At 26.3% G+C, this 115,343-nt stretch carries 100 protein-coding genes, 1 tRNA gene and 1 pseudogene (2 of these 102 cut by a window edge); 79 read left to right on the forward strand and 23 right to left on the reverse strand.

All coding sequences use genetic code 11. The annotated features are described in order from the left end of the window. Together yqeK and RATSFB_RS01920 are read left to right on the forward strand one after the other, a co-directional pair. A protein-coding gene (gene yqeK / locus RATSFB_RS01915) for a bis(5'-nucleosyl)-tetraphosphatase (symmetrical) YqeK (protein ID WP_014094366.1) crosses the window boundary here: on the forward strand, positions 1-68 show its final stretch. It extends 517 nt beyond the left edge of the window; the window shows 68 of its 585 coding nt (coding positions 518-585); its start codon lies off the left edge, out of view; the stop codon is at positions 66-68. Between the two features lie 2 nt (positions 69-70). Further along, the gene (locus tag RATSFB_RS01920; protein WP_014094367.1) at positions 71-970 is read left to right on the forward strand and encodes an RluA family pseudouridine synthase; all 900 of its coding nucleotides are present in this window, start codon (positions 71-73) and stop codon (positions 968-970) included. Positions 971-984: 14 nt separating this feature from the next. Here the strand turns inward: RATSFB_RS01920 and RATSFB_RS01925 are convergent, their stop codons facing one another. Next, a complete protein-coding gene (locus RATSFB_RS01925; RefSeq protein WP_014094368.1) occupies positions 985-1,845 on the reverse strand; it encodes a D-alanyl-D-alanine carboxypeptidase family protein in 861 nt (286 codons plus the stop codon). Positions 1,846-2,009: 164 nt separating this feature from the next. On the opposite strand from RATSFB_RS01925, the gene RATSFB_RS01930 reads away from it, so the two are divergent. The 6 genes from RATSFB_RS01930 (at position 2,010) to RATSFB_RS01955 (ending at position 8,522) form a co-directional block, all read left to right on the forward strand. Then, positions 2,010-2,708 carry a ComEA family DNA-binding protein gene (locus RATSFB_RS01930; protein WP_014094369.1) on the forward strand — a complete coding sequence of 233 codons (699 nt, stop codon included), beginning with the start codon at positions 2,010-2,012 and terminating at the stop codon, positions 2,706-2,708. Between the two features lie 60 nt (positions 2,709-2,768). Continuing rightward, complete coding sequence (gene selD, locus RATSFB_RS01935; protein ID WP_083832987.1) at positions 2,769-3,800, forward strand: selenide, water dikinase SelD; 1,032 nt, start codon at positions 2,769-2,771, stop codon at positions 3,798-3,800. A gap of 10 nt (positions 3,801-3,810) precedes the next feature. Then, on the forward strand, positions 3,811-5,199 hold the full coding sequence (gene selA / locus RATSFB_RS01940) for an L-seryl-tRNA(Sec) selenium transferase (protein ID WP_014094371.1): 1,389 nt from the start codon (positions 3,811-3,813) through the stop codon (positions 5,197-5,199). Positions 5,200-5,203: 4 nt separating this feature from the next. Next, positions 5,204-7,105 carry a selenocysteine-specific translation elongation factor gene (gene selB / locus RATSFB_RS01945; RefSeq protein ID WP_014094372.1) on the forward strand — a complete coding sequence of 634 codons (1,902 nt, stop codon included), beginning with the start codon at positions 5,204-5,206 and terminating at the stop codon, positions 7,103-7,105. A gap of 122 nt (positions 7,106-7,227) precedes the next feature. Then, a complete protein-coding gene (locus RATSFB_RS01950; protein ID WP_044035496.1) occupies positions 7,228-7,911 on the forward strand; it encodes a hypothetical protein in 684 nt (227 codons plus the stop codon). A gap of 98 nt (positions 7,912-8,009) precedes the next feature. Then, positions 8,010-8,522 carry a hypothetical protein gene (locus RATSFB_RS01955; RefSeq protein ID WP_014094374.1) on the forward strand — a complete coding sequence of 171 codons (513 nt, stop codon included), beginning with the start codon at positions 8,010-8,012 and terminating at the stop codon, positions 8,520-8,522. A gap of 3 nt (positions 8,523-8,525) precedes the next feature. Here the strand turns inward: RATSFB_RS01955 and RATSFB_RS01960 are convergent, their stop codons facing one another. Further along, on the reverse strand, positions 8,526-10,127 hold the full coding sequence (locus RATSFB_RS01960) for a M28 family metallopeptidase (protein WP_014094375.1): 1,602 nt from the start codon (positions 10,125-10,127) through the stop codon (positions 8,526-8,528). A 361-nt stretch (positions 10,128-10,488) separates the two neighbouring features. Between RATSFB_RS01960 and RATSFB_RS01970 the strand changes: the two genes are divergently transcribed. The 13 genes from RATSFB_RS01970 (at position 10,489) to RATSFB_RS02030 (ending at position 25,284) form a co-directional block, all read left to right on the forward strand. Then, positions 10,489-11,016, forward strand: a complete 528-nt coding sequence (locus RATSFB_RS01970) for a peptidylprolyl isomerase (RefSeq protein ID WP_044035498.1) — start codon at positions 10,489-10,491, stop codon at positions 11,014-11,016. Between the two features lie 17 nt (positions 11,017-11,033). Then, entirely contained in the window at positions 11,034-12,968 is a 1,935-nt protein-coding gene (thrS, locus tag RATSFB_RS01975) for a threonine--tRNA ligase (RefSeq protein ID WP_014094377.1), read from the forward strand. 221 nt (positions 12,969-13,189) lie between these two features. Continuing rightward, positions 13,190-13,477: a co-chaperone GroES gene (gene groES / locus RATSFB_RS01980; RefSeq protein WP_014094378.1), complete on the forward strand. Its 288-nt coding sequence runs from the start codon at positions 13,190-13,192 to the stop codon at positions 13,475-13,477. Between the two features lie 20 nt (positions 13,478-13,497). Further along, positions 13,498-15,123, forward strand: coding sequence for a chaperonin GroEL (gene groL, locus RATSFB_RS01985; protein ID WP_014094379.1), 1,626 nt, complete (start codon positions 13,498-13,500; stop codon positions 15,121-15,123). A 109-nt stretch (positions 15,124-15,232) separates the two neighbouring features. Further along, on the forward strand, positions 15,233-16,207 hold the full coding sequence (locus RATSFB_RS07535) for a methyl-accepting chemotaxis protein (RefSeq protein WP_044035627.1): 975 nt from the start codon (positions 15,233-15,235) through the stop codon (positions 16,205-16,207). Positions 16,208-16,291: 84 nt separating this feature from the next. Further along, positions 16,292-16,684, forward strand: a complete 393-nt coding sequence (locus RATSFB_RS01995; RefSeq protein WP_014094381.1) for a prepilin-type N-terminal cleavage/methylation domain-containing protein — start codon at positions 16,292-16,294, stop codon at positions 16,682-16,684. A gap of 43 nt (positions 16,685-16,727) precedes the next feature. Beyond that, positions 16,728-17,384, forward strand: coding sequence for a peptidase (locus tag RATSFB_RS02000; protein ID WP_014094382.1), 657 nt, complete (start codon positions 16,728-16,730; stop codon positions 17,382-17,384). Positions 17,385-17,700: 316 nt separating this feature from the next. Then, entirely contained in the window at positions 17,701-18,666 is a 966-nt protein-coding gene (locus tag RATSFB_RS02005) for an ABC transporter permease (RefSeq protein WP_014094383.1), read from the forward strand. 12 nt (positions 18,667-18,678) lie between these two features. Beyond that, positions 18,679-19,608, forward strand: coding sequence for an ABC transporter permease (locus RATSFB_RS02010; protein ID WP_014094384.1), 930 nt, complete (start codon positions 18,679-18,681; stop codon positions 19,606-19,608). 11 nt (positions 19,609-19,619) lie between these two features. After that, positions 19,620-20,606: an ABC transporter ATP-binding protein gene (locus RATSFB_RS02015; RefSeq protein WP_044035500.1), complete on the forward strand. Its 987-nt coding sequence runs from the start codon at positions 19,620-19,622 to the stop codon at positions 20,604-20,606. Beyond that, positions 20,599-21,570 carry an ABC transporter ATP-binding protein gene (locus RATSFB_RS02020; RefSeq protein ID WP_014094386.1) on the forward strand — a complete coding sequence of 324 codons (972 nt, stop codon included), beginning with the start codon at positions 20,599-20,601 and terminating at the stop codon, positions 21,568-21,570. Before RATSFB_RS02015 ends, RATSFB_RS02020 begins: the two co-directional genes overlap by 8 nt. A 93-nt stretch (positions 21,571-21,663) precedes the next feature. Beyond that, positions 21,664-23,442: an ABC transporter substrate-binding protein gene (locus tag RATSFB_RS02025; protein WP_014094387.1), complete on the forward strand. Its 1,779-nt coding sequence runs from the start codon at positions 21,664-21,666 to the stop codon at positions 23,440-23,442. A gap of 90 nt (positions 23,443-23,532) precedes the next feature. Further along, positions 23,533-25,284, forward strand: coding sequence for a peptide ABC transporter substrate-binding protein (locus RATSFB_RS02030; protein WP_044035501.1), 1,752 nt, complete (start codon positions 23,533-23,535; stop codon positions 25,282-25,284). Between the two features lie 27 nt (positions 25,285-25,311). Here the strand turns inward: RATSFB_RS02030 and RATSFB_RS02035 are convergent, their stop codons facing one another. From RATSFB_RS02035 to RATSFB_RS02045, 3 genes are all read right to left on the reverse strand, one after another. After that, positions 25,312-25,899 carry a dipicolinate synthase subunit B gene (locus RATSFB_RS02035; protein ID WP_014094389.1) on the reverse strand — a complete coding sequence of 196 codons (588 nt, stop codon included), beginning with the start codon at positions 25,897-25,899 and terminating at the stop codon, positions 25,312-25,314. 102 nt (positions 25,900-26,001) lie between these two features. Next, positions 26,002-26,484 carry a dihydrofolate reductase gene (locus RATSFB_RS02040; RefSeq protein WP_014094390.1) on the reverse strand — a complete coding sequence of 161 codons (483 nt, stop codon included), beginning with the start codon at positions 26,482-26,484 and terminating at the stop codon, positions 26,002-26,004. A gap of 2 nt (positions 26,485-26,486) precedes the next feature. Further along, on the reverse strand, positions 26,487-27,314 hold the full coding sequence (locus RATSFB_RS02045) for a thymidylate synthase (RefSeq protein WP_014094391.1): 828 nt from the start codon (positions 27,312-27,314) through the stop codon (positions 26,487-26,489). Between the two features lie 171 nt (positions 27,315-27,485). Between RATSFB_RS02045 and RATSFB_RS02050 the strand changes: the two genes are divergently transcribed. The 8 genes from RATSFB_RS02050 to RATSFB_RS02085 all read left to right on the forward strand — a co-directional run bounded on the left by RATSFB_RS02050 (position 27,486) and on the right by RATSFB_RS02085 (position 42,283). Continuing rightward, a complete protein-coding gene (locus tag RATSFB_RS02050) occupies positions 27,486-28,907 on the forward strand; it encodes an FGGY family carbohydrate kinase (protein ID WP_014094392.1) in 1,422 nt (473 codons plus the stop codon). Between the two features lie 114 nt (positions 28,908-29,021). Beyond that, the gene (locus RATSFB_RS02055; protein ID WP_014094393.1) at positions 29,022-30,017 is read left to right on the forward strand and encodes an aldo/keto reductase; all 996 of its coding nucleotides are present in this window, start codon (positions 29,022-29,024) and stop codon (positions 30,015-30,017) included. Positions 30,018-30,084: 67 nt separating this feature from the next. Next, positions 30,085-31,254, forward strand: a complete 1,170-nt coding sequence (locus RATSFB_RS02060) for an AI-2E family transporter (protein WP_044035502.1) — start codon at positions 30,085-30,087, stop codon at positions 31,252-31,254. A 135-nt stretch (positions 31,255-31,389) separates the two neighbouring features. Continuing rightward, complete coding sequence (locus tag RATSFB_RS02065) at positions 31,390-35,310, forward strand: helicase (RefSeq protein ID WP_014094395.1); 3,921 nt, start codon at positions 31,390-31,392, stop codon at positions 35,308-35,310. 114 nt (positions 35,311-35,424) lie between these two features. After that, positions 35,425-39,714, forward strand: coding sequence for an FtsK/SpoIIIE domain-containing protein (locus RATSFB_RS02070; protein WP_014094396.1), 4,290 nt, complete (start codon positions 35,425-35,427; stop codon positions 39,712-39,714). A gap of 18 nt (positions 39,715-39,732) precedes the next feature. Then, positions 39,733-39,978 carry a hypothetical protein gene (locus tag RATSFB_RS02075; RefSeq protein WP_044035503.1) on the forward strand — a complete coding sequence of 82 codons (246 nt, stop codon included), beginning with the start codon at positions 39,733-39,735 and terminating at the stop codon, positions 39,976-39,978. A 92-nt stretch (positions 39,979-40,070) separates the two neighbouring features. Beyond that, on the forward strand, positions 40,071-41,585 hold the full coding sequence (locus RATSFB_RS02080) for a hypothetical protein (RefSeq protein ID WP_014094397.1): 1,515 nt from the start codon (positions 40,071-40,073) through the stop codon (positions 41,583-41,585). Between the two features lie 86 nt (positions 41,586-41,671). After that, positions 41,672-42,283 (forward strand): AAA family ATPase, encoded by a 612-nt coding sequence (locus RATSFB_RS02085; RefSeq protein ID WP_014094398.1) that lies wholly within the window; start codon positions 41,672-41,674, stop codon positions 42,281-42,283. Positions 42,284-42,315: 32 nt separating this feature from the next. On the opposite strand, the gene RATSFB_RS02090 is transcribed toward RATSFB_RS02085, so the two are convergent. Then, complete coding sequence (locus RATSFB_RS02090) at positions 42,316-43,680, reverse strand: phosphodiester glycosidase family protein (protein ID WP_014094399.1); 1,365 nt, start codon at positions 43,678-43,680, stop codon at positions 42,316-42,318. Between the two features lie 250 nt (positions 43,681-43,930). Here RATSFB_RS02090 and RATSFB_RS02095 point away from each other — a divergent pair, with 250 nt between their 5' ends. The 8 genes and pseudogenes from RATSFB_RS02095 to RATSFB_RS02115 all read left to right on the forward strand — a co-directional run bounded on the left by RATSFB_RS02095 (position 43,931) and on the right by RATSFB_RS02115 (position 47,767). Next, a complete protein-coding gene (locus RATSFB_RS02095; RefSeq protein WP_014094400.1) occupies positions 43,931-44,359 on the forward strand; it encodes a response regulator transcription factor in 429 nt (142 codons plus the stop codon). Between the two features lie 12 nt (positions 44,360-44,371). After that, positions 44,372-44,494 (forward strand): annotated as a pseudogene (locus tag RATSFB_RS07455) (winged helix-turn-helix domain-containing protein); the annotation flags it as partial. A 37-nt stretch (positions 44,495-44,531) separates the two neighbouring features. Further along, positions 44,532-45,254 carry a HAMP domain-containing histidine kinase gene (locus tag RATSFB_RS02100; RefSeq protein ID WP_014094401.1) on the forward strand — a complete coding sequence of 241 codons (723 nt, stop codon included), beginning with the start codon at positions 44,532-44,534 and terminating at the stop codon, positions 45,252-45,254. A 240-nt stretch (positions 45,255-45,494) separates the two neighbouring features. After that, positions 45,495-45,830: a hypothetical protein gene (locus tag RATSFB_RS07300; protein ID WP_044035504.1), complete on the forward strand. Its 336-nt coding sequence runs from the start codon at positions 45,495-45,497 to the stop codon at positions 45,828-45,830. A gap of 45 nt (positions 45,831-45,875) precedes the next feature. Continuing rightward, a complete protein-coding gene (locus RATSFB_RS07350; protein ID WP_158309318.1) occupies positions 45,876-46,028 on the forward strand; it encodes a hypothetical protein in 153 nt (50 codons plus the stop codon). Positions 46,029-46,115: 87 nt separating this feature from the next. Continuing rightward, on the forward strand, positions 46,116-46,769 hold the full coding sequence (locus tag RATSFB_RS07305; RefSeq protein ID WP_044035505.1) for a glycoside hydrolase: 654 nt from the start codon (positions 46,116-46,118) through the stop codon (positions 46,767-46,769). Positions 46,770-46,823: 54 nt separating this feature from the next. Further along, complete coding sequence (locus RATSFB_RS07525) at positions 46,824-46,952, forward strand: hypothetical protein (RefSeq protein ID WP_256359018.1); 129 nt, start codon at positions 46,824-46,826, stop codon at positions 46,950-46,952. 131 nt (positions 46,953-47,083) lie between these two features. After that, positions 47,084-47,767 carry a hypothetical protein gene (locus RATSFB_RS02115; RefSeq protein ID WP_014094402.1) on the forward strand — a complete coding sequence of 228 codons (684 nt, stop codon included), beginning with the start codon at positions 47,084-47,086 and terminating at the stop codon, positions 47,765-47,767. A 55-nt stretch (positions 47,768-47,822) separates the two neighbouring features. Here RATSFB_RS02115 and RATSFB_RS02120 read toward each other — a convergent pair whose 3' ends face one another. Further along, complete coding sequence (locus RATSFB_RS02120) at positions 47,823-48,398, reverse strand: hemerythrin domain-containing protein (protein WP_014094403.1); 576 nt, start codon at positions 48,396-48,398, stop codon at positions 47,823-47,825. A gap of 83 nt (positions 48,399-48,481) precedes the next feature. Beyond that, a complete protein-coding gene (locus RATSFB_RS02125) occupies positions 48,482-49,204 on the reverse strand; it encodes a DUF542 domain-containing protein (RefSeq protein ID WP_014094404.1) in 723 nt (240 codons plus the stop codon). A 272-nt stretch (positions 49,205-49,476) separates the two neighbouring features. Between RATSFB_RS02125 and RATSFB_RS02130 the strand changes: the two genes are divergently transcribed. The 12 genes from RATSFB_RS02130 to RATSFB_RS02185 all read left to right on the forward strand — a co-directional run bounded on the left by RATSFB_RS02130 (position 49,477) and on the right by RATSFB_RS02185 (position 61,428). Further along, on the forward strand, positions 49,477-50,757 hold the full coding sequence (locus RATSFB_RS02130; RefSeq protein ID WP_014094405.1) for a M23 family metallopeptidase: 1,281 nt from the start codon (positions 49,477-49,479) through the stop codon (positions 50,755-50,757). Between the two features lie 216 nt (positions 50,758-50,973). Continuing rightward, positions 50,974-51,879 carry a putative sporulation protein YtxC gene (ytxC, locus tag RATSFB_RS02135; protein ID WP_014094406.1) on the forward strand — a complete coding sequence of 302 codons (906 nt, stop codon included), beginning with the start codon at positions 50,974-50,976 and terminating at the stop codon, positions 51,877-51,879. Positions 51,880-52,111: 232 nt separating this feature from the next. After that, positions 52,112-52,630 carry a translation initiation factor IF-3 gene (gene infC / locus RATSFB_RS02140; RefSeq protein WP_014094407.1) on the forward strand — a complete coding sequence of 173 codons (519 nt, stop codon included), beginning with the start codon at positions 52,112-52,114 and terminating at the stop codon, positions 52,628-52,630. Between the two features lie 32 nt (positions 52,631-52,662). After that, a complete protein-coding gene (gene rpmI / locus RATSFB_RS02145; protein WP_014094408.1) occupies positions 52,663-52,860 on the forward strand; it encodes a 50S ribosomal protein L35 in 198 nt (65 codons plus the stop codon). A gap of 19 nt (positions 52,861-52,879) precedes the next feature. Further along, the gene (gene rplT / locus RATSFB_RS02150; RefSeq protein WP_014094409.1) at positions 52,880-53,239 is read left to right on the forward strand and encodes a 50S ribosomal protein L20; all 360 of its coding nucleotides are present in this window, start codon (positions 52,880-52,882) and stop codon (positions 53,237-53,239) included. Between the two features lie 43 nt (positions 53,240-53,282). After that, on the forward strand, positions 53,283-54,641 hold the full coding sequence (locus RATSFB_RS02155; protein ID WP_014094410.1) for a TrkH family potassium uptake protein: 1,359 nt from the start codon (positions 53,283-53,285) through the stop codon (positions 54,639-54,641). Between the two features lie 21 nt (positions 54,642-54,662). Next, positions 54,663-55,346 (forward strand): potassium channel family protein, encoded by a 684-nt coding sequence (locus RATSFB_RS02160; RefSeq protein WP_014094411.1) that lies wholly within the window; start codon positions 54,663-54,665, stop codon positions 55,344-55,346. Positions 55,347-55,350: 4 nt separating this feature from the next. After that, positions 55,351-56,133 carry a TrmH family RNA methyltransferase gene (locus RATSFB_RS02165; protein WP_014094412.1) on the forward strand — a complete coding sequence of 261 codons (783 nt, stop codon included), beginning with the start codon at positions 55,351-55,353 and terminating at the stop codon, positions 56,131-56,133. 71 nt (positions 56,134-56,204) lie between these two features. Continuing rightward, positions 56,205-57,224 (forward strand): phenylalanine--tRNA ligase subunit alpha, encoded by a 1,020-nt coding sequence (gene pheS, locus RATSFB_RS02170; RefSeq protein ID WP_044035507.1) that lies wholly within the window; start codon positions 56,205-56,207, stop codon positions 57,222-57,224. 17 nt (positions 57,225-57,241) lie between these two features. After that, entirely contained in the window at positions 57,242-59,602 is a 2,361-nt protein-coding gene (gene pheT, locus RATSFB_RS02175; protein ID WP_014094414.1) for a phenylalanine--tRNA ligase subunit beta, read from the forward strand. A gap of 17 nt (positions 59,603-59,619) precedes the next feature. Next, entirely contained in the window at positions 59,620-60,648 is a 1,029-nt protein-coding gene (locus RATSFB_RS02180; RefSeq protein ID WP_014094415.1) for a 2-hydroxyacid dehydrogenase, read from the forward strand. Between the two features lie 81 nt (positions 60,649-60,729). Then, complete coding sequence (locus RATSFB_RS02185) at positions 60,730-61,428, forward strand: DUF4214 domain-containing protein (RefSeq protein ID WP_014094416.1); 699 nt, start codon at positions 60,730-60,732, stop codon at positions 61,426-61,428. Between the two features lie 30 nt (positions 61,429-61,458). Here the strand turns inward: RATSFB_RS02185 and RATSFB_RS02190 are convergent, their stop codons facing one another. Together RATSFB_RS02190 and RATSFB_RS02195 are read right to left on the reverse strand one after the other, a co-directional pair. Continuing rightward, positions 61,459-62,529, reverse strand: a complete 1,071-nt coding sequence (locus tag RATSFB_RS02190) for a glucosamine-6-phosphate deaminase (protein ID WP_242821413.1) — start codon at positions 62,527-62,529, stop codon at positions 61,459-61,461. Positions 62,530-62,580: 51 nt separating this feature from the next. Beyond that, entirely contained in the window at positions 62,581-62,844 is a 264-nt protein-coding gene (locus RATSFB_RS02195; RefSeq protein ID WP_044035508.1) for a hypothetical protein, read from the reverse strand. A 140-nt stretch (positions 62,845-62,984) separates the two neighbouring features. Here RATSFB_RS02195 and RATSFB_RS02200 point away from each other — a divergent pair, with 140 nt between their 5' ends. From RATSFB_RS02200 to RATSFB_RS02210, 3 genes are all read left to right on the forward strand, one after another. Next, positions 62,985-63,908 carry a CPBP family glutamic-type intramembrane protease gene (locus tag RATSFB_RS02200; RefSeq protein WP_044035509.1) on the forward strand — a complete coding sequence of 308 codons (924 nt, stop codon included), beginning with the start codon at positions 62,985-62,987 and terminating at the stop codon, positions 63,906-63,908. 73 nt (positions 63,909-63,981) lie between these two features. Further along, positions 63,982-64,215 carry a phage holin gene (locus RATSFB_RS02205; protein ID WP_014094419.1) on the forward strand — a complete coding sequence of 78 codons (234 nt, stop codon included), beginning with the start codon at positions 63,982-63,984 and terminating at the stop codon, positions 64,213-64,215. A gap of 104 nt (positions 64,216-64,319) precedes the next feature. Beyond that, positions 64,320-64,733 (forward strand): hypothetical protein, encoded by a 414-nt coding sequence (locus tag RATSFB_RS02210; RefSeq protein WP_014094420.1) that lies wholly within the window; start codon positions 64,320-64,322, stop codon positions 64,731-64,733. Between the two features lie 38 nt (positions 64,734-64,771). Here the strand turns inward: RATSFB_RS02210 and dapB are convergent, their stop codons facing one another. The 3 genes from dapB to RATSFB_RS02225 are packed head-to-tail and all read right to left on the reverse strand — an operon-like array spanning position 64,772 to position 67,452. Continuing rightward, positions 64,772-65,536 (reverse strand): 4-hydroxy-tetrahydrodipicolinate reductase, encoded by a 765-nt coding sequence (gene dapB, locus RATSFB_RS02215; RefSeq protein ID WP_014094421.1) that lies wholly within the window; start codon positions 65,534-65,536, stop codon positions 64,772-64,774. Positions 65,537-65,575: 39 nt separating this feature from the next. Further along, complete coding sequence (gene dapA, locus RATSFB_RS02220) at positions 65,576-66,454, reverse strand: 4-hydroxy-tetrahydrodipicolinate synthase (protein WP_014094422.1); 879 nt, start codon at positions 66,452-66,454, stop codon at positions 65,576-65,578. A gap of 5 nt (positions 66,455-66,459) precedes the next feature. Beyond that, a complete protein-coding gene (locus tag RATSFB_RS02225) occupies positions 66,460-67,452 on the reverse strand; it encodes an aspartate-semialdehyde dehydrogenase (RefSeq protein WP_014094423.1) in 993 nt (330 codons plus the stop codon). A 150-nt stretch (positions 67,453-67,602) separates the two neighbouring features. Between RATSFB_RS02225 and RATSFB_RS02230 the strand changes: the two genes are divergently transcribed. Together RATSFB_RS02230 and RATSFB_RS02235 are read left to right on the forward strand one after the other, a co-directional pair. After that, positions 67,603-67,863, forward strand: a complete 261-nt coding sequence (locus tag RATSFB_RS02230; protein WP_050982243.1) for a small, acid-soluble spore protein, alpha/beta type — start codon at positions 67,603-67,605, stop codon at positions 67,861-67,863. 90 nt (positions 67,864-67,953) lie between these two features. After that, positions 67,954-68,029, forward strand: a tRNA-Phe gene (locus tag RATSFB_RS02235). Between the two features lie 29 nt (positions 68,030-68,058). Here the strand turns inward: RATSFB_RS02235 and dxr are convergent. The 3 genes from dxr to RATSFB_RS02250 all read right to left on the reverse strand — a co-directional run bounded on the left by dxr (position 68,059) and on the right by RATSFB_RS02250 (position 71,451). Continuing rightward, positions 68,059-69,210: a 1-deoxy-D-xylulose-5-phosphate reductoisomerase gene (dxr, locus tag RATSFB_RS02240; RefSeq protein WP_014094425.1), complete on the reverse strand. Its 1,152-nt coding sequence runs from the start codon at positions 69,208-69,210 to the stop codon at positions 68,059-68,061. Positions 69,211-69,231: 21 nt separating this feature from the next. Then, complete coding sequence (dxs, locus tag RATSFB_RS02245) at positions 69,232-71,061, reverse strand: 1-deoxy-D-xylulose-5-phosphate synthase (protein ID WP_014094426.1); 1,830 nt, start codon at positions 71,059-71,061, stop codon at positions 69,232-69,234. Positions 71,062-71,205: 144 nt separating this feature from the next. Continuing rightward, on the reverse strand, positions 71,206-71,451 hold the full coding sequence (locus RATSFB_RS02250) for a hypothetical protein (RefSeq protein ID WP_044035511.1): 246 nt from the start codon (positions 71,449-71,451) through the stop codon (positions 71,206-71,208). Positions 71,452-71,652: 201 nt separating this feature from the next. Between RATSFB_RS02250 and RATSFB_RS02255 the strand changes: the two genes are divergently transcribed. The 4 genes from RATSFB_RS02255 to RATSFB_RS02270 all read left to right on the forward strand — a co-directional run bounded on the left by RATSFB_RS02255 (position 71,653) and on the right by RATSFB_RS02270 (position 77,553). Next, complete coding sequence (locus tag RATSFB_RS02255) at positions 71,653-74,646, forward strand: insulinase family protein (RefSeq protein WP_044035512.1); 2,994 nt, start codon at positions 71,653-71,655, stop codon at positions 74,644-74,646. Between the two features lie 114 nt (positions 74,647-74,760). Continuing rightward, complete coding sequence (locus RATSFB_RS02260) at positions 74,761-75,765, forward strand: CotS family spore coat protein (RefSeq protein WP_014094428.1); 1,005 nt, start codon at positions 74,761-74,763, stop codon at positions 75,763-75,765. Positions 75,766-75,781: 16 nt separating this feature from the next. Beyond that, positions 75,782-76,510: a hypothetical protein gene (locus RATSFB_RS02265; protein WP_014094429.1), complete on the forward strand. Its 729-nt coding sequence runs from the start codon at positions 75,782-75,784 to the stop codon at positions 76,508-76,510. Then, positions 76,507-77,553 (forward strand): spore coat protein S, encoded by a 1,047-nt coding sequence (locus tag RATSFB_RS02270; protein WP_014094430.1) that lies wholly within the window; start codon positions 76,507-76,509, stop codon positions 77,551-77,553. Before RATSFB_RS02265 ends, RATSFB_RS02270 begins: the two co-directional genes overlap by 4 nt. Before the next feature lie 13 nt (positions 77,554-77,566). Here RATSFB_RS02270 and RATSFB_RS02275 read toward each other — a convergent pair whose 3' ends face one another. Then, positions 77,567-78,037, reverse strand: a complete 471-nt coding sequence (locus RATSFB_RS02275; RefSeq protein ID WP_014094431.1) for a low molecular weight protein-tyrosine-phosphatase — start codon at positions 78,035-78,037, stop codon at positions 77,567-77,569. Between the two features lie 139 nt (positions 78,038-78,176). Here RATSFB_RS02275 and RATSFB_RS02280 point away from each other — a divergent pair, with 139 nt between their 5' ends. The 3 genes from RATSFB_RS02280 to RATSFB_RS07460 all read left to right on the forward strand — a co-directional run bounded on the left by RATSFB_RS02280 (position 78,177) and on the right by RATSFB_RS07460 (position 81,368). Further along, the gene (locus RATSFB_RS02280; RefSeq protein WP_014094432.1) at positions 78,177-79,001 is read left to right on the forward strand and encodes a hypothetical protein; all 825 of its coding nucleotides are present in this window, start codon (positions 78,177-78,179) and stop codon (positions 78,999-79,001) included. A gap of 162 nt (positions 79,002-79,163) precedes the next feature. Further along, the gene (locus RATSFB_RS02285) at positions 79,164-79,718 is read left to right on the forward strand and encodes a DUF2815 family protein (protein WP_014094433.1); all 555 of its coding nucleotides are present in this window, start codon (positions 79,164-79,166) and stop codon (positions 79,716-79,718) included. A gap of 303 nt (positions 79,719-80,021) precedes the next feature. After that, on the forward strand, positions 80,022-81,368 hold the full coding sequence (locus tag RATSFB_RS07460) for a hypothetical protein (protein ID WP_242821415.1): 1,347 nt from the start codon (positions 80,022-80,024) through the stop codon (positions 81,366-81,368). Between the two features lie 75 nt (positions 81,369-81,443). Here RATSFB_RS07460 and RATSFB_RS02295 read toward each other — a convergent pair whose 3' ends face one another. Continuing rightward, positions 81,444-81,674, reverse strand: coding sequence for a hypothetical protein (locus RATSFB_RS02295; RefSeq protein ID WP_044035514.1), 231 nt, complete (start codon positions 81,672-81,674; stop codon positions 81,444-81,446). Positions 81,675-81,797: 123 nt separating this feature from the next. Between RATSFB_RS02295 and recJ the strand changes: the two genes are divergently transcribed. Genes recJ through RATSFB_RS02310 form a run of 3 tightly spaced genes read left to right on the forward strand, consistent with a single transcriptional unit; the run spans position 81,798 to position 86,356 of the window. Beyond that, positions 81,798-83,570, forward strand: a complete 1,773-nt coding sequence (gene recJ / locus RATSFB_RS02300) for a single-stranded-DNA-specific exonuclease RecJ (protein WP_014094435.1) — start codon at positions 81,798-81,800, stop codon at positions 83,568-83,570. Between the two features lie 11 nt (positions 83,571-83,581). Beyond that, a complete protein-coding gene (locus RATSFB_RS02305; protein WP_014094436.1) occupies positions 83,582-85,240 on the forward strand; it encodes a sensor histidine kinase in 1,659 nt (552 codons plus the stop codon). Between the two features lie 48 nt (positions 85,241-85,288). Further along, a complete protein-coding gene (locus RATSFB_RS02310) occupies positions 85,289-86,356 on the forward strand; it encodes an undecaprenyldiphospho-muramoylpentapeptide beta-N-acetylglucosaminyltransferase (protein WP_014094437.1) in 1,068 nt (355 codons plus the stop codon). Between the two features lie 40 nt (positions 86,357-86,396). On the opposite strand, the gene RATSFB_RS02315 is transcribed toward RATSFB_RS02310, so the two are convergent. After that, positions 86,397-86,981, reverse strand: coding sequence for a hypothetical protein (locus RATSFB_RS02315; RefSeq protein ID WP_014094438.1), 585 nt, complete (start codon positions 86,979-86,981; stop codon positions 86,397-86,399). A 50-nt stretch (positions 86,982-87,031) separates the two neighbouring features. Between RATSFB_RS02315 and RATSFB_RS02320 the strand changes: the two genes are divergently transcribed. Next, entirely contained in the window at positions 87,032-88,141 is a 1,110-nt protein-coding gene (locus tag RATSFB_RS02320; RefSeq protein ID WP_014094439.1) for a tetratricopeptide repeat protein, read from the forward strand. Positions 88,142-88,161: 20 nt separating this feature from the next. Beyond that, complete coding sequence (locus tag RATSFB_RS02325) at positions 88,162-88,650, forward strand: hypothetical protein (protein ID WP_014094440.1); 489 nt, start codon at positions 88,162-88,164, stop codon at positions 88,648-88,650. Positions 88,651-88,732: 82 nt separating this feature from the next. On the opposite strand, the gene RATSFB_RS02330 is transcribed toward RATSFB_RS02325, so the two are convergent. Then, entirely contained in the window at positions 88,733-89,119 is a 387-nt protein-coding gene (locus RATSFB_RS02330; protein WP_014094441.1) for a hypothetical protein, read from the reverse strand. Between the two features lie 132 nt (positions 89,120-89,251). On the opposite strand from RATSFB_RS02330, the gene RATSFB_RS02335 reads away from it, so the two are divergent. The 4 genes from RATSFB_RS02335 (at position 89,252) to RATSFB_RS02350 (ending at position 101,015) form a co-directional block, all read left to right on the forward strand. Further along, complete coding sequence (locus RATSFB_RS02335; protein WP_242821416.1) at positions 89,252-93,568, forward strand: DUF4214 domain-containing protein; 4,317 nt, start codon at positions 89,252-89,254, stop codon at positions 93,566-93,568. Between the two features lie 23 nt (positions 93,569-93,591). Continuing rightward, the gene (locus tag RATSFB_RS02340) at positions 93,592-99,681 is read left to right on the forward strand and encodes a DUF4214 domain-containing protein (protein WP_014094443.1); all 6,090 of its coding nucleotides are present in this window, start codon (positions 93,592-93,594) and stop codon (positions 99,679-99,681) included. Positions 99,682-99,849: 168 nt separating this feature from the next. Beyond that, the gene (locus tag RATSFB_RS02345) at positions 99,850-100,356 is read left to right on the forward strand and encodes a cell division protein ZapA (protein WP_014094444.1); all 507 of its coding nucleotides are present in this window, start codon (positions 99,850-99,852) and stop codon (positions 100,354-100,356) included. 74 nt (positions 100,357-100,430) lie between these two features. Further along, on the forward strand, positions 100,431-101,015 hold the full coding sequence (locus tag RATSFB_RS02350) for a rubrerythrin family protein (protein ID WP_014094445.1): 585 nt from the start codon (positions 100,431-100,433) through the stop codon (positions 101,013-101,015). A 37-nt stretch (positions 101,016-101,052) separates the two neighbouring features. On the opposite strand, the gene RATSFB_RS02355 is transcribed toward RATSFB_RS02350, so the two are convergent. Next, positions 101,053-101,961, reverse strand: coding sequence for a cation transporter (locus RATSFB_RS02355; RefSeq protein WP_014094446.1), 909 nt, complete (start codon positions 101,959-101,961; stop codon positions 101,053-101,055). A gap of 157 nt (positions 101,962-102,118) precedes the next feature. Between RATSFB_RS02355 and RATSFB_RS02360 the strand changes: the two genes are divergently transcribed. The 3 genes from RATSFB_RS02360 (at position 102,119) to RATSFB_RS02370 (ending at position 104,870) form a co-directional block, all read left to right on the forward strand. Further along, a complete protein-coding gene (locus RATSFB_RS02360) occupies positions 102,119-103,465 on the forward strand; it encodes an MATE family efflux transporter (protein WP_242821417.1) in 1,347 nt (448 codons plus the stop codon). Between the two features lie 135 nt (positions 103,466-103,600). Then, positions 103,601-104,197 (forward strand): transglycosylase domain-containing protein, encoded by a 597-nt coding sequence (locus RATSFB_RS02365; RefSeq protein WP_242821418.1) that lies wholly within the window; start codon positions 103,601-103,603, stop codon positions 104,195-104,197. 85 nt (positions 104,198-104,282) lie between these two features. Continuing rightward, positions 104,283-104,870 (forward strand): hypothetical protein, encoded by a 588-nt coding sequence (locus RATSFB_RS02370; RefSeq protein WP_014094449.1) that lies wholly within the window; start codon positions 104,283-104,285, stop codon positions 104,868-104,870. A 173-nt stretch (positions 104,871-105,043) separates the two neighbouring features. On the opposite strand, the gene RATSFB_RS02375 is transcribed toward RATSFB_RS02370, so the two are convergent. After that, a complete protein-coding gene (locus RATSFB_RS02375; protein WP_014094450.1) occupies positions 105,044-105,550 on the reverse strand; it encodes a hypothetical protein in 507 nt (168 codons plus the stop codon). A gap of 69 nt (positions 105,551-105,619) precedes the next feature. After that, entirely contained in the window at positions 105,620-106,354 is a 735-nt protein-coding gene (locus RATSFB_RS02380; protein ID WP_014094451.1) for a MurR/RpiR family transcriptional regulator, read from the reverse strand. Between the two features lie 97 nt (positions 106,355-106,451). On the opposite strand from RATSFB_RS02380, the gene RATSFB_RS02385 reads away from it, so the two are divergent. The 6 genes from RATSFB_RS02385 to RATSFB_RS02410 form a co-directional block, all read left to right on the forward strand. Next, positions 106,452-106,793 carry a hypothetical protein gene (locus RATSFB_RS02385; protein ID WP_044035515.1) on the forward strand — a complete coding sequence of 114 codons (342 nt, stop codon included), beginning with the start codon at positions 106,452-106,454 and terminating at the stop codon, positions 106,791-106,793. A gap of 116 nt (positions 106,794-106,909) precedes the next feature. Next, the gene (locus RATSFB_RS02390; protein WP_242821419.1) at positions 106,910-109,279 is read left to right on the forward strand and encodes a U32 family peptidase; all 2,370 of its coding nucleotides are present in this window, start codon (positions 106,910-106,912) and stop codon (positions 109,277-109,279) included. A gap of 18 nt (positions 109,280-109,297) precedes the next feature. Further along, positions 109,298-111,649 carry an endonuclease MutS2 gene (locus RATSFB_RS02395; RefSeq protein ID WP_014094454.1) on the forward strand — a complete coding sequence of 784 codons (2,352 nt, stop codon included), beginning with the start codon at positions 109,298-109,300 and terminating at the stop codon, positions 111,647-111,649. Between the two features lie 80 nt (positions 111,650-111,729). Continuing rightward, entirely contained in the window at positions 111,730-112,011 is a 282-nt protein-coding gene (gene yqfC, locus RATSFB_RS02400) for a sporulation protein YqfC (RefSeq protein ID WP_014094455.1), read from the forward strand. After that, positions 111,998-113,200, forward strand: coding sequence for a sporulation protein YqfD (locus RATSFB_RS02405; protein WP_014094456.1), 1,203 nt, complete (start codon positions 111,998-112,000; stop codon positions 113,198-113,200). The genes yqfC and RATSFB_RS02405 overlap by 14 nt, the downstream gene beginning before the upstream one ends. Before the next feature lie 79 nt (positions 113,201-113,279). Continuing rightward, positions 113,280-115,343 carry the 5' portion of an HD family phosphohydrolase gene (locus RATSFB_RS02410; protein WP_070097096.1) on the forward strand. Its footprint extends 6 nt past the window's final position, so the window shows 2,064 of its 2,070 coding nt (coding positions 1-2,064); it begins with the start codon at positions 113,280-113,282; its stop codon lies beyond the right edge, outside the window.

A 115,343-nucleotide genomic window follows, 5' to 3' on the forward strand; every position in this document is an offset into this window, starting at 1 on the left:
GATTTATTCATGAAAATACTATAAGGGCAAGGAATTTTATTTTGAGAACTGGTGAAGGGATATTATAAAATTGGATTTTTTAAAATATGAAATTTTGGATGAAATTGATGGCGTGAAAATTAGAGATTATTTGAGATATGATAAGAAACTGAGTTCTAGGTTTATTAAGCAAGCTGCGATTGAGAGAAGAATATTTGTTAATAATTCAAGTGTTAAACTCAATTATTATTTAAAAAAGGGTGACAAGATAAAAATAGATATATATAGGAAGAATGAAATTCAAAATATTTATCCAATCAAAGTTGATTTTGAAATTGTATACGAAGATAGGTTTATTTTGGTTGTAAATAAACCTAAGGATTTAGTTGTATATCCAAGTAAGAGTCATGATATATCTTTATCCAATGGTGTAATGTATTATTTTAAGGTTAATAATATTGACTCGATCGTAAGACCTGTAAATAGGTTAGATATGAATACAACAGGTCTTTTGGTTATAGCTAAAAATCAATATTCTCATATGTTTTTATCTAATTGTATGCAGGATAATACTTTTCATAAAGAATATATTGCTATTGTTGAAGGGAATCTTAAAAATACTAGAGGAGTTATTGAAAAAAATATTTTCAGACCTTCTGAAGATTCAGTAAAAAGATCTGTACATGATACTTGTGGTAAATTTGCAAGAACTATATATGAAGTTGTAGATAGATTTGATAATTGTGATTTAGTCAGGGTTAAGATAGAAACAGGTAGGACTCATCAAATACGTGTACATATGAGTTATCTTGGGAATCCAATTGTTGGAGATGTTATGTATGGCAGTTGTATATATGTACCTCGATATTTGTTACATGCATATAAAATTAAATTTCTTCATCCATATACATTTAATATGGTTGAGTTTCGATCTTATATTCCAAGTGATATGAGTGAATATATAAAAGGTCAAAATAATCTTAATATTTAGATTATTTTGACCTTTTATTTTGATGAAATGCTTACTTTTTTAACTTTGCTAAAACCATAATTAAATAGGTTTATTATGTCTTGAAGATATTCATCTTTACTCGAGGCTTTTAATGCCACAGCTATTAAATCAACATTATTATTTCTTGCAGATGCTGCAAATGTATATTGAGCTGGCGTTGTAAAACCTGTTTTACCTAAGAGTGCATGCTTATAATAATATTTTCCATTTTTTAAGAGTAACTGGTTTTGGTTGTATATGTTAAAGGAATCTCCATTTATTCCAAGTATATCGTGTGATTTTGAAGTAGATATTTCTATAAATTTTTTGTTTTTAATAGCATAAGATAAAATTTTGCTTAAATCATATGCACATGTGTAATGTTTGTCGTTATGTAAACCGCTTGCATTTACAAAATTTGAATGATTTGCCCCTATAAGTTTAGCTTTTTTATTCATTAACTTTGAGAAATTTTCTTCAGATCCGCATGTATGTTCAGCTAAAGCTATTGCACAATCATTTCCTGAATTCAATAGTAATCCATATAATAAATCCTCAACTGTGTATAAACCATCTTGATATAGTCCAACTTTAGTACCGTTTATGTTTGAAGCTTTTTTGGAAACTCTAACTCTTTCATTTAAGTCGAGGGTTTCTAATACAACTATTGCAGTCAAAATTTTTGTTGTTGATGCGGGATAAAATTTATCGTATGCATTTTTTTCGTATATTACATTAGATGTTTGATGTGTCATAAGTATTGCAGATTTACTATTTATTATTATGTTTGTATCTATTAAAGATTTTGATTCTATTGGTAATGATACAAAATTTAATAATAGTGATATAAAAATCAACTTACATAATGTTTTCATTTAATCCTCCAGAATAAAAATTAAAAGCATTCTTTATTATTTGCAAATTAAATTTAAATTATAAATTATTACAATTATATATTTTGTAAAAAGTTTAGTATTTTTTGTTTAAATAATATTAAAAAATGGAATTAATATTAAAAATTATTTTATTGGGGTATGGTATGTTAAAAAAGGATAATTTAATTAAAATTTTATCTATGGTGATAGTAGGTATTGTATTTTTATCTGTATTTATTATTTATAATAAATCATCTGAAAATGCACATAAAGAAGTTGTTTCTTTAAATGAATTTATTCATGAAGATGAAAAACAAGATGGTGGAGATGGAGATAGTGGAGATGGAGATAGTATTGAGGCAAGTTTATATGTAGAAAATGATGAGTATATTAAGAAGAGTATTTTTGTTGAAGTGAAAGGCGAGGTCTTAAAACCAGATGTTTATAAAATGGAAGAGGGAAGTATTGTTTACGATTTGATTTCAATAGCAGGTGGTATAACAGATAAAGGAAGCCTTGATAACATTAATCAAGCACGTGAAATTAAAAATGGAGAGTGTATTGTTGTACAATCTATAGATGATATTTCAAATTTGCACAATGGTGATTTGTTAAATAACAAATTGAATACAGAAACGATAGGTGTAGAAAATAAAAAAGATGTAGTATCATCCATTATTAACATTAATACTGCATCAAAAGAAGAACTTAAGAGTTTAAATGGAATTGGGGATGTTTTGGCAGATTCGATTATAGAGTATAGGGAAGAAAATGGTGAATTTAAATCGGTTGAAGATATAAAAAATATACCTCGTATTGGGAGTAAGACTTTTGAAAAATTTAAGGATAAAATAGCTGTTTAAAATAATATTTAAAGTATGTTATAATTTAATTCACTAATGTTTAGAGGAGGGATTTTTAGGATGTATGAAAAATATAAACTCACACAACTTAGTCAAACTTCTGGATGAGGTGCTAAAATAGAACCGGGGGTTCTTTCGAATATTTTAAATAAATTACCAGTTTTTGATGATAAAAATTTAATAGTTGGATTTGAAAGTAGTGATGATGCAGCTGTATATAAGTTTGATGATAATTTGGGAATTATATCGACTTTGGATTTTTTTACTCCAATAGTTGATGATCCATATATTTTTGGGCAAATTGCTGCTGCTAATGCGTTAAGTGATGTTTATGCTATGGGTGGTGTTCCTGTACTTTGTTTAAATATTGTTGGTTTTCCTAAATCTCTTCCTATCGAAATTTTATATGAGATTTTAAGGGGCGGTGCAGATAAGGTAAAAGAAGCAGGTGCTATTGTAACTGGAGGTCATTCGATTCAGGATAATGAGCCCAAATATGGTCTTTCTATCATTGGTAAGGTACTTCCAGATCGTATTTATAAAAACTATGGTGCGAAACCTGGGGACAAACTTGTTTTAACTAAAAAGCTTGGAGTTGGAGCACTTATTAAAGCGATAAAAAAAGAGGTTTGCTCTCAGAAAGGTTACAATGATGCTGTAGAATCAATGATTATTTTAAATAAATATGCGTATGAGGCTTCTATTGGATTGAGAATAAATGCTTGTACTGATATAACAGGATTTTCTCTTTTGGGTCATGGATATGAAATGGCATCTGCATCTAAAGTTTCGTTATATTTAGATAAAAATAGTATTCCAATTATTGAAAGTTCTATTGAATATGTTAAAGATGGGATTATTCCAGGGGGTACATATACAAATAAGAAATATTTAGTTAATGATGTTTTTTGCGACTGCGAAGATTGGCTTGAAAATATACTGTTTGAACCTCAAACTTCTGGGGGATTATTATTTTCAATCGAAGCGGAAGATTTAGATAAATTTAAGAAAAATTTAGAAGAGAAACATGTGTTTTATAAAGTTATTGGTGAGGTTAGAGAGTTTAAAGATAAATTTTTATATGTAAGATAAAAGGAATGATGTGTTATTGAACGATTTATATAAGAAAATTCCTAAGATTGATGAATTATTAAGATTAGATAATGTTAAGGAAGCACTTGACTTATATCCAAGGGAAGCTATATTAAATATACTTAGAAATATTTTAAGTACATATAGAAAAATGATTAAATTTGGGAATCAACTCGATGTGAGTATTAAAACAATATCACAGACATTTGAATATGAGCTGTATAAGGAATTTAGGTATAGTATTAGAAGAGTTATTAATGCAACTGGAGTAATTATACATACAAATCTTGGAAGAAGTAAAATATGTAAAGATGGAATTAATCATATGATTGAGGTTGCAGAAAATTATTCAAATTTAGAGTATAATCTAGAAGAAGGAACAAGGGGAAATAGATATTCTCATATTGAAGAAATAATATGCAAGGTTCTTGGGTGTGAATCAGCTATTGTTGTGAATAATAATGCGGCTGCTATAATGCTTGTATTAGATACTTTATGTAAGAATACGGAGGTTATTGTTTCAAGAGGTGAACTCGTTGAGATTGGAGGATCTTTTAGAATACCTAATGTTATGAAGTTTAGTGGAGCTATATTAAAAGAGGTAGGTTGCACTAATAGAACTCATTTGTTTGATTATGAAAATGAAATAAATGATAATACAAGTGCATTTCTTAAGGTTCACACTTCTAATTATTATATTGAGGGTTTTGAGAAAAAGGTAAGTATTAAAGAGTTGAGCACTCTTAAGGAAAGGTATAATAAAATAATAATTGAAGATATTGGAAGTGGATCTATAATAGATTTGTCTAAATATGGAATTAAGTCTGAGGAGAGTTTGGTTCAAAAATCTTTATGTGATGGTGCGGATATTGTTACTTTTAGTGGGGACAAAATGCTTGGTGGACCTCAAGCAGGAATTATTGTTGGGAGAAAACATTTGATTGATAAGATGAAAAAGAATCATTTGTTAAGAGCTTTGAGGGTTGATAAATTTATTCTTGCTTCATTGGAATCTACTTTTAGGTGTTATTTAGATGAAAAATTTGCAGTTAAAAATATACCGACACTTAGAATGATTACATATAAATTTGAATTCTTAAAAAAAAATGCTTTGAAACTATTTAATAAACTTAATGGAATAGATGGATTTAATATAGAAGTTGGTGAAGGATTTTCTATTATAGGTGGGGGGTCTATGCCGAAAGAAAAGATAAAAACTTATGTTTTGATGGTAAAGCATAAATTTATGTCTGCGTATGAAGTTGAGAAAAGACTTAGATATAATATTATTCCAATTATAGTTAGAGTTGAAGATGGGTTTGTTAAGCTTGATGTTCGGACTATAGAAGAATTTGAGTTTGATGAAATTTATAATGCATTTGTTAAACTGAGGTGTTGAAGGATTGAAAAATATTATATTGGGAACGGCTGGGCATATTGATCATGGTAAGACATCGCTTATAAAATATTTAACTAACATTGATACTGATTCATTAGAAGAAGAGAAAAGAAGAGGGATATCTATAAATTTGGGATTTGCTTTTTTTGATCTACCATGTGGTAGTAGAGTTGGTGTTATAGATGTTCCAGGTCATGAAAAATTCATTAAAAATATGATAGCAGGTTCAGTTGGGATTGATATAGTTCTTTTGGTTATTGCTTGTGATGAAGGGGTAAAACCTCAAACTAGGGAACATATAGATATTTTAAATATTTTGAATGTTAATAAAGGAATAGTTGTACTAACTAAGAGAGATTTAGTTGATGATGAATGGTATGACTTTATAAAAAATGATATAGAAAATGAATTAAAGGGAACTTTTTTAAAAAATTCTACCATAATAGGATTTTCATCTAAGAGTGGACATGGGTATGATGAGCTTATAAATGAGATAGAGAGATTGATGAGATATGACGATTATAAAAGATCTCATGGAATATTTAGAATGTCAATTGATAGGTGCTTTAGTGTAAGTGGATTTGGTACTGTTATTACAGGAACTGTAATATCTGGGAAAGTATGTTTAAATGATAGTTTATTTATATATCCATTAGGAATTGAATGTAAGGTGCGAAATATTCAAGTTTATGAGGAAAATAAAAAAGAGGCATTTTCTGGACAAAGGTGTGCGATAAATTTATCTAGTGTTAAGAAGGAAATAAAGAGAGGATATGTTGTATCTACAAATCCAACATTTGACTTAAGTTATATTATAGACTGTAAATTTTATTCAGTTAAGAATTTAGATAAAAATATAATAAATGGTCAGAGGATACGTTTTCTTCATGGAACTAGTGAAGTTATTGGAAGGATGTATATTTTAGATAAACATGAGATTGTAAAAAATTCAGAGGCTTATGTTCAGATTCGTTTAGAGAAACCAGTTTTATGTTTAAAACACGATAGATATGTAATTAGGATGTATTCTCCTATGGTAACTATCGGTGGGGGTTATGTTATAAGTGCATTATCAAAAAGGGTTAATGGTAATAATGAAAAATATTTAGAGGAAGTTAAGTTAAAAGAGAAAGAAGTAAGCGAAGATTATTTGTCCTTATTAATTGAGAAGGATAGGAATTATATAATTGATCTTAATTATATTTGTAAAAATCATTTATTAATAGAAGATGAAATTTTGCCAAAACTTGATAGATTAATTGATAAAGGTGTACTGGTTTGTTTTTTTGATGGTAATAGTAAATATTTTATTCATAAAAATAATTTAAATAAGATTTATTCTAAAATTGAGGAGATACTTACTAAATATCATTCTGAAAATAAATTTAGAATTGGTTTTTTAAAAGAAGAATTAAGAGAAAAGTTAAATTTTAAGGGAATAAAATCTAAGATTTATCTACTTATGCTCAATTATTTTGAAAATATGGGATATATAAATATGACATTAAAGTATATTTCTCTTAGTAATTTTAAAATAGAATTATCGAATGATGAAAATAAAATAATTAATGGGATTATCGATGAATATAAGAGTAATAAATTTATACCACCTAAAATTAAGGATTTGGAAAATAAATTCAATTGTAGAGATTTTATGGAAATACATCATTATTTAGAGGAGATAGGAATTTTATATAAAATTAATTTGCAGATGTATCTTTTGAATGAAGATTTTATATTCGCAAAAGATGAGATAATTAATTTTATAAAGAGAAATGGATTTATTGATCTTAATTTAGTTAAGGAACTTTTAAATTCTAACAGGAAATATTCTGTATTACTTCTTGAACACTTAGATGAGTTAAAAATAACTATAAGAAAAGATAATAAAAGGATTTTAATTTAAAGGGAGTGCATTTTAATGCACCCCTTCTTTTTGTTTTTAAATAAATATTATTATATGTTTGTGTGAATTTTTAAATTTTAAATGGAGAAAATAATCTTGATATATGGATGGAGGGGATATGGTTGATATTCACTAATGTTTTTTTAGGAATAGCAATATTTTTAAACAGCATAGCCTGTTCAACTTTTAATAAAGTGTCTACTAATCAAATATCTGCAGAGAAAAGTGATGTAATGGTACTAAATTCTAATGAGGAATTTTTTGATTTACATAAAAATTCTCCGAGGTATTTTTTAGATAGTATTGTTTATGAAAATAGAGCAAAAGGTTTATTAAGTAAGAATTTTGAAAAGAATTTTGAAGAGTTTTATGATCAAATTAACGATCGATTATTATTCTTAGAAAGAGAGATAGAAAAAATTGAAAACAATGCACAAGCATTTTCAAGTGAGTACATATTTCATAGAAGAAATTATATAATGACAGGAATTCAAAATTTAAGAAATAGAATAGAGTGCATGAGTGTAAGAGATAAACGAAAACTTATATGTTATGAATATAAAAATGGAGATATTGGAAATTATGATGGGATATTAGGATTTAGCATTATATATGCCGACAAGTATAAGCCATTTTTGATTGGAAGTATAGCAATGCCTGATTATATTGGTAAAATTGAGCCGATGATTACATATAGAACTTTAAGTACATATAAATCTAAATATAAAATCACAAATGAAAAATTCTACGCTGAAGCATTGAATTATTTGGATAGATATTTTCTAGAAACAGTAGGATTTAAATAAATTATTAAATATCATATATAAACTTGTAAAATAAATTAAAATAAATTAAATTATAAATAACAAAATGTTTACAAGTATGCTTTATGAAAGGGATATTAATGAAAAAAGTTATAGAAGTTTTTGGAAATGACTTTTTGGAAGATTATTTATTGAAAGAAATTTGTTTTACTGATGGATCTCATAATAGCATTTTATTTCATGATTGTACTGTAAAAAATAGGTTATTTAAACTTATTTTAGATTACTTTAATAAGGATTCTGTCTATGTAATAAGTGGGTTTAATATGAAGCCTTATTTAAATATAGTGGAAAATATATATGATATATTAAATATTGATTTAGATGTTGACATTTATAATAATTCTATTTTTGAAAATTACTGTAGTGTTTTAGGTTTTAAAACGATTAAGTTAGATTTTTATTTTTTGACTTATATGGATAAATTAAAAAGTATGATTATTGTAGCATTATTAAGCAAGAGTAAAATCATATTATTTGACTGGAGTTATTCTGAAAATATGACAAAGTGTGCAAAAGAATTAATGAATAATATAAGTACTCTAAATTTATTTTTAGATAGAGTATTTATTGAATTTAAAAAAGCAAGTTAACTTTTAATAGTAACTTGCTTTTTGTGTTTTATAAATATTTGAGCAAAATATTGTAAGAAGGATTGATGTTAGAAATTTTGTTATTGAGTTTTTGTGCGTATCTAAAAAATTATTTTTGATTGATAAGTTTGCAAATGTTTGTACGGATTCATCATTATTTTGAAAATTATTTTTATTATATTCCTTAATAACTGATTTAATTTCTTCTAATGAAAATTCTTTATTGTAGATAACTTTTGGGGATAATTTTTTTATTTTGATAAATTCTTTATACAATTCATCTACAGAAGTTTGAGGATCATCGAATGTATCACCGTATATTTGTATTAACATACCATCATAATCTTTTAATTTAGGATTATTTTTAAAATTTTCATAGAATAAATACATTGTACCTTGTTCACTTAGGTTGAAATATTTATTATCAAGTGAACATTTCAGGTCTAAATTTGTGTTATTGATTTGTTTTAACTTATATCTTCCTTTTGGAAGATCACATATTTCTATTTTGTTCGACGCGTTATGATATAAACTTTTGATTAATTTATTATTTTGATAGAGATCGTATCTTATATTTTTTAAAATTGATTGATCATTTGTGTCAGTTGTTATAACCAATTGTTTATTAGTGTTTAAAAGTGATTTGTATAGTAAAGAGATGCAGTTTGATAAATTAGTTATTGATTTTTTTTCAATGTTATTTAATATATATTTTAAATTATCTTTGGATGAATGAATAACCATTCCGAATTCTTTATTTCTATATCTAGGATATCCAGTATTTAGATTTATATCGTCCCAACTTGTAGATTCAAAATATGCAAAAGGTATTCCTTCATATTTAAAGTAAACATGATCACTATAATCATAACAATCACCTTCTAAAATTGAGATCTTATTAATGTCACTTGATATTAATTCAGGACTAGTTTTTATATCTATGTTTTCATTTTTTGAAGTCTTAAGAATTTCATCTCTAAACCATCCCTTATTTCCGTTATTTCCATATATGTAAAGATTATCTCCAGTTAATATGCTGTCAATATTTATGTACAAGAGAGTATTTAGTTTTTCATCATTATTCATGTTTTTAACATAATATCTAGAGCCAAATAAACCTAATTCTTCTGCATCAAATGCTATAAATTTTATGCTGTAAGGTAATGTTATGTTATTTAATTTTTGTGCTAGCTCTAGAAGCACAGATACACCTGATGCGTTATCATCAGCTCCATTTGATGAAGTGGAGTCGTAATGAGCACCTATGATTATTTGGCTATTGTTTATACCTTTTTTAAAAGCGATGATATTTTTTGATGTTGTATTTTTTGAATCAATAAGAGGCCAACTAAAAACTTGTTCTTGAACTTCATAACCATATTTTTGAAATTCATTCTTGATATATTTTTGGGCGTTTATTATTGATTTTGTTCCGCTTATGCGAGGAGTTTTAGATAAATGGGAAATATGTTTTATTGCAACTTTTCCAAATGTTAATTTATTTTGTGAATAGGGGTAAGTTTTAATAAGTGTTAAATTTGAGATTGTAAATATGGAAAGCAATAATATGCTTAGAAATTTAAAAATAATTTTAAAATTTTTCATTTTAATATCTCCTTGAGGATTTATGTATTAAGTATAGTTTTAGTATTTTTTTATAAAAAATTATTTTTTATGGTAAATATTTATTGAATTTTATATTTACCATGATATTAGTTTGTGTTACCATGAAATTATTTAATTTATTGAGAGGATAATTTTTAAGTGTTTAAAAGGTTTACTTTTAAAAAAAATAAGAGCAGATTCATAGCTTATGTTTCCTTTTTAATATTGAATTTTGGATTATTGATTTTTTCTATGTTTAAAAAGGATAAAAGCATATTATTTATATCAGCTTTAATTTTAATTTTGTATTTTATATTTTTGATTAAAAATTTATATAAAAAGTAATATGGAGGTTTATAGTATGAACAAAAATCCTGTTGGAGTTATTAAAATAAAAAATTTTGGGGAAGTTAAATTTGAATTATACCCAGAAGTTGCACCAATTACGGTTACAAACTTTATAGATCTAGTAAATAATGGATATTATACCGGTTTAACTTTTCACAGAATTATAAAAGGGTTTGTAATTCAAGGAGGATGTCCATTAGGATCAGGAATAGGAGGACCAGGTTACTCAATAAAAGGTGAATTTAAGATAAATGGAGTTGAAAATAATATAAAGCATGAACTTGGAGTCTTGTCTATGGCAAGGGCGAATGATCCGAATTCTGGAGGAAGTCAATTTTTTATAATGCTAGGTAATGCTCCGCATTTAGATGGAAGTTATGCAGCATTTGGAAAAGTTATTGATGGAATAGATATTATTTTAAATATTGGAGATGAGGAAGTGTTTGGTGATACTCCCAAAAATAAACCAGTTATTGATAAGATAGAGATCGACACTTTTGGGGTAGATTACGTATTATCTAAGGAACAAAAAATTAAGTAATATAGAGGTGTTAGTTTATGATAGAAATTATTCTTAAGGATGGATCCAAGAAAGAAATAGATACTCCTATAAGTGTAATTGATTTTGCAAGATCTATTAGTAATGGATTAGCAAATGCTGCCACATGTGCTGAAGTTGACGGGAAAATTGTAGATTTGAGATATATAATTGAAAGAAATTGTAGTTTGAATATATTAACATTTAATGATGAAAATGGGAAGCAAGCATTTTGGCATACAACAAGTCATGTATTAGCACAAGCAGTTAAAAGATTGTTTACTAATGTAAAAATTGCGATAGGACCTAGTATTGATAATGGATTTTACTATGATTTTGATATAGATACTCCTTTCACGCAAGAGGATTTAAATAAAATCGAAGAAGAAATGAAAAAGATAGTTAAGGAAGGTTTATCGATCGATAGGTTTGTTTTAAATAAGGATGAAGCAATTGACAAGATGAGTAAATGTAATGAAACTTATAAAGTTGAACTTATAAATGATATAAGCTCTGATTGTGAAATTTCTTTCTATAGACAAGGTGAGTTTGAGGATTTATGTTCAGGACCTCATTTATTATCTACAAAACATATTAAAGCAATTAAGCTATTAAGTTCTACTGGAGCTTATTGGAGAGGGAATGAAAAAAATAAAATGCTTACTCGTGTTTATGGTATATCATTTCCTAAAGCTAGTATGTTGACGGAGTATTTAGAAAAACTTGAGGATGCGAAGAGGAGAGATCATAACAAAATAGGAAGAGAACTTGAATTTTTTACTACAAATGAATTTATAGGTCAAGGATTACCACTTCTTATGCCTAAAGGGGCAAAACTTATGCAAATTCTTCAAAGATTTGTTGAAGATGAGGAGGAGAAGAGAGGGTATGTTCTCACAAGGACTCCTACATTTGCTAAGAGTGATTTATATAAAATATCTGGACATTGGGATCATTATAGAGATGGAATGTTTATTTTGGGAGATGAAGAAAAAGATACAGAAGTGTTTGCTTTAAGACCAATGACTTGTCCATTTCAATTTATGATATATAAAGCATCTCCTAAAAGTTATAGGGATCTTCCTATAAGATATGGTGAAACTGCAGTTCTTAGTAGAAATGAGTCATCCGGAGAAATGCATGGACTTATACGTGTTAGACAATTTACTTTATCAGATGGACATATAGTCTGCACAAATGATCAGCTTGAGGATGAATTTAGAGCAGCTGTAGATTTAGTAAAATATATAATGGAATGCCTTGGTATTAGTGAAGATGTTAGCTATAGATTTTCAAAATGGGATAGTAAAAATAAAGATAAGTATATAGGCGAGGAAGAGGTATGGGAAGAAACTCAGCGTAATATGAAGCAAATACTTGATAATTTGAATTTAAACTATAAAGAACAAGAAGGAGAAGCGGCATTTTATGGACCGAAGCTTGATATACAATTTAAGAATGTTCATGGTAAGGAAGATACAATAATAACAATTCAGATAGATTTTAGCTTAGCAGAGAGATTTGGAATGTTTTACATAGATTCAGATGGCAAGAAAAAACATCCAATGATAATACATAGAAGTTCCATAGGATGTTATGAGAGAACAATTGCTATGCTTATTGAAAAATATGCAGGAGCTCTTCCAGCTTGGTTGAGCCCAACTCAAGTTAAGGTATTACCAATATCTGAAAAATTTAATGATTATGCAAAGGAAGTTACAGATAAACTCAAGAATTTTGGAATTAGAGTTGGATGTGATTACAGGTATGAAAAAATAGGATATAAAATAAGGGAAGCAAGGATGGAGAAGATTCCGTATTTATTAATAGTTGGGGAAAAAGAGCAAGAATCTGGAGGCGTATCTGTCAGAGATAGAGTTAATGGAGATATAGGTATTTTAAAATTAGATGAATTTATAAATAATATAAATGAGGAAATAGTTAATAAAAAATAGTAAAATATATTTTTAGATTTATAATTTTATTAATTATATTTAAAATAGTATAAAACTTGAGTAAAATATTGAAAATATGTAATAATTTTAAAAAAATAACTAATTTTGGTATTTAAATTAATTTGTAATTTTTGATTTATTTAATTATATTAATATCATACTTTAGCACACTTGGTAAATGAGTGCTAATTGATTATGTTTATAATAGGAGGTTGTATTTTATGAATATAAGACCACTTGCGGATAGAGTTGTTCTTAAGAGATTAGAAGCTGAAGAGAAAACAAAATCAGGAATAGTTTTAGCAGGAAGTGCTAAGGAAAAGCCGCAGGAAGCAGAAGTTATAGCTGTTGGATCAGGAGGATTTACAACAGATGGTAAAGAGATAAAAATGGAAGTTAAAGTTGGAGATAAAGTTTTGATTTCCAAGTATTCAGGGACTGAAGTTAAAGTTGATAAAGAAGAATATATAATAGTTAAACAAGAGGATATATTGGCTGTTGTTGAATAAATTTTTGGAGGTAATTTATAATGGCAAAAACTATTTTATTTAGTGCTGAAGCTAGAAGATCTATGCAAAATGGTGTAGATATACTAGCTGATACTGTAAAAGTTACACTTGGACCAAAAGGTAGAAATGTTGTTTTAGATAAGAAATTTGGATCTCCTTTAATAACAAATGATGGGGTGACAATAGCAAGAGAAATTGAACTTGAGGATCCATTTGAGAATATGGGAGCTCAATTAGTTAAAGAAGTTGCAACTAAAACGAATGATGTTGCTGGAGATGGAACAACTACTGCAACTGTTTTAGCTCAAGCTATAATAAGAGAAGGACTTAAAAATGTAACATCAGGTGCTAATCCAATACTTATAAGAAATGGTATAAAATTGGCTGTAGATAAGGCAGTTGAAGAAATCAAAAAACTATCTAAAAATGTAAATGGTAAGCAAGACATATCAAGAGTTGCGTCAATTTCTGCTGGTGATTCAGGTGTTGGAGAGCTTATAGCTGATGCTATGGAGAAGGTAGGAAATGAAGGTGTTATAACAGTTGAAGAGTCTAAGAATATGGAAACTAGCCTTGAAGTTGTTGAAGGTATGCAATTTGAAAGAGGATATATAAGTCCATATATGGTTACTGATGCAGAAAAAATGGAAGCATCATTGGAAGACCCATATATTTTAATAACAGATAAGAAGATTTCTAATATTCAAGAAATACTTCCTATTCTTGAGCAAATTGTACAACAAGGGAAGAAACTTTTAATAATAGCAGAGGATATAGAAGGAGAGGCGTTAGCTACTTTAGTTGTAAATAGATTAAGAGGAACATTTACATGTGTTGGTGTTAAAGCTCCAGGATTTGGTGATAGAAGAAAAGAGATGCTTAAAGATATTGCTATATTAACTGGTGCACAAGTTATATCTGAAGAGTTAGGATATGATATAAAAGAAACAACAATAGATATGTTAGGAAGAGCAGAGAGTGTTAAAATAACTAAAGAGAACACTACAATTGTTGATGGTAAAGGTAATAAGGAAGAAATAGATAGTAGAGTTTCTCAGATTAAGAGGCAAATTGAAGATACAACTTCAGAATTTGATAAAGAGAAGCTTCAAGAAAGACTTGCAAAACTTTCAGGTGGGGTTGCTGTAGTAAAAGTTGGAGCAGCTACTGAAACTGAACTCAAAGAGAAAAAATTGAGAATAGAAGATGCTTTAGCAGCCACTAAAGCGGCTGTAGAAGAAGGAATTGTATCAGGTGGCGGTACTGCATATGTTCATGTACTTAGAAAGATATGTGGATTAACTTCTGAAATACATGATGAGCAAGTAGGAATTAATATAATTTTAAGATCTTTAGAAGAGCCAATCAGACAAATCGCGTTCAATGCTGGAGTTGAAGGTTCTGTAATAATTGATAAAGTTAAGCAAAGTGAAGAAGGAATCGGATACGATGCTTTAAATGGAAAGTATATAAATATGGTTGAAAATGGAATAGTTGACCCAGCTAAAGTTACAAGGACAGCTCTTCAAAATGCGGCATCAGTTGCAGCTACATTTTTAACAACAGAAGCTGCTGTTGTTGAGATTCCTGAAAAAGATAAACAAGTACCACAAGCTCCAGGAATGGGAATGGATGGTATGTATTAAAAAGGTTTGGATTTATCCAAACCTTTTCTTTTTTGTTTGTAATAAAAATTTTAATATGACACAAATTAATAGTATTAATTTATATGATTTGTTTAGAGGAGAGAGATTATTGTTTAAGAAAATTTTGAAAAAAAATGGTAATAAGAAGAAAGTAGAGCACGATAAGGAAGTAATTAATAAAAGTGATAAAGAAGAGAATAATGATGAGAAGTTAAATAACAATCATATTAATGAAAATAAAAATTATTTTGAAGATGTTAGGAAAACTTTATTAAATATTGATACAAAGAATGTAGAGTTTAATGAGAAAGCAGATAAAATTTTAAAATATGCTAATTCTCAGAATAATATGTTTGATACATTAGAAAAGAAGGCAATAGATAGAGTAGATGATTATAGAAATTTAAATCAAACAATATCTGATATTTTTAAAATTATAAAAGATGAAGAAATATTAGTATCAGAAGGTGAAGACAAAATTGTATTTTTGATATCTAATGTTGATAAATTAATTCAGAATTTTTCAAATATTAGTAGGGTATTTGGAAGTTTGAACAATAAGATAACTGAGATAAATAAATTTACAGAGGTTATAAATAAAATTTCAAGTCAAACTAATCTTTTAGCACTTAATGCATCTATTGAAGCTGCTAGAGCAGGTGAAGCTGGTAAAGGATTTGCTGTTGTTGCTGACGAGGTAAGAAAATTAGCTGAAGAAACTAAGAAAGCATCGGAACATATAAATAAAACTATAGATGAAATAACTAATGAAACAGAAGAAATTTCTTATGAGATGATGCAAAATATATCGGATGTAAATGTAATAAAGGAATCTTCAGAAAAAACTTTTAATATGTTAGCTTCTTTAAAGCAAACGAGTTATAAAAAATATACTCAAATAGAGTTAGTTAGAGATAAATTACAAGAATTGAAAAGTATTATGCAATCTATGTCTGGAGAATTTTCAAAAATAAAAGAGGTATTTGGACTCAAGGAAGAAATAATAAAAGATATTTTGGAACTTTGCGTTTATTATGTTGATAAATTGGAGTTGTTAAAAGAAATATTAGAAAAAAATGACTAAAGATGTCTACATAAAATTGAATAATAAATGTATTTTGTTGAAAATATTTAAATATTATGGATATTTAAATAGGGGGTAAACAAAATGAAATTTAAAAATAGAAAAAAGAATGGATTTAGTATTATAGAGGTCATGGTATCATTTGTTATCATAATTATAATAGTACTTTTGATAGGACCTAATCTATTTTCTACATATGAAAGGTCTAAAGAGATGTCTAAGGTAAGTGATGCAAGCGCTATAGTTAATGCTACTGATATGCACAATTTAAATAGATTCATGGAAGGAGAAATTGAGGCAATTTCAGACAATATTACAATGTCTGAACTTCGTCAAATTAATGAACAATATAAGTATTTAAATAATTGGCCTAAATGGGTGACTGATTCCATGACATTAAAAGATATTAAAGATATAGCAAATAATAATTTAGTTAATAAAAGTACTATATCTAGAGCAATTGATAACAGAGTGTAATATGAAATTAGGAATATATATTTACATATTGTTGAGCACTGTAATGAGTGCGATGTTAAATTTTTTAATTCTAAAAATTATAGGTAATTTAGATTATAAAATTTTTGGATTAAAAGATAAGAATGCTTCTATATTTGTAATATATAGAGGTATTTTTAAAGATAAAATATTATTATTTAGAATTTGTATTTGCAGTGTATTATTTATAATATTTAATACTATAATTTTATTTAAAATTTTAGATAAATTCAGTTTTATAATGATTTATACATATTTAAAATATTATTATTTATTTTTAGTGATTTATATATTTGCTTTTATAGATTATATAACGTACTATGTTTATACGATTTTGTCATATCCAATAATTATATTTTCTTTAGTTATGTTTATATTGTCGTTTTTAGATTCAAGAAATATTAAAATCAATTTAGAAACTATAATTTTAATAGGATTTTTATATTTATTGATAAATAAATTTAAATTTCTAGGTGAAGGTGATTTCGATATATTATTAATAGTAGCTTTGACTTTAGGAGTTTTACCTACAATATTTATTTTTTATTTATCAATAATTATGTCCGGGATAATAGGTATTGGGATTTTATTTAAGAATTGTTTTAAATTGCAAAATAATAGATTAGCATTTGTCCCGTTTATTTTTATAGCAACTACAGTTTTTATAGCCCTAAAAGTATAAATATTAATTTATTTTAATTAATATTTAAATATTAGATTGAAACCTAATTATATAAGTAGTATAATTGTATAAATATACTTTGATTGTATAATTGAAAATTAGATTTTTATCTGTTAATATTTAGGGTTATTTGAGAGGATATTTGTTAATGTAAATAATTAAATAGTTACATAGAAATTTATATAGAAAAATTATTTTTGAATTGTATAATTTAAAAACTGGCTATCTGGATGCCCTTATTAACGTATTACTTTGATTAAATTGTAGTAAGTTAATACTGTGGCATTTTTTTATTAATATTTAGGTGGTGTACTTGATGAAGCAATATATAATAAGGAGATTACTCTTATTTATACCAATAATACTTGGGATATCATTCATTTTATTTTTTTTATATGTGTCATCGCCAGGTGACCCATTATCAGGGATAATAGCAACACAACCTGGTATAACACCGGAAAGAATACAGGAGTTGAGAACTCTTTATGGACTTGATGGAAGTATTATTCAGAGGTATTTTAACTGGTTGAAAAATGCGATAAGATTTGATTTTGGAGTATCTCTCAATTATAGAGAACCTGTTAGTTCGATATTAGGTGTGTATATTTGGAATTCATTTTATTTAAATGTATTGTCATTTTTATTTTCAGTATTTGTGTCAATTCCATTAGGGATATATATATCAACAAAACATGGTAAAGCATTAGATAAATTTGTGCTTACTTTTTCATTGTTATTTACATCATTACCAACTTTTGTTTTAGGTATTATCGCTATAAAATATGTGGCACCTTTACTTGGATTACCAATTATAGGTATGACGACCATAGGAAGTAATTATGTAGGGTTTGCTTATATAAAAGATGTCTTACTTCATACAGCCTTACCTTTTATAATTTTAAGTTTATTTAGTTTAGCAGGTACTTTAAGAGTTGTTAAAACATCTATGCTTGAAATAATAAGACAAGATTATATAAGAACGGCAAGAGCAAAAGGAGTAAGTGAGAGAGTAGTTGTATATAAACATGCATTTAGGAATGCATTAATCCCTTTGATACCTATTATTGTTGGAGGTATTGTTACTCTATTTAGTGGATCGATAATAATTGAGCAAGTTTTTGGCTGGCCTGGTATAGGTAATATAACTTATCAAGCTATTTTAAATAGAGATTACCCATTATTGATGGGATCTGCTATGTTTTATGCAGTATTAACTATATTTTCAAACTTATTAACTGATATTGTTTATGCGTTTGTTGATCCGAGAATAAGACTAAAATAGGAGGTTAAGATTGTGAAAAAAGATAAAGAATTGATTGTTAAAGATAAGAGTGAATTTGATGAAGAAAATTATAAAGTTGAATCTCCAACAAAAATTATATTTAGAAGGTTATTAAAAGATAAATTAGCTATACTTGGATTTGCTATGCTCATAATAATTTTAATATTAATTTTGATTGTTCCATTATTTAGTCAAGATTCATCTACGATAAATATATTGATTAAAAATCAATCTCCTTCCCATGAACATATTTTGGGAACAGATGCATTAGGAAGAGATATGTTTGCGAGGGTTCTTGAAGGAGGAAGATTTTCATTTTTTGTAGGGTTTGCAGCAACTATTATATCTGTGTTTTTAGGAACATTTTTTGGGCTTGTAGCAGGTTATTATGGTGGAGTAATTGATATGATTATAATGAGAGTTGTCGATATTTTGATGAGTATACCAACGCTTCCATTACTTATCATACTGGCTGCGTTTTTATCTGACTTAGAAGTAAATCCTAAATATAGAATTTATGTAACATTAGGATTATTAGCATTTATATTTTGGACGACGTATTGCAGGAATATAAGGGGTATAGTTTTATTACTTAGAGAACAAGAGTATATGCAAGCTACTGAAGCTTTAGGATTTTCGACATTTAGGAAATTATTTGGTCATCTGTTACCTAATATATTGCCATATATAATACTTTATATAGCAAGCGGTCTAGGTACTATGATGATTTTTGAAGCGAGTTTGAGTTATTTAGGTTTAGGTGTTCAAGCACCATATGCATCTCTTGGAAATTTATTGCAAACCACGCGTAATTTCTTTGATTTAACTAAGAGAGTATGGCTATGGATTCCACCTACTATTTTATTATTTACATCAGTTTTATCTATAAACTTGGTTGGTGAGGGTTTAAGAAATGCTATAGACCCAAGACTTAAGAAGTAGAGGTGGTTTATATGAGTAAAAAAATAGTAGAATTTAAAAATTTATGTGTTTCTTTTAAAGTGGAAGAAGGAACAGTTAAAGCAGTAAATGATGTTAGTTTTGAAATTAGAGAAGGTGAAGTATTAGGAATTGTAGGAGAGTCAGGATGTGGTAAATCAGTTACATCAATGTCTTTAATGAGGTTATTATCTGTTCCGCCTGCTAAATATGAGTCAGGAAGTATTTATTTAAATGGAACAGATATTTTAACCTTATCTGAAGAAGAAATGAGAAAAAGAAGAGGTTCTGAGGTAGCTATGATTTTCCAGGAACCTATGACATCATTAAATCCAGTAATGAAAATTGGATATCAAATTTCTGAAGTAATAATTATACATCATAAAGTATCTAAGAAAGAAGCAAAGAGACGTTCTATTGAGATGATAAAGCTAGTTGGTATACCAAGGGCTGAATCGATCTATGATTCATATCCTCATGAATTATCGGGAGGAATGCGTCAAAGGATAATGATTGCTATTGCTTTGGTATGTAATCCTCAGGTTTTAATTGCTGATGAACCAACTACAGCATTAGATGTTACTATACAAGCACAAATATTAGATTTAATAAAGAATATGAGAGAAAAACTTGGTACTTCTATAATGATGATAACTCATGATTTAGGAGTTATAGCAGAAATGGCTGATTATGTTATTGTTATGTATGCAGGAAAAGTTGTAGAAAAGGCTAAAGTAAGAGAAATATTTAATAATCCTAAACATCCATATACAATTGGACTTATGAGATCAAAACCTACATTTGAAGGTAGTACAGGTAAATTATACTCTATACCTGGGCAAGTTCCAAACCCGATGGATTTACCAAATTATTGTTATTTTTATGATAGATGTGATAGAAGACAAGAGAGTTGCAAGAAAGGTATACCGGATTTAGTAAAGGTTAATGATGCACATTATGCTTCTTGCTATATTTTGGGTGAGGAGGTAAATAATGAGTAACGATAAAATTATTGAAGTAATAAATTTAAAAAAATATTTTCCAATTAAAAATGGAGTTTTACAGAGAGTTGTAGGAAATGTAAAGGCGGTTGATGATGTTTCTTTTACAATAAACAAGGGTGAAACTTATTCGCTTGTTGGTGAATCAGGTTGTGGAAAATCAACTTTGGGTAGGACGGTTATTAAATTATTAGATAAAACAGATGGGACAGTTTTATTTAAAGGTATTGATATCTATAGTTTGTCTAAGAAAGAAATGAGAGAACTTAGACTTAAAATGCAAATAATATTTCAAGATCCATTTAGCTCTCTAAATCCAAGAAAGTCTGTTGGTGATTTGATAGGTGAAGCATTGATTGCTCATAAAGTTGTAAATAGCAAGAAAGAGTACTATAATAAAGTTGGAGAAGTTATGGAAATATGTGGTCTTGCAAAATATCATATGAAAAGATATCCACATGAATTTTCTGGAGGTCAAAGACAGAGGATATGTATAGCTAGGGGATTAATTTTAAATCCAGAATTTATAGTTGCTGATGAACCAGTATCGGCATTAGATGTTTCTATACAATCTCAAATAATAAATTTACTTCAGCAATTCCAAGAAGAATATAAGTTAAGTTATTTGTTTATATCTCATGATTTGAGTGTTGTAAGACATATAAGTCATAGAGTAGGTGTTTTATATTTGGGTTCTTTGGTTGAAGAAGCAAAGAAAGATGATTTATATTCAAAACCACTACATCCATATACACAGGTTTTAATATCTTGTGTTCCTTTACCTGATCCAGATAGAAAAAATGAAAGGATAGTATTAAAAGGGGATATACCTAGTGCATCGAACCCTCCATATGGATGTAAGTTTCATACAAGATGTTTACATGTTAAAGAAATATGTAGACATGATACTCCAATATTAAAAGATTTAGGTAATGGGCATAAAGTAGCATGTCATCTATATTAAATTTATTTTAAAATAAATTTAATATAGATTTTATATAAATAAAATCTATAATTATTAAATTTTATTAAAGTTTATAATTTCTAGGAGGATTAAATGAGAAAGAAGAAATTAATTAGTATTTTGGGATTGGTTTTAGGATTTATGTTTGTTGTTTCCTCTTGTTCCACATCAAATTCAAATCAATCAACTAAACCTAATGTTAATCAAAATCAGTTAAATGTATCTCTTGTAAATGGTACGGGTGAGTATGATGAAAAGACTTTATATTTAAAAGCTAGTGAACCAGAACGTTTACCTTCAACTTCAGCAAATAGAAAGGATACGCTTATAATTGGAATAATAAATCCAAATGGTGTATTTAATCCATTACTTGAAGAGTCACAATATGATTCGGATGTAAATGATGCTATATGGGCCCCATTACTTGAAGTAAATTATGATGGAACAATAATAGAAGGGTTGGCCTATTTACCTGAAGTGTCTGAAGATGGAAAGACTTATACATTTACTTTGAAAGATGGTATTAAGTGGCAAGATGGTACACCTATAACATCACAAGATTTTGAGTTTACATTTAAATATATAATGGATAAAACATATACTGGAAGATTTGAAAGAGAAAGTTTAAATGTTCTAGGATGGGAAGCTTATAGGGATGGTACATCCACTAATATTGAAGGATTTAAAATAATAGATGATAATAAGTTTTCAGTTACAGTAGATAATCCCAATGCTAAAACTTTGACTTATTTTTCTAAAGATCTTAAGCCTTTAGCTAAACATGTGTATGGAGCAGATTATGTTCAAGGAAATGCTAAGGATTTAGATAAATTTAATAGGAATCCGTTTGGTAATGGAGCTTATAAGTTTGTGAATTATAAAGATGGAGAAGAGGTAGTTTTAGTTGCTAATGAAAATTATTATAAAGGTGTTCCAAAGGTTAAAAATTTAGTTTTCAGAGTAGTAAATGAAACTAACCAAATGCTATTGTTGCAAAATGGTGATGTAGATATAATGAATGGAACTATAGCAGTTACTACAGAAAATTTATCACTTGTAAATCAACTTGGATTTGCTAATGCAAATATAGTTGAACTTTTAGGATATGGATATATTGCTATAAACCATAAAGAACCAATTATGCAGGATTTAAATGTTAGAAGGGCATTAGCTTATGGTTTAGACAGAGCTTCTGTTGTGGAAGCTGCATTTGGAGGGCAGGCGAATGTGATAGATATTCCACAATCTACAGTTTCTTGGGCTTATCCAGATGAAAAAGATTATACACATTATGAATATAATCCAGAAAAAGCAAAACAACTTTTAGAAGAGGCAGGTTGGAAAGTTGGCTCTGATGGAATAAGAGAAAAAGATGGGGTTAAATTATCACTTAAATTTTTAGCATCTTCTCCGAATAGTGTTAATGATATCTTAGTTCCTGTAATGATTGAAAACTATAAGGCAATTGGTATAGAATTAAAAGCTGAGCAAATGGAATTTAGAACTCTGATTGATAAACAGAGCGAAGCAAGAGAGGGTAATTTTTCTTACCATTTAGCATTTTTAGCATGGTCTCTTGATATTGATCCAGACTCAACTTCAACATTTGGTTCAACAGGTGCAAATAATAAAATTTCATACTCAAATCCTACTATTGATAAATTGTTGAGTGATGCTTTAAATGAAATGGATCAAACTAAGAGAAAAGCATTATACGCACAGTTATATAAAGAAATTTCAGAAGATCTTCCATATTTATTCTTATATCAAAGAAAGAACATGAGTGTTTATTCTTCTAAAGTAAAAGGAATAGACATAGAAACTCCTTATAGAACGTTTAAGGATGACTTAGAAAAGATTTCAATCGAATAGTAAATAATTGATTAAATAAAATCTTGCTTGTATATTAATTTTATTATTTAATATATACAAGTGGGATTTTTTATTTGGTATAGAAAGAGGATGATTAAGTTAAATAAGTTTTTAGGTTTTGTTTTGATTTTTATGATGTTTACTTTTTGTTCTTGTGAAAAGCAAGGTGAAATTGTACAAAATAGGGAAGTTGTATTTGTTAACGGAGTGGATGAGTTTGATAAAGAAACTTTATATTTAATTCCATCAAATCCAGATGCTTTGCCTAAAAATTCTTTGAACAGGAAAGATACTTTGATAATTGGAATGCCTGCACCTAGTGGTGTATTTAATCCATTATTTGCAATTTCGGTAAATGATGTTGATGTTAATGATACAATGTGGGATCCTATTTTAGAGATTGATGGTAATGGAAATGTTACAGATGGTGTAACTTATTTGCCTGAAATTTTAAAAGATGAGAATACTTATAATTTTACAATTAAAGACGATGCTGTGTGGCAAGATGGTGAGCCAATTACTTCTTATGATATGGAATTTACGTTTAAAGTTTTAATGGATAAAACTTATACTGGTACTTTTGAGAGAGATAATTTTAATATGTTTGGATGGGAAAATTATAGAGATGGAGTAACAGATAGTATAGAAGGATTTAAAATAATAGATGATAAACGATTTTCTATTAAGTTTAATTCTATAAATGCTAAGAAAAATTATTATTTTGAGAGAATTAAGCCACTTGCTTTTCATGTTTATGGTAAAGATTATGTTCAAGGAGAAGCATTTAAAATTGAATTGTTAAATAGAAAACCATTTGGTAATGGTCCGTATAAATTCGTTGAATATATAGAAGGCGAAGAAGTAAGACTTGTAGCAAATGAAAATTATTATAATGGTAAGCCTAAGATTAAAAATTTAATACTTAAAGTAATTAATGATTCAAATCAAATTTCTTTAATAGAAAATGGTGATGTTGATATAATAAGAAAAACGATATTGCCAACACAAGAAAATTTTACTATTTTAAATGATATGGGATTTGTTGGTGGAATTTTAACCGATGTATTGGGTTATGGATATATTGCAATAAATCATAAAGAAGAAATTATGAGAGATATAAATATACGGCAAGCACTTGCATATGGGTTAGATCGAGAAACAATAGTAAAAGCAAGTTTTGGAGATTATGGAAGTGTATTAGATATACCACAAAATAAGAATTCCTATTTTTATCCAGATACTGAAGATTTTATTAAATATGATTATAACCCAGATAAGGCAATTGAGCTTTTAGAGAAGTCTGGTTGGTTTTTAGGAGAGGATGGTATAAGAGAAAGAAATGGACAAAAATTGAGTTTAAAATTTATAGTGGGTTCTACAAATGAAGTTAATGATGTGTTGATTCCTATAATGATTGATAATTATAAGAAAATTGGTATTGATATTATGGTTGAATTTATGGAATCTAAAACGTTAATTCAAAGACAAAAGGATGCAAAAGATGGGAAGTTCTCTTATCATTTATCATTTATGTTTACACCTTTTGCTAGCCCTGATCCTGATTCATCATCAAGATTTTCTACAAATGGACCTTCAAATAGATTTTCATATTCAAACGAAACTGTTGATAAACTTCTTGAAGATGCATTAAATGAACTTGATAATGTTAAAAGGAAAGAAATATACGCAGAATTATACAAAGAGATTGCATATGATCTTCCATATATATTCTTATTTGAGAGAAAGAATATTGATATATATACTTCAAAGGTTAAAGGAATTAAAAATTATAATTTAAATAGATGGTTCTCAAAGGATCTTGAAAAACTGTATATAGAATAAAAGCTATCTTATCTTTAAGATAGCTTTTTATATTGTTATTATTGGTCTTATTTGCTTTCCTTCAAGAGCAAGAAACATGGTATCAATAATTTTTGAGTAATCCGCAACAAGAGAGTTTGGTTTTGATACAATATTATCTTGAATCATTGGAGCAAAATAAATATTTTTAGTATTTATAAGTGAAGATATATTTTTAAGCGTAATACCTAATGCGTCATTTGATGATAATGCAATCACGAGAGGTTTATCTTGTCCTCTTAGAAAAGATTTGACTGCCATAGTAACCGGAGTGTCATTTATACCATTTGCAATTTTACCTAGAGTGTTTGATGTGCATGGAGCAACCATAAATAAATCTAGAAAATTTTTAGGACCTATAGACTCAGATTCTTCGATACTTTTTAATATGGTATTTTTAGTTTTGTTTTTTAAAAATTTCATAGTTTCTTCTGGAATTGCAAATCTATTTTTGATCTTTTGAACGTTGAAGGAAACAATAGGATATATACAAGCACCCAATTCTATAAGTTTTTCCATTAGAGAAAAAGAATTTTTAAAAGTACAAAATGATCCCGTTATAGCATAACCGATTTTTAGACCGTTTAAATTTTTCATAAATAACCTCATAATACATTAATAAAAAAGAAAATTATATAATAAGAAAATATTCTCAAATGTATTAAAAGGTTACTGAGATAGGGGGTACTTTTGGATTGGTTAATTAATTTTTTTGTATATATTTATAAAGAACATATTATACTCTTTTTGATTGATAAGTTTAAAATTAGTTAGGTCTATATTTAATTTTACAGATTGGTTTACAGGATAGAGTTTAGTGTATTCATTTTTTATTATTGTTAGATGTATTTCGTCATAGAAAGGTGTAAAATGTTTATATATTTCATTTCCACCTATTATAAAAATATCTTTTGATGTATTTAGTTTTAAAACATCATTTATATCATTAAAAACTATATAAGATTTGTTATCTGGGTTACATAAATTACGAGAAATAATTATATTTTTCCTGTTCGATAGAGGTTTATTATCTAAACTATTGAAAGTTTTTCTACCCATAACTATTATATTACCAATAGTTTTTTCCTTAAATATTTTAAGGTCTTCTTTAATGCGGTAAATAAGTTCATTATTTATACCGAGTGAATTGTATTTATCAATGCATGCAATTAACTTGATCATAATTAAATTCCTAACTCAAATTTTAATTGTGGTGATGTATACTCGTAGTTTTCTATTTCAAAGTCATCAATTGTGAAACTATAAAAATCAGTTTTATTTGTATTTAGTTTCAAAATTGGTTGTTTGCCTATTTTTCTGTCAAGTAGTATGAGGGCTTGATTGATATGTCTTTCATAAATATGTACGTTATTAATAATACGAGTGAATTTTCCGGGTTTTAAATTACATGTTTTGGATATCATCATTTGAAGAGCCACATATTGTATTAAGTTTATTGAGGATGATACAAGAAAATCTGAGCTTCTTTGTACGAGCATTGTATCTAAAAAATCTCCTCTTACAGAGAATAAAGTTTGAAAAGCACAAGGATTAAGTCCATCACTATCTTCAAAATCTTTTTCCTGCCATAAATTTATAATATGACGTCTTCCATAAGGATCTTTTTTTATACCATCAATCAACTTGTTTATAAGATCATATCTTTTTACAGTTTCCCCATATCTTATACCGATTGTATTTGGGTATTTAAGGCTTTCCCATTCATCCCACCAAAAGATGTTATATTTATTTCTGAGTAGATTTAGATCAGATGTTTGATCTTGATATATCCAAAAGATTTCTTTTATAGCATTTTTGACTGGTATGTATCTCAATGTTATTATAGGAAATTCATTTTTTGATATATCGTAACTTTCCACGTAATGAGTTATAAATTTTGAATATGCGGGAGAACCATCTTTGTATTTTGGACGTGGATTTTTGTCAAATATTCCGTTATTTAATATGTTTTTAATGCAATTTTTATGGTTTATATCAGCAACACAAATCATTTTTTAAATCCTTATAATTAATAAATTAGTATTATTGAAATATAATATAGTATTTTTGGTAAATTTTCTATATAAAAGTTAAAATTAATGAATTAATGCAAGATTAGGGTAATATATTTAATTTTAATTTAAAAATTTTACACTTAGAATTACTTATTAAGAGGTGAGGGAATGGATTGTTGTTTGGTTATAGATATTTCAAAAATAAATTTAAAAATAATGTGTATTATGCTTAAAAATGATAGAATATTTATGCAAGAAGTTCATAGATGTTCAAAAATAACATCAAATATATTTAATTCTATGAAATATTTGAATGTAGATAAAATAATAAAGGAAATAAATGAAGCTTTAGTTAGTGTTAAACAGATAGGGTATAATGTTGAATCAATTTCTATAAATTCTTCTATAAATGAACCTATTATTTTGGATGAAAATAATAATTTAGTAATGGAAATATATTTAGGTTTAAATATGAAATCTATTTATTTAAATAAGATAGTAAATGAATTAGGAAGTGCGTATATTTATAGAAAAACGGGAGTAGAACTTAATAGTAATGATACTTTGTGTAGACTTTTGATGTGTAAAGATATGCATAAAAATGAATTTAAAAATATCAGGAAAATTGTTTATTTAAGTGATTATATAGCTTATAGATTAACAGGCAATTTATTTAATGAGAGAAGTCAGCTTGGATTTTCACAATTATTTAATTTTAAAAATCAAAAGATTGATAGCGATATGATTGACTATATAGGTTTTGATAACGATTTAGAATTTAATATAGTAGATTATGGTAAAAGTATTGGTAATTGTAAAGTAAATGGAGTGGATGTAATATCTCCTTATGGTAATACGTTATTATCATCATTTTTTACTACTCATATATTAAATAAAAATTCTATATTTATAATTAATTCTTATGAAGGGATTATTGGATGTACCGAAGATTTTTCTAAGATGTATCTTGAAGGTTCTAAATTTGGTTTAAATCATCAATTATTTAATAGTGATTTAGTGAAAATATTTAGATATATACCATGCTATAAATTGGTTGATGATTTTTTGAAGAATATAGAGAACAATTTTATGATTGAGAATTTGTGGAATATTTTGGATAGTGATGAAGATATAAATTATATTATAGATTTTGATAGCGATATATTTAAAAATTCAGCGTTGTTAATGAATATTGTGAAATATTATTTTGATTTTAAGTTAAATGGTATGCCAAATTCTATTTCTGATTTTATAAGGATTGTTTATAATAGTTTTGCTGTATATTATAAAAAGTGTATAAAAGATTTTGAAAAAATAACTGGTGGTATATTTGATAGTATATGTATGGTTGGAGATTATAGTTTAAATAGTTCTTATAATCAATTTATATCTGATATTACGCTAAAAGATTTAAAAATCGGGCCTAAAGATTCAGGTATTATAGGAAATGCAATAAATCAGTTTCTTTCGACTGGTAAGATAAAAAATGTTTATGATGTTGATTATTTACTTGAAAATTCCTTTAATTATTCACAAATAAAGTATAGTGGGAAAAAAATTGATTATCAGTATTTAGAAAATATAGTTTGATTTTTTTTAAATAGCTACTTTTTTATAAAGGTAGCTATTTTATTGTTTAAATATAGATTTATTACAATTATCTATGATATAATAAAGGATAATTTTAGTTTGGGGGATATCTTAATGAAAAAATATGTAACACTCGTTCCAGGATCAAGTCATCACATATATAAGATAGGACTAGGAACATATGATATTTTAAAAAGTGGGTTGTCAGAGGAAAAACTTGAAGAGTTATTGACAGATTTTTTAGATATGGGAGGAAATGTAATAGATACTTCAGTATCTGAATTAGGATTAAGAATAAATGAAATAGAGGAATCACAAAAGTTTGTCGGTAGATGGATTAGCAATTGTGGTAGACGTAAAACTATTTATCTGATTTCTAAAAGTTCTTTTCTTTTAAAAAGTAATACTTTTGATTCTTTGTTAAATGATGTGAATATTAGTTTAAAAAATTTAAATACTAATTATTTAGATTTACTTTTAATTGATGGTGACGATCAACACACAGATGTATCTTTGATACTTGAATATTTGGAAAAAATTAAAAAAGATGGTAAGATACTAAGTTATGGATGTTCTAATTGGAAGCCTTATAGAATTAGACAAGCTATGGAATATGCAAATAAAAATAATATTGAAGGTTTTGTAGTTAATCAAATGTTATGGAATGTAGGTGTTTGCGGAATGGACAACTCTAAAATAGATGACAAATATGTAAAGATGGATTCAGAAATGATGGACATACATAATGAATTTAATATATTGGCAATGCCATATTCTGCACTAGCAGGTGGTTTTTTTGCAAAACTCTATTTAAATGAAATGGAACCACAAACTGTTGATATGGAAGGACTTAAATTAAATTCACCATATTATACTGAAAAAAATTTGAACTTATATGAAGAACTTAAAGTTATAGGAGAAAAATATATAGCATCGCCATCATGGGCTGCGCTCGGATATTTATTTAATCAAAGAATAGAGACATGTTCTATAATATCAGTTAATAATTTAAATCAGTTAAAAGAGGCATTTGAAGCTATAGATATAAAATATAGTTTTGAAGATTTTAAAAATATAGATATATTTAATAATGAAGAAATTTTAGTTTAAAATTTTAATATTTAGGTATGTTTATAATGATGGGAATTAGATATTATTAGATTTTGGAGGAAATATTTTGAAAGAATTTTGGGGAAATTTTAAGAGACATAGATTTTTTATTATTTTTATTATGGTTATCATGGTGGTTTTACTAAATAAGGCAATTGATTATGTGCCAGGTTTTTGGTATAGAATTACAGAAATTAGTTCGAAGATGTTTAATATATGTCAGCCAATAATTATTGCTGCTATTATGTCTTATATATTAAAACCATTAGTTAACTTATTAGATAAAGTGTATTTCAAATTGTTTTACAAAGTTAAAAAAGATCAAAATCCAGTAGAGATTGTTTCAAAGAAACAATTTAGTAGAATAAGACTTTTAACTGTTGTAACAGTACTTTTAGTTCTAGGTTCTGCATTTGCTATACTTATAACATTTATATTAGAACCATTTTTAAAAAGTTTAAAATCTCTTATAATACAGTTGCCAGATTATCTTAATATTGTTTTAGAATTTTTAGGTAATTTTGAAATTGATCCAAATATTATAAATAATATAAATGAGAAGGTTGCCTATTTCTTAAATAATAATCTTAAAAATGTTTTAGATATATCTATTTCTGCTGTGACATCATTAATTTCCAGTACCGGTACATTTATATTTAATTTTTTAGTGGCTGTAATTTTATCTGTTTATATTTTAAGAGATAAGGAAAAAATAGCAAAATTTTTCTCAACATTATCAGATGTAATATTTAGAAATAAAATTAGTATGAAGATTAAAAATTTTGTATTAGATTTTGATCAGATATTTAGTGGATATTTTACAGGGGTTATTGTAGATGCAATATTTGTTGGAGTGTGTTCGTTTATTTTAACTTATATTATAAAAAATCCATATGCACTTATAATTGGAGTGCTTGCAGGTGTAAGTAATGTAATACCATACTTAGGTCCGCTAATCGGTGCTATAGGTGCTTTTGTTTTGGGATTGCCATCTGGATTTAGTACAGCTATAATTGGATTTTTATTGCTTATGGCATTTCAGCAAATTGAAGGTAATTTGATTCAACCTAAGATATTGGGGGACTTTGTTGGATTGTCACCACTTGTTGTCATAGTATCTTTAATAGTAGGTGGAGGATTATTTGGAATTGCTGGGATAATATTGTCATCTCCTGTTGTAGGAATAATTTCTCTTTATTATAAAAGATATTTGAAAAAGATAAATAAGGGAATTTAACGAGGATGCGTTGATTTTATATCAATGCATCCTTTATTTATTTAATTGAATAAATTAGTTAAATAATTTGATTGATTAGTATCAATAATAAATAGTGTAGTGATTAAATTTTTACATAGAGTTAAGGTGATATTTATGAGTGATAGTTTGAAAAGATATCAAGATGTTTCTATTAATTTTAGTTTAGATAATAAGACAATATATTTAGATAACATTTATAATGAGGATTTTTTAGACTTATATGTTTTGAAAAGTTATAACGAAGATATTTATTCTAATTTTATTAATTTTATATTTTCAGATAGTATTGAGGTATTAAAGATTATTGAGGATCCTTTAACTTGGCAGAGTGATAAATTATTTAAAATTAAGGAAGAAGTAAATAAAATAAAAAAAGATAAGCTTAGTAAATTTGAGGAAAGCCATGATTTCCCAAATATAAAGGATTATGAGATATTTTTGGATAATTTTTATAAAGGCAATGTAAGCAAAAATTTGGATTTAGTAAATATCCAATATAGCAATATGAATAACGTAAGTTTAAATTTAGATAAGTTGTGTAAAGGTAATAAAAGAAGTGATTTGTATATAGGATATCCATTTATTGAAGGGTATATTGATAATGTAGGTTTTGTTCGTATGCCATTTTTTCTTATACCTGTCGAAGTATTTAGTGAGAATAATGAGTGGTTTATCAGAAAAATGCTTAAAAGAAAGATAAAGATAAATAGGTATTTGATTATTATATTTCAAAGAATTCTTAAACGTAAAAATTTAGAAATTAAACTTGATTATGATTTCAATAGAGATTTTAAAAAAGATGTGTTAAAAGTATCATTAGATTTTTTAAAAAGTTTAGATATTGGATTTCATAATAATGATGTAATTTTAGACAATAAGTTTGATGAATTTTTGGGTATGATACGGAACTTAGGTAGTGATAAGTCTGATCTTGATATTAAAAATTATTTAGTTTTGGGTAGGTTTGATGTAATAGGAAATAAGTATGAGGATTATGAATCACTTATTTATACAGATATGTCTAAAACTCTTGTAGGAAGACTGATTTCTAATGATTGTGATAATAAAGATAATTATAAAGAAGATATATATAAAGAAATTTATGTTAAAGATAAATTGGATTTTGATCAAAAGAAGTCTATTTGTTTAAGTGATGATAGCTATATTACACTTATAAATTCAAATTTAGATATAGGAAAAGATACTACGGTAACTAATTTTATATTTGATAAAATATGTAAAAATAAAAGTTTACTTGTAGTTTCTAAAAATAAGGAATATTTGAAAAAATTATACAATGAATTTTCTTCTACAAAACCTATTATTATGGATTTATTTCAAAGCAATTTCTATCAAAAATTTTATAGGAGTTTTGATAGAATGCTTAATTTTAAAAAAAATTCAGATATAACTAGAGAATTTAATGAAATTTTGGATGGTATTAATAAGAATTATCGTTTTATAGAAGATTCAAATGAAATTTATAATAAAATAGAAAATTTTGGTTTATCGCTTAAAGATATGTATGAGTTAACAATGAATTTAGGTGATAATGATATCGATAAGGTATCGTTTTCTAAATTTAAATTAAATAATCCTGTTTCAGGTTGTACATTTGATGAAATTATTGGTGCAATTGATAAAATTAAAGATGAGAATTTAATTGATATTTTTATATCGCATAAAGAGTATTTGAATAAACATAAAATTCTAAATTCTATAAGAGAAGATTTTAATTTTGATGATGTCAATTTATATTTAGGTAGATTAAAATCACTTAGAGAAAAATATGATAAGTTGTCCTTGGATATTGATCAAAATAAATGTAGTGAGAGTGTAGTTGAATTATTTAAGGAAAATAGTTTTACAAAAAATGAGATTATAGATAAGTGTTTTAAATGTAATGAACATTATATTGAATCTGATAAGTATGATAATTCTGATGTTTCAGAATTTTGGATTAAAAGTTTATGGTTTGGGAAAAACAATAAAAAAAGTACAGAAGTTAATAAGCGAGCTTTGATAGATACTGAAATGTATTATGAGGCTGTAAAAAAGATTGATTTTGATATAAGTTTTATTAAAGATATAGTAAAGCATGATAAATTTGAATTTATCAGGGAGAGGGTATTTAGTTTTAACGATATAACTTATTTTTTAGATAATTTAATAGAAATGATGGATAGTTTTCACGAATTTATAGAGTATAGTTATAAAATTAAAAATTTTACCACACTTGTGAATGATATCTTGGAGTATGTATATAACAACTCAATTAGCGAGAAAATGATGAAAGATAATTTAGATAAAATTTTAAAATTTTCTATATTTGTAAATATTTCAAGAAGACATAGTAAACACGGTGATGCACTTGAAAATTATAAAATGGTTGATAGATATTTTAACAATCTTATAGAATTATTTGATAAAAGAGCGAGTGTATTAGAAAAATTCATACTAAATAATGTTATGAGTGAAGCGAAAGAGAGTTTAATTGGTACGGATGATAAAATAAACAAAAATGATTTTTCGAATATTTCCAAATATTTAATTAAAGATTTTATAAATACTTTTAATAAAGAATGTTTAAAATTATTTCCATGCTTTTTAGTTGATTACGAAGAAGTATTTTCTAGAATACCTTTAATTGAAGGTTTATTTGACTATGTAGTTTTTGTAGATGGGCACAATTATTTTTTAGAGGAAATTATACCTATAGTATATAGAGGGAAAAAGATGGTTATATTTGGTAGCGATAACCAAATTGATTGTAGTAGTAGGAGTTATAATATAATATCTCGTGATGTTATAGAAGTTTCAAATAATGTATTTAAATTTTTGGGTGATAAATTTAATAGAGTAGATTTAAAATATACGTATACATCTGGTAATGAAATTTTTAGAGATATATCAAATTGTTTATTCAAAACAAAAGATATTATTTCGTTACCTAAGGATAGAAAATACTCATATATGGATAATCCGTTTATGATATTTACTATAGGCAATAAAGATATAGAAAATATAAATGAATATGAAGCGAAATTTGTTGTAGATCTTTTGTTCAAGCATTTAAAAGTTAAAGAATACGAGGAATCCATTGGGATAGTTACAATAAATAGAAATCATGCAGATTTAATTAAAAATGTAATCAAGGATAGATTAAAGTTAGATGAAGAATTTAATTTTTTGTATAATAAGGAGTGTAAAAAATACAAATCAAATGATGGAATATATATAACAAGCATTTCTGAAATTTCATATAAGAAGATAGATATTGTAATATTTTCTTTAGGTGGCGAGAGAAATCTAGAAAATGAGATAGAAATTAAATTTAATGATATAGAAAATCAAAATTGTAGAAATAAATTAAACATGTTTTTGATGATGACTCAATGTGAAATGGATATAGTTACATCACTTAGTATAAGCGATATAGAAAATAAGGAATATTTTAATGAAAATATAAATGTTTTGAAGAAATATTTAAACTATGCTAATGAAATTTATAGTGGTAATATGATTAAAGTTATGGATGAATTAAATTATGGTGAGAAATTTGATAATAAATCTACCAAGATATTAGATATTATACATGATAAGCTAGTTGATAGAGGACTTATTGTAGAGAAAAATTTTGGAACGCAATTTTACAAATTTGATTTTGCAATATATGACAAAGATCTTAAAAAGTATATTTTATTTGTGGAATTTGAATCTAGTATAATTCAAAAATTTAAAGATAAACCAGAAAGATACGTAGATTGTTTTATTTATTTTGATAAACTTGGATACAATGTTTTAAAAATTTGGAGCAGAGATTTATGGAGCGATATAGATTTCCAGGTTGAAAATATAATTTATAATTATTTTTTAGTTAGAGATAAATTATTGAAATTGAGGTCTAAAAATATTTTAGTAGAAAATTTAATTAATAAACATACGATCTTAAGTAAATTTGTAGATATTATTGAAAATAGACGAATAGAGTTGATTTGTGAAAATAGTGGAAATAAAAGTTTGATAAAAAGATAGTAGTGAAACTACTATCTTTTTTTGATTACAAAATTATTTCAAAATATTGAATAAAGTGTTGAAATGTGTTAATATATTGTTTACAAAATATTGAAAAATTTTTAAGAGGGGATTATGAAAAGGGTAAAAATTTATGTTTTCTATAAAAATAAATTTATAGAATGGGATATTGAAAGTTTCCAAAATAGTTCTATTGAATTTTTATTGGATAAAGATATAACTTTATTTTCTAGAAATTATTCATTTCATTTTGAATATGAGAATGGGAATTATATATTAAAACCTTTTAATGAATTTGAACTCATCTATAAAGATCAAAAATTAAATTCAAAATTAATTTTAGATGGAGATGTAATTATCTGTGATTTAATTGGGGATAAATCTAAGGTTATTTTATTTATACAGTATGAGGATTTTTTAGGTTGTAGTTTTTATAAGTGTAAGTTAAACGGGATTTCACAGATAAAGATTGGGAAAAATAATTATGCAGATATCACATATTCTAACTCTAATTTATTAGATTACCATATTATTTTAAATTTTAAGAAAAATAGTGCAGAGCTTATAAGCAATGCTGGAGGATGTTATTTAAATAATATAAAGACTTTAAGTGGAAAAGTTTTATTTGGAGATATAATTTTTATTTATGGGCTCAAGATCGTTTATTTAGGGGATTATATTGCTGTAAATAATCCAAATGGAAAAGTAACTTCTAGCTTAAAGTTTTCTAATGATGATATTGAAGAAATGGAAATGATAAAATCTACTAATATTAGTAGAGGAGTCGAGGATGATAGCAAGGTTTACTTGGATTTAGATGAAATTATAGAATTTCGAGTTGATCCTCCTGTTGTTCGTGATTATAATCTTTTGAAAATTTTATGTATTGGATTAATTCCACTAAGTGTGATAGGCGTAGTAATTTGTGTTTTGACTTTCAATTATATAGAGGCAAGTTATATTTATTCTATTATAGTTGGGGCAGCAGGTTCTTTGATTGTTATACTTCTTTTGTGTTTGTTAATGTATTTTAGAGTTAATAATACAAGGCAAAAAGAGAAGTACGATTCATATTTAAATGATAAATTTAAAGAAATATCGGTGATTAAAGAAGAATGGGTGAGAGCTTTATCCCAAAGATATCCAAAAGCTATTGACTGTTATGAAAGCGTTATTAATTTTGATAATAATGTTTGGAATAGGGTTTGTAGAGAAAATAATTTGTTGAGCTTGACAATAGGGCAAAGTGAATCTTATTTTGGAAATTTAAAAATTTTAACTGAAAATGCTAAAGATAATAAACTTTTCGATTCCCATAAGATACTTAAGAAAGTACCGATAACCATACCTCTTAAAAAGATAAATAAACTTTCGGTTGTATCTGATATGCATAAAAATTATGATGTATTTAAAAATTTTGTAGTGCAACTTACAAGCAATAATTCATATAAAGATTTAAAAATTGTTACAATTGCATCAAAAGATCATGAAGAAAACATAAATTTTGTAAAATTAATCCCGCATGCTTATTCTGATAAAAATGATTTTAGATATTTTGCCGTAAACGATGATGAAGTAATTGACGTTTTACATAATTTACGCAAAATAATACGAGAGAGAAAAAATATTCTAAAACAAAATCCTAAGTACGTTTTTAGAACATCTTATATTGTTTTCTTATTCTATAATTTTACAATTCCGATGGATCAGTTTTTAAATTATATAAAAAGTGTTGGAAGTCCATTAAATATTCATTTTGTAATTTTCACAATTAACAAAAAAGATATTCCTGAATGTTTTAAATATATACTTGATGTGGCTGAAAAAGATCAGACTCTTTATAATGTCCGAGAAAATGGAATTAAGAAGGTTGTTTTACCTTATGACTATGGTGATATTGCTAATTTGATTGATATGGACAAGTTCACAAATGCATTATCTAAGATAAAATTAATTACAGATGGAATGGTTAAAGGATTTGAAAGTAAATCAATTTATGATTTATATGAAATTTCTTCAGTTAAAGATTTAAATATTGAAGAAAGATGGAGAAAAAATAAATTATTAAGTTCTCTGAATATACCAGTTGCTACTAAGGATTTAAAAGATGTATTTACGCTTAATATACATGAAAAACATGATGGTATAAATGGAATAATATTTGGCGAAAGTGGCGTTGGAAAGACTGAACTATTGAAAAATATAATACTTTCATATTCAATAAATTTAAGTCCAAATTTGTTGAATTTTATAATTGTTAAATCAAACTACAATATTAAATTTAATAATTTTATACATCTCCCTCATGTCCTCGATATTTTGGACAAGGAGGATCTTTCAGAAAAGAATAGATTGATAGATCTTATTAAAAATGAAGTTGGTAAGAGGCAAAAATTATTCGATAGTATAGGTGTTAAAGATATAGATTCATATTTAAACATCTATGAAAGTTATTCAGATATTACGGTGATTTCACATTTAGTCATTGTTATAGATGATGTTTGTGATGATGATATTAATTTTATAGATGAGTTATCTCAAATGTATTCATCAATGCTTAGTACAGGGATTCATATTATTGTATCTTCTAATTGTGTTAGCTCATTTGTTGAAAAAGAGAATATTTTAAATAATTTTGATTTTAAAATATGTTTTAGGTTATCCGATGTTAAAGATTTATTTGAAATTATGGGAGAAAATGAAACCTTAAATTCGAATTCTACGGGTAAATTTAATGTAAGATTGTCGGATAGTGTTGTAGTTAATAATGTTCAAAATGTATATTCAAATTATTATGTTGAAGATCATACAGAACAATTAGGAATAGAACTTGTAAATAATTGTGGTACTGTTAATAAAAAAATCGTAAGGTCAAATGAAATAAATGAATTTGTACTTCAAGAGGATGAAATAATAAATGAAATTATAAATCTTTCATCTGACATAAATATGGTGAATATGTCGCCTTTTAATAGTTCACTTAGATATTTAAGCCTTCATGATTTATCTGGATATAATAGTAATTTTAATGGATTTATGTGGACTGAGTCGGATAAGCCTTGTGATGCAATAGTTGGGGTTGTTGATGATCCGAAGTATCAAGTTCAAAGATTTTTAAGTGTGGATTTTAAAAATGTAGGAAATTTATTTGTATTTGGATCACCTGGAACAGGTAAAAGTAATCTTATTAAAACTCTTATTTATTCTCTATGTTGTGAATATAAAGAAAGCAATTTAAATGTATATATTGTCGATCCTAATACTAGAAATACAGATTGTTTCGGATATGCACCACATGTTAAAAATATAGCATATACAAAAAATGAGATTAATTCTTTATTTAGAAAAATATTGGAAGAATTTGAACTTAGAAAAAAGATATTTGATAATTTAGATATTTCAACAATTGATCAATATAAATTGAGAGTTGGGGAAGAACTACCGAATATAGTTTTAACAATTGATAGTATACAGGAAATTTTAGATGATAAATGGGATTATATGAAATTTATCAGAATGATAGCAAGAGATGGTAAATTTTATGGCATTTATGTTTGCATAACTTCATCTGAGTATGGAAACACAGAAATTAATTTAAGTGAGTATTTTGATAATAAGTTTGTATTGAGATTTAACGACGAGTCCCTATATAAAAAAATATTAGGAAAAGATTATAAGATAGATTCCAAATTTAAAGGAAGAGGTATAGTTAATTATAGTGATTCATTAGGAGAGAGGATTCTTGAATTCCAAATAGCCTTGCCAATGATGAGTAATAATGACGTTGATCTTAACAATAAATTGAAGCGTTTATTTACGCATATGAATGAAGTTAATAATAAAATTTATCTTGGATCAGAAATTATGGATGCATTAGAGTGTGAAGAAATTAAAGAAGATAACTCGAATAATAACGATAATGATCAAGTGAAAAATTTAAATAGTTATTTAAATGATTTTATAGATAATTATAATAATTTGTGTGTTGTATGTGATTTGGAAAATAATGATGATGTTTTGTATGATATAAATAAAGCTGTGGGAGAAAAAGGGATTAAATCTTACTTTTTTCAAAACCGAGATTTAAATGAAAATGAAGTAGAAGAATTAATAAATTGGATGGATTCTATAAGTGACGAGAGTGTTTTTGTTATTATAAGTAATATAGAGGGATTAATATCTTCATGTAATGATAGAATGATTGAGTTATTTAATTCTATTTTGAAGAGGGAATCTAGAAAAATGTATTTCATTACATCTATATATAAAACTAGTAATGTAAATGAGAAGTGTTCAGAGGTAATAGATTTATTGATTTCAAATGGGGCAAGTATGATTATAAATGATGATAGAAGTGCAACGATTTTATATAAATCTCAAAAGGATCTTATTAAGATAAATTAGTAATTTGGGGGAATATACATGGTTTATTTACAGGTATATGTGCCGGATAAAAATAGGTTTTTTGATTATAGAGTATCGAGAAAAATAAATATTTGTAATTTAAAAAGCTTAATTGTTGAATCAATATATAATATAAAATGTGATGATGAGTTTATAAGGAATAATTACTCGTTAATAGATTTTAATTGTAGAAGAAGATTGAAAGATGATATAAATTTGTGTAATTATTCTATTTATAATGGATATAAATTTTTGTTAATATAGAACCAATAAGAGCATGCTTGAATGTAAGCATGCTCTTTAATTTTTAAACATATATAGTAAGTGAATATTTTTATTTTATTTTTGGAGGTAGAATGATTAATAAAATAAAAAATCTTATCATGATAAGTTTTATTGCTATACTAATGAGTAATTTTAATGTGATTTCGGGTGCTAAAAATAATATAGGAACAGAGATTTTAAACAGTTATAATACTGGGGAGTTAATTTATTTAATAAATGAGGATGGGGAATTAGTTAGATTAAATAGAAATATGAAAGATATAGTTCCTGAAAATATGCCTAAACTTCTATCTATTAATGTTTATGAGGATGATTTTTTTGCACTTACTAGGGAACATGAACTTATTTCTTCTGAGAATTTTAAAACATCAAAAAATATAAGTAAGATTGATAAAAAATTTTTATTAACATTAGATGGGAAAGTATCTTCATTTGATATAAAAAATTCTAGAGTATTTGGGGATTTTAAAAATGTTAAAGATATAAAAGCTCTAAGTGATAATGCAGTTGTGATATATGATGTTCAAGGTAATATAAGTATTGTTAATATTGGAAATTCCAAAATAATGAGCATAAAAAATTTATCAGATATAGAAGATGTAAATATTTTTAATGAAAATTTGATATTGGTTATAAAAAAAGATGGAACTATGATGGGATTTGGTGATGATTATAATAAGGTTTCCAAAATTATAGAATCAATAAAGAACGCAAAAAAATTTATACACCAAATGGATAATTTATATGTTGTAACTTATGACAATAAAGCAATACCAATAATTGAAAATGGTTTTAAAGCACCTGAAGAGTATTTGAGAGATATATCTGATATTACTATTAGTAATTTTTCAAATAGTGAAGGCGAATTTTACAAATCTTATTTTGTGACTACTGAAGGAAAAGTTTCTTATTATATACAAAGTGATAATGAGATAAGTAGTTTTAATAAACAGAAAATTGATTATATTAATGGGTTTGATAATGTAGAAAAAGTTTATGAATCAGGGTATTTGACTATAGTACTTCATAGAGATGGTTCTATAACGATACCTTTTAATATTCATCATGAATTGAATGGAATTACAGGTGTAACTAATATTGAACTTAAAAATCAAAGTTATGTTGTTTATTTAGATAATGGACATGCTATAACATCGCTTGATAATATTATACTAAATGATAGAGGTTCATTTGATAAACGTGAAGAGATTTCAGATTTATATGAATATTTTAATGTTATTTCGTTAAATACTGTAAATAGGGAAATTAATAAAGAAGATTTTGAAAATATGAGAGAGTCTATTTTAAATGACAAGGAATCATTTAAAAATGTTATAAGAAGTTTGTGCTTAGATAGAAAATTCATCTTGATAGATATTGGGTATGATGAAATAATAGAGAGATTATATTATTCTGTTTTGAATGTCAAACCAAGTTCTGATGAATATAATCATATTTTATATGAAATAATTGAAAAATCAGAGAAAGATAACATGGGCAAGGAACAAATTATAATTCAGATTGTGAATTATATGTTTGAAAATCCATTATTTGAGGATATATTTAAGAAACTTACTCAAACATAGTTTTACGTAGTTGAATATATTTTTACCCTTATGTATATTAACTAATATGTAAGAAATTTATGGTAATGTGTGGAGGAGTGTTTGACATGAATAAAATAATTACTATAGGTCGTGAATTTGGAAGCGGCGGAAGAGAGTTTGGTAAAAGACTTGCGGAGTATTTAGGCATTGCATATTATGATAAGGAGATAATAACAGAAATATCAAAAAAGACACAGCTTGCAGAAGAATATATTCAGGCTATTGAAGATAAACCAATTTCCACATTTCCTATTACCATAGGAAATAGTTTTTATGCAATTTTTAATCCTATTTCAGAAAATGTAGAAGTAAGTGTTTATGCAGAACAAAATAATATTTTAGTTGATATGGCAAAAAGATCTAGTTGTGTTATTATAGGAAGATGTGCAGATTATATACTTGAAGAATTTAATCCATTTAGAATATTTATTTATTCAGATATGAAAACAAAGATTAGTAGATGTATTGAGAGAGTTCCTGAAGGTGAAAATTTAAGTGAAAAGCAATTGAAAAATCAAATTATAAGTATAGATAAAAATAGAGCTAAGTATTATCAATTTATAACTGGAAATAAATGGGGAGATAGATTGAACTATGATTTATGTGTAAACACTAGTTCTTTATCCATAAAATATGCGGCAGAGTATATTGGGAAAATGATTGAAAGTAAAATGTAAATAAAAGGCTAGTGTAATTTTGCACTAGTCTTTTATTTTATTTCGATATCATAAGTTTTTATAACATTATTCACTTCAATTGTTATTGTTCCCTTAGATGGAATGTTTATAGGATGAAATATATAATTTGAATCAAAGTAACCTACATTGCTTGAAAGTTTTAGATTTGGTAACATATATACGTCGATTGGATTGAAATTTTTGTCGTAGCACACAAAATTTAATTTTTTTGATTCGTTTGAATTTATTTTTGGGGAATCATGAAAATAGAAGTTTTCTATGTCAAAAGTATAGGGCATTTTGTTTGTAATCATAATTGAATTTGATATTAAACGGTTTTCTCTTGGGAGATTTGTATATTTTAATGAATGTATCCCAGGTTCTCTAATCATCATTGATGTTGAGCCACCACCATCTAAGTTTATAGCTTTGTATGCTCCTCTTGATTTTAAAAAATGGGCAAGTTCTACTAACGACATTCCTTTAAAATCATTTTTTTTGTCAACTGTTAAGGCTAAAAGAGTATTTCTATTTGTGAGTGCTAAAGCTGTCCTGTGGTTTTTTGAAGTAGTCGATTCTTGTGACCACGTTCTTGAAAAATAATTTTGAGGTAATATTTGGTTATCGTAGAGTATAAATTCGTGACCTGTTAGAAGATGTTTAATTTTTGGTGTTGAATAGTTACTTGATTTTCGTATTTCGAAATTTATTTCTACATCCATATCGATAAAGGCATTATTAAATAGTGCCTTTTTTTTGTCGTATGAAATTACTATAATTTCATCATTTTTAATTTTATAGATGTTTGGAGGATCGTTTATTATTTCTTTGATTTTTCCTGATATTAAATTTTTATTGTAAAAGGAAGTGTTTTTATTGTTTGGTATTATGGATATAATAAGTGCATCTTCCTTATTGTTTGGTAGAAATATTGTCGATGCTTCATTATCTTTGCAGTTGAATATGTTTACAGTATCTTCTAAATAGTCACTTCTGTTAATTGAATCTATGTTTATTTGTGTTTTATAGGAGTTTGAATCTATTAAATTTATGTATCCTGTGAAATGATAGTTGTCTATATCAATACGATTATTTTCAAATATTGTAAAGCATGGTCTCATTATTTCTTCATCTTTTGTTAATGAGGTTGAAAAAATTTCACCATTTATTAAATTGCTACATACGGGAATACCACTTGACATATTAAAGAAATCACCATTGATTGCACCGATTATATTATTTCCATTTTTTTGTTCTTGATTAACTTGATCATTTAATGTGGATTTTCCATTTGTTATGTTTTGAGATTTATGACACATGAGTGAGTATGTTTGGTTTATTAGGTTTAAATCCATTTCAATATAATTAATATTTTGGTGATTAAATTGTTTTCCCATAAAGTTATAGATTATTTCATTTTTATGAGTTACTCCAATTGCTAAAGGAGTAGATGATATAATTTGTGCATGTTCATTAAATGATTTTGAGAAACATAGATGATTTTTAAATAAGGTAAAAATTACAAATACAAATAAGATTTTAACAAAACTTCTTATATCTCATCACCTCAAATTATTTACTTAATAATAGCTTAGTATTTCTTAATTATTTAAAAAAATACTTGATATTTTAAAGGGGGAATTATTTATGAGGATTATGATTGTAGATGATGAAAGAAAATTGGTTAATATACTCAAGACTTATTTTGAAAAAGAGGGATTTGATGTAATTTATTCATTTAACGGTGAGGATGCTATAGATAAATTTTATTCAAATAAAATAGATTTGGTTATTTTGGATTGGATGATTCCTGGGTTAAGTGGAAATGAAGTATGTAGGTACATAGATGAATATATTAAGAAACCTTTTGATATTAGATTTTTAATTATGAGAGTAAATAAATTGCTAAATTTTGATAAGGATATTAGCTTTAAAGATATTAGGATTAATATAAGAGATAAAGTGGTGTATAAAAATGATAAAAATTTAAATTTAACTAAGTTGGAGTTTGATCTATTAAGTTATTTTATAAGAAATAAGGGAGTTATATTATCAAGGGATAGGATAATTAATTAAGTTTGGGGATATGACTATGAGGGAGATTATAGGACAGTAGATACACATATTAGAAGACTTAGAAGCAAAATAGGGGAAAATAGCATAAAAACACATAGGGGAATGGGATATACTTTGGAGGTTGATGTAGATTAAGATTAAGAATAGAGTTTTTATAGGCAATTTATTTTTTATGGACAAGTTTTATATATTGGAAAAAAGAAAATTATTAGATGAGGTTTATAAGATTATATCTTCAAAAGATATAAATACCGTTTTAGGTACAATTAGTGATATAGAGAAAGAAACATCTACAGTTATTGTTTATACGGAGAATATAGAGGATATTGATATTTTAAATGAGTATATTTTTACATCATTTTTTAAAAAAGATATAAAACTAAATAAATTTTGGATTACAGAGGATGCAATAAATAAATTAAATATAACGAGTGTAAATAATATATACAATCAAGAAATTGTTAAGTATAAATTTTATACTAAAATGTTTAAAAAAGATGATTACATATTTGTTGTTGGAACAACTTTATCAGATGTAAATGAAATAATTGAGATAATAAATAAATTTATAGTATTAATAAGTTTATTTTCTATCTTTATTAATTGGATACTTGTGAATGTAAATATAGGTATAATTACAAAACATATTAAAAATATAAAATATCTGTTAAGGGATATTGAGTCCTTAAATTTTAGGACGGAAGGTATAAAAATGTGTGACGAGATGGGGGATTTATCTAGAAGTATAAATCAAATGAGTGATAGTTTAAGGAAAGCTCATGGGGAAATAAATTCTCAAAATCTTAAATTAAAGGAATTGCTGTGTAATGTTGCTCATGAGATAAAGACCCCCTTGTCTATTATAAAAGTATATGCCCAAGGAATATGGATTTGATGATGGAACTTATTCAGATATTATACACGGTGAAATTGATAAAGTTGATGGATTGATTGAGAATTTAATATTTTGATTAATACGGATCACTTAAATATTGTTTTAGAGAATTTATTAACTAATGCTATAAAGTATACCGCTAATAAAAAAATAAGTATTGATTTATTAATATTAGATAGATATGTAATTTAACATTCGCGTAACATTACCTCGATATTATTATTTTTGAGGTGAAGTTAATTGAAAAGATTATGTTTAATATTAATTATTATTTTTGGTATGATGTCATGTAATAATCTAAATATAAATAAGGAGATTTCTGGTAATGAAGAAATTTTAAGCATGCAGAAAGATCATTTTAAATCGGATTTTGATATTGAAGTAAATCCAGAAACTTTTGCTTTAATGGTTAATGTAAACGGGGTTAGTGAGTATGTATCAAATCAACTAACTTCAAGAAAAGTTTCAAACTTTAAGGAAGAAAATGGTAAGATATTATGGAGTTATGAAGAAGAAGGAATTAATATTTTAGTTGAAAATAAGGAAGAGTATATAAATGTATCAATTGAAGGTTAAGACAATAATTTTATTTGGCCAAGTATTTCGGGTGATGAGTATATTTTGACTATTGGACAAGGTAAAAAGATACCGTCAGATGATGAAACATGGAAGAAATATTTTAATCAAATTGAATCTATAAATATACTTAGTAATGTTTTATTATTAAAAAACTTTTATAATCCTGATATATTTACAGATAAAATTAGTTTTTAAAGTGATTTAGAAAAAGGAATAGAAAATCTTAATGGAATCGAACTTGTAGAGTTTAATAAAAAAGTTTTAAAGTCAAAACTTAAAGATATGGTTGATCCTGTAGAAGATTGGGCAGATTCGGTTACAGTAGATATTATAGAGGATATGAAAAATTCAGGAATATCAAATCTTTTAATAAATTTTGATGACTGGAGAACCGGTTTTGCTAAATCAGAATTTGTAGAAAATGCTAATGAATATGGATACTTAATTGGAACATATGATTCATATCACTCAATACATAAAAGCGGTGAAGAGCAATGGTTAACTGCTACATTTGAAGATACAACATTATTTGATGAAGCAACTGTTACAAACAAAAAAGGCGAGAAAATAGAAGGGTTTAATGGAGTAGGCAGAAAATTAAATCCAAAACTTGCAATGCCTAGTGTGAGAAGTAGAGTTGAGGAAATTTTGGATACAGGTATAGAATTTAATACGTGGTTCTTAGATACAGATGGCACTGGAGAAGTGTTTGATGATTACTCTGAAAATCATATAACGACTGAGGAAGAAGATATAAATGCAAGAATTGAGAGAGTTAAGTATTTGAATAATGAAAAGGATATGATTGTTGGAACTGAGGGTGGAAATGATTTTATAAATAAATATGTTGCATATGCTCATGGGATAGATATGGGTCCTTTTAAATGGATGGATAAAGATTTAAAAGATAAAAATAGTGAATATTATCTTGGTTAATACTATTCACTAACAGGTGGAGTTGATAACCTTATGTCATATAGATGAAGGAGAATGGGAAAAAATAGAAATTTAATTATAAATCATTATAATGTGTGGGGTGATTTTTCTAAGAAAGTTATAAATAAAGGGATGATATATTTTGAGAATTTAGTAACTGATGGTTCTGTTAAGATGACTTAATATGGTGATGATGGAGAATTGATACATTATACACCTCGAAGATAAGTTTTTAGGTTGTAATTTAATTTGGTTTTTATTACAATGAAACTATTAAAAATTATTCTAAAAATGTATTTTAGAAGGAGAAATGTATGAGTAATCAAGCCGTTATAAGAATAAAGAATTTTCAAGCTGATTATGATTTTAGAATTTGTAATTTGAGTGTGAGTATTTATTGTATTGGTAAGGGAAATTTAGTTTTGGATGTGACAAATAAACAAACTAAGGAATTAGTCCTTGAAAATGTAGAAGTTAGTGATGGTACTCAGTCAATTCAATGTGATTTGGATAATGGAATATATAATTTTAAGATATATGAAGTTTTTAATAAAAAAGATAGTTCTAGCAGATACTTGTTATATGAAGCAAATTTTACATACAGTAATCCGTATGATGCTAAAGATGGAGAAATAATTATTAAAAATATTAAATATAAGGGTGATGAATACGCACTTAGATATTATTACAAAATTACAGATATAATTCCTAGTGAAGAAAATGAGAATGTATTTTATGCTAAGATGGTTGGGTATGATAAGTTTGATATATTAAAAAGTATAAATGATCCATATGAAATTAAGATTACTTATTTAGATGAAAAGCAAAAGGAAATTTTTATAGAGTTTGAAGAAGATGGGGAGTATATGTACTTTTTATTTCACAGAGATAAGAGAATGCTTATTAAAGAAGAGGATAAAAATGACCAAATAAATTATGACAGATATTTTGAGTTAACGGACGATGAAAGTAGTTATTTAACTACAAATTATAGATAGAGGTATCACTTTTGGGTGATACCTCTTTTATTTTTAATATTTTTTGTATGTGTTTTTACAAATTAATGAATCTTGGGAATAATATTACATTTTCGATTTGTGAATGAGTTATAACATCATTTTTAAATTCACTTAATTCTAAGTAAAATTTAGTTATGCTACCACAAGCGTTTTTTGGAGCTACAAAGTTATTTGTTATATCAGATATTTTTTTAAGAGATGGACCTATTACATAATGTTCATCAACAGCTTCTCTTATAAATTTTTCCATTGATTTGTATTCTGGGCTATCTTTTGTAAACTTTCCTTCTTGAAATTCTTTTATAGGATCAAAAATTAATCTTTCTTCTAATATCAAATGACCTTCAAATACTTCTCTTATTTTTGAAAAAATTGAGTGTATTTCCCAAAATAAATCTTTATATTCATGGATGTGATGATCCATAATTTTTAACAGACTTTTATTTAAATTTGGAATTGTCTGTCTAATATTTGAATGATAGTTATTTATTATAAAAGATATAATATCTTCTGAACTCTTAGATAAGAAATCTTCGAGTCTTATATCATCCTTTAATTTACCTAATTGTAAAAAATTATTTTGTTCAGATTTTTTATTATTTAATTCCATTGTAAGACTCCTTTTTAATTTATATCTAAAATTCTACAATAATTTGGTGATTATTAAAAGGATAACGACAAAAGAATTATTATTTACTCATAAAATCTTGGGAATAAAACATTGTTTTCAAGTTGAGTATGGGCGATCAAGTGATCTTGAAGTTTTTTGAGATCACTATATACTTTTTTTACAGTATTGCATGCATCTTGTGGTGGAGTGTAGTTGTTTGTAGCATCTGAAAGTTCCTTTAAACATGGTCCAACAATTGAATGTTCATTTATTGATTCGTTTATTGAAGATATCATAATTTTGTATTCTTGACTTTCTCTATTAATTTGATTCGATTCCAATGAAATCATAGCTTTAAAAATATTTTCTTCTTCGAGTATGAGATGAGAATCCATTAATACTTGAATTTTTCCAACCAATTCGTGTATTTTCCAAAACAGTTCTTTATGTTTATTGATATGTACTCTCATTATTTTTAACATAAGTTTGTTTATTTCTGGTAGGTCTCTAAGTAAACCTTCGTGAAAATGATTTATTATGAAGTTTATTATTTCATTTGATGGTTTTGATGAAATATCTATTGATTTTAATATTTCATCTTTGTGTGAGTCATTTATTTTTGTGTGTTTAATTTCATTATAAAGCTCATCTAAAACTTTGTCATTATTGATATTTAGTTCTATTAAAGCATCTTTTAATTTCTTTTGACCCCCACAGCAAAAATCAATTTTATATTTATCAAAAAAATTTTTAGAGCTTGGGAAATTATTTAGTATATCTCCAATCTTTTTATTTAATAAGTTCATTTTTGCCTCCTGTAAATATTGATTTAATACTCAATTAGTATTTTACTATAAATAAATATTTAAACGAAAAAAACCGATATATTAAATATATCGGTTTAAAAATAGGGAAAACGGAGTGTTATATTATGATTAAGTAATTGAAAAGTTTAAAATGTACCTCTGTACAATTAATAATATCGTGTATATTTTTAAAATGTTTATAGCTTTAAATAAAAAAATTATATTGTGTATATAATAAAAATTTACTAAATGATAATTTATGGAGTAAATTTATGTTTAAATTTAAAAATATACTGATAAAATTTATTATATTTTGTATGTGCTTAAATTTATTTGGTGCTTCAGAAGACACTTTTAAACAAGAGATAAACAAAAATAATAAAAAAATTAGAGAATTATATGAGTCAGACGTTAAATTTAACACTGAAATGGATTTAATACAGAAGAAACTTTTAGAATTGAGCCAAGAAATTGATAAAAAACAAAGAATTGTAGAAGAATATAATAAGCAAATAGAGTTAACTGAACAAAATATTTATGATGCAAACAAAAATATAGAAAATTTAAATAATGAAATAAATGAACTTGAAGATGTAGTTCACAAAAATTTGCTTGAAATTCAAAAATACGAAGAAGATATAAAAAAGTTTAAACAGGTTATTGATAATAGACTGAGAAATTTATACAAAAATATAGATACATATACAAATAATTTAATTAGGATATTTTATACATCAGAGAATGTCATAGATTGCTTTGATAAAATTTTAAGTATGAATAAATTTTTGGAAATAGATAGAATTGCAATTGAAAAATTTGCAAATAATATTGAACAAATAAATGTAAAAAATGAAAATATTAAATTCTTAAAAGCATTAATTGAAGAGAAGATAAAGCTTGTAAATAAAACCATATCTGAAAATAATGATAATTTGAAAAATATGGAATATCAAAAAGATGAAAAACAAAAGCAATTGAATGATATAAACGAGTTAAATGTTCAACTCAATGAACAATATGAAAGCTTATCTGAAGATAAAAAACAAATTCAACAAGAAATTATAAGAATACAAGAGGATAATGTTAAATTACAAAATGAATTAAAAAATTATATGGAAGAACTTAATAAAAATAATAAAGAAGCGAAGAAAAAAGTAAAGTATGGAAGATATTTAAAGCCTGTTAATGGTAAGATAACATCGAGGTTTGGAAAGAGAATACATCCTGTGACAGGAAAAGAAAGCAGCCATACAGGACTTGATATTGCAGCTCCACTGGGTGAGAAAGTAAAGGCTTCTTTGGGCGGTGAAGTGGTTTTTTCAGGATGGTACAGTAATGTATACGGCAATGTAGTTATAATAAATCATGGTAATAATATACAGACTTTTTATGGACATCTAAGTAAAGTTTTGGTAAAAAAGGGTGAGGAAGTTGATCAAGGAGATGTTATTGGAAAAGTTGGGAATACAGGGTTGAGTACAGGACCACACCTACATTTTGAAATATATGTAAATGGGGAAAGAGTTGATCCGGAAAAAAGAATTTTTAAATAGGAAATCTAAAATTTTTGAATACAAAAGCTAAATAATTGAAATAACTAAAACGGTATGAATTGGAGTTCAAAAATAATAAAAAATTATTTAATTTAAATAAAAATTATCATAAAATGTGTTTTAAATTATAAATTAATGAGTAATATTAAATTAGTAAATTTAAATTTGTATATTTAATATAAAAATCAACATATAATGTACGGTGATGCGAAGGGAGTGATATACTTGGTATTAGTCAGAGTAGTTTATGAGGGAAAAGAAAAAATATTAAATGATATAAAAGATGAGTTGGGAAGTATTGAAAGAGAGTGTACTTCTTTGAGAACATCGATTAAAGAATATCATAATATGAGTTTTATAGATATTGAATGTGATCCCTTAAAATATATAGATAAATTGAACGAAAAAGTTATAAATGTTATAGCTAAGGGAATTTATAACTTTGCAATAGAGATTTTTATTAATAAGGAGATAGATTATTTTTTTGATAATTCATATTTTTTTATTAAATATGATGAGATTTCAGATGTTAAAGAAAAAATAATAAGTATACTTGGAGATGATAGTTTTAGCAAGGAAAATGATTCATTTTGTTTTGAGAAAAAACAAGATATAATGAATAAAATAATTGAATGTATAAGTGAAAATAATGAGATAAATATAAATGGATTTGTTAGATTTAGATTGAGAGAACTATTGAATGATTTTGAAATGATTGTGGATAGAGTTGTGGAACGATATATGGTTGAGAAGGAATATAATGAATTTATAAAACTTCTCAAATATTTTGTAGATGTGCAAGAAACCAAAATTGAGGAAGTAAATATTATAATAAATAAATTAGGAAATTACACTATATTAGATGGTAAGCATAATGATATATACGAATTATTTTTAGATGATATAAATGATTTTAGTATGTCTTCCACGATGGTTAATAAAGATGATTTACTAATAAGCGGACTTATAACTAATTCTCCAAATAGAATAGTTATTCATGGAGCAAAGAATAGTGTGAATGTAGAAATAATTGAAACTATAAAACAAGTTTTTGAAGATAAAGTTGAGTTTTGTTGTGGATGTATAGATTGTGTAGAACTTGCTAACAAATTAATAAAATAAATTATTTACAAATATATAAAAATGTTTTATAATTATGTCAGATTTAAGAAGAGACTACCGTTTCTCACCTTGGGGTTTTTACTACCTAGGTAACCTGAAGTTTTATATTCATCGTTGGGTTTTTTGTATCCAATGTTATTAGGTTTGTTTATTTAGAGGGCGGTGTATGTTATTCCGTCCTTTTTTTTATTTTTAAGGTAGATTGATTTTTAAATTTGTAAAGTATTTGGAGGTGGCTAATATAGCAAAGGATGTTCAAATTAATGGTGAAATTAAATTTAAAGAGTTGAGGGTTATAGATAGTGATGGTTCTCAGCTTGGAATTATGCAAGCAAGGGATGCGTTGAAAATTGCAGAGGATAGAGAATTAGATTTAGTAGTTATTTCACCGACTGCGAATCCACCAGTATCTAGGATAATGGATTATGGTAAGCATGTTTATGAATTGTCTAAAAGACAAAAAGAAGCGAGGAAAAATCAAAAGACTATAAATATTAAAGAGATAAGAGTTAGTCCGTCTATAGAAGAACATGATATCAATATAAAAGCTAATAATGCTAAGAAGTTTTTAAAAAGTGGAGATAAAGTAAAGATTACCGTAAGATTTAGAGGAAGAGAAGCAGACTATAGTTACATAGGAGAAAAGATATTAGATAATTTTATTGAGATATTAAAAGAATATGGAGCTCCAGATAAAAAAGCCAAATTAGAAGGTAGAAACATGAGCTTAATTATGTCTCCAAAGAAATAAGAAATATTAATGATTATAGGAGGTATTTTGAGATGCCAAAAATGAAAACTAAGAAAGCTATTGCAAAAAGATTTAGGGTTACAGGAACTGGAAATTTGAAAAGAGCACGTGCTTTTAAACAACATATTCTTACTAAGAAATCTGCAAAGAGAAAGAGAAATTTAAGAAAAGTTGGGTATGTTTCAGTTACGCAATTAAAGACTATGAAAAAATTATTACCATATGTTTAAAAATTGGAGGTAGGAGTAAATGGCTAGAGTTAAAAGAGCTGTTAATGCACGTAAAAATCATAAAAAAGTTTTGAAATTAGCTAAAGGTTACTATGGAGCGAAGTCAAAGTTATTTAAAACTGCTAATGAAACAGTTATTCGTGCTTTATGGAATTCTTATGTAGGAAGAAGATTAAGAAAGCGTGATTTTAGAAAACTTTGGATAACAAGAATAAATGCTGGTGTTAGAGAGCATGGATTAAGTTATTCAAGATTTATATTCGGATTAAAGAATGCTAATGTTAACATAAACAGAAAAATGTTATCAGAAATGGCTATAAACGATAAAGCTGCTTTTGCTGAACTTGTAAAAATTGCTAAAGAAAGTTTAAACAAATAAATGCGACTTTTTTTGTCGCATTTATTTTTATAATTTTAAATATGTGAGGATTAAATTGAAAAGTTTTAGGAAGCTATATCCTGTACAAATATTAGCATTATTTTTTGTAGTTGTAATAATAATTGGTAGTTTTTTATTGAGTTTACCTATATCAAACAATTCTGGAATTTCAACTAATTACTTAGATGCGTTATTTACAGCTACTTCAGCTACTTCTGTAACTGGGCTTGTAATTTTAGATACTGGTACATATTGGAGTTCGTTTGGAACAACTATAATTTTGTTATTAATTCAAATTGGTGGACTTGGTATAATGTCGTTTACTACATTTGGAGTTCTTAAATATGGAAATAAGATTTCTTTATATACGAGTCTTTTGATGAAAGAGGCTTTGAATGTAGATGAATTACAAGGAATGTCACGCATGATGAGGTATGTAATTATATTTGTTATGGTTACTGAATTGCTTGGTATGATTCTTTTTAGTTTTGTATTTGTACCTAAGTATGGTTTATCTCATGGATTGTATGTAAGTTTATTTACATCTATATCTGCATTTTGTAATGCGGGATTTGATATTTTTGGAAATTTTTCCAGTCTAACTTCTTATTATAACAATGCTTATGTTCTTATTGTTTGTATGATTTTAATAATTTTGGGTGGTATAGGTTTTAGTATAATAACTGAATTTATAAATTACAGATATACAAGAAAAATATCTGTAACGACTAAGATTGTTTTAATTGTAACATTGTTTTTAATAATAGTGGGAGCACTTTTATATTTTATATTTGAGTATGATAATCCATTAACTTTTCAGAATATGAGTTTGGGTGAAAAGATACTTAATAGTTTTTTTTCATCAGTATCACCTAGAACTGCAGGATTTAATTCAATAGATTTGGCGAATATTAGATCTGGAACAGTATTTTTGACGTGTATTCTTATGTTAATTGGAGGTTCTCCAGGATCTACGGCTGGAGGGATAAAAACAAGCACAGTTGGTGTTATAATATTAACGATATATCATTATATGAGAAATAAAAATAGAACTATCGTATTAGGGAAGGAAATCCCCTCTAAAACAATAAATAAAGCTTTTATCTTGACATTTGTTGCTTTGTTTTTCATAAGTACATTTGTTATATTAATTTCTATAGCTGATAAAGGAGCGTCGTTTAGATCTATAGTATTTGAAGTTTTTTCAGCATTTAATACTGTTGGTTTGAGTTTTGGTTTGACTCCTGAATTGAATAGTATAGGTAAAATATTACTTATTTTGGCTATGTATTTAGGAAGAGTGGGAACTTTGACGTTAATTTTTGCATTTACAAATACGCACGATGGACCTAAGAAAAGTAATGCTATAAAATATCCAGAGGTTAAAATTACGGTTGGATAAATTTTTTAAGGGGATGTTTCTGTGAGAAAAAAACAATTTGTTGTAATAGGTATTGGGAGATTTGGTTTTAGTGTTGCGACTAGTCTTTATAGAGCGGGTTATGATGTGTTAGCAATAGATAAAGATATAGAAAAGATTGAAGAAATTTCTACTGAGGTTACTCATGCTTTAGCACTTGATGCTACAGATGAAAAATCATTATTTAGTGTTAACATTTCAGATTATGATACAGCTATAATTGCAATTGGAGGCAGTATACAAGAAAGTTTGCTTGTAACTTTACTTGTAAAAGATGCAGGCATATCAGATATTATATGTAAGGGACAAGGAGAACTACATGGAAAGCTTTTAAAGAAGATAGGGGCTAGAAGAGTTGTATTGCCGGAGCAAGAGATGGGATTTAGACTTGCAAATAGTTTAAAATTCCAAAGTTTATTCGACTACATAGAAATATCTAAGGGATCTTCAATTGCTGAATTTACTGCACCAAAGGAATGGATTAATAAAACTATAGGGGAAATTGATATTAGAGCAAAACATGAAGTAATATTAATAGGCATTAAGAAATATCCAGAATATGAAATGGATGTTAATATAAATGCAAATACAAAAATTAAAGAACACGATCTATTAATACTTTTAGGTAGAGATGATAGGTTGTGTAAAATACAAAACAAATTTACTTTTGTTCAAAAAGAGGATTAAAAATTTGAATTATATAAGTAGTTTAGAAAATAAACTTTTTAAAGAAATCATGAGTTTAAAAGTTCGGAAGAACAGATATAAAAGTAAGTTGTATCTTATAGAAGGAATAAGATTTGTGGAAGAAGCTATTAAAAATAACTGTGAGATAAATTATGTAATAATTTCTGAGTCGAAGAAGGATTATATAATTGATAGATTTAATTTTAAAGATGGCTTATTTAATGTTATAGTTTTTTCAGATGAGTTATTTGAAAAGGTCAAGCAAACAGAAAAAACTCAGGGGATAATTGCATGTTTAAAAATTAGGGATACTTTTAAAAAATTTGATTTTAATGAAGGAATATACTTTTTAATTGATAAAATTCAAGATCCAGGGAATTTAGGAACTATAATTAGGACTGCTGTTGCTGTTAATGCTTTAGGCATTATATTAATAAAAGGAAGTGTTGATATATATAATGATAAAGTTTTAAGATCAACAATGGGTTCTATTTTTAAGATAAATATTAATTTTATAGAGAGCTATTTAGAATTAAATGAGTTTATAGAAAATGATTTTAAGCTTGTTATAGCTGATGCTTATAGTGATAATAATTATTATCATGTAGATTTAAAAGGTAAGATTATTTTAGCTATTGGAAATGAGGGGAATGGTATTTCCGATGAGGTTAAGAATTTTCCTCATATTAAAGTTCGTATTCCTATGTGTAATGATCTTGAATCTTTAAACGTTGCTCAAGCACTTAGCATTATTGCCTTTGAGCGTGTTAGACAATTAGATATATAAACTTGATTGATATATTCCTTGATTTTAACTAATCAAGGAGTTTTTTATTTTTTATTGGAAGGATGAGGATTTTGAAAGAGAAATTAGAACAGCTACTTAATTCTGTAATTGATCAACTTAGAAGTGTTGATTCAATATGTAAATTTGAAGAATTAAGAGTTAGGTATTTAGGGAAAAAAAGTGAGTTATCAAATGTATTGAAAAATATGAAGAATTTGTCTAATGAAGAGAAAATTTCTACTGGGAAAATTATAAATAAGATAAAGAAGAAGATGGAAGCAAAATTTTCGGAAACTTTTGAAAAAATTAAGAATTTTGAAATGGAGAAAAAATTAAAGGAAGAAGTAATTGATATTACTTTGCCAGGTAAAAAAATATCTCTTGGTCATAAAAATCCAATTCAGATTGTTTTAGATGAAATACAAGAAATATTTCTAAATATGGGATTTGTGATTGAGGAAGGCCCGGATATTGACACTGAATATTATAATTTTGAGGCTTTAAATATTTTTAAAGATCATCCAGCTAGAAGTGAGCAAGATACTTTTTATATAGATGATGATCATGTTTTGAGAACACATACTTCTACTATACAAATTAGAACGATGGAAAATAAAAAGCCACCTATAAAGATTATTGCACCTGGACGTGTTTATAGATCAGATGAGTTAGATGCGACGCATTCTCCAATATTTTATCAGATGGAGGGACTTGTTGTAGATAAAAATATTAATATGGCTCATCTTAAGTTTACTCTAAATAAGTTTATAAAGCTTATGTTTGGTTCGGAAATAAAAACTAAGTTTAGAGCACATCATTTTCCATTTACAGAGCCTTCTGCTGAGATGGATGTTAGTTGTTTTGCTTGTAAAGGAATTGGTTGCTCTATTTGTAAAAATAGCGGTTATATTGAAATATTAGGTTGTGGTATGGTACATCCTGATGTTTTAAGAAGATGTGATATAGATCCTGAAGAGTATAGTGGCTTTGCTTTTGGTTTTGGTATAGATAGAATGGTGATGCTCAAGTATGGAATTGAGGATATAAGACTTTTATATGAAAGTAATTTAAAATTTTTATCTCAATTTTAATTTATGGGAGGATATTAATGAGGGTTTCATTTGAATGGATTAAAGAGTATTTTAATGAAGATTTAGAGTTAAATGATGTATGTGATAAGTTAACTATTAGTGGAACAAAGGTTGAAAACGTAGAGTCAAATAAAATTGAAGTTAAGAATGTTGTTACTGGGTTTATTGAGGAAATTAAGCCTCATCCAGATGCTGAAAAGCTTGTTGTATGTAAGGTTAATATTGGAGATGAGTATGTTCAAATAGTTACTGGTGCAAAAAATATGAAAGAAGGGGATATTGTACCTGTTGCATTACATGGAGCAGTTTTGGCAGGGGGACTTAAAATTAAAAAAGGGAAATTGCGTGGGGTTGAATCTCAGGGAATGATGTGTTCTGAAGAAGAATTAGGACTTTGTGATCATGCTGATGGTCTTATGATTTTGAAAGATGTTCCGATTGGGAAAAATATAGTTGATGTTTTAGATTCAGGAGAAGATATTATTGAGTTTGAAATAACGTCAAATCGTCCAGATTGTTTAGGAGTTATGGGAATAGCAAGAGAAATTAAAGCTGTATATGATGTTGATTTTAAAAATCCAAATTTAGAGTTTAGGTGTAGTGGGGATAAAAATATTAACGATATTTTAAAGGTTGATGTTCAAACAAAAGATTGTAGAAGATATTCTGCTAGGGTTATTGAAAATGTAAAGATTTGCGATTCTCCTAAATTTATACAAGATAGATTGATTTCATCAGGTATTAGACCAATAAATAATATTGTAGATTTGACAAATTATGTAATGCTTGAGATAGGTCAACCAATGCATGCATTTGATTATGACCTTGTTAGAGATTCAAAAATTGTAGTTGAATATAGTTCAAATGGTGATAAAATTACTACTCTTGATGGAGTAGATAGAGAACTTGATAATTCTATAATTTGTATAAAGGATTCTAAAGGTGCATTAGCCTTAGGTGGAATTATGGGAGGGGAGTACTCTAAAGTCAATCATAATACTAAGAAGATTATACTTGAGAGTGCAAATTTTAAATTTGATGTTATACGTAGAGCATCAAGAAAATTAAATTTAAGATCTGAAAGTTCTTTAAGATTTGAAAAAGGGATAGATGATAATTTAACTATTGTTGCTTTAGATAGGTTTTGTAGTTTGTTTGAAGAATTGTCATATGGGGATATAGTAAATGGAACTATAGATATTATCAATGAGAGTTATGAGAAGGTTAATATAGAAGTTACACCAGAATATATAAATAAATTTTTAGGAACGTCAATATCTAAATTCGATATTATAAAAATATTTAAAAATTTAGATATGGAAGTAAAAGAGGAAAATGGAATTTTAATAGTAACACCTCCTACATTTAGACGTGATGTGTTTATTAAAGAGGATTTGGCTGAGGAAATTGCAAGAATTTATGGATATAATCGAATTGAAGAGGAAGATTTATTAAATGCTTTACAGGAAATTGGAAAAACTAAAAAACAAAAGTTTATTGATAATATTTTAAATTTGATGGTATCTCTAGGATTTAGTCAATCGATAAGTTATTCATTTTATAGTCCAAAATCTTTTGATAAGATGAATTTGGATAAAGATAGTGAATTAAGAAATGTAATTAGTATAAGAAATCCATTGGGTGAAGATTATAGTGTTATGAGAACAACTATGATTCCATCAATGATTGAAGCACTATGTAGAAATAATTCATATTCAAATAGTGAAGCTTGCATATTTGATATAGGAAAAACTTATAGTAAAGGCAGAGATGGAAATATTTTAGAAAATAATGTTTTAACTATTGGTATGTATGGTAAAAAATTTGATTATTTTACTCTTAAAGGAGTTGTCGAGGCATTATTTAAACATATTGGTATAACTTTTATGCTTGAGAGAGAAGGGGAAACTTTTTATCATCCGGGTAAGTCAGCAAGAATAGTCTTGGGAAAAAATATTTTAGGAAAATTTGGAGCGATTCATCCATACGTGATGAAAAATTATGATACTAAAGTAGAATTTTTTATATGTGAAATATATTTAGATAAGGTATTTAACCTATATAAATTTGATAAAAAGTATAAGCAAATTCCGAAATATCCAAGTGTAACTTTTGATTTAAGCATAGTTGTGGATGAAAATGTATTAGTTCAGGATATAGAAAAAATTATAAAATCAAAATCGGGAAGTATTTTAGAAAGTCTAGATATATTCGATATTTATAGAGGATCGCAAATTCCTGAGGGGAAAAAAAGTGTATCTTATAGTATAATATTTAGAGATATTAGAAAAACTTTAAATGATAAAGAAATAAATAAGTTAATAGAAATGATCTTAAATGATCTTAAATTGAAATTAGGAGCTGAACTTAGAAAGTAGTAATAAGGAGGGTAATTATGAAGTTAATATTATTTGATGCAAAACCTTATGATAAGGAATATTTTGATATGTATTCTAGAGAATATAATGTTGATATTGTTTATGAGGATAAGAAACTTACATTTGAAACATGTCATTTAGCGAATGGATTTGATGCAGTTTGTATATTTGTTAATGATGTTGTTGATAAAGAAGTTATTGATAAATTACATGAATTCGGAATTAAGTTAATTGTTCTAAGATGTGCAGGATATAATGGAGTGGATATTAAATATGCAAAAAATAAAATAACTGTAGTTAGAGTTCCTGCATATTCACCAAATTCAATTGCAGAAATATCAATTGGTATGATACTTACTTTAACAAGGAAAATTAATAAGGCTATTAATAAAACTAAAAATTACAATTTTTCTCTTGAAGGATTGGTAGGATTTGATTTATTCAATAGAACTGTTGGTATAATTGGAACTGGTAAGATTGCACAAGAATTTATGAAAATTTTATCAGGCATAGGCATGAAAATATTAGCATATGATTTGTATCCAAATTATGAATTGGAGAGTAAGCTAGGATTTAAATATGTTGATTTGGATACTATCTATAAGGAAAGTGATATTATTTCTTTACATTGTCCATTAACTAGTGATAATGCACACATGATAAATAAGGATTCAATATCTAAGATGAAAGATAGAGTTATAATTGTAAATACAGCTAGAGGAATGTTAATTGATACGAAAGCATTAATTGATGCGATAAAATCTGGAAAAGTTTATGGTGCAGCTTTAGATGTTTATGAGAATGAGAAAAATTATTTCTTTAATGATTGTTCAGAAACAGGCATTGATGATGAAATGTTAAAGGAGCTTTTATCACTTGAGAATGTTATACTTTTTTCACATCAAGCTTATTTAACAGAAGAAGCATTAACAAATATTGCATTAGTTTCTTTAAATAATATTAAGAGTTTTTGTAATAACGAATTTTTGAATAACGAAGTATTTTATGATGAATTACAAGATAAGATAGTTGATTTTAGGAAATAGATAATAAATTTATTGCAGTAATAAATCACTATTACTGCAAATTTTTTATAATTTATAAAGTCATATGAGGAGCAAATGATAATGAAAGTATATAAATTTTTGGCTTCATTTACAGTTATAGTTTTATTTGTTAGTTTGTTTTTTAATACAAATGTACATGCTATAATAAATAGATATTTTGAAGATACTTTTGAGGTAAGTGTACCAGGGCTTCCAAGCAAGTATAGTAATGTATTTTGTAATTTAGAAGATGTTAGTGTTGAAATAAAAGAGGATAAGATAGTAATATTAAATCTTGTTCCCGATCAGGTTTATCATAATGTTGAAATTACATTTACAGATGATATCGGTAGAAAATATGAATTTAATTTTGATAATGTTATAACTTCACTACCAAAGAAAGCGAATAACAAATTTGTTTATGATGCTTATTTAAATGGGTTAGGGAGAAAACCTGATCATACAGGATTTAAATATTGGTTTGGAAGATTAAGTAGTGGAACTATTACGGCTGTGGACTTTATAAATGAAATGGTAAGTTCAGATGAATTTAATTCAAATTATAGTATGTCTATAGAAAAGATAAAGGCATTATATAAAACTGTAGTGGGAAGAGAAGCGGATGAAGAGGGACTTGGTTTTTGGTTAAGTGAATTTAATATTTTAGTAGAACAAAATGGTATTAAAAGTAGTAATGCAATATTAGAGTTAGTAAAAAGAATGGTAAGTGAAAATGAATTTATTAGTATAGTGGAAGAGGCGGGCTTTATATATAACTAAAGGGGAGATAAGCTCCCCCTTTTTTATTTTTTAAAATAATTTTAAACTTAATTCATCACTTTGGTTATCGAAAAGATCAACTAATTTAATTTTTAAATTTATGTAGTCATCTACTTCTAGTATGGATTGTTTAGTAAGCTCAGAATATTCGCCATTATTTATTTTATACAATATTTTTTTAATTGAGTTATGATTATATAAATCTAAAACAACTCTAAACATTAAATCATTAGTTGAAACAGATGGAATATTTGGTTTATTTAAAATATCAGCTATTATTGAAATTAGGAAGGTTGCACATTTATTTATATAAATTGTATTTGTTTCAGAAACGATTCTTACGAAATCAATTTTATTATTTGAAATATTATTGAATTGAGTTTTATCTATAATTTCTGAAAAATTAATAAAGTTAAATGAATTATAATTAATAGAATCGTTAATAAATGTAGATATTTTGGATTCATTATTTAAATTTAATACATTGACTTTATTAAGGGTGTCTTCAAATTGAAGATCTATTATAGATAATAAATCGAGATGAACCAATACATCATCTATTGAAGTATTAATAGTGTTGCTAATACTTGACGAATTATTAATGAATAATACAGAAAGATGATATTTTTTATTAAAATTTTCAAATAATCTAAGCATTTCAAATATCATTGAAATATTTTTAGGATTAAATTCATTATTTGAATTAAAGTATGTTGTAGTAATTAAAAGGGTTTTTGTATTAATATCACCTAACTCGGATCTTTTAGTGAAAAGGATATTATTATTTTTGGATTTTTGTGCGAAATTGTATTCAATTTCTTCATTAAAACCAATATTATCTAAAACATTTATAATTCTAGCATTAAGATTTTTTATAAATTCATAATTTGATGGATAATCTTGATATATTTTTTGTAATTCATTAGATTGAGAGTTTATATTTGAAATTTCAAAATTCACTTCATCTATAGCAAGATTTTTATATAATTTATTAACTTCAATATCAACATTGAATTTTTTATTAGCAGTATTATTTCCATAATATCTATTTGATATAGTAAAACGTGAACAAGATGTGATTGAAAAAATTATAAGGAACATAAATATATATTGTTGTAATTTCATTAGTAAAATCCCCACTAAGTTAAAATTTTAGAGTATATTATTTTTTATGTTATTTAATTTTGAATCTATGGAGTCTATTAAATTATTTTGTGTAAAATTAGTGTAATTTTCTATATTTAGATTATTAGCTTCTAATATTTTTTTAATTTCGATTAATTCGGAGTCAATGTTATTGAGTTCAATGTCACTATAATTTTTATTAAAATTATTTAAATAAAAATTTATATTATTTATATTTGAGTTTATTTGATTGGCAGAGTTAAATAAATTTTGGATTTCATGTTCATCCATACTACATTCCTCCAGAAAATAATTATAATATTAAATTATGCAAAAATAAACTTAAAGCGTTATGATTATAAAAATTAAATGTACATTTTTTAAAATAAGGATTAATAAAATAAAATAAAATAGAATTTATGGAGGGAATTGTGACCAAAACTAAACTATTTAATTTTATTTTATTTATGGATTTTATAATATATATATTTTCAAATTTGATTCTATTTAAATATGTTCCGCAGAACTCATATTACATATTTTACATGTGCTTAAGAGATATAATATTATTTTTATTTTCTATCGCAGTATATTTAAATTTTTATAATTCCAGAATAAGTTCAATGTTAGTGTTTCCAAAACTAAATAGTAAAATTATTAAAAATTCAATAATAATTGGAATTTCATTTTATTTGATAGCTAATGGTGTGAATTTGATTTTTACATCAATATTTAAATTTACTTTAGGAAATAGGTTTTATCTGAATAATATTTATATAAGAGATTATTTTGGTTTTGAATTTATTTTTTATATTTTTGTTCATACGATTTTTACAGAATTATTTTTTAGATGTATTTTAAAAGATGCATTTAAATTTTTATCAAATAAGGCTAGATTGGTATTATCATCTATTATATTTTCATTTTTCTTTTTTGGATTGTCACAAATTGTATATGGGTTTGTTATTGGAATTTTGTTAATGTGTTTTCTAGATAGAATAGGAAGCATGATTACTCTGATAATAGCAAGTTTAAGCATAAATATGGCTGATTATTTTGTCAGAGTAATTGGAAATAAATTTCCTAAGACTATAATTTCATCTAGAGTAGTAGTTAACAATAGTTCGGATATTTTTGTAAATTTGATAATACCAATTATAATAATTCTTGTTGGGATCATAATATATTCGATATTAAGAGAAAATATAAAAATTAAAATACCATCTGTTTTACCCAATAATGTTAAGGAGGGTAATTTTAATATAAGTTTAAGTAATGTAGTAGATATTTATGTTTTGCTATTTTTTGTAACGTATTTTATTATCACATTTATAGGATATAAAATTTCTTCATAATTTAAATTTTAGTTCAGTTTTTTGTTTTAGGGAATATATTGGATTGTTATATGTTTTAAAGGAGTACTAGTTTATGTTTAAAAATAGATTAAGAAACTATGGGTTATGGGTATCAGTTGCAGCACTTATTCCATTATTGCTATCAGCATTTGGAATTAATTTTGTTAGTGAAGATAAATATGTACAGATAATAAATTGCATATTATCTATATTAGTAGCTTTAGGACTTATAAATAATCCAGACACAAATAATCGTTGGTATAAAGATGATAAAATAGAAGAGTACAAAAATAAAGAATTAAACTAATTATTATCTTCAGGAATAAATGTTAACATTTATTCCTGATTTTTTTGTATAAATATGTATTATTATGAAAATATGATAATACATCATTGGTAAACGAGGATAGGATGAAGAGTAGTAAATTATTACTTAAAATTATAATATTTATTTTGTGCATATTAGTTAGCATAAAATTCCATACAGAATTTGCTTATGCAAATGACAATTTTAATAAAAATGTTATTAATGTAGATAAAATTGAAAAATATTGGTGGGGATGCAGGAGATATATGAGTAGTGATCAGGTGAGTAAATTTTCAAATGATTTTGACCTATTAGCAGCTGAATTTAGTTTAATTGGAGGGCTATCTACTCCTATAAGTTTTTTAAATCCATTACTGGGGATTATCACAAGTAGCATGTTTGAAATATCGTCATCATATTGTTGGTTATTATCTACATATCTTGCTAAGGTGGATAGAGGTAATGGAATTATTATAGATTTTATAAATGGATTTATATTTAGAGTGAGGGCTATTTAAATAAAAAGAGGACTAATTAATTTTAGTCCTCTTTTTGTCTATAAATTTAACATTGAATTCATATTGTATATTCCAGCATTTTTTCCAAATAAGTAAAGTGCAGCTTTTATAGCACCTTGTGCAAAAACATCCCGAGATATTGCGGTATGTTTTAATTCTATTATTTCATTGTTTCCGCCAAACATAATTTCATGAGATCCAATCATGTTTCCACATCTTATTGAATGAACTCCAACCTCTTTTTTTTCACGTTTCTTTTCACCGAATCTACCATGATTAAAATCTACATTTTCATCAAAGTTACTTTTTACAAAATCATTTATTGTATCCATTAACATTATTGCAGTTCCACTCGGTGAATCGAGTTTTTGATTATGATGTTTTTCAGTTATTTCTATATCATAATCTTTGTAAAGAGATTTGAGTGCTGTTTTTAATAATTTTTGTAGAACATTTATTCCAATACTCATGTTGTAAGATATAAAAATAGGGATTGTTTTGCTGGCATTATTTATTTTATTTAATTGCTCTTTTGTGTGTCCAGTTGTACAAATTACAATACCTATTTTTTTATTTAGAGCATAATTTAAAATGCTATCTAGTGAGTTTGGGTGTGAGAAGTCAATTATAATATCAACTTTTTCTTGAACATCATTTATATTAAGATAAGTTTTAACATTGCTGTTAATATCTTGTTTTGTATCAACTCCACATACAATTTCTAGGTTATCATAACTTGAACTTAATTTTTCAATTGTTTTTCCCATTCGTCCGTTTATACCGTTTAGAAGTATTTTCAACATTTTTCCTCCAAAGTTTTTTAAATTTAATTACACAAAAAATTAAAGTAAGTTAATATTCTTCATTTCATTTTTTAACTTGTCTAAATTGTTTGGATCTATTTCAACTAGAGGTAATCTAAAATTACCTACATTTTTACCAATTAAATTTAATGCAGTTTTTATTGGGATAGGGTTTGTTTCTATGAAAAGTGAATTTATAAAATTTAAATATTTGAGTTGTAGATCTAAAGATTTTTTAACATTTCCATTTATATACTCATGTGTTATATCATGAACAATTCTAGGAAGTATATTTCCTAAAACTGTGACTGTGCCTTTTCCACCAATACTCATAAATGGAACGATTTGATCATCATTTCCAGAATATAAATCGATATTAGGACAAAGTTTTCTATAGAGTATAGCTTGACTTAAATTTCCAGATGCTTCTTTAATTGAAGTAATATTTTTAAGCTTAGAAAGTTCAAATAACATTTCAGGAGATATATTCATTCCAGTTCTTGAGGGAACATTGTATGCCATAATCGGTAAATCTACTTGATCATTTATAGTCTTAAAATGTTCGAATAACCCATTTTTAGAAGTTTTGTTATAGTATGGTGTTATAACTAAAAGTCCATCAGCTCCAACCTCTTTTGAAAATTTAGAAAGTTCAAGACTTTTTTTAGTATTATTTGTTCCTACTCCAGCAATTATTGGAATTTTTTTGTTTACAATCTCAACAGTCGTTTTTATTAATTCTTTTTTTTCGTTATCAGTTAAGGTAGAACCTTCCCCAGTAGTTCCACAAATTATAATTGCATCTGTGTTATTTTGAATATGCCAAATCAAAAGCTCTTCTAATTTATCTAAATTAATATCACCATTTTCTTTAAAAGGCGTAACAATTGCAACACCTGAACCAATAAATAAACTCATAAATGTTATTCTCCTTTATTATTTAAAATATATTCTGCTATCTGAACTGCATTTAATGCAGCTCCTTTTAAAATGTTATCAGCAACAACCCATATATTTATTGCTTTATCGCAAGACTCGTCAAGTCTAATACGTCCAACAAATACGTCATCTTTTCCAGAAATATATCTTGGCATTGGATATTTATTTTGTTTAATGTCATCCATTAATGTAATACCTTTAAAATTTTTAAGTTCATTGAAAATATCATTTAGTGTGAAGTTGTTCTCAAATTCTATATTTATGCTTTCACTGTGAGAATTTTCAATAGGAACTCTTACACAAGTGGCAGTTATTTTAAGAGAATCATCTTTTAATATTTTTTTAGTTTCATTTATCATTTTCATTTCCTCTTTTGTATAACCATTGTCAGTAAATACATCAATTTGAGGAATTAGATTTCCTTTTATTAAATATTGAAATTTGTTTAGATTTGATTCAACATCTATATCTAAATCTTTAATACCAAAGTTACCAGCACCAGAAACTGCTTGATAAGTTGAATAAATTATTCTTTTAATTTTAAATTTATCATGGAGTGGTTTAAGGGCTATAACAGCTTGTATAGTTGAACAATTTGGATTTGCGATAATTCCATTATTTTTTAAAGCTTCTTCTCCATTAACTTCAGGAACTACAAGAGGGATGTTTTTATCCATTCTGAACGCACTAGAATTATCAATTACAAGAGCATTTTTTTCTGAAAATAGAGGAGAAAATTTAAGGCTTGTATCACTACCAGCAGAGAAGAATGCAAAATCTATATCATTTTTAATATTATCTTCTTTTAATTCAATAACCTCATAGTCTTTATTTTTAAAATTAAGCTTATATCCTAAAGATTTTTTGGAAGCGTATAGATAAATATTTTTAATAGGAAAGTTTCTTTCTTCTAGTACTTTAAGAAATGTTCTTCCTATTTTACCTGTTGCACCAACAACAGCTACATTATATCTCATATAAATAACCTCCAGATTCTAAAATATAGTATTTATTATATTATAAATGAATTTAATAATCAAAAGTAATAAAAGTATATTTGAAATAGGTTATGGTTAAACTGTCACTATAATAAATAATATACTTTTCTTTTCAAGAGGTGAATTATTATAAGTAATAGCAGTTCTCTAAAAAGGATAATAAAGCAAAAGTTAAAATCAAATAAAAAATTAACTGAATTAGAGCAGTTGAGAGAAAATTTAAAATATGAAATAGCTGAAGAACTTGGATTAAAAGATAAAGTTGATAAATATGGTTGGAGTGGTCTTACGGCCAGTGAAACAGGAAAAATTGGTGGAATAATGACAAAGAGAAAGAAAGAGTTGAACGTTCCAAAGAATTCAGATATATTAAATAATTCAAAAGGATGAATTTTTAAAAATATAAAATTTTAGTTATTGACATTTATGAATTAATTATGCATAATAATACCTGTAGTTTACATTTGATATATTTGATTTGGCTGGATAGCTCAGTTGGTAGAGCAGAGGACTGAAAATCCTCGTGTCGCTGGTTCGATTCCTGCTCTAGCCACCAAATATTTAAGGCAGTGCTTTTGCACTGCCTTAAATCTTTTTTGATTCTTCATAAACAAATGATTTAACTTCTTTATCTAATTGGATAATTGTATTTAAATCTGGATTTTCTATAATCGTATAGTTAGATAAAGATTTTTCAATTAGAAGTTCTATATCTAAGAATGAGATTTTTTTATTTAAAAATAGTCTAACAGCTTCTTCATTTGAAGAATTAAATATTGTTGTTGCAGTACCGCCAAGTTTTCCAGCTTCAAATGCCATTTTTACACAAGGATATCTTTCAAAATCCAATTTAGAAAAATTTAGTGATGATATTTCTTCAAAGTTTAATGCTTTGAAGTCTTTGTTTTGTATTCTATCAGGATATGTTAAAGCGTACTGAATAGGAACTCTCATATCCGGAGTTCCAAGTTGAGCTATTATAGTAGAATCATCGAATTCAACCATCGAATGTATAATGCTTTCACGATGAAGGATAACCTTTATGTTCTGATAATCTACATTGAATAAAAAATGTGTTTCGATTATTTCAAGTCCTTTGTTTGCCATTGTTGCAGAATCTATTGTTATTTTTGCACCCATTGACCAATTTGGGTGTTTTAATGCATCTTCAATACTAACATTTTTAAGTTCATCTCTTGTTTTATCTCTAAAACTTCCACCAGATGCCGTTAAAATTAAGTTTTTTATACTTTTATGGTTTTCACCGTTTAAGGCTTGGAATATGGCGGAATGTTCACTATCGATTGGTATGAGATCCACATTGTATTCTTCAACTTTTTGATTTATTATGTGACCTGCTGTAACAAGAGTTTCCTTATTTGCGAGAGCTATATTTTTATGGGATTCTATAGCGTGTATAGTTGGTAAGAGTCCTATATTTCCAACTAGACCGTTTATGATAATATTTGATTTGTTAAATGTTGCAATTTCTAACAATCCATCATTTCCGTATGTGAATTTTATAGTTGGATACTCCGCACGCATACGTTCAAAATCATTTTTATTTTTTAAACATACAAGTTCAGGAGAAAAATGTTTTAAGATTTTTCTAAGTTCCGCTATATTTTCTCCTATAGAAATTGAATTTAGTTTAAATTTATGTGGATTGTTTTTTATAACGTCAAGAGATTGTATTCCAATAGATCCTGTTGCTCCTAGAATAGAAATATTTTTCATTATGTAAAATCCCCTTTTAAATTAATGTATGTATGTAAGTGCTTTTATTTTGTCTATCATAAATTCTGTATTAAGACCAGAAATTTTTCTTAGATTATCAGTATCTCCTTGATGAAAGAAGTTATCTTCAATTCCAAATACTTCAATATCATTTTTGTATTTGTGTTTGATTGCAAATTCACAAATACCTGATCCAAATCCTCCTATTTTGCAAGCTTCTTCTATTGTTACAATAGGCATATTTGATTTAAATATTTTGTGAAGCATATCTTCATCCATAGGTTTTATAAAACGAGCATTTACAATTTTTATGCTTATATCTTTTGTCTTAAAAAAATCATATATATCATGTGCAACTTTGAGCATTGGTCCAAATGTTAAAATAGTTAGATCATTCCCCTCTTTTTCAACTGTCCATGAGCCAAACTCGATATTTTTAAAGTGAGGAACATGAGTTAAATTGGAGTATCCTCTAGGGTATCTATAAGATATGATTCCTTTATTTTCGTAATTATAAAGACAATTATATAAAAGGTGTTGAGCCTCTATTTGATCTTTTGGCATGACTATTGATATATTTGGTATTGGTCTAAGAAAACTAATGTCATATATACCGTGATGGGTGTCACCATCACCTGTTGCGAATCCGCATTTATCTACTGCGATTAATAAATTTATGTTTTGTCTTGCTATATCGTGTATAACTTGATCGTATGCACGTTGTAAGAATGTTGAATATACAAAAAATATTGGTTTAAGATTTGATAAAGCTAATGCACCAGAAAATGTTGCTGCATGCTGTTCTGCTATTCCTACATCGAAAGTTCTATCAGGAAATTTATTTTTAAAGAACTCTAGTTTAGAACCTTTTGTCATTGCAGGAGAAATGCAAACTATATTTTTATCTTTTTTCGCAAGACGTTCAACAGTTTCTGATACAATAGATCCCCAAGCTCTATGATTTTGATTTTTGGATTTAATCTTGAGTCCAGTAGATTTATCAAAAGGACCAATTCCATGCCACGATCCTATATTGTCATTTTCAGCTGTATGAAGTCCCTTACCTTTTTTTGTAATTATGTGAAGAACAGATGGTCTTGAAATATTTTTAATTTTATTTAGAGCATCTATTAAACTTTTGATATTGTGGCCATCTATAGGTCCTGAATAATTTAAATTTATACTTTGAAAAAATTGTTTCATTGAAAAATTTATTGATTCATTTTTTTTGAGATTTGATATGCATGAAGACGATTCATATATGTTTGTATTATTATTTTTGGGCATTAGTGCACAAATATTTTTTGAAATAGACATTTGATTATCATTTAATATAATCAAAAGTTTTTTTTGCTCGTATCCAATATTATTTAGAGCCTCAAGAGCCATTCCACCAGTTAATGCACCATCACCTATAACGGAAATTATATTTTCCGATGTTTTTTTAAAATCTCTACTAACTGCAAGTGCTAAGGCAGCAGATAAAGATGTAGAACTATGACCTGTTTCCCAAATATCAAAATTGCTTTCACATCTCCTTGGAAATCCCGAAAGTCCATTAAATTTTCTCAGAGAGTCAAAAAATTTTGCTCTACCTGTAAGGATTTTATGAGTATAGCATTGATGACCAACATCAAAAATTAACTTATCTTTTTCAAAATCAAAAATATAATGTAGTGCTATTGTTAGTTCTATAACTCCAAGATTTGAAGAAACATGTCCACCTGTATGACTTAAAGATTCAATTAAAAAATCCCTTATTTGTTCAGAAAGTAAGTAAAGTTTATCAATTGAAAGATTCTTCAAAAAACTTGGATTATCTATTCTATATAAATGATCAAAATTTTTCATTTTTTTCCCATCCTAAAATGTTTTTTAAATCAAAAGGATATTTAATTATAACATTAAAACAATAATTAAAAAATCAAAATTGAGTTATTTATTTTTAAATTTAATTTAAAACATTAGGATTATAGAAGTAAAGATAAGATAAAACTAATCATTTTTAATAGTAATTTTATTTTTTTTACTATTTTTTGAATTGTTTAATAAAAGTATTCTATTTACTGATGATTGGCTGTAAGAGTTTAAGACTGCTTTATTAGGCAAGTTAGTGAGTGGTATAGTTATACTTACATCTCCGTTTACATCTAATGGAACCTTTATCATAGAATTTACAGACAAGTAGGATGGCAGGGTTAAATAAGAAATTAGTGCAGTACCTAATAATACTTTTTTCATTCAATATCCTCCAAAGTTAATATTAAGTTAAAAATATTCAATAAATATTAATAAATTATACTATAAATATTTATTGAATAAAATACAAATTTTAGATACAAATTTTTATAATTTGAATATCTTAGTTTTTTATAGAAAGTATAATAAAAATTTTTAAAACTGAGAAAACTTACTATTAGTAAAATTAAGGAGGAAATTAATTTGAATAGTAGGGTGAGGAGAAGTTTCTTTATATTTTTAATGGTAATTTTTTATTGTTTTAATAGTGTTTCAATGGTATCTGCGTTACCAATAAAAAATATAAGCGGATATGAACTCTTAAGAGAAGAGTATATTGATATATTGAAATCAAGAGTTTTATTATATGAACATAAGAAAAGTGGAGCTAAGGTTATTCACATAAAGAATAATTCGAAGGTAAAACTTTTTGATATAACATTTAAAGTTCCTACGATTAATAATAAAGGGACTAATCATATTTTGGAGCATATATTTTTTTCGGGGTCTGAGAAATATCCGATTAAAGATGTGTTTCCTGCATTATTTTATTTAAATAATTTGGAATATATAAATGCAGCGACGGACACAAACTATGTTACATATTATGTATCTTCAAGAGATAATAATCAATTAAAGACTATTATTGATTATTATTTAAGTGCTTTATTTTATCCAATAGTGTATAAAGAAGAAAATATTTTTAAACAAGAGGGATGGAGATTTGAACTGGAAGAAATGAATTCTCCATTAAAATTAACTGGAGTTGTTTTAAATGAAATGAAAGGGTATGTTTTTAACAATGAATTTTATAAATCAATTGCAGCTGTAGATAGTTTGTATAAAGGTGCCCCAGGTTCATTTAATGGGGGTGGAGATCCTTATACTATACCAGAATTGACTTTAGAAGAACTTCTAGAATCTCACAAAAAATACTATGTTCCATCAAATTGTTTGGTTATATTATACGGTGATATAAATACAAATGAGGTCCTTAAATTTATGGATAAGGAGCATTTTAGTTTACACGATAGGAAAGAGAAGATTCAAGAATATAATATTAATGAAAATATTAATGAAAAGGTTTATATGAATTTGAAGTATCCCGTGCCAGAGAAAGAAAATAGATACAATAAACATATTTTTGTTAACTCTTTTGCTACAGGAAATATTAACGATGTTAAAGAAAGTTTTGCAATTAAGTTTTTAGTTTCTATGATGGGTGCAGAATTTTCAGGAATAGAAAAACGATTTAATGAAATGAATATTGGAACGGATTTTTCAATTGATTTTAGAAATGTTGGATCGAAACAATCTTATGTAATGTTCTCTGCTAATTCGGAGAAAGAACTTGGTGCAGAATTTGAAAAATTCATTTATAAAGAGCTTGAGCATTTTAGGGATAATATTTTAAATGAAGAGTATATTGAAAATTATTATAATATAACGAAAAATATTATAAATAAGAAAATAACAGATACACCAGATAGTCTTGTTATGTGGAATATAATAAATGCTTGGTCATCTGGTGGAGATATTATAGATAGCGTAAGATTTAATGAAAATTTGGAGTATTTAAAAGAGTATGGAGTAGAAGATTTTATCAATATACTTGATATGCATTTTATTAATAACAGACATTCATCGCTTGTAATACTAGAGCCTGATTTCGGTATAATTGAGGAAAAAGAAAGAATTTTAAGAGAAGGTCTTAACAATTATAAAGAGTCTATGAGTGAAAATGAAAAAGTTAATTTAATTAACGAAACGAATGAATTTAATTCATGGATTGAACAAGAAGATTCTATGGTTGTGCTTGAAAAATTATCTAACCCATTTAAAAATGAACATGATAAACTTGGTGACGCTAAAATTCAGAGTAAAAATGGAATTTATGAATATGTATGGGGAAAAATTTCTGAAAATGATTTTATAAATGTATCTCTCAATTTTGATTCACGAACAGTTCCTAAAAGTAAAGTTCATTACTTAGCTTTATTTTCTGATTTAATGAAAGAAGGATTTGGAAGCTTTGATAAGACAAATATAGAGCTTATGAGCGATATTAAGCAGACCTTATTTAACCTTAATATAACGTTAGAGGAAAATTTAAATTGTTTTGATGGGAATATTTATAATCCAACCTTTAAGATATCATTTGATACGAACAAAAATAATTTGGATAAGTCCATAAAATTATTAAATGAGCTTATAAATAATATAAATTTTAAAAATGTTGATCTGTTACAAAATAATTTTAATAAGTTGAAGTACTATTATGAATCGAATTTAATTAATCCTAGCATAGTTTATTATGAAATCGATGGTTCAAATTATGATGGTGGTAAGTATAAAAATTATACGAAAGGATTACCTTATGTAAAATTTTTAATTAATATATTTGGGAAATATGGAGAAGATCATAATTATATACATACTATAAACAAGGAAATACAAAATGTTAGCAATATAGTATTTAATATAAATAATTTAAAAATTGGTGTGGTTGCAAATAACGATAATTATAAACTCGTTAAAAAGAATTTAGAGGCAAATTTACTTTGTAATTTAAATAATAGTGTAAATAGAAAATATAAATACAAATTTGATGCAGTTAGAGAAAGAATATCAATAAAAGCTCCATCCACAAATGTAACATTGTATGCACTTTTAAATTTTAAAGCTAGCGGTAGAAATTACACACCTAAGTTTTTGGTCGCAGAATCAATTTTAGGGGAATATCTCTATAGAAATATAAGAGTTAAGAATGGTGCATATCAAGTTAATTCATTAGCTACAACTCAAGGAACATTTGCAGTTGTTGCAGGATTTTCTCCAGTTTTGAAAGAACAAATAAGAGTTATAAATAATATAGGCAATTATTTAAGTGAGATAGATATAAGTGAATCTTTGCTTGAAAAATATAAAACTATAACAATTTCATCTCTTGCAACCAGCTGTGATGAAATTGATAGGGCAAAGACTGAAGTACATAATTATTTAACAGGAATGAAAAAGAAAGATTTTAAAAATATGATAGATGAAATTAAATCAACAACAATTCAGGATATTAAGAGTATTGGGAAAACTATCTCAGATATCGGATTTAATAAGATAGGTGTATTTGGGAATGTAAATATAATAGAAGATAGTAGCAAAAATTTTAGCAATATATTTACTTTACCAATTAAAGAATAATTTTAAGGCATATCAAGTTAATTTGATATGCCTTTTTATTTGTATTTAACAAGTAACAATTAATATTAAATTTTCATATAGTAATCATGTACTTAAATTGTAGAGAGGCTATTCATGGATCAATATGTAAGAGATTTGAAGAGAGTAGTAGAGGTAAATTATGACATAACAATATTTGATATAATTAAATTTAAAAATGTTTATAAAATATCGGCTGTTGAAGGGAATTTTTGTTTAAAACAATGTAAATGTAAATTTGATAAATTTAAATATATATTGGATGTTCTTGATTATTTGAAAAAACAGGAATTTGATAATATTTTAAGTATAGTTGAAACATATTCAGAGGAACAATACATTGAGTTTAATGATGTTTATTTTTACATGACCGAATGGATCGAAAGTCGGGAATTAAATTATAGTAACTATTATGATATTATACGTGCATCACAAAATATTGGTAATTTTCATAATTATACACAAGGATATAAACCATCGAAAAATATTTTACCAGATTATAGGTGGATGAAGTGGGGAGACATATTCAATTTAAAGCTTATGGATATTATTTCATTTAAAGAATCTTTGAAATATAGAAGTGATTTGGATATATTTGATAGGATTTATTTAGAAAATGCAGATAAGAATATTGATTTAGCAAAGGAAAGCATTGAACTATTATATAAATTTGAGTATGAAAAAATTGTAAAAGAACATTTTGAGATAGGTTATATTTGTCACCATGATTTGGCAAATCATAATGTTTTAATTGATTCAAAAGGGAAAATTTATTTTATAGATTTTGATTATGTTATTTTAGATACCTATCTTCATGATTTAGGAAGTTTTATTAATCGATGCTTAAAGCTTGGGAGTTGGAATGAATATAAACTAAATTTGATAATTAATTCTTATAGGGATATTAAACGTTTACCTAAACGTGAAATTTTACTTACACTTTCTTTTATATTATTTCCAAATGACTTTTGGCAAATAGGAATTCAACGTTATAGAGAAAATATTAGATGGAGTGATGAAAGGTTTTTAAAGCGTTTGAATAGATCCGAAAATGATAAGCAAGACAAGACGAATTTTATAAAAAGTATAATTTTTAAATAGTTGTGTAGGAGTTCTTATGAGTTTAAAAAGTTTTGCTATCTCAAAAAAGGTATATGAATTTAAAGAACTTGGGAAAAACAGGATTAGGAGTTATACAAATGGTGCCATTTTTGAGCATATTAACATACTTTCTGATTTACATGGGCGTTTGAAAGGTTGTCCAATACCGTTGAATAATTTGGTTAATAAAATGGTAGATAATTTTAAATTTGCTGAAATTATGTTAAATCAAGACATAAACAGGTATAAGATTAATCCTAAAAATGAATTTGAAGAAAATGTATCACAACTTGGTGAAGGTGTACTTTTTAGGATAAGAAGGATACTTAGTATAATACATGAAAATAATTATGAAAACCTCATTTTAAGGAGTATGAAAAATAAAGAAGTGTGTGTTTATAATGTTGGACTTAGCGATCTTTATGTTGATTCAGATTCCAAAATATATGTTAGAAATATAAATGATTTTTGTGAAAATATTGTAGAGTATGATTATGTTAAATTTTTTACTAGACTTAAAAGATTGAACAAGGATGTTGAATTTATTAAAATGTGTTCTTATGTTTGTAGTAAAGAAGATTTAGGAATTGACAGCTATAATTTTATATTGGCTTGTACAAGTTTTCCTTATGAGTTTGTGAGAGTTATATCAAGATATAGGGATTTGGGGCGAGAATTATCTAATTACTCTAAAGAATGCAATTTTGATAATGTTTTAAGTAAAGATGGAGATAGTCTTATATGATTAATCCTAATTTTTGTATTTTAAATTTGAATGAATATAATTTATCTTATGATTTTTTGAAAATTGTTGTTGGGATAGATGTAAGTGAATGTTATCCATACAAAAATGGATTTTTTATGGTTGATCAGAATGGAAATAAATATTTACTCTTTAAAATTTTTAAGGAAGATGTGGGAAAATACATTCAAATATTTGAGGTTTTGAAAAATATAAATTCTTCAAACAAATTGATTCAAGATATGTATTGTTTTAATGGGAAAAAATATTTTACAGATAACATTACAAATGAAGATTATATTGTTTTTAATTATCCAAATGGAGAACATAATAAATGGAATGATTTTGATTTTAATTTAATCAAAGAAATTTTAATTGATTTTTATAATGCATCTAGGGACATTTTGAAAGATTATTATAATTTCAATTTAAAAGAAGATGTAAAATTATTGACCATAGGTGATGAGATAAAATATATAGATAATCATCTTTTAAATATACAAAATATAGAGATGTTTATTTTGTACAAGCACAGAAAAAATAAGATTGATAATTTGTTTTTAGAAAATAAGATTTATATGGAAGATGAGCTTATAAAAATTAGGGAGTTTTTTACTAGTTATAAATTTAAGAATTATGTAAGTGATTATAAAAATATAAGATTTATAAATGGAAATCTATCAAATAAATCTTTTGTATTTAATGACGGAAAGTGTTATATGGCAAACTTCTATAATGCTTCTATTGATTTGTTTGTTAAAGATATAGCTGTGTTATCTGAAAAGGTAATTTTTAATTTTAATATAGATAGATTCAAAACATTTCTTATAGATTTCTTAAATAATTTTGAAGGAGATATTAAAGAACATTTAGAGGTATTATTTAATTATATAAAACTCAATAACCGTATGTTTAAGTGGTTTGATAACCAATATAAAGATGATTATCATAATAGTAATAATTCTGATTTGGATAATAAAATGCAAGAAATAAGTGATTACAAACAAAAAAGAAATTATTTTATAAATAAAGTATCCTTCACTTAGAGTGAAGGATACTTTATAGTTTTTTATCGTTTATAATATGTTCCAAAATAGAATCACATCCAGCCTTAATAAGCTCGAAGGTTAAATTAAAATCTCCAGTATAATAAGGGTCAGGAACAAAATTATGAGATGAATTTTTGATAAAATCTGTTAACTTATGTATTTTTATGTTAGGATTTATATTTGTTACATCACGCATATTTGAATCATCCATAACAATTATATAATCGTTTGTACTTAAATCTTTTTCTGTAAGTTTTTTAGATATGATATTTGAAAAATCTATATTTAATTTATTAAGGATTGTTTGAGTTCCATGATGAGGGGGATTACCTACGTTATAACTAGATGTAGCTCTAGATGATACGTTGATTTTATCACTAAGATTATTTTGTTTAATGATATGTCTCATATAAGCTTCACTCATTGGAGATCTACAAATATTACCTAAACATATAAATAAAACATTGACCAAATTAATCACCTCAAATATAATTTTCTTATGATTATAACATAATTACAAATGAGTATTGGGTTTTTATTATTATGTTTGTATAAAATTAAGTATAGACTCAAATACTAATTATTAATATTATAATCAGTAATAGAGGTGATGGTAGAAAGTGTACATATATTCACATTTAAATATAACGGATGTTTTAGAAATAATTAGAAAAGTAAATCCCGTAAAGATATTAGACGTTAATGTTGGTTTTGGACGTTGGGGAATTTTATGCCGAGAATTATTAGAGCGAGATAACATGGGAAAGGTTCGAAGACCTGACTTATGGAATATTAAAATAGATGGGATAGAAAATATTACTAGTTCTTATATACAAACTTATCATGATATTTTCTATGATAATATATATAGGCAAGATTTAGAGGGGTTTTTAAAAAATCACTTAGCTTTATATGATTTGACTATCTTTTCACACGTATTGGAATATAGATCAAGAGAAGAAAGTATAAGAATGTTAAGTAATGCAATGGGAATATCAAGATTTATATTGATCTATGTTAAACTTGGAAAACACAATAAACAATATACACCAGATGAAATACAAGTTAGTGTATGGGAAAAAGAAGATTTTGAAGGGTATGATGTTGTTAATAATATAATTTTAAATGATAGATATGGGAATAAATATGGAATTTTTTTAATTGAGTGTAATACGATTAAGCGTATATATAATAAAAATGTTGTGATATATGGAATTGATGAGTATTTTGATTTATGTGTTAAGCCATTCATAGATGAAAATAAAATTATATGCTTTATGGAAGAAAATGTTTTTAAACAAGGACTCTTTCATATGGGGAAGATAATTCATACTATAAAGGGAGTTAAAAAAATAAAGGATGATTTTATAATAATAATAGCTAGCGTGTTTTATAGAGATATAAAAAAGAAGCTTGAAGCAGCTAGTTTATACAATTTTATATAATTGTGGTATTTGATTTTGACACAGGATTTAATTCTTGTGTTTTATTATTTTTTTTGTGATTTATGTTTTACAAATAAATATTTTAAATAATGTTGTAAATTGGTTAAAGTTTTAATAAAGAATAACATCTATTAAATTATTTGTTTGAGGGAGATTAATATTATGGTTGATTTAAGTACAGAGGTAATTACTGGAAGAGTTTGTTTTGATGATGTAAATATTTGGAAAGATAAGGCTATTAATGTAGACAATTTTGAATATTCAGTGTGCTTATTAATACCCAAATCAGATGGTAAGACATTAAGTGATATTAGAAAAGCTATAGAAAATGCAAAAAAAATAGGAATAAATATTTTAGATAATAAATTGAATTTAAATATTGAAAGTCCGTTAAAAGATGGACTTGAGAAATCTAAAGATGAAATTTATAAAGGTTGTTATTTTATAAATGCCATTAACATCAACCAGCCAGTTATATTGGATAAATTTAATAAACCAATTAATAATAAAGAAGAATTTTATAATGGATGTTATGGATATGCTTCAATTAATTTTTACGCTTTTAATGATAATGTGAATAAGGGTATAACATGTAAAATCAATACTATTATAAAGACTGATGATGGAGATTTACAGAATAATAAGTTAAATGATTTGGTAGATATGTCTTGTATAGAAGCTATAAAATTAGAGGGTAGTGGAAGTTTTATGGTTTAGTTAAATTATAAAGTTTAAGGATAATATTAAGTTTTGAGATTTTGAAATTTGTTTGTTACGAGTATCTAATAGGGTAAATCTAAGAGATTTACCCTATTTTTCTGTAAAAAGATACAATAATATTAAGATAATATTATTAAAAGATACTATTTTTTAATATTTAAGCATTAAAAGATATTAATTTTTAATAATTTCTTAAATAGAAATTACTATTTCAAAAATTTATATGGATATATAATTAAAACATCAAGTAGGACAAACAAAATTTAAAAATAAGAAATAAAAGTTTAGGAGATGTTTAATATGTTAAAAAATAAAATTAAGAAAATATTATCAGTTGTAGCTTTAGGAGCATTAATAACAGTTGGAGCAGGAAGTGTAAAATCAATGGCAGTTAATACGCAACAAAATACAGCAGCAGTTGTTGCAGAAGATTATTCATATAGTAATTATGGATATGAAGATCTTATACAAGAGATGTTGGATGAAGGATATATAGATCAAAATAGAGCTACTACTCTTAGAAGTGGTATTAATTCTGAAAATGGACAAATTGAAATAGATAAAACGTATGATTTATATTTAGTTGATTTAGATGTAAAAGAGGGATATTACAGCAAAGAAGCTGGAGAAATTTATAAAAGAGTGATAGAAGCAGAATATGCAGGAAATTATGATTTAGCTGATCAAATATATGACGAGCTTATTGTACAGTTAGATAAAGAAGGAGTAACAGCAGACGAAGATTTAGCAGGGTACTATAGTGAACTTGTAAGTGAAATGAAAGATGCTGGATATATAGATCAAGATAGAGCTAATACTTTCACAAATGATATTAATTCTGAAAATGTACAATTTGAAATAGAGAAAGCTTATTATTTATATTTAATTGATTTAGATGTAAAAGAAGGGTATTACAGTAAAGAAGCTGGGGAAATGCATAAAAGATTGATAGAAGCAGAATACGCGGGAAATTATGATTTAGCTGATCAAATATATGATGAGTTTATGGCACAGTTAGAGAAAGAAGGAGTAACAGTAAATGAAGATCTATCAGGGTACTATAGTGAGATTATAAGCGAAATGAAAGATGCTGGATATATAGATCAAAATAAAGCTAATACTTTTACAAATGATATTAATTCTGAAAATGTACAACTTGAAATAGATAAAATGTATGATTTATATTTAATTGATTTAGATGTAAAAGAAGGATATTACAGTAAAGAAGCAGGAGAAATTTATAAAAGAGTGATAGAAGCAGAATATGCAGGAAATTATGATTTAGCTGATCAAATATACGACGAGCTTATGGTACAGTTAAACAAAGAAGGAGTAACAGCAGACGAAGATTTAGCAGGGTACTATAGTGAACTTATAAGTGAAATGAAAGATGCTGGATATATAGATCAAAATAAAGTTAATACTTTTACAAATGATATTAATTCTGAAAATGTACAACTTGAAATAGATAAAGCGTATGATTTATATTTAATCGATTTAGATGTAAAAGAGGGATATTACAGTAAAGAAGCTGCAGAAATAGAGAAGAGGTTAGTAGAAGCAGAATACGCAGGAAATTATGATTTAGCTGATCAAATATATGACGAGCTTATGGTACAGTTAGAGAAAGAAGGATTATTCCAATAGATTAATTTAGGAAATTTATCTATTGAAAGGTAAATAAATTAATTAAAGAAAGCTTTGTTTCAAAGCTTTCTTTTTTTATGTGAGAGCATCACGTACATAAATGACGTCACAGTTTAAATGAGTAAATAAAGGTTCTATTGATGTTTTGAATTCTCCAAGTTCATAATTTAAAGATTGATTAAATAAAACTTGATTCGTTGTGTTGTTAACAACCAATAAAGTTCCATTTGTAATGTCGTATGTGATTTCCATCTGTGAATCATTGGACCTTATATAATTTAATAAATCGTTAATTGAATTAAACATAATTACACCTCCTAAATTTATAAACACTTTAATTATTTCAAGTAAATTAGAAACTATTCAATATGTTTTTAAAATTATAGTTTATATGTTAGAATTGCAGTATGAATTTAATAGGAGGAGTGTATGTTAGAACGGTGGATTTTGAGGAATAGAAATACTTTGGTTGAAGGATTAGAAACGCTTAAAATATCTAATAAAATTTTGAAAATACTTATAAATAGAGATTTTAAAAATTTTGATGACATTAAAAATTACATATATCCGAGTGAAGTTTTGTTGAATGATCCATTTAAATTAAAAGATTTTCAAAAGGCTATAGATATTTTGATTTCATTAGTTGAGAGTGGAGATAGGTTAAGAATTGTTGGAGATTATGATGTTGATGGTATAAGTAGTGTTTACATATTGTATAGAACTTTTAAAAATATTGGGATTAATGTTGATTTTGTAATACCTGATAGAGTTAAAGATGGTTATGGAATAAATACAAGGATAGTTAGTGAAGCAAAGAATGATGGTATTAAATTTTTAATTACATGTGATAATGGAATTGCTGCTATTGATGTAATAAAATTTGCAAAAGAAAATGGATTTACGATAATTGTAACTGATCATCATGATATTCAAATTGTTAATGGTGAGAATGGAAATTTTGAAAAGGTTTTGCCAGATGCTGATGTGATTTTGAATCCAAAGCAAGATGATTGTACATATGAGTTTAAAAAACTTTGTGGTGCGGGAGTTTGTTTTAAACTATGTTGTGAGTTATACAGGAAGTTTGGATTGGAAAATAAAATAAATGAGTTGATTGAAATAACTGCCATTGCAACTATTTGTGATGTTGTAGATTTGGAAGGGGAAAATAGATTTTTAGCAAAGAAAGGTATTGAGTTATTGAGGACAACAAATAACATTGGGCTTAATGCTATAATAGATGTAAATTCTATATCGAGAGAAAATATTTGTTCATATGATATAGGTTATGTGATTGGTCCGTGTTTAAATGCTTTGGGAAGACTTGATAGCGGTATGAAAGGATTGGATATCCTTTTGTGTGATGATAAGGAGAAGGCTTATGAGCTTGCAAGTGAGATAAAAGATTTAAATGATAAAAGGAAGTCCATGACCTTAGAGGGATTTGTTGAAAGTTTGAAAATAATTAAAGAGGAGAATTATCTTAATTCAAATGTGATTGTTATCTACAATGAAAATATTCACGAAAGCATAGCGGGTATAATTGCTGGAAGAATCAAAGAGAGATTTTATAAACCCACGATTGTTTTAACAAAAGGTGAGGGATGTTGTAAGGGATCGGCTAGGTCGATTGAAGGAATAAATATTTTTGATTTAATCTCTGAGAATCGAGATTTACTTGAGGCTTTTGGAGGACATCCTATGGCAGCAGGATTATCTATAAAAGAAGAGAATATAAATTTGTTTAGAGATAGATTAAATAAGTCGAGTAGAATTGATAAAGATAAATATATAAACACTGTATATATTGATATTTTTTGTCCAATTCAAGAAATAGATTATGATTTTGTTAAGGATTTAGATAAACTTGAGCCGTTTGGGAAATCAAATCTAAAACCAGTTATTGGCGATAAGCATTTGAGAGTGTATTCTATCAAGAGAATTGGAAAAAACAAGAATTACATTTCTATTAAATTAATTTCTACAGATGATAAAATTTTTGATTTTGTATATTTTGGGGATGCTGAAGAATTTGATAAATCATTTAGTAATTCTTATTCAAGAGTTGAACTTGAGAGGTTGTATTCCGGAAAATGTAATATGAACAATCAATTTTTTATTGATGTTTTGTATGAAGTGAGTATAGATAATTATAATTTTAGTGAAATGATAAAGTATTTCTTATTAAAATATAGATTTTAAAGGTGATTACTATGGAACTGAATGAAATTGATATTATTAATTCATTTAATGATATTGTTTTAATTACTGATCTCAATAATATTATAAAATCTTATAATAAAAAGGCTTATGAATCATTTTCATTTGATAAGGACTTTTTAAAAGGCAAAAGTATAACTGATTTTATTGATGCGTTTGAAATAGGTATACATGATGATGTTATAAGTGATGAGGATTTTCATTTTGTTAATAAAATATCGAAAAATATTTTAAACTATGATACAAGAACTGTTGTGTTTAAGAGGGTTTTCAAAAGAAAGGAACTATTTTTTAAACTTGGAATTTATGAACACAAATTATATGGTAATGAAGTAGTGGGAAATATTTATATATTAACGGATATTACAGATATTTATATGGATTATAGAGATTTAAGTAAAAGTAATGAGTCGATGAGAAATTATATTATTGATATGAAGGGACTTATTGATATAAAGCATAGATTGAATAAAAAGAAACATAATCAGTTTATTCATATAAACAATATAATTAACAATTTGCACGATGGAATTATAGTAGTAGACAATATGTTTTCTGAGATTTATTGCAATGATGTGTATAAGAATACTTTTGATTTTACAGCTAGAGAATTTTTATCTTTAAAATTTTTAGATAATTATAAGGTTGATGCTATTGGGAATACTACGATTGATATTAGGGAGTTTTTAAGGAATATTAAATTCAAAAATGAAAAGAGAACAGGCCAATTCTTATTTAAGAATATTGAAAAAAATATTGAAAAATATTTTCAAATAACATTGAACACTATAGATTATCATGATAATTCTAAGCTCAAATATCATAATATTATTATATTTTCTGATATAACTCAAATTAAAACCCAAGAGTTATTAAAAGATGATTTTTTCAACATGGTATCTCATGAATTAAGAACGCCGATTACTTTAATAAAATCATCTCTTCAAGCACTTGAAAATTTGTGTAGAGATGAAGTGACAATAGGAATGAAAAAATATTTAAATATGATGAATAAAAATAGTTCAAGGTTGTTAAAACTTATTAATAATATTTTAGATTTATCAAAAGCGGAATCTGGTTATATGTTACCTATTATGAGTTATTTTGATATAGTTATTATAACTGAAGACATAGTTACGTCAATAAATTTGCATGCCAATCACAAAAAAAATATAAAAGTTATATTTGAACCAAATGTTGAAGAAGAGTATTTGTATTTTGATAAAGAAATGTATGAGAAGATTTTATTAAATTTATTATCTAATGCAATTAAATTCACCCCAAACAATAAAATGGTGTATGTTAACCTGATTATAAATAGTGATAATTTTGTATTGAAAGTAAGAGATCAAGGAATTGGAATACCTAAAGATAAATTAAATGGAGTTTTTGATAAATTTAATCAGGTTAGTTCTGTTTTGAGTCGTGGTGCAGAGGGAAGTGGGATAGGTTTATCCATAGTAAAGAGATTTGTTGATATATTAGGGGGTAAAATTGTTATTAATAGTGATATTGGAATTGGAACGGAATTTATTTTAACGTTTAATAAAACTATTATTGATAATGATTTTGAGATGATTGAGGAAGATATATTGATAAATGATGATGTTAGTTCAAAAGTAGACATCCATTTTTCTGATATTTATTCTTAAATTAAAGACTATATTAAAATTTATTTCAGTATAAAGAGGGCATTATAGATGAATAAGAAAATTATATTAACTGGTGGTGGAACGGCAGGTCATGTTATTCCGAATATTGCAATAATACCTAAATTGAGAGAAATGGGATATGATATTGTTTATATTGGGAGTAGGACTGGGATAGAGAAGGAATTAATAGAATCACAAAAAATAAAATATTACGGTATAAGTACAGGTAAGCTTAGGCGTTATATTGATATTAATAATATTAAGGATCCTTTTAGAGTTATTAGGGGTGTTTTTGAGGCAAGTAGTATAATTAAAAAAGAGAAGCCGAATATTGTATTTTCAAAGGGTGGATTTGTTGCTATCCCTGTAATATTGGGTGCATTTAGAAATAGAGTGCCTATAGTTTCTCATGAATCGGATATTACCCCAGGACTTGCAAATAAGATTGCTATGCCATTTATAAAGAAAATATGTACAACCTTCCCAGAAACAGAGAGATATATTGGAAGTAAAAAAATCGAGTTAACGGGAACTCCAATACGAAAAGAATTGTTTCTCGGAAGTGAGATAAAAGGTAAAGAAATTTGTAAATTTAATAGTAATAAACCTATTATATTTGTAATGGGAGGTAGTCAAGGATCTGTTTTTATAAATAATTTGATACGTAAGAATTTGGATAAACTTTTGGATAAATTTAATATAATTCATATTTGTGGTAAAAATAATTTGGATAATTCCTTGGAAAATAAGGATGGGTATATTCAAAATGAATATATTGGATATGAATTGCCACATTTATTGAAAATAAGTAATTTGATAATATCAAGAGCAGGATCAAATAGTATATATGAAATACTTGCATTAAAAAAACCAAATATACTAATTCCATTATCAAAGCGAGCTAGTAGAGGGGATCAAATTTTAAATGCAAGGTCTTTTGCTGATAGAGGATTTAGTGAATTTATTGAAGAAGAAGATATAAAGAGTTTTGATGATTTGGGTAATCTTATAGATAAGGTTTACTCCAATAGAGAGAAATATATAAATAATATGAATATAAATTCTGACAATTCAATAGGAAATATAATTAATGTTATAGTTAAATATTCAAAATGAAAAAGGAGAATTCAATTTTAAGTTGAATTCTCCTTTTATATTAAAAATTTTTGTATATACCAGATGTTAGTATGTTTAGGAGTTTATCTGACACAATTATATTCCATTGGTTATTTTTCTTGGATAGTTTCACATCTAAGATTACAGAAGATTTATATTTTGTGGATTCTAATGATTCAAGAAATTTTTCGTATTTATTTTGACCATCATTGTTTAGGAATGATGATTCATTTTTAAAAAAGTTTAATATGTGTTTTCCAAGATCAAAATATGTAAATCTTATTTTTAGAGTTGATGAGTTTAAAAATGTTTTTGAAGATAATATCTCATAATTTATATTAAACATTATGTTTCGTAGTTCAGTAATTATTTTTGATTTAGTCTCATTATCTAATTGATTTAATATATTATCAAATACATTGTTTATATCTGGTATTGATATATTTGATAAGTAGGTATTAGCTTGATTGATATCTTTTGATGTATATGAGTACATAAAATCTTTAAAGGCTATTTGACTGTTTTTAGATACTGATAAAGAAAAGTGGATAATAAGACCTAATGCTATAGAAATTAATATTACACAACATAGTTTTAATAATATATTTTTACCTATAATTTTCACGCTAGTCCGTCCTTTATATTAGATTATTTTAGAAGTTTAAAGGTGATCTTATGAAAAAGAATAACAAAAAATTAAAGAATTATACTGATAAAAAATTAATTAATTTAAGATTGTTACAAATAAGGTTAATAAGTAGGCTGAACGCACCCGATTTAGAGTATAAAATCTATAACCTTCAACAATTAATTAAACTTCTTGAAGGAGATGAATTTTATGATCCTACATTAGGTAGACAGTATTTGGAAGAAATAAAAAATAATAATTTTAATTGTATTGAGCAAATTAAAGAAAATAATTTGACATTGGATTTAAATTTTAAAAGTGATTTTAAGGAATTAATATATAACCTTAAGAAAATAATTTACGATGGAAATTACGAAAAAGCAATAGAACTTGGAAATAAAATAGGAGAAATATATCAAAAAAAGGATTTGATATGGTTTTTAATAGCTTTATGCCATGATTTAAATGGAGATAAAGAAGAGAGTATATTCTATTATAAACGATCCATACTTTTAAATGAATTTGAAGTTAAATATTATTATTATTTAGCAAATGTATATATAGACATAGGTGATTTAAAAAATGCTAATAAGTATATTTCATATGCTTTAAAGTTGGATTGTGAAAGTAGATATATACTTGAATCTCATGCATATATTTTGTTGCACAACAATCAGTATGATGCTGCAATTGGTATTTTTAAAGAATTTATATCTGATACGGATCAGTACAAAAATGTTAATAGAATAATTTCAATAATATATTTCCTGAAAGGTATCAATTATTCATATAAATCGAAGGATGGATATCTTTATAATATAGATAAGAACGATACATATAATGTTATTGCTTGTATAGACAAAGCTATGGAATTTGATAATAGCGATTTATATTTTAGAGGACATATTGAGAATGCGAGAAATTCTTTAAAAATGTGTTTTGATTTAAAAAGAATATGGATTCTATTGATAACGAGTTTATTTTATATATTAAACATTCCATTTATTAAAGTTTTGGTTGTTATTATGTTGTTTGTGATATTCATATCAAGTTTTAAAATGGTTTGTGTGCTTGAACGATTTAAAATAACAAATGATGGAAGTAAAATTGATAATTTTTGTGATAAAATAAATAGGATATTTTATTTTAAAAGATAGTTGAAATTGGAGGTATCAAATTGACTACATTGTACGAACATAATATATTGGGATCTAAGATTTCGATGATCAGTACTACTTTTAATATACCATTTCTTTTTGGAGAGGGTACGATATGTTTATATGAACAGGGAGTAACTTTTTCTGATGAAAATGGAGATGAGAAATACATTATAGGTTTAGATGAACTAGTTATCTTTTATGAAACATTTGTTAATATTAGAAATTTAAAATACATCCCAAATGTAAAAATTTTTACATCTGGTGTTTCTTTTAAATTTAAAAATCTGAATAAAAGATTAAGGTATGTTAAAGGAAGTTATTATGGGAAAATGGTTATTAACATAGATAAAATAGGTAAAATAGAACTTTTGGATAATCAATCGTTTAAATATAGAAAGTTTTATAATATTGTTAATGATTTAAAAAATGGAATTAGTCCTTTAAATAATTTAGAGAAACAGAAAGAAACTTTTTTATCAAAGTTATTTAAATATAAATTGTTTTAAAAACTTTTGGCAATTATTTGCCAAAAGTTTTTTTTATAAAAATGAATATTACTTTACATAATTTTAAAAAATATTAAGGAATTTAATCGTTGAGTTCGAATGAGTACGTACCAACACCATTATCATATTTTAAATCTATGTAATATGTTTTTTCGCTATTAGGGCTTAAGGTTATTTCTTGTTCTGATGGAGAGTTTATATTTAGGTATTCGTTATTATTTTCATCTACAATTGTTATTGATGTTTTACCTGTTCTAAGTTTTAGTGAAGTTTTTAAGGTGGATTCTTTTGAAATTGTAAATTTATAAGACTCATTTCCAGAAAATTTTGAAAAGTCTTGTGTTATTTGTGAGTTTGGTTTGAGTTCACCTATTATTGTTCTCTTAGTTTTAGGAGCATTGGAACATGAAGTTAAAAATAAAGTGAGTGTTACAACAATTGTACCGAGTATTAAATATTTTGATCTCATAAATAAATTCTCCTTTTAATTGCTTTGGATTTAGTATTGCACAAAAATAGAAAAAATTTCAAATGATTTTATGATTTAACAATTATTTTAAGAATGTACGGATTAATTAAATCAAGAAAGGAAGGAATTAAGTTGAGGAAATTAGATTTAAAAATTTTTAAATTTATGATTTTGATGTTAGTTGCGATTAGTTGTTTGAAAATTTATAGTGTTTATTCTAAAAATAAGGTGGTTAAACAATCTAGATCATATGATTTTGAATTAAATGTTGAAGATTTGAAATTTAATTCTGCTAGATTTAGTTGGGTTTATCCAGATGATTTTGAATTTATAGTTGGAGATTACATAAATTTATTTTTGATTAATGAAGAAAGTGGAAGTAATGGAGAAAGTCCGATTTTTTCTGCTATTCATGGTAAAGATGGAAATGATCTGTCTAATATTACGAGTCTTGATTTTGATTCGCTTACACATTCAACAAAATATCAATTGAAATTAGAATTTAATCAAATACATGGAGATTATTATAGTGTTGAAAAAAACTTTGAAACAAATGATTTTGAGATATCGGATATCCAAATAGATGGGATAGAGGATGGGGTTGTTAAAAATAAATTGATAAATGTTAAATGGAAAACAAATCCTGAATCAATATCCTTTGGAGAAAATGATAAAGTTGAAATACTTTTAAAAGAGTTGAGTGATGAAAGTTTTAGAAGGAATCCAATTTTTTCATCAAATAAAGATGTTAAAAATGCAGAATTTTCTCTTCCGGTATTTGAAGGCATGTATGACCTTCAAATAGTTTATTACATAAAAGATGATATTATTTACAGTGATTTATTTTATTGTGATTTAAAAAGTGGGGGGATAGAGCTTATTACTCAAGATATAAAAACATCTTCTGCAAAACTTGTTTTAAATTATCCGAATCAGGATATTTTAAGCGATAATACTAAGGTTAATATTTATATTAGGGAAGATATGAATCTTGATTATAGTAAAGATCCGATAATTTCATTTAGTGGAAAGGAAGACATACTTAAAAATAAGGAGTATGTATTTAATAAGCTTAAATTCTCAACAAAATATTACGTTAAAGTTCAATTCATCATTGAAACTTTTAACAAATTTGGTAAAGATGTTCCAGTTGTAGTTGAGAGTAATTGTGAATTTGAAACGAAAAAATTTGGTGTAAAAGATTTGAAATTTACTGATGGAAATGAAAATATATCAAAGCTTAGTTGGGATTTTGATGGTGAGGAAATCTTATTTTCTGAAGGGGATAGTTTAAAAGTTTACATAAAAGAGAGTTTGGAAGATAGTTATTCTGAAAATATTTTAAAAGATATTAGCCTGAGTGCAGAAGAATTATTAACTAAAAAGGATTTAGATATTACATTTCCAAAGTACGATACAAAGTATGATATTAAGTTCAATTATAATATCGGAGGAAGAAATCTCTTTGAGTATTTAACTCACACGGTTTCTTTACCTAAAATTGATTTTGGGGTTAAGGTAATAGGTGAGGATAGCTTAAATTTTAAAATTAAATTTGATCAAAATAAAACTAAATTTGAAAAAAATGATGATGATAAGATAGAAATTTTTGTTAAAAAATATGGGGAAAACGATGAGGCTTATAGATCTATAAATTTTACGGAAAATCAAATTACTGCTGAGCCAGAAAAAGCAAAAGAAGGGGATGCGGAAAATATAGTAGAGAGGGAACTTAAACTTGAAACAATTTCATCAGTTTTTGGGGAAAATCAGCCTTCTACAGTAGAAGGAGATGGAAACTCACAAAATACTCAAACAGAGAAAAAACAATATGAATTTAAAATTATTGTTAGGAAAGATGGGGCGATGTTTCAAGAAAAGTTTTATAGAGTTTCAATGGAGGAAAATTCCCTTCAAATTGTTGATGTTGTATTCAAAAGGATAAGTGAGAAAAAAATTGAGGCAAGTGTTGAGTATGCTCCATATGATTATGAATTTTCAGATAAAGTTGAATCGCTAAGTTATACAAAGAGTAAGGACACAACTGCTAAGTCTGTACTTAAAAAGAGAACATCAACTGAAAGTCAAATAACAAGTGAATTTAAAACTAATAGGAAGTTTGAAATAAGTTTTGATGATTTCGGAGTTTATAAATTGAAATTTTCATACAAGATGAAGGAAACTCAGGCTACAAATAGAGATGGGAGTGAAAGTTCAGAAAGTAAATTTAATATAACTGAGATGGAAAAAGTTTATAATAATAAATTTGATGTTTTTAGACTGGAACTTAGAGATGATATTTTTAATGAAATAAAGCTAAATTTAGATTTTGATAGCTATTACACTCCTAAAAATGGAGATAAGGTTGAAATATTTTTTAAGGTTAATAGTGAAGACGAAACAGATAAAAAGAGCGAAGACTTTAGTAAAGATCCATTAGTTACATTTGTTCATAAAGATAATGAACTTAATTTATCAAATATGGGAGCTTTTGATTTAGCAGGATTAGATGCTGGAACTAAATACAGTTTTAAGGTAATATTTACTCCTAAAGATTCACAATCAAATGCAATAGAAAAATATAAAGATGCAGAAACTAAAGATATTAAAATTTCTAATTTAGTAATTGATCATGTATCGGACATAATTGCGTATGCAAGATGGGAACTCGAAGAAGGATGTGAATTTGGAGTTAATGATAAATTGGATATTTTTTATAAAAAAGATGGTGAGGAGTATCCCAAAGATCCAAATCAGCAAGAAGAAGATTTGTATATTAATGATGGGGTTATTCTTTATTTAGATACGGTTGATACTCAGTATAATATAAAATTTGTGTTTAGAAGTGGAAGTAAAACTTTTGAGGAAGAGGTGGATTTCAATAATAAGATAAATGATTTAGAAGTTGAAATTTTAGATATATATGAAACCTCAGTATATGTGAAATGGGATTATCCTGAAAATTATAGTATTACAGATGGTGAGAGTATTTCAATATTTTTAAAAAGAAAAGATGGAGTTTATGCTGAAGAGCCTGATTATTTTGTTGAACAAAATGATGAGGAAGGAGAAGATATAGAAACATTTAAAAGTGTTAAGATTACAAGTTTATGTCCAAATATGGAATATGATATAAAGCTTGTATTAGATTTTGGAGATGTAGGGAAAAAAGAAAAGGAAATCAGTTTTAAATCTAAGGAACTTGATATATCAAATATCTCACTGAAAGCATTAACAAATAAATTCTTTGATGTATCTTGGGAGTTTTCTTCAGATACGCTAGAATTCGATGATGAGTTGGATTATATAAATATTTATAAAAAAATTGAGGATGAAGAATTTTCAGAATCCAATATTGTTTTTGAAATTGATAAAAATATTGATAAACGAAACAGTGTAAGAATTGAGGTTGATGATATTTCTAAAAATTATGATGTTAAAGTTGAATATGAATTTTTGTTTGGAAGTATAGAGAAAACGATTTCTGGAGGAGGATTATTTTTAGAATTTGAGGAAGATTCACCAAACTTAATTTTGAAATATCCTAAATCTTTAGTATTTGAAAATGGGGATTCTATAGATATTTTTTCAAAGCATGAATCTGAAGAAGAATATAAAGAGTTTATGAATATAAAACATTCATCTTCTAAAAATTTAAATGAAATAGGAAGTATAGAGCTTGATAATCCAGTTTCTGGAACATCATTTATTTTAATTATTAACAACAAGAATACTCAAGTATTCCCTGTTATGGCTAATTATGGAAATGGAGAATATGAAGGAGATGAGTCAGAATACCCAGTTTTGGATATTGTTAGTGAGATGAAGGGAAACTGGGTGGATATACAGATTCCTGATGAATACGAAGTTGATATTTCATCAGAAGTTTTAAATAGTATTGGTGGAAATTCTTATTATGCTGAGTTAGAGGATGGAAGCTATGTAATTGTAATAGATAGGATTGTACCGAAAAAAGTTTATTCTAATGTGTTTGTTTTAACTTCAGATATAGATGGAAATGAAGTTAGATTTGATATAGGTGAATTTAAGCTTGAACCATATAATTTGCTAGAAGATTTCTTATATAATTCTTATTATTTTGCATTTGATAGAGAGCCTGATGAAAACGGATACAATTATTGGAAGGATCAACTCGAAGAGGAAGAGAGCAGTATATCTGGTAAATATTTTTTAATTAATTTGATGTTTGCTGAGAGGGAGTTTGCAGATAGAAATTTAAGTGATGAAGATTTGATAAAAGTTTTATATCAAATTGTGGTTAATAGACAGTATGATACTGAAGGATTAAATTATTGGATTTCTGTATATGGAGAGTATTTGGAAGAGTTTGGTGGAGATAAGTATGAAGCAAAGAAAACTATAGTTTTAAGAATGGCTTATGAGCCTGAGTTCGGAAGATTGTGTGATAAGATGGGAATAGCTTGGTAATTTTGTATTTATGGAGGAGAAAAATGAAGACATGTATGAAGAAATTCATTATTAATCTCATGATTCTTATATTTTTATTTGAATTAATTCCGCTTGGAGATATGGGTATTAAATTAGGATTTGTTGAAAAATCTAGTGCTTATTATACCCAGCTTGATTCAGTTGCTCCAGGTTATGTGATAAGTGCTGAGGAGGGAGGGATTGTATTTGATTTAAGTCAAAGATTATCAAGCTCGATGAGTGTTGAATCATTTAGTATAAAGAATATGAATCCAGAACAACAGAAAAAAGATTTGAAAGAAGAATCTTCAGATGGAGTTAGATGGTTAACAAAAGATGAAATGATAAATGGTCATATCTATGAAATTGAAAGTAAGATTTATGATTCTGAAATCGATAAGACATTAACATTTATAAATTCTTTTAAATTTACAGATAAAAATACAGCGTACAATCCTAAGGTATCTTTTTCAAATTTTGATGCTAATAGGATGATTACTCAAGATGTTTTTTTTGATTTTTCAAATTGTAAAGAATTGATAAATAATTCAAATAGATTAGATCTTGAGATTTTAAATTCTGATTTAACAAAGGCAGAAATAGATTCAGTTTTTGTTGATAAAAATGACCTTGTAAATGCTGGTTATAGATATAAACTTTCCAGAGCAGCATCTATTTTTAAACCGAACAAGGATTATATAATTAGACTTAATGCAGATGGTGTTATTTGGGATAAGATGATTTCTTGTTCATTAAAGGCAAATCCTACATTAGTTGAAAATATTAGACCTACAGAGATAGATTTTAAATATTATGCTAAGCAAAGAAATCTTTTCATTCCGACATTAGATTTTGGAATTTGTAAAACGTTTACTGATAGGCATCATGTTGAAGTTAAGATTATTTTAAGTAATTCAAAAAAAGGTCTTGTTCCAGTTGAAGTAACAGGTGAAATACCACGTTTAGCAGAAATTAATATTCCAGAAGAATATTGTTCAACAATAATACCAAGTGATATAAGAGTTTATTTTTCTGATAAATATACTGGAGCTTTACTTGCTGAGTATTTATTTCAAGTTACATTTAAAGAGGGCGGGTGTTTTATGTGGACTGGACTTTCTTATTATGGAGAAAAAGATATATCAGGTTATCAAATAACTAAAATAACACCAGTTCATGAAGAAAATGATACTACAACTGTTCCACATTCATGGGATGAATTTCCACGAGCACATTATATAACTTTATATGATAATAAATTAGAAAATCAAATAGGTGGAGAATATAGATTTGATGTTACAAAAACTAAATATGAATATGTAGGTGCGGAGCAGAATGTTAAAGGTGCTAACTTTAAAGTGCCGTTTAAAGATATGAGGCAAGGTTTTAATAGTTATAATTTTAAATTTGAATCGAGCAATCGTTATCCAGAATGGGGATATGCGTATATACCATTTGGTTTTTATGCGGATATAGTTGAAATAAAAGATTTAGACATTGAGGTAAAGGATTTAAAAGTAAATTCTTCAGGTAAATATGATTTTAGTTTCGAACTGAAAAATCAAAATGTTATCACAGGTGATAAGATGAGCATTATAGATGATAATGGTAAAGAATATATAGCTAATGTAAATACTTCAAAGAGATTTAATTTTAAAGATATTCCATTAGTGTTTGGAGGTAAATATGTAGTTACTTATAATAAAATAAGTTCACTTTTTCACTTTAAATCTACGGATATGTCTATATTATTTAATCCAGTTGTAATAGGAACTTCTTCAAATGGTCAAAATGTTGTTGAAATTGATTTTGATAAGAAATATGAGAAGATCCTAAACTCAGATAGGATGAAAAATCGTATTAGAATATTGCACATGAATGGTAATAGCACAGGGAATGAATTTACGGATTTTAATGTAGGAAAACATAAATTTACATTAAGTTCAGGACTGACTGAAGGACAAAATTATATAGTGGAGTTTTCAAACTCTAAGGAGGAAACGTATAAAACTACGTTTCAGTATACTACAATGAAGCTTGACTTGTCAGACGTAACAGGGACAACAGCGAAATTAAATTGGGAATATCCTAGTAATTATCTAATAACAGATGGAGATGTATTAAATATATATTTCAAAAAAGAGGATGCTAACTATCCAGCTATTCCTGATGCTAAAATAATGCATGGATTTCAGGGTATAGATTTTAATGATGTGACAACATATACGATTAGAAACATGAGTCCAAATATAAATTACGTTGCAAAACTTGAACTTGTAACTAATGAGGGTATGACCTATGTAGATGAAACTGAGTTTGTAACAAGTACTTTTAAAATATTGAATGAAGAAATTGAAGGTATTTCTGAGGATGGTACTGTAAACAGTAAATCTATAAATTTTAAATGGGATATAAATCTTGGTGATATAGAATTTAATGCAGGAGATAAGGTAGAACTTTTTCTTAAATTGCGTTCTCATAATGCATTCCCTAAAACGCCAGTATCGACGATAGATCAAGATTTAAATAGAAATAAACGGATTAAATTTGATGTATCAAATTATTATGAAGATTATAGTGCAAAAATTGTTTATACAATAGGTGGAGTTCGTCATACAAGTAAAGTTTTAAATTTTAGTGTAGAGCCGGAAAAATTAGAATTATCTGTAAATGATATTACAGATTATTCGGCTGTCGTTAATTGGAAATATCCAGAAGGTATAAATATAGAAAATAATCATGAGATTAGGGTTTATTTAAGAAAAGCTGGTGATTTAGATTATAGACTTGAAAAGACATATAAACAGTCTGAAACTTCTCTTAAAGATGTAACTAAATATAAGTTTGATAAACTTAGATTTGAAACTACGTACCAAGTTAAGCTTGTTTATAAAGTTGGAGATAAGCAAGTTGCAGGAGTAAGTGAGGATGTAACACAAGATATCGAAATAGAATTTAGGACGGAAAGTTTTGTTATAAATAATCTTCGTTTTGAAAAGGATATGAATAATCTTGTAAATGTAATGTGGAATTTAAAAAATGATAATTATCCTTATGTTAATGGTGATTCAGTAGAATTATTTTTAAAAGAAAGAGGAGCACCATCACAGAATTATAAAAAATTCCAATATGCAACAGGGAATATTTCAGCAGTGAGAGCATTTAACATAATGATACCTAAATTTAATGTAGATTATGATATGAAATTGACTTATACTTTGGGTGGTAAACAAGTTAGTGCTTATGGAAATTGTAGACTTGATATGGGAGATATAGGTTTTAATGTTGATGAGATAACAGATACTAAAATTAAAGTTTCTTGGACATACCCAGATAATTATAGTATTTCAAATAATGATAAGATTGAAGTATCTTTGAAAAATCTTGAAGATGGAAATAATGTGGAATCTGAATCGAAGACACAAAATTATGATAATAATAATACTACTATGATTAAAGATTTTAAGGAAAAAGAATTTACTTTAACTAAAGATAAAATGTATGAAGTTAAGATTAGATTTTCATCGGTATATGCAGAACCTATTGAGAAATCGTTTAAATTTAAAGCTACTTCTGGATTTCAAATTTTAGGTTTAGTTGGTAAGTCTTTAGATTCTAAATCATTTAAACTTGAATGGGATTTTTACAATAATAATGAGGAATTTGATTCAAATAGTAAAATTGAAATTTTATACAAAGAAGAACCAAAGGGAAGTTCACAAGATGCTTCACAAGACAATAATGTTGAAGATAAATTATTTGAAAATGTTAATCCTGTTTCAACTCGTACTGGAAGTGAATTGAAAGAATTTAAGTCTTATGTAGTTGAGGGACTTGATGTAAATAAAAATTATTTGTTTAGAGTTCGGTATACTATTACTGGAGATTCGGGAAAGGTAGTATACAAAGATTTGGTAGGTAAAACAGAAGCAAGAAAAATAACTTCGAGCGTAATTGATACACAACCTACAGGTGTTAAAATTTCAGTTGAGTATCCGGAGAACTATGAAATATTAGAAGGTGATATCTTAGATATATTTATAAGAAGAAAAGAAGAAACGAATTATTCAGTTAATCCTAATTTTACTGGAAAGCATGGCAGTGGGGAAGATGATGTTGACTTAAATGAAGTAACTGTACTTGATATACTTGGATTATCTCCAAATAAAGAATATTTTTCTAAAGTTGTATTTTGGCCAGATGGTGGTTCGGGAATTAAACAAGAGATGGAACTTAGCTTTAAAACAGACGTAGTAGAAGGTATAGGAGAAGTAATTATAGGTGACGTTTTAGATTATGTGGTAAAAGTAGGAATTAAGATGGAGCCAGATGAGCTTATTTTAAGTGATAAAGATAGTTGTAAGGTTTTTATAAAGAAGAAAGATCAAACTCATTATCCAGATAAATCAAATGGTGAAATTCGTGGAGATATATTTAATGAAGAAAAATTTATATCAGCATATTTTGATGAATTGAACGCAGAGTACGATGTGAAGGTTATAGTGAATATTGGTGGCAATGAGTTTGAAAAGGAAACTAGTTTTGTAAGTAAGATTGATGATTTTAATATTGATGTTAAAGAAATTAATCCGATGACGACGCAAGTAGAATGGAGATATCCAAATAATTATACACTTGTGGATGGTGAAAGTATTCAGATATTTATCAAATATCAAGATGAGGATGATTTTTTAAGTGAACCTGATCTTGAACTTATTCAATCAGATGATTTGAATTTATCTGATATAAATTTGGTTGAATTATATTCATTGATTCCTGATACTAGATATGAAGTTAAGGTGAAATTGAATTTATTAGAAGCGGATGTAAAACCAGTTATTAAGGAATTTACTACAACTGTTTTTGAGATAGAGAATCTTGAAATACAGGACATAAGTAGTGATGGAATGTCTATTAAATGGGATCTGAGTACAGAAGAATTAGATTTTATAGATGAGTATGATAATTTATCTGTTTTTATTAAGAATAGCAATGAAGAAGATTATGATTTTTCAAATCCTGTGGCAGAGTTCACAGAAGGTTTAAATGATATAAGGTCAATATCTTTTCAAACAGAAGATAGCATAGCAGATGTTGATATTTATTTATCATATTTAATTGAAGATTATGAAGCTGCTATGGAAATATCATATACAGCAATTGATTTAAATGTTGAAGTGCAACAAGAAGGGGTATTAGTTGAATGGACGTATCCACCTGGAATAGAATTTGAAAAAGATGATAGACTCGATATTTATTTGAAACATGCTAATAAGTCGGGATATAAGACAGAACCAAATTTTAGATATACTAATGGAAAAGATGGCGATCTAAGTGAATTAAATGAAATATTTTTCAAAAGATTAGGAATTGGAAACTATGTGATGAAGTTTTCATTAATCACAAGTGATATGAGATATAATCCTATAGAAATCGAGTTCAATGTGCAGGATCAAGATGTGGTCGGAACAGAACTTAAGTTTAATGGAAAATCAAGTAATAGAAAAATAGAATTAGATATTGTTGGTGATAATGAATTTGATTATGAAAAAGGGTTTAACATTAATCCTGAAGGTTTGGATCTTGAGATAGATGAGGTTAGAAATAAATTTATAGTTAAGAATCTGGTTCCAGGGAAAGATTATAAAAATATTGTTATTACTTTTTACACAGAAGAAGACGATGAAATTAATTTTGTAGTTAAAAATGTAAAGATAAATCCTGAAAATCTTTTGCAAGAATTTATAACAAATATTTATAAATTTGCATTTGAGCGTTATCCAGATGAGGAAGGATATGGATATTGGCTTGGAAGACTTCTTGAAAAAGGAGAAGTTACAGGTAAGTTTGTTTTATATAATTTGATGTTTGCAGAACGTGAATTTTCTGAAAGAAATCTTTCAGATGATGAATTAATAAAAGTTTTATACCAAATAGTAGTTAACAGAGAATATGATGAAGGAGGATTGAATTATTGGATAGGTGAATATAGAAACACATATTTACCACAAGCTAATAATGATAGTTATGAGGCACAAAAAGCTATAGTTGCAAGAATGTTACATGAGCAAGAGTTCAAAGATTTGTGTAACAAAATGGGTATCTTGTGGTAATATATTAACCATCAATTTATATTGATGGTTAATTTTTTTTGAGTAGAGTATGAAATTTTTGTAATAAATAAGATGAATATATTTGGTAAAAAATAGTAATGAGATTGGAGGAATTATTATATAAAGCAAGATATTAAATGATTGAATAACAAATGTAGGAGGTGCCTTATGAATATTGTAACAATTAATATAAACGGTATAGAGTATAAGTTAAAAGGTGAGGAGTCAGAGGAATATTTAAATAATATAGCAAGAGAAGTGGATGATAAAATAAAAGAAATGATGACAAAAAATGTAAATCTTACTGCACAATCTTCGTCTATATTATTGGCAATAAATTATTGTGATCAATTATATAAATACAGGACTGAAAAAGAAGATTTAAATAATAGCATTGAAAATTGTAATGTTAAAATACAATCTCTTATTGATGAAAAAAATGAACTTAAAGAGAGAATGATACATATTGAAAGTGAAAATTCTAAACTTAAATTAATAAATAAAAATCTCGAAGAGGAGATAGAGGCGTATAATACTGTTTTGAAAGAAGATAATAAAAACATATTTTCAGATAATAACGAAATTGAGGAATTGGAAAAAGAGATAGAGCTTCTCAATGAAACTGTAAGAAAACTTAAGGAAGAAAATGTTAAACTACAAGATAAGTTAAAATAAAAAACCTTTTAATCATTATCAATATTTTGAAGAATTTTAGTAAATACTAAAAAGATAATGAGGAGGTATTGAAAATGAATTTATCTAATAGTCAAACTAAGGAAAATTTAATGAGGGCATTTGCCGGTGAATGTCAAGCACATGTGCGATATGATTTTGGAGCTAATCTAGCAAGAAAAGAAGGTTTCTATGTTATTGAAAAGGAAATTAGAGTTATTGCCATGCAAGAGATAGCACATGCTAATGTATTTTATAAATTTTTGAAAGGTTTTAATACTCAATATATAACATTGCAAGGTGCGGCATATCCTGTTGACTTGTATGATAAGACATTGGATTTTTTGAAAGCTTCTCATGAAAGAGAATTGGAAGAGCATGATAACATATATAAAAGTTTTTCTGATATAGCTGTTAAAGAAGGATTTAATGATATAAGTTATAAATTTAAAGAAATTAGTGAAGTTGAAAAATTACATGCAGATAAATTCATTAAAATATATAACGATTTATCTAGTGGTATGATGTTTAAGAAAAATGTTAAGACAAAATGGTTTTGTACAAATTGTGGTCATGTTCATGATTCTGAGGATGCACCAGAATATTGTCCTGTTTGTGCTCATCCACGTGGATATTTTACGCCATACATTAACCAATCTTGATTTAATTTAAGAGTATGATGATATTTCTATCATACTCTTAATTTTTTTTTAGAGCATTTGTAAATGTTATAAAAATTTGAGTATTTATAACTTTTGAATTAATTAGTTTTTTTAATTTATGTCTTAATGTGTCTAATTCATCTATGGAAAATTTACCGTTTAAACTTAATGTGATGTAGATTTCTGTAAATTTACCGAGTTTTGATATAAAAATATCGTAGATTTTAATTTCTGGATAATTATAGTTAATTAATGATGCAAGTTCTTGTTCAGATTTGTAATGGATTCTTTTATAAGTTAGGATATTGATTTGATTTTTTAAAAGTTTTATTGGTTGATATGCAAAGAACATAGTTAAAATGATAACAAGAATTGCATCTGAGATTGGAAATAGAGGTTTAAGAAAGGGTATTACATTAAATAAAATAAATGCAATAGATGTACCGAGGCTAAGTAGTGCGTCAATATTTGCACCGATTGCTTCAGATTTTAATACTTCTGAGCAATTATTGATTTTTTTGTTATAATGTTTATAAATTAAATATAAAGCAAAACAGAGAATGGTCATTAATGTCCCGTTAAGGATGATTAATTTTAAATTTACTTCAGGAATTTGGTTCGGATTAGAAATAAATGCAGAAATAGTTGTTATGCTTGAGAAAATAGATGAAACGAGAAGTATTATTATAAGAATTGATTTAAATAATACATAAAGAGTTTCTTTACTATATTGTCCCAAAGGATACTGTTTTCTGCTTGAGGTTTCTATATCTTTAGAGATTTTTATTGCTACTACAACAGAAATAAATTGTATGAATGAAAATAATCCATCTATTAATACGGCTTTTGATTTTGAAAATATAAACAAAATAATTCCTATAATAGTCATTAATAGGTTTAATAGGTTGCCACGTTTTAATGCTTTTTGTTCAATTGATAAATCCATTTTATCACCTTAATTTTTATTTGTAATTTTATTTGTAATTATTTTAACATATTTTGGTGATGGTGTTCAAAAATAAAGTTAAAAAGTTTATTTTGTGGTAGAATATCGTAAGGTGTATTTTTAAACAATTTATTGGAGGTTATTAATTTTGTTTTTTGTGAAGGATAAGAATTTTTATAGAAAAATATTAACTATAGCTGTACCTATAACTTTACAAAGTCTTATAACTTTTGCAACTAATATGATGGACACAATAATGGTTGGAAGTCTTGGTGAGATAGCTTTATCAGCAGCTTCACTATCAGGACAGATCTTTTTTGTACTTAGTGTTCTATGTTTTGGAATAGGGGGAGGAGGGGCTGTTTTAACTTCTCAGTTTTGGGGTAAAAATGATACAAAATCAATTTCAAAAACACTATCAATAACGATTAAGTTAAGTTTGATAGTTGGAATTGTAGCTATGATACTTGCTTTAACCATTCCTGATAAATTACTTGGATTTTATATAAATGATTCAAATGTTATACAAGCAGGTGTTTCTTATTTGAGATTGGCATCGCTTATTTATCCACTTTTTGCGGTATTAACGATAACATCTATAATACTTAGGACAACATCACAGATTAAGATTTCTGTTTTAGGTAATAGTATAGCGTTTATACTCAATGTGATTTTTAATTATATTTTTATATTTGGTAAATTTGGAATGCCACAGATGGGTTTAACAGGAGCAGCAGTTGGTACAGTAATTTCAAGAATTGTTGAATTTTGTATAATACTTGGATATTTATTTTTTATAGAAAAGAACTTAAAGTTTAGAATTAAGGATTTATTTAGTTTTGATAGAGAAATATTTGTAAAATATCTCAAAAGTGGAATCAATGTTTTAATAAGTGATGCATTATTGGTTGCTGGATTGACAAGCCTCACAATGATACTCGGAAGGCTTGGGCCTGAAATGATTGCAGCAAATAGTATTTGTAGTATAGTAATTCAACTATCCACAGTTTTTATAAATGGAATATCGAGTTCAGGTCTTGTTATAATAGGAAATACAATTGGAGAAGGTAAATTTTCACTTGCAAAAGAACAGTCAAGAACTTTTTTGTTAATTTCTATAATAGTTGGTATGGTAGCATCACTTTTAATTATGGTAACGAAGCATTTTATTATAGATTTTTATAATGTTGAGCAGGTAACAAAAGATATAGCTTATGAATTAATGAATGGTGCAATATTTATTATAATTTTCCAGGTTCCATCTTCTGTTTTAACAAAAGGGATTTTGCGTGGAGGAGGAGATACGAAATTTTTGGTGTTTGCAGATGTTTTATTTTTATGGTTGTTGTCGATACCACTTGGAATGTTAGCAGCATTTGTATTTAAATTTTCACCAGCTATTATATATATTTGTTTAAAATTTGATGAAATAATAAAAGCTATTTGGTGTACTTTGAGAATGATGGGTAATAAATGGATCAAAGATGTTACTGTAAAAATTTAACGTGTTTTAATTAGAGAAGGGATTTATATGGGGTGTTTATTTAGGATAATTAAATTATTTATAATTTTGCTATTTATTATTCTTATTTTTTGTTTATTAAAAGGGTTTATATTTTACAAAGATACTTTGGATAAAATGCCATTAAATGTAAAAGTTAGTCAAATTACTTCAAATAAAGATTATGTAAATATAGAAAATATTTCAGATAGTATGAAAAAATTTATTGTAACTGTCGAAGATAAGAGATTTTATAGTCACAATGGTATTGATATATCTTCGATATTAGGTTCTGTAATTGGAAATTTATCTGCGGGTTACTATAAATATGGAGGTAGTACAATAACTCAGCAATTAGCAAAAAATATGTATTTTTCAAATGAGAAGAACATTACAAGAAAAATTGCTGAAATGTTTACTGCTTTTAAGATTGAAAGAGAATATTCTAAGGATGAAATTTTGGAGATGTATTTGAATCAGATATATTTTGGAGAGGGATATTATGGAATAAATGCAGCAAGTTATGGATATTTTAGTGCATCACCAAGTGATTTAACAAAATATCAATCTTCGTTACTTGCTGGAATACCACAATCACCAAGCTTGTATAATTTGAAAACTAAAAATCGAGCTATGAGTAATAGATATTCGCGTGTTCTCAAAAATTTGGTAGAAAATAAAGATATAACGCTTGAGGAAGCAAAAAAGTTTGAAGAATATTACAAGACATCATGATGTAATTCGTGATGTCTTTTTATTTATCTTATCATAAAATTACTTTATAATTATATTTATTAGGACAAAATTAAGGAGAATTGGCATGATTTTAAACAAAACTAATCGAAATGTAATTATAGATATTGACAACTACCAAAATAAATATTTAGATGATATGATTTTCACAAAGTATGTAATAGAGTTTTCAGAAAAAGGTGGAGCTACAGCATTTTTAACTAATAATTTTACAAATTTTAAAATATTGAAAGAAATAACGAAGTTACCAATATTTTTTGAGGTTGATAGAAAATTTAATGGGATAATAAATATAGATCCTGAATTTTTGATTATAGATATAGTTAATTTTAATGGTGTTTATGAACAATTAAATATATTTTTAAATGATATTAGGGAAAAGTTTAAAGGGAAAATAATTGGGAAAATATTTAATAAGAAACAAGCTATATTAGCATGTAAATTGAATTTGGATGGAATTGCAATAGATGTTTTTAAAGAAAATTTTGATAATGAATTTATATCAGAACTTTGTTTGGATATAAACATACCGGTTATATTGAGAATTAAAACTTTGGATATAAATATTTGTAAAGACTTGGTTAAAATTGGTGTAAGCAATTTTATTTTGGGAGAGGACATAACGAATCCAAATAAAATTTTAAGTAAGATTTAAAAAAATATAATTTATGTATAGATTTATATAGTGAACCTGAACATGATTTTGGGTGCAGATTTTAATTTTGTGGGTAAGTACATAGATTTGAAAGAAAAAAGCAGACAGTTTCCAGATGTTTCTGGATTTATGTCTGCTGTTTTTGTGTGGGGAATGTGATTGGAATTGTGTATTTAATTTTTTATTGAACTCATTATTAAAATTTTCAAAACCTTTTTTTTATATATTAATTCCGTAATCATATCTAAATTTTTAATTATCTCATCAAATGATATATTTAAATTTAAATATAAATTGCTGTCCATTATTTGTTTTGATTTTGATAAGGTATGCTCATTAAATGAAAAATAATTATTATTCAATTTATTAGATGATATGTTTTCAAGAAAAATTTCCTTATTGTTAATGTATAGAAAATTTATTATGTTTGGATAAAGATTAAACAAAGAAGGACTATAGAATACTAAATCATTTATTTTAATTCCGCAAAATTTTTCATATCCTAAGTTATATTCGTTAGCTGGTATGTTTTTAAAGTATACCTTTACTTCTGATTTGTTGCTTGATTTAGCAGCAGAGATAATTATGTTTTCGATTTCCTCGTTTTTGAAATCTTGTTTAATATTGTCATGATTATTATTGCGAATAATTTTAAATTTATAATTTTGATTATTTTGCATAATAAGTCTCCATATTTTTAAAGTAATATATTAAATATTGTATTTATATTTTTAAAAAGTATGTAAGGGCTATTTAATTTTAATATTAATCAATTCAACGAGCCTTGAAATGATAAGATCAATAAATATGAAAAAATGACCACTGCAATTTAAGTTATATGTTTTCATTGATTTATTTTCTGGTAAAAACATAAAAAGAGAGACCATGTTGTTAATGTTTTTTAGCATTGTATTTGAGAACACAATAATTATTTTGTTCGATAATTTTTCCAACGAATTTCTAAGAGTTATATCGTCAATTGAATCGATTATGTAAATTATAAGTTGAGAATCTTTATTTTTTGAGTTTACTTTTAAGGATGATGTTATGTTTGTTTTAATATTTAATTGTTTTAATTTGTCTTCAAAATATTGTGCTATGATTTTGTATGATTCTGAAAAGAGAAGAGATACTTTTTGATATTTAAATAGGAAATCTGATATTAGGTTTATATGAGTTTCATTTATATTTTTTACAAAATTATTTAACAAATCTTTTGAAATGTTAAACATGTTATTTTTATTTGATAATATTGTTTTGGAACATTCATTTAATATAGAAATTAAATTTTCAAAGTTATCTAAGTTTAATTTTTTACAAAATTTATTTATTGAGTATTCACTAATGTTCATAGATAAGCTTAACTCTTTTATGCTCATTTGTGAAACTTGCGAAATATTGCACGAAATAAAATTGAAAATAAATTTTTCCTTTTCAGATAAAGAATTCAAGAAATCTCCAAACATTTCTTTAAACAAATTCATGTTGTTACCACCTAGAAATTAAATTTTACGACTAATAAATTTTAAAAAATTTACGATGTTTAAATTGATTAATAAATTTTTATTAAGAGGTTTATCAATGAATAGTTTATGTAAATATAAGTTTAATAAAAATATTTTTAAATATATATTTTTGTTAATTGGGTTCGGAGGAGTTTTGGCATTTATAAATAAAATTAGATCTAGGAACCGTACAGCATATGTGAGTGATTTATGCAGCAATTTAATGGAGTGTCATGTTTTAAATATAGATGATTATGATAAATTGGGGCATTTGGTATACAGTGATGGAACTCAGATTGTTTTAGATCAAAAAACTGGAGTGACATCGATAGTTTTTATTAATGCTGATGGAGAAATCGAAATCGTTGAAGTATCTGATGATGATTTAAATGAATTAATTTGCAATAAAAGTTTTTAATGTAGCTGAGAATTAATTCTATTAGAATTTTTTTGTGTTGTAAACCATACACAAATATTTTAAAATATTTTATAAATATTTTTGAATTAACCACTATTTTTATAGTGGTTAATTTTGTGTTTGGAGGAAAAAGTTTTATGGCAGCTGAACTACTGGCTCCAGTTGGAAGTTATGAATCATTTATAGGTGCAATTAACGAAGGTGCGGACGCGATATATTTGGGTGGTGAAAAATTTTCCGCTAGAGCAAACTGTGAAAAATTTTCAGATGAAGAGTTTCAAAATATGATTGACTATGCTCATGAATATGGGGTTAAGGTTTATATTGCCTTTAATACGCTTATAAAGCAAGAAGAGTTTAAAGAAGCTTTTGAATATGGATTAAAATTGTATAATATGGGTGTGGATGCTTTAATAGTTCAAGATACTGGACTTATACATATGTTTTCAAAATTTAAGGGTATTGAAATCCATGCGTCAACGCAATTAAGTATACATAATTTATCTGGTGCAAAGTATTTTAGGGATAATGGAACAATTCGTGTTGTAGTCGCGAGAGAATTATCGTTTGATGATATAAAAATTATTTCTGAAGAAGTTGAAACGGAAGGGTTTATACATGGAGCTATTTGTGTTAGTTATTCAGGTCAATGTACTATGAGTGGACTCATATCAGACAGAAGTGGAAATCGTGGAAGATGTGCTCAGCCATGTCGTATGGAATATTCTCTTGTAGATGATAAAGGGAGAATTCATAAGAGAGGTTTTCTTATGAGTACGAAAGATTTGATGACTATAAATATTTTGCCAAGACTTCTCAAAGAAACAAAAATTAAATCCTTAAAGATCGAAGGAAGAATGAAACGTAGTGAGTATGTCGTAAATACAGTTCGTGCTTATAAAGACATAATAAGAAAGATTGAAGAAAATAAAGAAGTTAGTGCCTCCTACATAAGAGAAAGAGAAGAAAACTTGTTAAAGGTATTTAATAGAGAAGGATTTACAAATGGTTATATGCTCGGTTATGAGGGTGAGAAGTTTTTATCTGTTAATAATCCTAAAAATCAAGGCGTGTATTTGGGAGATATTCTTAATGATGGATACATTATTTTAAAGAATGATGTGGCACTTGGAGATGGAATTTCATCCTTAAATGATGGATGTATTTTGACAAAGATACTTTATAATAATGAAAAGATATCTGTAGGAAAATCTGGAATGAAGGTGAAACTATTTCCGATGAGATTTTCAAAAGGGGATAAAATTTTTAAAACTAATGATCAAAAATTTGAGAAAGAATTGAGAGAGAGTTTTAAAAAAGAGTATGCAAATAAAAATTATGTTAATGCTAACTTAATATTTGAACCCTATAAACCGATGATTTTGGAACTTACATATAAAAATCACATCGTAAAAGTGTTTGGAGATGTTGTTGAAGAAGTCATAAATACTCCTTTAGATAGGGAAAGAATTATGACTCAATTGAAAAAGGGAAGCGTAGGAAGTTTTTCTATAGGTGAGGTTTGTTTAGATTATCAAGAAGGGTATATGAGTATATCGAAGATAAATGAGTTGAGAAGGGAAGCTTTAACTAAACTTAGGAATGATATAGTTAATAGTTACAGAAAAGATTTGAATTATAATTTTGATGAATACTCTTTAACTGATAAGAAGAATTTTAAAGATATGGATGAAACTTATATTATTTATGTTTCAACTCAAGAACAATTTGATGTTGTTTATAAAAATGGATATAGAAATATTGTAATATCCCCATTTATATACAGAAGAAAGCTTGATTTTGAAAAAATTTTGTCTATTGAGGATTTGAATTTATATGTAAAATTTCCCACAATAATAAAAGATTGTGAAATGGGGAAAATATTGAAAGTGTTTGAAAAATTTAAGGATAAGATAAAAGGAATTTTAACGAGTAATGCGGGAATACTTAGATACTTTGAAAATTCAGATTATGAAATAATAGGAGATGTAAAATTAAATATATTTAATGAAATTTCAACTAGATTTTATAAAGAAATAGATATTTTTACATTAAGTATTGAACTTTCCAAAAAAGAGATATTTGACATATCGGAAATAAGCGATAAAAAATTTTGTATGTTTGTTTATGGAAAGCCGGATGTTATGGTTAGTGAGTACTGTCCAATAGGAACATTTGTCGGTAAAAGATCTTTGAATAATACTTGCTCAAGACCGTGCACTAGAAATGATTTTTATTTAAATGATAGATTAAATAACGAACTTTTTTTAACTACGGAGATTAATTGTAAAATTCACACGTATAAAGAGAAACCAATTAATTTGATAAGTGAAATTAGTGAGATTAAAAACAACAATATAAATGTGTTTAGACTTGATTTTATTGATGAAAGTTGTGAAGAAGTGCAAAAAATATTGGATGATGTATCTGGAAAATTTTCTTATAAAAATGTGTTCAAAGGAAATTATTATAAGCCAGTTGAGTGATAAGGTGGAGGTAATTAAATGAATTCCAGAGTTTTAAAATTACTTGAGTTTGATAAAGTGAAGGAAAAAATTTTTAGATATGTAACAACTAAAAATGCAAGACAAATTATAGATGATCTTCAACCATTTTCAACGATGGAAGAAGTTATACGAAATTTAAATGAAACGAGTGAAGCTGTTGAATTTATAAAAGAATTTGGTTTGCCTAATTTTGTAGGATTAGACGATGTTTATCCATATCTTGAAAAAATTGATAAAGGTGGAAGTGTATCGATTAAAGAGATATATAAAATTGGTACAACTTTAAGATGCATAAGAGAAGTTAAGGATTATTTATCAAATAGAAGTTTGATTTATTTAAATTATTATTATGATAATATTTCTACTTTTAAATATTTAGAGGATGAAATTTTTAAAACTATAAAGGATGGGGAAGAGATAAGTGATTTTGCTAGTGAAAATTTGTTTAAAATTAGAAAAGAGTTAAGGAGTAAGACGGCTGCAATTAAAAGAAAATTGTCTGAAATATTAAAGACATATTCAAAATATCTTCAAGAAAATATATTTACAGTGCGTGGTGATAGATATTGTATTCCGGTTAAAGCTGAATACAAATCGCAAATTCAAGGTATTGTACACAATCAAAGTTCTTCAGGATCTACATATTTTATTGAACCACTTGTTTTAGTTAATTTAAATAATGAAGTTAATGAATTGATAGAAAACGAAAAGGAAGAAATTCAGAGGATCTTAAGATTGATTTGTATGAAAATTCAAGATTCTATCGATAGCATATATTTGAGTATAAAAATTGTATATTTTTTGGAGTTTATATTTGGGAAAGGAAATTATGCTATTGAAATTGATGGAATAAAACCAGACATAAGTGATGAGGAAGATATTTATTTAATTTCTGCAAGGCATCCACTTATTGATAGAGAAAGTGTAGTTCCTCTCAATTTAAATTTTATGAGTGATAGAAAGGCAATAATTATAACAGGACCAAATACTGGAGGTAAAACAGTAACATTAAAGACTTTGGGATTAATGCATTTGATGGCTCATAGTGGATTATTTATTCCTGCATATGAAGGAAGTAAAATTATGTTTCTTAACGAGATTTTTGCAGATATAGGCGATGAACAAAGTTTAGAACAAAATCTATCTACGTTTTCCTCTCACATAAAAAATATAATTAATATAACAAATAATGTTAAAGATAAGACTTTGATACTTCTTGATGAGGTTGGTTCGGGAACTGATCCTGAAGAAGGGGCAGCTCTTGCAATATCTATAATAGAACATTTTATAAATTCTGGGTGTAAGCTAATGGGTACAACCCATTATAGTCAACTTAAAACATATGCTATAAATTCAGAAGATATTGAGAATGCATCTGTTGAATTTGATGTTAAAACCCTTAAACCAACTTATAGATTAAATGTTGGTATACCTGGGAAATCAAATGCATTTATAATTGCAGATTCTTTAGGGATGAATAGTTCTATAATAGAGAGTGCTAAGAAATATTTGTCTGGTGATACGATAAAACTTGAGAATATAATAAAGACGTTGGAGGAGAAAACGACAGAAGCTGTTAAAAATAATAGGGAGATAGAGATTTTAAGAGAAGAAAATAAGATTTTAAATGAAAAATTAAAAAAGCGTATTGATGGGATTGAAAATGAAAAATTTAGAATTATTGAATCAGCAAAAGAAGATGCATATAAAATTATAACTAATGCAAAAAGAGAAATAGATCAAGCGTTAAAAATGATAAATTCTCTTGAAATGAATGGAATTGATTTAAGTAGTATAAAAGATTTGGAATCTGCACGACGTGAAATCAAGAAGAAGATTGATGAACAAAATAAAATAAAAGAAGAGAAAAGCTTAAAGAATAACTCTGAGGTTAATATAGAATTTAAATCTGGAATGTCAGCATTTTTAAAAAGAATAGGTCAAAATGTTACAATTCTTGGTAATCCCGATTCAAAAGGGAATGTATTAGTTCAAGCTGGAATATTAAAATTGACAATAAATACGTCAGAATTAGAAAGCCCCATAAAAGATAAATCTACTAAATTAGCAAAGAGCAAGAAAAATTTAAAACTTAGAACAAGTTCTATGTCAACATCTATTGATTTGAGAGGAATGGATGCATTGAATGCAATAAGTGAAGTTGAAAAATATCTTGATGATGCATTTGTTTCTGGTCTTCATGAAGTTTGTATAATACATGGAAAGGGAACAGGTGTGTTAAAAAATTCTATAAATAATCTTTTAAGAAATCACGTTCATGTTAAATCACATAGACTTGGCGAATATGGTGAAGGTGGAGATGGGGTTACTATAGCTTACCTTAAATAAAAGAATTCAATTGTTTAATTGGGTTCTTTTTTTTCTTTTTAATCATACAATTTTATTAAATTGAGATAAAGGAGATTAGTATGGGAAAGTTTATTGATGATATTAAGGATGTTATGGTTAACAAGTTAGATATTCCTCGTGAAATTGTTAAGAATTCATATAAAGTTATAATAGATGGAGATGAGTTTATAACTATTGAAAATCATAAAGGTATTTTAAAATTTCAAAGTGATGAAATTATATTGAGAGTTGATGGAGGTAATTTTATTATAAAGGGAAGCAAGTTTGTGATAGTTTATATTTCAGGGAAGACAATAAAATTAATGGGAAATATCAGGGGGGTAAATTATGATCAACTTTGATAAATTCTCGTTTATAAATGGGAAAATACAGCTTAGAATAATTTCTAAAAACCCTGAGCAATTGCTTAATATGATTTGGAAAAAAGATATAAAAGTTATAGAGATAGAAAGAGAGAATCTTTATAGTGTGTGTCTTGTAATTAATTCGAAAGATTTTAAAGATGTTAAGAAAATTTGTGAGGAAATAAATAGTGAAGTAAATGTTGTTAAGATGGGTAGGATTATTAAATTCATACATAATTTCAAAGTATATTTTACCTTATCGATTGGGTTAGGGATATCTATAGGTATGATAATATTCTTGTCTATGTTTATATGGAAGATTGACATAAAAGGGGACAGTCATGTATCTCCTTATGAAATAAGACAAGTTATAAAAAATTTAGGTGTACATAAAGGAATGTTGAAATTTAAAATTGATACGGATAAGTTGGAAAATGAGATAGTTGCAAGTAATGCAAATTTATTGTGGAGTAAGGTTAGAGTTCAGGGATCTACTCTTCAAATAGAAGTTATTGAGAGTTTCAAACCTCCTGTGATAGATGTCGATTTATCTCTTGGCGATATTGTTGCAGATAAAGATGGAGAAATTGTACGTGTATATACTCAATCTGGAACAGCTATGGTTAAAGCTGGGGATATTGTTAAAAAAGGAGATCTTTTGATAGGTGGATATCAAGGGAAAGAAGGAAATGTTTTTGAGGTGGCTCCTGTTGGAGATGTAATTGCAAAGACTTTTATGGAATTTGAAGAAATAATTGAATTAGAGGGCACAAAAAATGTAAATACTAAAAATATGAGAGATGAGTATTATATTAATATTTTTGGGAAGAAACTTTACTTTAAAAAATATAAGGATGAATTTGAAAATTATGAGAAGATTAATTGCGATGGAAAATTAGTTAAAAAAAATATATACTATGAAGTAGAGAAGGTATCGTATACGTTAAGCCCAGATAATGTTAAGAAAAATTTGGTTGATCATTATAGTAAATATGTTAAACAGAATTTAAAACAATCGGATTCTATTGTTGGAGTTATAGTTAAGGATGAAATTGTAGATAACAAGCTTAAATTTAAAATTTCATTTGTTATAGAAGAAAAGATAGGGGTTAAGGTGGGTAAAACTCAAGATAATAGTGAGTTCCAAAAAACATATGATGAAACTCAGAACACAGAGGACACTTAACAGTTTAGTAGTTAGATATTGACGCAAGATAAATTTTACAGTTGGGTTTAAGTATGATATTTGTTAGGAGGAATGTTTATTGAAGTTAAAGAAAGTTACTAGTGGATTTTGGAAATATAAAAATTATTTTATATTAGTCTTTCTTGTGCTATTTGTAATGATTGTTGTATTATCATCTACACTTGAGAGGAAATATGACTTAAAGCTTGGGGCAGTATCTACATACACAATAAAAGCTCCTAGAGAAACATTAGATAGGATTTCTACAGAACAGAGGATAAATATTGCAAAGAATGAGGTAGCTGCTCAATTTAATCATGTAAAAGAAGTAAGATATGATGTTTTAGATAAAATAAATAATTTGTTTAAAGAGTTATACGAATTAAAAAATTATTCTGTGATTGCAACTACAGTATTTGATGAATTGAATAAGAAATATGATATTGCTCTAGATGCTGAAGGATACAAAAAAATACTTGCGTTAGATACAGAATTGATAAACAATTATGAAAGATCATTGAATGATATTATAAATAAGATATATGGTTTAAAGATTGAAGATGGGAATTTAAGTGATATTGAGAATGTAAAATCCTTTGCAAGAGAAGAGGTAGGCAAAAAGATAACAGATACTAATTTTGTTGATATTACCCTTAGTATAATCTTTCCGATGATAAAGCCGAATTTCTTTTATGACAGTGAGAAAACAGAGCAGAAAAGAGAGGAAGCAATAAAGAATATATCTCCTGTTATAATTAAAAAAGATCAAGTAATAATTAGTTCGGGAGAAACTGTAACAGAGAATCATATTTCTATTTTGGACAGTTTGGGATTACTTAAGACATCTAATGTGAATTGGAAATTAAATATTTCTATAATTTTTCTAATTTTCTTTACATTTTTGATTGAGTATCTGTACTATAAAAGATACAGAAAGGAATGTATTAATAATGCTAATTATTTAAATGTTTTATTGATAATTAAACTTATCATTATAATTTTGGTTAGGGTTATTGGTGATCAGTACATATATATAGTTCCATTTGCTCTTGGACCTCTTGCAATAACAGCGTTAATTGATAATAAAGTATCTCTTATAACAAATTTAATGACACTTGTTTTGATAGCAATAATAACAAAATTTAATATTGTTGTGGTGTTCATAGGATTGTTTGATGTTATTTTGGGAGGTTTGTTTTTAAAGAGGATAAAGAATAGGATGCATTTTATTAAGTTATCTATCTGGTTTGGGATAACAAATGTAATAGTGTTGACGACTGTTTTTTGTATAATAGCAAATGTTAATTCTATTAAACTTATAGATATAGTATTATCATTCTTTAGCGGAATACTTTCCGCTATATTAGTAGCCGGAATATTACCTGTATTTGAAAATGTGTTTAATATAGTTACTTCCATGAAATTATTAGAATTGATCAATCCAGAACATCCACTTTTAAGAAAGCTAGTAGTTGAAGCACCAGGAACGTATAATCATAGTTTAATGGTTGCGAATTTATCCGAGGCTGCTAGTGATGCAATAGGAGCGAACTCACTTCTCACAAGGGTTTCTGCATATTATCATGATATTGGTAAGACTGGAAGACCATACTTTTTTAAAGAGAATCAGGTGGCAAATAAGAATCCTCATGATAGAATTGATCCACTTACGAGTGCTAATATAATTTTTTCTCATGTTAAGTATGGATTACAGCTTGCACGTGAGCATGGATTGCCTAAGTTTGTTGAACATGCAATAGAAGGTCATCATGCCAATACATTGGTTAAGTATTTTTATGTTATGGCTAAAAAGAATGCTGAAAATCCTGATCTTATTAAGGAAAAAGATTTTAGGTATGGAGGGGAATTACCTAGGACAAAAGAAGTTACTATTCTTATGTTTGCCGACAGTGTTGAGGCAGCTGTTAGGTCTTTGAGTGATCCAACACAGGAGAATATACGAAATACTATTGAAAACATAATTAATGATAAAATAAGTGATGGTCAATTAAAAAATAGTCCGATATCATTTAAAGATATTGAAATTATTAAACAATCATTTGCCAAAACACTAAAAGGTATTTATCATGAAAGAATAGAATATCCAAAGGACGATACAGGTGATAAACCCAAAGAAGAAAAG

Source organism: Candidatus Arthromitus sp. SFB-rat-Yit (assembly GCF_000283555.1).
Lineage (GTDB): Bacteria > Bacillota > Clostridia > Clostridiales > Clostridiaceae > Dwaynesavagella.

Bases quoted from the DNA above. Each gene is read 5' to 3' on its own strand.
- RATSFB_RS02080 (WP_014094397.1), top strand. From the start codon at position 40,071: ATGATTAATAAAATAAAAAATCTTATCATGATAAGTTTTATTGCTATA.
- RATSFB_RS02380 (WP_014094451.1), bottom strand. From the start codon at position 106,354: ATGAATTTGTTTAAAGAAATGTTTGGAGATTTCTTGAATTCTTTATCT.
- RATSFB_RS02250 (WP_044035511.1), bottom strand. From the start codon at position 71,451: ATGAAAAAAGTATTATTAGGTACTGCACTAATTTCTTATTTAACCCTG.
- RATSFB_RS02340 (WP_014094443.1), top strand. From the start codon at position 93,592: ATGAAGACATGTATGAAGAAATTCATTATTAATCTCATGATTCTTATA.
- RATSFB_RS02120 (WP_014094403.1), bottom strand. From the start codon at position 48,398: ATGGAATTAAATAATAAAAAATCTGAACAAAATAATTTTTTACAATTA.
- RATSFB_RS02095 (WP_014094400.1), top strand. From the start codon at position 43,931: ATGAGGATTATGATTGTAGATGATGAAAGAAAATTGGTTAATATACTC.
- RATSFB_RS02190 (WP_242821413.1), bottom strand. From the start codon at position 62,529: ATGTTCCTTATAATTTTTTCAATCACATCTTGTTCACGTTTTACTATA.
- RATSFB_RS02375 (WP_014094450.1), bottom strand. From the start codon at position 105,550: ATGCAAAATAATCAAAATTATAAATTTAAAATTATTCGCAATAATAAT.
- RATSFB_RS02305 (WP_014094436.1), top strand. From the start codon at position 83,582: ATGGAACTGAATGAAATTGATATTATTAATTCATTTAATGATATTGTT.
- RATSFB_RS01970 (WP_044035498.1), top strand. From the start codon at position 10,489: ATGAACAAAAATCCTGTTGGAGTTATTAAAATAAAAAATTTTGGGGAA.
- RATSFB_RS01955 (WP_014094374.1), top strand. From the start codon at position 8,010: ATGAAAAAAGTTATAGAAGTTTTTGGAAATGACTTTTTGGAAGATTAT.
- RATSFB_RS02320 (WP_014094439.1), top strand. From the start codon at position 87,032: ATGAAAAAGAATAACAAAAAATTAAAGAATTATACTGATAAAAAATTA.
- RATSFB_RS02035 (WP_014094389.1), bottom strand. From the start codon at position 25,899: ATGAAAAATTTAAACGGTCTAAAAATCGGTTATGCTATAACGGGATCA.
- RATSFB_RS02370 (WP_014094449.1), top strand. From the start codon at position 104,283: ATGATTTTAAACAAAACTAATCGAAATGTAATTATAGATATTGACAAC.
- dxr (WP_014094425.1), bottom strand. From the start codon at position 69,210: ATGAAAAATATTTCTATTCTAGGAGCAACAGGATCTATTGGAATACAA.
- RATSFB_RS07525 (WP_256359018.1), top strand. From the start codon at position 46,824: ATGGGAAAAAATAGAAATTTAATTATAAATCATTATAATGTGTGGGGT.
- RATSFB_RS02345 (WP_014094444.1), top strand. From the start codon at position 99,850: ATGAATATTGTAACAATTAATATAAACGGTATAGAGTATAAGTTAAAA.
- RATSFB_RS02125 (WP_014094404.1), bottom strand. From the start codon at position 49,204: ATGAACTTATTAAATAAAAAGATTGGAGATATACTAAATAATTTCCCA.
- RATSFB_RS02065 (WP_014094395.1), top strand. From the start codon at position 31,390: ATGAGTGATAGTTTGAAAAGATATCAAGATGTTTCTATTAATTTTAGT.
- RATSFB_RS02100 (WP_014094401.1), top strand. From the start codon at position 44,532: ATGGACAAGTTTTATATATTGGAAAAAAGAAAATTATTAGATGAGGTT.
- RATSFB_RS01995 (WP_014094381.1), top strand. From the start codon at position 16,292: ATGAAATTTAAAAATAGAAAAAAGAATGGATTTAGTATTATAGAGGTC.
- RATSFB_RS07305 (WP_044035505.1), top strand. From the start codon at position 46,116: ATGGTTGATCCTGTAGAAGATTGGGCAGATTCGGTTACAGTAGATATT.
- RATSFB_RS02005 (WP_014094383.1), top strand. From the start codon at position 17,701: ATGAAGCAATATATAATAAGGAGATTACTCTTATTTATACCAATAATA.
- RATSFB_RS02310 (WP_014094437.1), top strand. From the start codon at position 85,289: ATGAATAAGAAAATTATATTAACTGGTGGTGGAACGGCAGGTCATGTT.
- RATSFB_RS02265 (WP_014094429.1), top strand. From the start codon at position 75,782: ATGAGTTTAAAAAGTTTTGCTATCTCAAAAAAGGTATATGAATTTAAA.
- RATSFB_RS02000 (WP_014094382.1), top strand. From the start codon at position 16,728: ATGAGTGCGATGTTAAATTTTTTAATTCTAAAAATTATAGGTAATTTA.
- RATSFB_RS02030 (WP_044035501.1), top strand. From the start codon at position 23,533: ATGATTAAGTTAAATAAGTTTTTAGGTTTTGTTTTGATTTTTATGATG.
- RATSFB_RS02090 (WP_014094399.1), bottom strand. From the start codon at position 43,680: ATGGGAAAACAATTTAATCACCAAAATATTAATTATATTGAAATGGAT.
- RATSFB_RS02365 (WP_242821418.1), top strand. From the start codon at position 103,601: ATGCCATTAAATGTAAAAGTTAGTCAAATTACTTCAAATAAAGATTAT.
- RATSFB_RS02050 (WP_014094392.1), top strand. From the start codon at position 27,486: ATGGATTGTTGTTTGGTTATAGATATTTCAAAAATAAATTTAAAAATA.
- RATSFB_RS01925 (WP_014094368.1), bottom strand. From the start codon at position 1,845: ATGAAAACATTATGTAAGTTGATTTTTATATCACTATTATTAAATTTT.
- RATSFB_RS02040 (WP_014094390.1), bottom strand. From the start codon at position 26,484: ATGATCAAGTTAATTGCATGCATTGATAAATACAATTCACTCGGTATA.
- RATSFB_RS02025 (WP_014094387.1), top strand. From the start codon at position 21,664: ATGAGAAAGAAGAAATTAATTAGTATTTTGGGATTGGTTTTAGGATTT.
- RATSFB_RS01930 (WP_014094369.1), top strand. From the start codon at position 2,010: ATGTTAAAAAAGGATAATTTAATTAAAATTTTATCTATGGTGATAGTA.
- dapB (WP_014094421.1), bottom strand. From the start codon at position 65,536: ATGTTGAAAATACTTCTAAACGGTATAAACGGACGAATGGGAAAAACA.
- RATSFB_RS02395 (WP_014094454.1), top strand. From the start codon at position 109,298: ATGAATTCCAGAGTTTTAAAATTACTTGAGTTTGATAAAGTGAAGGAA.
- RATSFB_RS02205 (WP_014094419.1), top strand. From the start codon at position 63,982: ATGTTTAAAAATAGATTAAGAAACTATGGGTTATGGGTATCAGTTGCA.
- groL (WP_014094379.1), top strand. From the start codon at position 13,498: ATGGCAAAAACTATTTTATTTAGTGCTGAAGCTAGAAGATCTATGCAA.
- RATSFB_RS02180 (WP_014094415.1), top strand. From the start codon at position 59,620: ATGAAGTTAATATTATTTGATGCAAAACCTTATGATAAGGAATATTTT.
- RATSFB_RS02115 (WP_014094402.1), top strand. From the start codon at position 47,084: ATGAGTAATCAAGCCGTTATAAGAATAAAGAATTTTCAAGCTGATTAT.
- recJ (WP_014094435.1), top strand. From the start codon at position 81,798: ATGTTAGAACGGTGGATTTTGAGGAATAGAAATACTTTGGTTGAAGGA.
- RATSFB_RS07460 (WP_242821415.1), top strand. From the start codon at position 80,022: ATGTTAAAAAATAAAATTAAGAAAATATTATCAGTTGTAGCTTTAGGA.
- rpmI (WP_014094408.1), top strand. From the start codon at position 52,663: ATGCCAAAAATGAAAACTAAGAAAGCTATTGCAAAAAGATTTAGGGTT.
- dapA (WP_014094422.1), bottom strand. From the start codon at position 66,454: ATGAGTTTATTTATTGGTTCAGGTGTTGCAATTGTTACGCCTTTTAAA.
- RATSFB_RS02055 (WP_014094393.1), top strand. From the start codon at position 29,022: ATGAAAAAATATGTAACACTCGTTCCAGGATCAAGTCATCACATATAT.
- RATSFB_RS02085 (WP_014094398.1), top strand. From the start codon at position 41,672: ATGAATAAAATAATTACTATAGGTCGTGAATTTGGAAGCGGCGGAAGA.
- RATSFB_RS02285 (WP_014094433.1), top strand. From the start codon at position 79,164: ATGGTTGATTTAAGTACAGAGGTAATTACTGGAAGAGTTTGTTTTGAT.
- RATSFB_RS02350 (WP_014094445.1), top strand. From the start codon at position 100,431: ATGAATTTATCTAATAGTCAAACTAAGGAAAATTTAATGAGGGCATTT.
- RATSFB_RS02225 (WP_014094423.1), bottom strand. From the start codon at position 67,452: ATGAGATATAATGTAGCTGTTGTTGGTGCAACAGGTAAAATAGGAAGA.
- RATSFB_RS02405 (WP_014094456.1), top strand. From the start codon at position 111,998: ATGATCAACTTTGATAAATTCTCGTTTATAAATGGGAAAATACAGCTT.
- RATSFB_RS02195 (WP_044035508.1), bottom strand. From the start codon at position 62,844: ATGGATGAACATGAAATCCAAAATTTATTTAACTCTGCCAATCAAATA.
- RATSFB_RS02075 (WP_044035503.1), top strand. From the start codon at position 39,733: ATGGTTTATTTACAGGTATATGTGCCGGATAAAAATAGGTTTTTTGAT.
- RATSFB_RS02385 (WP_044035515.1), top strand. From the start codon at position 106,452: ATGAATAGTTTATGTAAATATAAGTTTAATAAAAATATTTTTAAATAT.
- RATSFB_RS02295 (WP_044035514.1), bottom strand. From the start codon at position 81,674: ATGTTTAATTCAATTAACGATTTATTAAATTATATAAGGTCCAATGAT.
- pheT (WP_014094414.1), top strand. From the start codon at position 57,242: ATGAGGGTTTCATTTGAATGGATTAAAGAGTATTTTAATGAAGATTTA.
- dxs (WP_014094426.1), bottom strand. From the start codon at position 71,061: ATGAAAAATTTTGATCATTTATATAGAATAGATAATCCAAGTTTTTTG.
- RATSFB_RS02020 (WP_014094386.1), top strand. From the start codon at position 20,599: ATGAGTAACGATAAAATTATTGAAGTAATAAATTTAAAAAAATATTTT.
- RATSFB_RS02070 (WP_014094396.1), top strand. From the start codon at position 35,425: ATGAAAAGGGTAAAAATTTATGTTTTCTATAAAAATAAATTTATAGAA.
- RATSFB_RS02130 (WP_014094405.1), top strand. From the start codon at position 49,477: ATGTTTAAATTTAAAAATATACTGATAAAATTTATTATATTTTGTATG.
- RATSFB_RS02270 (WP_014094430.1), top strand. From the start codon at position 76,507: ATGATTAATCCTAATTTTTGTATTTTAAATTTGAATGAATATAATTTA.
- RATSFB_RS02355 (WP_014094446.1), bottom strand. From the start codon at position 101,961: ATGGATTTATCAATTGAACAAAAAGCATTAAAACGTGGCAACCTATTA.
- groES (WP_014094378.1), top strand. From the start codon at position 13,190: ATGAATATAAGACCACTTGCGGATAGAGTTGTTCTTAAGAGATTAGAA.
- yqfC (WP_014094455.1), top strand. From the start codon at position 111,730: ATGGGAAAGTTTATTGATGATATTAAGGATGTTATGGTTAACAAGTTA.
- RATSFB_RS02210 (WP_014094420.1), top strand. From the start codon at position 64,320: ATGAAGAGTAGTAAATTATTACTTAAAATTATAATATTTATTTTGTGC.
- RATSFB_RS02045 (WP_014094391.1), bottom strand. From the start codon at position 27,314: ATGATTTGTGTTGCTGATATAAACCATAAAAATTGCATTAAAAACATA.
- RATSFB_RS02260 (WP_014094428.1), top strand. From the start codon at position 74,761: ATGGATCAATATGTAAGAGATTTGAAGAGAGTAGTAGAGGTAAATTAT.
- rplT (WP_014094409.1), top strand. From the start codon at position 52,880: ATGGCTAGAGTTAAAAGAGCTGTTAATGCACGTAAAAATCATAAAAAA.
- thrS (WP_014094377.1), top strand. From the start codon at position 11,034: ATGATAGAAATTATTCTTAAGGATGGATCCAAGAAAGAAATAGATACT.
- RATSFB_RS02015 (WP_044035500.1), top strand. From the start codon at position 19,620: ATGAGTAAAAAAATAGTAGAATTTAAAAATTTATGTGTTTCTTTTAAA.
- RATSFB_RS02330 (WP_014094441.1), bottom strand. From the start codon at position 89,119: ATGAGATCAAAATATTTAATACTCGGTACAATTGTTGTAACACTCACT.
- RATSFB_RS01960 (WP_014094375.1), bottom strand. From the start codon at position 10,127: ATGAAAAATTTTAAAATTATTTTTAAATTTCTAAGCATATTATTGCTT.
- RATSFB_RS02185 (WP_014094416.1), top strand. From the start codon at position 60,730: ATGAAAGTATATAAATTTTTGGCTTCATTTACAGTTATAGTTTTATTT.